Source organism: Serratia sp. CY47280, from assembly GCF_052168655.1.
In the GTDB taxonomy this organism is placed as follows: domain Bacteria; phylum Pseudomonadota; class Gammaproteobacteria; order Enterobacterales; family Enterobacteriaceae; genus Serratia; species Serratia bockelmannii.
Map to the genome: position 1 here is coordinate 835185 of NZ_JBJNMG010000002.1, position 115343 is coordinate 950527.

Below are 115343 nucleotides of genomic sequence, written 5' to 3' on the forward strand. Positions count from 1 at the left end.
ATGGCATCATATACCCTTTATTTCACCGGGGCAGCTGGCTTAGCGGAGCCAGTTGGTTTTCGCCAGCTCGACCACTTCGTCGCCGCGGCCGTTGATGATGGCGCGCAGCATGTACAGGCTGAAGCCTTTCGCCTGTTCGAACTTGATCTGCGGCGGCATCGCCAGCTCTTGCTTGGCGGTGACCACGTCCAGCAGCGCCGGGCCGGGATGCGCCAACATCTCCTGCAGCGCGCCGTCCAGATCCGACGCTTTTTCCACGCGGATGCCCTTGATGCCGGCGGCGTTGGCGATCGCCGCGAAGTCCGGATTATGCAGATCGGTGCCGTCGGTCAGGTAGCCGCCGGCCTTCATCTCCATCGCCACGAACCCCAGCACGCTGTTGTTGAACACCACGATTTTCACCGGCAATTTGAGCTGCGCCAGCGACAGGAAATCACCCATCAGCATGGTGAAGCCGCCGTCGCCGCACATGGCGATCACCTGTTTATCCGGCGCGGTGGCCTGGGCACCGATCGCCTGTGGCATGGCGTTGGCCATCGAACCGTGGTTGAACGAGCCGAGCAGGCGACGCTTGCCGTTCATTTTCACGTAACGGGCGGCCCACACCGTCGGCGTGCCGACGTCGCAGGTGAAGATGGCGTCGTCGCTGGCGTACTGGCTGAGCTGCTGCGCCAGATATTGTGGGTGGATCGGCTGGTCGTCGTTGGCGGTCGCCAGCCCGTCGAGCTCCTTGCGCGCATTGCGGTAGTGCTCCAGCGCCTTGTCGAGGAATGCCCGGTCGCGCTTGGGCTCCAGCTGCGGCAGCAGGGCGGTGAGGGTGGTGTGGATATCGCCCACCAGCGCCATATTGACCGGGCAGTGCGCGCCGATGCTGCCGGGGTTGATGTCGATCTGAATGATGTTGGCGTTGGTGGGGTAGAACGCGCGATAGGGGAACTGGGTGCCGAGCAGCACCAGCGTGTCGGCGTTCATCATCGCGTGGTAGCCGGAAGAGAAACCGATCAGCCCGGTCATGCCGACGCTGTAGGGGTTGTCCCATTCGATATGCTCTTTACCACGCAGCGCGTGCACCACCGGCGCCTGCAGCAGCTCGGCCAGCTTGACCACTTCATCGTGCGCGCCGGCGCAGCCGCTGCCGCACATCAGGGTGATGTTCTTCGCCTTGTTAAGCGTTTCCGCCAGCTTGTTCAACTCGCTCATCGGCGGCTGCACCAGCGGCAGCGCCGGGGTATGCCAGGTCAGGGTCGCGTCTTCCGGCGCCATGCGCAGCGCCACGTCGCCCGGTAAGACGACCACCGAGACGCCGCGATTGAGGATCGCCTTGCGCATGGCGATCTCCAGTACGCGCGGCAGCTGTTCCGGGTTGGAGACCAGTTCGCAATAGTGGCTGCATTCGCGGAACAGCTCCTGCGGATGGGTTTCCTGGAAGTAGCCGCTGCCGATTTCGCTGGAAGGAATGTGTGCGGCGATCGCCAGCACCGGCACATGGTTGCGGTGACAGTCGAACAGGCCGTTGATCAGATGCAGGTTGCCGGGGCCGCAGGAACCGGCGCACACCGCCAACTGGCCGGTGAGCTGGGCTTCGGCACCGGCGGCGAAGGCGGCCACCTCTTCATGGCGGGTGCCCAGCCATTCGATGGTGCCCATGCGGTGCAGGCTGTCGCTGAGGCCGTTGAGCGAATCGCCGGTTACGCCCCAAATGCGTTTTACGCCGGCTTGATCCAGCGTTTTGGCGATCAGTGTGGCTACGGTTTGCTTCATGGTTCCCCCAAACATGGTTTGAAAAACGATGTGGACTCGATCCGGTGAGTGGCAGCAGAACAACTGCAAGCATAGCTTACCGGCTGTGAACGAGATGCGGTCAGGAAGGGTAAAGAGCGTAGGACGGGAAGCAGTGTAACTGGGCTGGCCACGGGGAACTTGCCGATAAATGCCCCATCGCGGCGATGGGGCCAGGGGATCACGCCAGCGTGACGTCACCCTGCAACTGGCAACTGCAGGCCAGCACGTAGCCTTGCGCTATCTCTTCCGCGCTCAGCGTCATGGTGCTGGTGGTGGTGTAGTCGCCCTCGAGGATGCGGGTTTTGCACGAGCCGCACACCCCGGCGCGGCAGGCGGCGTTGACCGGCAGGGCATTGGCCTCCATCGCCGCCAGCAGCGTGCTGCCGACCGGCACGCGGAATTCGCGCAGCGGGCGCGCGGCGCGCAGCGTCAGTCCTTCGGTGGCGTCGGCCTGCGCCGTCGGCGTGTGGAACTGCTCTTTATGGAAATGCTCGGCCGGCACGCCGAGCCGGCGACAAAGCTGCTCCACCTGATCCATGTAGGGCGCAGGGCCGCAGGTCATCACCGTGCGTTCGGCGATATCCGGCGCCGCCTGCCGCAGCGTCTGTTCATCGATACGGCCGCTGAGGTAGCCGGGTTGCAGATCCTGCTCGGCCATCAGCGTCAGGCGCAGCTGCGGATGGGCGGCGCACAGCGCGCGCCATTGATCGGCGAAAATCGTGTCGGCGGGGGTGCGTACGTTAAAGATCACGGCGATATCGCAGGCCGGACGGTTAGCGGTCAGCCAGCGGCACATCGAGACGATCGGCGTCACGCCGCAGCCGGCGGCCAGCATCAGATAACGATCGGCCGGGTGGCGCTCGCAGCTGAATTCGCCCTGCGCGTCGGACAGCCACAGCGTGTTGCCGGGCTTGACCTCTTGCGTCAGCCAGCGCGACCCGATGCCGTCCGGCAGGCAGCGCACGCTGATGCTGAGAAAGCGGCTCTGGCCGGGCGAGGAGGAGAGCGTATAGGCGCGCAACGTCTCCTCGCTGTTGCGAATGCTGACCAGCGCGAACTGGCCAGCCTGGTAAGGGTAGAAAACGTCGCAGATCAGGTTCAGCGTCCAGACGTCGGCGGTTTCACGCTGGATGGAATGCACCTGCATGCGGTTCGGGCAAAGCGGAGTGGGTTGAGTCATCGAGGCACCTCAAAAAACAAAGGGGCCGGCGTAGGCGGCCCCATAACGTAACGGCATCAGGCGAGCAGCGCTGCAATATCCTGCTCGACGGTGGTGATCGGACGCAGGCCGAATTTCTCGTTGAGGATCGCCATCAGGTTGTCGGTCAGGAAGCCCGGCGCGGTCGGGCCGGTGACGATGTTTTTCACCCCCAGCGACAGCAGAGTCAGCAGAATGACGATCGCCTTCTGTTCAAACCACGACAGCACCAGGCTGAGCGGTAGCTCGTTGACGCTGCAGCCGAGCGTATCCGCCAGCTTGACCGCCAACATGATGGCGGAGTAGGCGTCGTTGCACTGGCCGACGTCCAACAGGCGCGGCAACCCTTCTAGCGTGCCGAAGTCCAGCTTGTTGAAACGGTACTTGCCGCAGGCCAGCGTCATGATCAGGCAGTCTTGCGGCACGCTGCGGGCGAAGTCGGTGAAGTAGCTGCGCTCGTCGCGGCTGCCGTCGCAGCCGCCCACCAGGAAGACGTGGCGCAGTTTTTTCTGCGACACCAGGTCGATGACCGTGTCGGCGGCGTTCAGCAGCGTCTGGCGGCCGAAGCCAACGGTGATCAGGTGTTCAATCTCGGTGTAAGGGAAGCCGTTCATGCCCTGAGCCTGGCGGATCACGGCGCCGAAGTCGTCGCCTTCCAGATGGTTGACGCCCGGCCAGCCGACGATACTGCGGGTCCAGATGCGATCGCCGTAGTTGCCGACGTTAGGATCGATGATACAGTTGGAGGTCATCACGATCGGGCCGGGGAATTTGGCGAATTCCGTCTGCTGGTTCTGCCAGCCGCTGCCGTAGTTGCCCACCAGATGTTTGAATTTTTTCAGTTCCGGATAGCCGTGCGCCGGCAGCATTTCACCGTGGGTGTAGACGTTGACGTTTTGCCCTTCGGTTTGCTCGAGCAGCATGCGCAGATCTTTCAGATCGTGGCCGGAAATCAGAATGGCTTTCCCGGCCACCGGGCGCACGTTGACTGCGCTGGGCTGCGGATCGCCGTAGGCCTGGGTTTCACCGCGATCGAGGATCGCCATCACGTTGAAGTTCATCTTGCCGATGCCCATGGCGTTGTTCAGCAGGGTGTCGACGTCGCGCGGCCGGGTGCCGAGCCAGGCCATAAAGGCGTGGTAGTCGGCATAGAGTTGCTCGTCGAACTGGCCGAGCACGTGCGCGTGTTCCATATAGGCCGCCGCGCCTTTCAGGCCGTACAGGCACAGCATGCGCAAACCGTGTACGTCGTCGCCGACCTCGGCTTTGTCGCTGTTGAGGGCAAACTGCGCCGCCTGCTGCAGCAGCGCAGGCATATCGTTGCCGGCCAGCTGCAGCGCCGCCATCGGGTGATCGACGCGCACGCCGGCATCCAGCAGCCGGCAACGGGCGGCCAGCGAGTCGCGCAGCAGCAGGGTTTCCCGCGCGTAGCCGATGATGCGCTGGGAGTCGAAGTTGACGTTGGTCAGGGTGGAGAAGAAGGCGCGCGGGGCGAAGCTGTCGATCTCGTGGTCGACGATGCCCAGCGAACGCGCCTGCAGCGCCCAGGCGGAGAGTCCCTGCAGCGCCGCCACCAGCAGATCCTGCAGATCGGAGGTTTCCGCCGTTTTGCCGCACATGCCCTGAGCATACGAGCAGCCGTTGCCTGCCGGGGTACGGATGGTTTGTTCACATTGCACACAGAACATAGTCGCTTCCTTTTATTTTTAAAGTTGCATTTATAATGCTTGTTTAAAAGCATAGATCGGCGATCGGGGTTGCAAAAGGCTTTTGTGCGACTACTGCGGGCAAGTTTGATTTAGCGCAATTTTGCCGTGCGGATGGGAATGATTACGCTTTGGGGGCCGGCCGGCCCCCAGGGGAAAGGATCAGGAGAACAGGGCGATCAGCACCGGCGCCAGCAGGCTCAGCAGGAAGCCGTGCACGATGGCGGGGGGCACCATGTCCAGCCCGCCGCTGCGCTGCAGCACCGGCAGGGTGAAGTCCATCGAGGTGGCGCCGCACAGGCCGAGGGCGGTGGAGCGGCTGCGGCGCACCAGCGTCGGGATCAGCATGATCGCCACCAGCTCGCGCGCCAGATCGTTGAAGAACGCGGCGCTGCCCATCACCGGGCCGTAGGCGTCGGTGATCAGAATGCCGGACAGCGAGTACCAGCCGAAACCGGAGGCCATCGCCAGCCCAGCCTTGATCGGCAACCCCAGCAGCTGCGCCGCCAGCGCGCCGCCGGCCAGCGACGCGACGGTCACCACCAACGCCACCAGCGTGCCGCGGCGGTTGAGCACGATCTGGCGCAGCGTCATGCCGCTGTTGCGCAGCTGAATGCCGACCAGCAACAGCAGGAAGATCAGCGCATATTCGCTGCCTTTATGGGCGAACTGCAGCCATTGCCACTGCGTCAGGCCGAGCAGGAAGCCGCCGAGCACCACGCCGCACAGCTTGAGCGACTCCAGCGCCATATGCACGCGCGAGGGCAGCTTTTCCTGTTTATGGCTGCTGCGCCACGGCATGCGCCGCTCCAGCAGCGCCAGCAACAGCAGATTGGCGCAGAGAATGCAGAAGAAGAATACCGCGCTGTACTGGAAGATCAGCACCAGGTTACTGCTGAGATCTTCCATAAACGCCAGGCTGATGCCCATGAAAAACAGGATCACGTACACCATCCAACTGAGCAGCCGGTTGATCAGCACCAGCAGCGGGCGATGGCGTAAGGGAATGAGGTAACCGACAATCAGCGGTAACAGAATAATCAACAGTCCTGAGTACATGGTGCAACGAGTGTCCTTGAGTTTTGATGCGCGCCGAACGGCGGCGAGGAGCACACGCTAACCAAAAGCCCGGCCGGAGTAAAGCGGCAGATTTGACGCTGGCCGCTTGACCTGCAAGGGGTTTTTTGACCATGCTCTGTGAAGGTCGCCTCATTGAAGAGGCGACGGCGCGCACGGGAGGCGGCGGATGTTCTTGGAGCGTATCGAAATTGTAGGTTTTCGCGGCATTAATCGGCTGTCCCTGATGCTGGACGACAACACGCTGTTGCTCGGCGAAAACGCCTGGGGTAAATCCAGCCTGCTGGATGCGCTGACGCTGCTGCTGGCGCCGGAGCAGAAGCTGTATCGGTTTGAAGCGCACGATTTCCATTTCCCCCCCGGTGAAGAGTCGGCCAAAGAGCGCCACCTGCAGGTGGTGTTCACCTTCTGCGAAAAAGACATCGGCCATGCGCACCTACCGCGTTATCGCCACCTGACGCCGCTGTGGGTCAAGGGCGAGGATGGCCTGAGCCGCATTCATTACCGCTGCGAGGGCGAGCTGGCCGACGACGGCACGGTGTGCACCTGGCGCGGTTTTCTCGACGCCGACGGCAATGCCTTTCAATTGCACCATATCGAACAGCTGGCCCACGCCATCATCCGCATTCATCCGGTACTGCGCCTGCGCGACGCGCGCTTTATTCGCCGCCTGCGCCCCAGCAGCCTCGGCGATGAACGTAAACCCGATACCCAGGCGTTGGCGCAGCAGCTGGATCAGCTGACGCGCGAGCTGGTGCGCAATCCGCAGAAGCTGACCAACGGCGAGCTGCGTCAGGGGCTGGCGGCGATGCAGCAGCTGCTGGAGCACTATTTTGCCGAGCAGAGCTCGCAGGTGGCGCGGCCGCGCCGCCGCGGCGGTGAACCGGAGCAGGACGCCTGGCGCGCGCTGGACGGCATCAACCGCATGGTCGCCGAGCCGAACAGCCGCAGCATGCGCCTGATCCTGCTGGGCATGTTTTCCACCCTGCTGCAGGCCAAGGGCGACGTCAAGCTGGATCCGCACGCCCGGCCGCTGCTGCTGGTGGAAGACCCGGAAACTCGCCTGCATCCGATCATGCTGTCGGTGGCCTGGGGGCTGCTCAATCAGCTGCCGCTGCAGCGCATCACCACCACCAACTCCAGCGAACTGGTGTCGCTGGTGCCGGTGGAGCACGTCTGCCGGCTGGTGCGCGAGTCGGGCCGGGTCGCGACCTACCGTCTCGGGCCGCGCGGGCTGAGCGCCGAAGACGGGCGGCGCATTGCGTTTCACATCCGTTTCAACCGGCCGTCGTCGCTGTTCGCCCGCTGCTGGCTGCTGGTGGAGGGCGAAACCGAAGTGTGGCTGCTGAACGAGCTGGCGCGCCAGTGCGGCTACCATTTCGAGGCAGAAGGGGTGAGGGTCATCGAGTTCGCTCAGTGCGGCCTGAAGCCGCTGCTGCGCTTCGCCCGCCGCATGGGCATCGAGTGGCATGCGCTGGTGGACGGCGATGAGGCGGGAAAAAAGTACGCCAACACCGTACGCAGCCTGCTGGACAATCATGAAGACAACGAACGCGATCGGCTGACCGCGCTGCCGGCGCCGGACATGGAACACTTCATGTTCCGTGAAGGGTTCGCCCCGGTCTATCACCGAATGGCGTCGGTGCCGATCAACGCGCAGATGCCGGTGCGCAAGGTGATCCTGAAAGCGGTCCACCACTCGTCGAAGCCGGATCTGGCGATCGAGGTCGCGATGCAGGCCGGCGAATGGGGCACGGACTCGGTGCCGCCGCTGCTGAAGAAAATGTTCTCACGGGTGATCTGGCTGGCGCGCGGCCGGGCGGACTGACGGCCCGCCGGGCGTTATCGGGCGCAGAAATGCGCCGCCAATCCCTGTTCCAGCTCGTCCAGCAACTGATAGCGACGGCGATACTCGGCGCGCTTCTTGCTGGCAACCTCTTCGATAGGTTTGCGGGCGATGCGCTCGGGCAGCAGAAAATAGCCGTTGTCGAGCGGTTTGGCGCCCATCGACAGCCAGAACTGATCGTAATCGGCGTGCAGTTGATCCTTCTTCTTACTTTGGTAACGCCAGTTTTGATAGATATGGGTGGCATTGCCGACGGCTACGATCTGGCGGATGCCGAGGTGCCGCGCCAGCGTGCAAATGCCTTCCAGCACCAGCCGTTTGGGGAACAGACCGTGGCACTCTTTGGTGGTGTGCTGGATCTCGGCGTGCGGCACCTCATGGTTCGCGCCCTGCAGGCCGCCGATGAACAGCGTCGGCTGCTGCTGATAATGCATCAGCGCAAAGGTGATCTCCGCCAGCATCACGCCGTTGGCGTTGCGCAGCAGCAGCGTGGCTTCCCCTTCCTTATTCAGTTTGTCGATCGCCGCCAGTTCCAGCGTGATCGGCGCTTCGCTTTTGCCCATCGCGCGGGCCAGCACGAAAGGCTGTGGGCCGAGGTGGCCGAGACGCATCTTTAGCGGCATGCGCTGCACGATGAGATCGTAATGATCGCGCAGGGCGAACAGGCATTCGATCTTGCTCATGTTGGCCGCCAGGTAGGGGCGATGCAGCTTGCACGGCAGGTTCGGCTGCGCGCTCAGGATCTCCTCCAGCAGTGGGTTGCTGGCCAGGGTGCTGAGCAGGCCGCTGGTGGTGCGCCAGTTGAGCAGCGAGCGGCCGAGAAACTTCAGGCGAAACGAGGTTTTTTTCCAGGCGTTGCTTGGCGCCTTTTCGCCATTGATCAGCGCCGTCATCAGTTGCCAGCCGTTAAGCGGCCGGGCGGAGGCGAGTGGGTAGCTGAGCTGTGACATGATGAAATCCTTGGCTGTGTTGAATGGCGCTATTTCATCAAGGCTTCACTAAACGAGAGTTCAATGCTGAACTGTAACCAGGCGTGTCTCCACATTGTGTTGAGCTAAGGTTTAGTTATATGCAGCAGTTAGCCGTAGCATTCCTGATGGCTGTGTGGTTGAAAGATAAGTTGTGAGCGTCCCCATGCTGTGAGAGTTCTAAATGATATCTCAAACATGGGGGGAGGAATCTAACTGTTTGTTTTTTTAGGGTAAATGACAAAGGATGTGTATTTTAATTTCTTTACAACGTGTATAACAGCAACTAGCAAGATAACTTGAATGACAAAGCTGAAAATGAAATTATTTACACTGATTTTTTCTAACGCTTTAGTAACTATGGAGTTGGCAAAATAATTAAAGCCCACTATAGGTAAAGTATTTTTACCAAACCAGATTAATACCTTGTTGGTTATAAACCCGGAAATAGATATGATAAATGTGGCTCCTGCTAAAGAGCCAAGGATATTTAATATGATTGTGTAGCCTTCTCCATATTGGTTTGCTGACATGTCAACAGCCTGACTGCTCAGTGAGAAGCACATGATGAAAGCGATAAATAATGGGATTGCTAATGGCTTCTTCGATTTAATAACATTGTAAATACTTCCTTTAATTAAAATTCCAATGCAAAAGAAAAACAATGATGATATGGAGACAAAGGCGTTAAACGGTATGAACGTAAAACTATTTGATGTTATTATAATGAAAGCGAGCGATAGGATGGATAGATAAATGAATGACACATTTGTCTTTGAAAAAAAAGCCGATATCAGTTCTGTTATAAATATAGAAAACAAAAACCAAATTGGAGTGCAATTGAATGTATGATCGGCGGTAGGGTATCCTAAAAATGTTCCTTGGGCTTTAAATAAAAATTCACTGAATTGTATTTTACCCAGCGCTAACAGTACAATAAACGGTAAGCCGCAAATAGCTCCCATGAACCATGCAGGAATGACCAGTCTTCGAAACTTCGACTTTATATATCCTGGGAGGTTATCGCGTGATTTTTTTATGCTAAAAAGATATCCCGAAACAATGAAGAAAAGTGGCATATGGAATAAATAGATGGCTTTTTTAATTTCATCTGGCAAATTACTTACATGGCCTAAGACAACAAAAATTATCGCCAGCCCTCTGATTGAATCGAGTGATTCATCTCGCATGTATTACCCCTCAGTTAACACTATATTGTAAGTCCAATGATAAAGTAACTTTCTAAATTCGCGCTACAAATTTTAGTCCTTAAAACAGAAGTTTGTTGTAAGTATGTTGAGAACAGAGATAATAATATCTCTTTTGACGATCTTCTTTCTTTTTTTGTTTAAATTTCAATTCGTTGGGGGCATATGGGGCGTGTTGTAAACAAGGTATACAGAGTCTTGACTTGTGTGTTGCTGCTTGTTGCCGCGGCGGCCGTTTGGCACTTCCGCCATCCGGCGCCAACCGATTTCAAAACGGTAAAGGTCACCAAGCGCGATCTGCAGCAGAACGTGTTGGCGACCGGCCAGCTGGACGCGGTGCGCAAGGTTGACGTCGGCGCGCAGGTCAGCGGGCAGTTGGAAAAGTTGTATGTCGAGATCGGCGACAAGGTGAAAAAAGGCCAGTTGCTGGGGGTTATCGATCCGCAACAGGCGCAGAACAGCATTCGCGAAGGCGAGGCGACGCTGCGCGAGCTGCATGCGCAGCTGCTGCAGGCACAGGCCGAGCAGCAATTGGCGGCGGTCACGCTGCAGCGCAACCAGGCACTGGCCAAACTGCAGGCGGTATCGCGTCAGGATCTGGATCAGGCAGCGACGCAGCTGGCGGTGAAGAAAGCGCAGGTGGGCACCATCAATGCGCAGATCGCCCGCAACCAGGCCAGCCTGGATACCGCCAAGATCAACCTGGCCTACACCCGCATCGAAGCCCCGATGGATGGCGACGTGGTGCAGATCACCACGCTGCAGGGCCAGACGGTGATCGCGGCGCAACAGGCGCCGAACATTCTGACGTTGGCGGATCTCGGCACCATGCTGGTGAAGGCGCAGGTCTCGGAGGCTGACGTCATTAACCTCAAGCCGGGTCAGAAGGCCTGGTTCACGGTGCTGGGCGATCCGACTCGGCGCTTCGACGGCGTGCTGAAAGACATTCAGCCGACGCCGGAAAAGGTCAATAATGCCATCTTCTATTATGCGCGTTTCGAAGTGCCCAACCCGGAAAGGCTGCTGCGCTTGCAAATGACGGCGCAGGTGCATATTCAGCTGGCCGGCGTCGAGCAGGCGCTGGTGATCCCGCTGGCGGCGTTGGGTGACCAGATCGCCGACAATCGCTACCACGTCTCGGTGCTGAAACAGGGCAAGGAAGAGAAGCGTGAGGTGGCTATCGGTCTGCGCAACAATATCGATGTGCAAATCCTCAGCGGGCTTGAGGCGGGCGATGAGGTGATTGTCAGCCGCGGCGGCGTGGAGGCCGGCTGATGGCGGCGCTGTTGCAGCTGAGCGGCATTCGCCGCAGCTACCGTTCCGGCGAGCAGACGGTGGAGGTGCTGAAGGGGATCAGTCTGAGCATCGACGCCGGGGAAATGGTGGCGATCATGGGGGCCTCCGGCTCCGGCAAATCGACGCTGATGAACATTCTGGGCTGTCTGGACAAGCCGAGCGCCGGGGTCTATCGGGTGGCCGGGCAGGATGTGGCGACGCTGAGCGACGATGCGCTGGCGCAGCTGCGGCGCGAACATTTTGGCTTTATTTTCCAGCGTTATCATCTGCTGCCGCACCTGAGTGCGGCGCATAACGTCGAGGTGCCGGCGGTGTACGCGGGGCTGGGCAAAGCGGCGCGGCGCGAACGGGCGGAGGCGCTGTTGTGGCGCCTGGGGCTGGGGGAGCGCGTCAACTACCGGCCGAGCCAGCTTTCCGGCGGCCAGCAGCAGCGCGTCAGTATCGCCCGCGCGTTGATGAACGGCGGGCAGGTGATCCTGGCGGATGAACCGACCGGCGCGCTCGACAGCCACTCCGGCGAAGAGGTGATGGCGATCCTCAAACAGCTGTGCGCCCAGGGCCACACGGTGATCCTGGTGACCCACGATCCAGCGGTGGCGCGCCAGGCTGAACGGATCATCGAGATCCGCGACGGCGAAATCATTGCCGACTCGCGTCCGGCGCCGCCGGAGGATACCCAGGCCAAGCCGCTGGCGCTGGCCGCCGCGGCGCCTTCCTGGCGGCAGATGGGCGGCCGCTTTCGCGAAGCGCTGGTGATGGCCTGGCGTGCGATGGCGGCCAACAAGATGCGCACCGCGCTGACCATGCTCGGCATCATTATCGGCATCGCCTCGGTGGTATCGATCCTGGTGATCGGCGACGCCGCCAAGCAGATGGTGCTGGCGGACATCAAATCGATCGGCACCAACACCGTCGACATTTACCCCGGCAAGGACTTCGGCGACGACGATCCAACCTACCGGCAATCGCTGAAATACGGCGATCTCGATGCGCTGCGCGAACAGCCGTATATCAGCGCGCTGTCGCCGAGCATCAGCAGCAGCATGCGGCTGCGGCTGGGTAACGTCGACGCGGCGGCCAATGTCAACGGCGTCAGCGAACAGTTCTTCCGCGTGTACGGTATGAGCTTTACCCAGGGCGTCGGCATCGATCCGCTGCAGGTGCAGTCTCAGGCGCAGACGGTGGTGATCGACGCCAATACCCAACGGCGGTTGTTCCCGCACCAGAAGAACGTGGTGGGCGAGGTGATCCTGGTGGGTAACATGCCGGCGACGGTGGTCGGCGTGGCCAAGGAGAAGCAGTCGATGTTTGGCAGCAGCAAGACACTGAACGTGTGGGTGCCTTACAGCACCATGGCCAACCGGCTGATGGGCAACAATTATTTCGACTCGATCACCGTGCGCATTCGCGACGGCTACGACAGCAAGGAAGCGGAACAGCAGCTGTCGCGCCTGTTGACGCTGCGCCACGGCAAAAAGGACTTCTTCACCTATAACATGGACAGCCTGGTGCAAACCGCGGAGAAAACCACCCGCACGCTGCAGCTGTTCCTGACGCTGGTGGCGGTGATTTCGCTGGTGGTCGGCGGCATCGGCGTGATGAACATCATGCTGGTGTCGGTGACCGAGCGCACGCGCGAGATTGGCATCCGCATGGCGGTGGGCGCCCGTTCCGGCGACGTGTTGCAGCAGTTCTTGATCGAGGCGGTGTTGGTCTGCCTGGTGGGGGGCGCGCTGGGGATTACGCTGTCGTTCGCCATCGGTCTGGCGGTGCAGTTGGTATTGCCGGGCTGGCAGATCAGCTTCCCGCCGGCGGCGTTGCTGAGCGCGTTCCTCTGTTCCACCGGTATCGGCGTGGTGTTCGGCTATCTGCCGGCGCGCAATGCCGCGCGGCTGAATCCGATCGATGCGCTGGCGCGCGAGTAAGTAAAAGGCATAAAAAATGCCAGTCACACGGCGGCTGGCATTTTTATCGCAGTCAGGGTCAATGCAGCGCGACGCTGCCGGAAGCGTTTAGGACAGCGCCTCGCTTTCCACCGGCACAATAAGACTGGCATGGTTCCCTTTTGGCCCTTGATGCACGTCGAAGCTGACCTGCTGGCCTGCCTTCAACGTTCTGTAACCATCCATCTTGATGGTGGAGTAATGCGCGAAAATATCTTCGCCACCGCCGGCTGGGCAGATGAAGCCAAAGCCTTTGGCGTTGTTAAACCATTTAACAGTACCCGTCTCCATGCTTTTACATCCCTCGCAACGCTATTTTAAGTGAGATGAATAACTGAATTCGCACCCGCCGTAGGCGGGTAGCAGGGTGGACAAGGGGTGGTTAAAAGACCACCAGCCACGAATTTACACTCTAGAGCAAATGATCGGGGCGTCAAGGGATCGGCTTTTGTCGGCGGGGAGCAGTTCACCAAAGTTTGAAGCAGGTAACGCTATTGCCACGATTCAGTCACAATTGGCCCGTTTTTTTGCGCACGTTACAGTGCGGCGGGACGATGCCGAAGATGATAAAATAGTAACTATCCCCACTTTGAATAACCGAAACCTGCCCCCATATCAGAGGGCAGAGCAGAGAAGATGAGCAGCGATGGGCAATAACAACGACTGGCTAAATTTTGAACACTTGGCCGAAGAAAAACAAATCGATGCGGTAAAACCGCCGTCTATGTATAAAGTTATACTTAACAACGACGATTACACACCGATGGAATTTGTGATTGACGTTCTGCAAAAGTTCTTTTCTTATGATATTGAACGCGCAACGCAACTGATGCTCACGGTCCACTATCAAGGCAAGGCGATCTGTGGTGTTTTTACCGCCGAGGTGGCGGAAACCAAAGTCGTCCATGTGAACCGGTACGCAAGGGAGAACGAGCATCCGTTGCTTTGTACGCTGGAAAAAGCCTGAATAAGGCAATCTATTGGGGAGGTGCTTATGCTCAATCAAGAACTGGAACTCAGTCTCAACATGGCTTTCGCCAGGGCGCGTGAGCACAGACACGAGTTTATGACCGTGGAGCACCTGTTGCTGGCGTTGCTGAGCAACCCTGCCGCGCGAGAAGCGCTTGAGGCATGTACGGTGGATCTGGCCGCGTTGCGCCAGGAGCTGGAAGCCTTCATCGAACAAACCACACCGACGCTGCCCGCCGGCGAAGAAGAGCGCGACACTCAGCCGACGCTCAGCTTCCAGCGCGTGTTGCAGCGCGCGGTCTTCCATGTGCAATCTTCCGGCCGCAGCGAAGTGTCCGGCGCCAACGTGTTGGTGGCCATCTTCAGCGAGCAGGAGTCGCAGGCGGCTTATCTGCTGCGCAAGCACGACGTCAGCCGTCTCGACGTGGTGAACTTCATTTCACATGGCACGCGTAAAGACGAGCCGGGCCAAGCGCCGAATGCGGAAAACCCGGTGAACGAAGAGCAGTCCGGAGGGGAAGACCGTATGGAAAACTTCACCACCAACCTCAATCAGTTGGCCCGTGTGGGCGGCATCGATCCGTTGATCGGCCGCGATCGTGAGCTGGAGCGCGCGATTCAGGTGCTGTGCCGTCGTCGTAAAAACAACCCGCTGTTGGTCGGCGAATCCGGCGTGGGCAAGACCGCCATCGCCGAAGGCCTGGCCTGGCGTATCGTGCAGGGCGACGTGCCGGAAGTGATGGCGGACTGCACGCTGTATTCGCTGGATATCGGTTCACTGCTGGCCGGCACCAAATACCGCGGCGACTTCGAGAAACGCTTCAAGGCGCTGCTCAAGCAGCTGGAACAGGATCAGAACAGCATCCTGTTCATCGATGAAATTCACACCATCATCGGCGCCGGTGCGGCTTCCGGTGGGCAAGTGGATGCCGCCAACCTGATCAAACCGCTGCTGTCGAGCGGCAAGATCCGGGTGATCGGCTCGACCACCTACCAGGAGTTCAGCAACATCTTCGAAAAGGATCGCGCTTTGGCGCGCCGTTTCCAGAAGATCGATATCACCGAACCGACGGCGGAAGAGACCGTTCAGATCATCAACGGCCTGAAGACCAAGTATGAAGCGCACCACGACGTGCGTTATACCGCCAAGGCGATCCGCGCCGCGGTGGAGCTGTCGGTGAAATACATCAACGATCGTCATCTGCCGGACAAGGCGATCGACGTGATCGACGAGGCGGGCGCCCGCAGCCGACTGATGCCGGCCAGCAAGCGCAAGAAAACCGTCAACGTGGCCGATATCGAATCCGTGGTGGCGCGCATCGCTCGTATCCCGGAGAAAACCGTGTCGGCCAGCGATCGCGACGTGCTGAGAAACCTGGGCGATCGTTTGAAGATGTTGGTATTCGGCCAGGATCAGGCGATCGAAGCGCTGACGGAAGCCATCAAGATGAGCCGCGCCGGTCTGGGCCACGAGCGCAAGCCGGTCGGTTCCTTCCTGTTCGCCGGGCCGACCGGGGTCGGGAAAACCGAGGTCACCGTACAGTTGGCCAAGGCGATGGATATCGAGCTGCTGCGTTTCGACATGTCCGAGTACATGGAGCGGCATACCGTCAGCCGTCTGATCGGCGCGCCTCCGGGCTATGTCGGTTACGATCAGGGCGGGCTGCTGACCGATGCGGTGATCAAGCATCCGCATGCGGTAGTGCTGCTCGATGAGATCGAGAAGGCGCACCCGGACGTGTTCAACCTGCTGCTGCAGGTGATGGACAACGGCACGCTGACCGACAACAACGGCCGCAAGGCGGACTTCCGCAATGTGATCCTGGTGATGACCACCAACGCCGGGGTGCGGGAAACCGAACGCAAATCGATCGGTCTGGTGCAGCAGGACAACAGCACCGACGCGATGGAAGAGATCAAGAAGGTGTTTACGCCAGAGTTCCGCAACCGTCTGGACAACATCATCTGGTTCAACCATCTGTCTACCGAGGTGATCCAGCAGGTGGTCGACAAGTTTATCGTCGAACTGCAGGCGCAGCTGGATGCGAAGGGCGTCTCGCTGGAAGTGAGCGACGAAGCACGCGACTGGCTGTCGGTGAAGGGCTACGACCGTGCGATGGGCGCTCGTCCGATGGCGCGCGTCATGCAGGAAAACCTGAAGAAACCGTTGGCCAACGAGCTGCTGTTCGGTTCGCTGGTGGACGGCGGTTCCGTGAAGGTCGAGCTGGACAAGGACAAGAAACAGCTGACCTACCACTTCCTCAGTGCCGCCAAGCGCAAGGCGGACGAGGGTGCGGTGCATTAAGGCCGCTTCAGGCAAAGAAAAAGCGATGCTTCGGCATCGCTTTTTTTTATGGGTGAGATTCACCGTACAACAGAAACGAGTGAGCCCTCTCAGTTTACCTGCGCACCTGCAACCCGTTGTGTAACGTCGCTGCGGGGGTAAACGGAAAGGGCTCCCGAGGGATTACATCCTCGATGCCGCCAGCATGTGGCGCGCGGTGAGCCGATTAACGGCTACGGAAGACAATGCGGCCTTTGCTCAGGTCGTACGGGGTCAGCTCTACAGTGACTTTGTCGCCCGTCAGGATGCGGATATAGTTTTTACGCATTTTACCGGAGATGTGTGCGGTTACCACGTGCCCGTTTTCCAATTCAACGCGGAACATGGTGTTCGGCAGCGTATCAAGAACGGTGCCCTGCATTTCAATATTGTCTTCTTTGGCCATCGAATCCTCTAGGTCTAACTACCTTAGTTTTTAACCGGCAAGATAATGCCGAAAAACCCCCATTATGTAAAGATGTGTCGGTGAACATTGCACCGTTTCCATCAATTAGTTTACTGGAGAGGGCGGTTCAACCGGCTGTGGGGATATGACTTGCGGCGCCCAGCACGCCGACGCCAAAGGCCGCCGTTGAAGGGTGCTGAGCTGCTGCAAAAATTGACGGCGCGGAATTTCACGCGCGCCAAGGCGGGCAGTGTGAGCGTTCAGCACCTGGCAGTCAATCAATTCCCCGCCATAAGCGGCAAAATGGCGGCAAAAGGCCATCAATGCGCATTTTGAGGCGTTGGTGACGCGGCTGAACATCGATTCGCCGCAGAACAACGCGCCCTGCGCCACGCCGTACATGCCGCCGACCAGTTGATCATCCTGCCATACTTCCACCGAGTGTGCGTAGCCGAGGCGATGCAGATGCTGATAGGCACGCTGTACCTCCGGGCCGATCCAGGTGCCTTCATCCGGCCGGTGGGCGCAGGCGGCGATCACCGCGGCGAAATCGTGATTGAGCGTGATGCGAAACGGATCGTGGCGCAAAAAGCGTTTCAGACTGCGGTTGAGATGAAACTCGGCAGGGAACAGCACCGCACGCGGATCGGGTGACCACCACAGAATCGCTTCCCCCGGCGAGTACCAGGGGAAGATGCCGCGCTCGTAGGCTGCCAACAGTCGCGGCGCCGTGAGGTCGCCGCCGATCGCCAGCAGGCCGTTGGGATCGCGCAGGGCGCCCTCAGGCGAGGGAAACGCCAGCGACTGGGGGGAAAGCTTAACGATGCGCATACAAGGTCTCTGCGTCCTCTACGGGCCGATTACGGCGCCAGGTTGCTGATACGGTTGCGAAAGCGTGCATAGCGGCCCTGCTGGCGCATCAGGGTGGCGTGATCGCCCTGTTCGACAATTTGGCCGTCATCCATTACGCAAATGCGGTCGAGATGTTCCAGGCCGTACAAACGGTGCGTCACCAGGATCAGCGTCTTGCCCTGACAATGCCGGCGCAGCAGCGCCAGGATCTGCTGTTCGGTTTCGGCGTCCAGCCCTTCGGTCGGTTCGTCAAGCAGCAGCAGCGGGGCCGGATGCAGCAGCGCGCGGGCGATACCCAGTCGGCGCTGTTCGCCGCCGGACAGCTGCCGGCCGCCTTCGCCCAACCAGGCGTTCAGCCCGCCGTCGCTGTCCAGCAATTTGCCCAGCCCAACCTGCTGCAGTACGTCACTCAGGCGAGCGTCGTCGGCATTCGGTGCGGCCAACCGCAGGTTTTCCCGCAGCGTATCGCTGAAGATATGCACTCGCTGGCTGACGACCGTGGTCATCCGACGCAGCGTGGTTTCATCATAATCCTCCAGCGGTTCGCCGTTGAGCAGAATTTTGCCGCCGTCGGTGCGCCAGGCGCGGGTCAGCAGCTGCAGCAGGGTGGACTTGCCGCAGCCGGTGCGGCCGAGCAAGGCGATGTGTTCGCCGGCCGCGACCTCGAGCGTGACGTCGCGCAGCACCGGCTGCGGCTGATCGGGATAGGTGAAACTCAGCTGCTGCAGGCTGAGCTGAGCGCGATCGGCCGCGGCCGGGCCGACGGCAGGGAAGGTGACCTCCGGCTGACGATCGATGATCTGTTTGACCCGCGTGGCGGAGGCAATCACCTGGCCGAGATGCTGGAAGGCGCCGGCGACCGGCATCAGCGCTTCGAACGACGCCAGCGCGGCGAAGACAAACAGCGCGATCAGGGCTCCGGGCTGGGTATCGCCGCCGATGCCGGCGGCGGTCAGCCACAGCAGCAGCGTCACCGTCAGCCCGCTGGCGAGAATCATCAGCGCCTGCGCCTTGCCGCTCAGCGAGGCCTGCTGCCACTGGCGGCGTTGCCACCGCTGTTCGGTGGCGTTCAGCGTCTGGCGGAAGTCGTTGACGGCACCGAACACCACCAGCTCCGCCTGCCCCTGCAGCCAGGCGGTTAGGTCGGTACGGTATTGGCCGCGCAGCGCGGTGAGTTGGCCGCCGATCGGTTTGCCGGCGCGGTAGAACACCGGCGGCACCAGCAGCAACAGCAGCAACAGAATGCCGCCCAACGTCAGGGCGAGCGCAGGATCCAGCCAGCTCAGGCCGTAGGTGACCACCAGGATCACCACCGCCGCGCTGATCAGCGGCGAGATCACCCGCAGATAAAGGTGATCCAGCGTGTCCACGTCCGCCACCAGGCGGTTGAGCAGGTCGGCCTGGCGAAAGCGAGCGATGCCGCCCGGCGCCAACGGCAGGATCTTGCTGAAGGTGAACACTCGCAAGTGCGACAGCACGCGGAAGGTGGCGTCGTGGCTGACCACGCGCTCGGCGTAGCGCCCGGCGGTGCGGAAGATCGCCGCGCCGCGCACGCCGGCGGCCGGCAGCATGTAGTTGAAGGTCAGCAGGCCCGCCAATCCGGCCAGCGAAGAGGCGGCCAGGAACCAGCCGGAAAGCGCCAGCAGGCCGATGCTGGCCAGCAGGGTGACGATCGCCAAAAGGATGCCCAGGCTAATCAGCAGGCTATGGCGGCGATACAACGCCAAAAACGGCAGCAAAACGCGCATGATTAAAGCTCCCCGCGGCGATGGGCGATCAGAGTGGCGAACAGGCCCGGCTGGGCGCTGAGGGTGGCGTAATCGCCCTGTTGCACGATGCGCCCGTTATCCATCACCCAGATCTGATCGTAGTCTTCGGTGTCTTCCAACTGGTGCGTGACCAGTAGGGTGGTTTGCTGATGCGAAGCGGCATTCAACGCCTGCATCACCCGTTGTTCGCTGTGGGCATCGAGACTGGCGGCCGGTTCATCCAGCAGCAGCAAGCGGCGCGGGCCGATCAGCGCCCGGGCGACCGCCACGCGCTGCGCCTGGCCGACCGACAGGCGGGCGGCGTTGTCGCCCACTTCGGTGTCGAGCCCCTGCGGCAGATACGGCAACAGTTCGCTGACGTAGGCGAGTTCCACCGCCTGCTGCAGCTGCGCTTCGTCGGCCTGCGGGCAGCCCAGCAGGATATTGGCGCGCAAGGTTTGCGCCGGCAGGTGTGGGTTCTGACCGACCCAGCTCAGCTGTTGCCTCCAGTTTTCTGCGGACAGTTCACGCAGCTCGATGCCGTTGACGGTCAACGAGCCGCGGTAGGGCAGGAAACCGAGCAGCAGATTGAGCAGCGAGCTTTTGCCGGCGCCGCTCAGCCCGACCAGCGCTACGCGCTGCTGCGGTTGCAGGGTGAAACTCAGCGGCCCGGCCAGCAGTACGCCGTTCGGCGACAGGATTTCCAATGCGTTCGCCTGCAGCGTCAGCGGTTGATCGGCGGGCAGTTGCCGCGTGCCGTTGCCCATCTGCTCGCCTTCGGCGCTAAGGAAGGTTTCCAGCGCTTCCGCCGCGCCGACCGCCTGCGCTTTAGCATGGTAGAAGGTGCCGAGATCGCGCAGCGGTTGGAAAAACTCCGGCGCCAGAATCAGCACCAGAAAACCGGAAAACAGCGTTACGCCGAGGCCGTAGCTGCCGAAGTTGAGTTCGCCGAGGTAAGAAAAGCCGAAGTACACCGCCACCACGGCGATGGAAATCGAAGCGAAGAACTCCAGCACGCCGGAAGAGAGGAAGGCCATACGCAGCACTTCCATGGTGCGGCTGCGGAAGTCTTCGGAGGATTTGGCGATCTGCGCCGTTTCGGCCTGCGCGCGGTCGAACAACCGCAGGGTGTCCAGGCCGCGCAGGCGGTCGAGGAAGTTGCCGCTCAATCGCGCCAGCGCCACGAAGTTGCGGCGGTTGGCATCGGCGGCTCCCATGCCGACCAGCGCCATGAACAGCGGGATCAGCGGCGCGGTCGCCAGCAAAATGATGCCTGCGGCCCAATTGATCGGGAAGACGGCGATCAGGATCAGCAGCGGGATGAAGACTGCCAGATACATCTGCGGCAGATAGCGCGAGTAATAGTCCTGCATATCCTCGATCTGCTCGACGATGATGCTGGCCCAACTGCCCGCCGGTTTGCCCTGGATCCAGGCCGGGCCGAGCTGCTGCAGTTTATCCAGCACCTGCTGGCGCATGCGCTGACGGATCACCTGGCCACACAGGAAACCGACCCGTTCCCGCAGCCAGCTCAACAGCGCCCGCAATGCGAACGCGACGGCCAGCCAGATAAACGAAGGGATCAGCTGTTCGCGCGGGGTATGTTCGATGATCAGGGCGTGCAGCAGGCTGGCCAACAGCCACGCCTGCGCCACGATCAGCAGGCCGCTGAACAGCCCCAACAGCATGGAAAGGCGCAGCCAACGCTGCGCCAACGAACTCTGGGTTTTAAGCCAACGGGTTAACTGTTGCTGTCTGTTTTTTTTCATCAGATATGCGTCTGCGTTGCCGGTGCCCGTTTGTTACAGGCTGGGTTAACGTACTGTTAAATAATAGTGTTTGGCGCAATCGGCGACAAACAAGCGAGGTCCCATGTTACCTCGTCACCCGGCAGACTGAAAATAATAAAGCGGCCAAATGTGGCTATAACAGACGCGTTACCGACTATTTGACTTGCTCACTCGTGGCCTCGGCTTCCAGAGCGGCGCGCACCGACGCTCGCACTGCGATCCGCGTCACATAATGCTGGAGCGGTGGCCACTCGCTCAGCGAAATCTCGAAGCGCGCCATCCAGCGCAACACGGTAAACAGATAAGCGTCAGCGACGCTGAAATACGTTCCCAATAGGTAAGTTTGTTGTGCCAACGCTTGTGCGAGATAACCCAATCGCCGTCTCAACTTGTCGCGCAGCAACGCCTTGGCATCTTCGGGCAGGGCATCATTGAACAAGGGGGCGGCACCGGCATGGATCTCGCTGGTGATGAAATTAAGCCATTCCTGCAGCCTTACCCGCTCAAAGGCCGTCGGTGGCGGTGCCAGCCGGCTCTCTGGGCGCTGGTCGGCGAGGTATTGAACGATGGCGGGGCCTTCGGTGATCACGTTGCCGTCGTCCAGCTGCAGGGCGGCGACGTAACCTTTTGGGTTGATGCGATAGAAATCCTCACCGTCGGCGCAGCGCTTGCTGCGATTGTTTACCCTGACCAGGGTGAAAGGGATCGCTAATTCCCGCAGGACGATATGTGGGGCCAGCGAGCAGGCATCGGGAGCAAAATACAGCTTCATGCTATTTCCTTGTGGGTCAATGAGAGCGCTTGCCACAGCATGCCGACGCGGATGCCGGCGGGAAAATGGAAATTTCAGAAAGCCGCTATTAGCTCAGCGACTGGCCAGGGTTTGCTCCTGTTTGCGCAGGTAATTCAGCAGGGTTTGGACGGGCGGTAGGGCCGCCGCCTCGGATGAGCAGGCCAGGCCGAAACGACGATAAACCGGCGCAACGAGCGGCAGAGCGCAAACTCCGAGCGCATCGGGCGGGATCACCGACGCGGGCATCAGCGCAACGCCCGTGCCTTCTCTGACCAGCGTCAACGCCGTTTGCCAGTCGCTGACGGTGGCGCGGATATCGGCCAGCGCCAGGCCCGACTGCTGCGCTAAACTTTGCGCATTCACATCACATCCGCCGGTCGCCAGGATGAAAGGTAGCCGGAACAGGGCATCGAGTGCCACCGGCCACCGTTCTCGCGCCAGCGGGTGCGCGCTGGGCACGACCGCCAACCAGGTGTCTTCCCCCAAAGGGAAACACAGCCGCTCCGGTGCCGGATTGAGCACCACGCCGATGTCTGCCGTTGCCGATGTTAACCAGCTCTCCACTTCGTGGTCGGTGCCCTCGAGCGTAATCAGCTCAATGTCGGGATACAGACGGCGAAACTTGCGCAGCAGCGGCGGCAACAGCTTGCTAAATGCCGACGGGAAACTGGCCAGGCGTATTTTGCCCGCGTGCGCGTTACCGGCTTGCTGCGCGCATTGTTGAATGGCCCGCAGTCCTTCCAACATCGTGCGGGCATGGGCGACGATCTGTAGGCCGCTTTGGGTCAGGACGACATTGTGTGGCTGGCGCACCAAAAGCCGGGTGCTCAGCATCGTCTCCAGTTGAGCGATGGCCTGGCTGGCGGCAGACTGCGTCATGCCGCAGAGCGCCGCAGCCTGAGTGATGGTGCCGTTGTCGGCGACGGCAACCAGCAGGCGCCAGTGAAGAAGATTATGCATCGGCGTGCATCCTCCTGGGGCTGAAGACAAAAAAAGCGGCTCGAGAGCCGCTTTTTGCTGATGAAGAGAACGTCTTAGCAGACTTCTGCGCCGGCGATGCCGTCCAGGTAACGCTCTGCGTCCAGCGCCGCCATACAGCCGGTGCCGGCGGAGGTGATTGCCTGACGGTAGATGTGATCCATCACGTCGCCAGCGGCGAAGACGCCGGGGATGGTGGTTTGGGTCGCATTGCCGTGAATGCCGGACTGCACCTTGATGTAGCCGTTTTCCAGCTCCAGTTGGCCGCCGAAGATGCCGGTGTTCGGGCTGTGGCCGATGGCGATGAACACGCCGGCCAGTTCCAGTTCACGGGTTTCGTTTTCCGCTTTGGTGCTGCGGATACGCACGCCGGTCACGCCCATTTCATCGCCCAGCACTTCGTCCAGCGTATGGTCGGTGTGCAGCACGATGTTGCCGCTTTTCACTTTTTCCATCAGCCGGTCGATCAGGATCTTCTCTGAACGGAAGCTGTCGCGGCGGTGGATCAGGTGAACCTCGGCGGCGATGTTGGACAGGTACAGCGCTTCTTCAACGGCAGTGTTGCCGCCGCCGACCACGGCGACTTTCTGGTTACGGTAGAAGAAACCGTCGCAGGTCGCACAGGCGGAAACGCCTTTGCCCTTGAAGGCGTCTTCGGAAGGCAGGCCAAGGTAGCGGGCGGAGGCACCGGTCGCAATGATCAGCGCGTCGCAGCTGTATTCGCCGCTGTCGCCGAACAGGCGGAACGGGCGCTGCTGTAGATCGACGCTGTTGATATGATCGAAGACGATCTCAGTCTGGAACTTCTCCGCGTGTTCGCGCATGCGCTCCATCAGCGCCGGACCGGTCAGGCCTTCGGCGTCGCCCGGCCAGTTTTCCACTTCGGTGGTGGTGGTCAGCTGGCCGCCTTGCTCCAGACCGGTGATCAGCACCGGGCTCAGGTTGGCGCGCGCCGCGTAGACGGCGGCGGTGTAACCGGCCGGGCCGGAGCCCAGAATCAGTAATTTGCTATGTTTAGCCGTGCCCATGAATAACCTCTTTATTCCACAATGGCGGACAATGAAGCCGATTGTAGGGAAAATGGCGCATTAAAAAAAGCGCCGGGCGACGTTGTTAACGATTTGTATGATAGTTGTCGCCTATTAATGCGCCCGCTGTCGGCAAATCGTACGCCGAACGCAGAAATTTACCTTATCAAAGCCGCATTCGGCTACCGAATCGCCAACCGCGCAAAAACGGCGCATTCTGCGACTTCAGCCGCTCCCTACCGGGGTTTATCTGCCAGCGATTCATAACCAAAAATGGGATGCAGACTTTTCATGACGGTACGTTGTTCTGATTTTGCTTCTTTTACTTTGACAATCCGCTGCGCATTTGCGAAAACATCATAGGAAGAAGAAATTATCCCCGTAACACCAGCAAATCGTACGTATTTGCGCCGCGAGGCGGCAATGCGTGGTGGATGTGCGGAGCAGGGCGCGCAAGCGTTTGCTGATTTTTTCTCGACCTAAACGTCGTTGCCGGCGTCGCGCGGGGTTGGACAGACAGGCTGCGCGGCGTGGAATGATGGTAGTGAAGAAGCACATGACAGGCATCGGGTCTTCGCTTGGAACGAACCCTTACACATTGACGTTGGCTAGGGTGTGGCAAGTGCACGGAAGAAAATAAGAGAGACAATAATAATGGCAGACAACAAGAAACGCCCGGGTAAAGATCTCGACCGTATCGACCGCAACATCCTGAATGAGCTGCAGAAGGATGGGCGTATTTCGAACGTCGAGCTTTCGAAGCGCGTGGGGTTATCCCCGACACCATGTTTAGAACGCGTGCGCCGTCTCGAGCGCCAGGGTTTCATTCATGGCTATACCGCATTGCTTAACCCGCATTATCTGGATGCGTCCCTGCTGGTTTTCGTGGAGATCACGCTGAACCGTGGCGCGCCGGATGTGTTTGAGCAATTCAACTCGGCAGTGCAGAAGCTTGAAGAGATTCAGGAGTGTCATCTGGTTTCCGGTGATTTCGACTACCTGTTGAAAACCCGCGTACCGGACATGTCGGCGTACCGCAAACTGCTGGGCGAAACCTTGCTGCGTTTGCCGGGGGTTAACGACACCCGTACCTACGTAGTGATGGAAGAAGTGAAACAGAGTAACCGTCTGGTTATCAAAACACGGTAAGGTGCAGGTGCAAAACCTGATTAAATTGGTTACACTCCTGTTTATTCATACAGTTTCGGCGCCGGGGAAGCTTCTCGGCGCTGTTGCTATGTCAGCTAACAGGAACCTGGAGAGCCTTTCTTGAGCCAGGAATATACAGAAGATAAAGAAGTTACCCTGAAAAGACTCAGCAGTGGCCGGCGTTTGCTGGAGGCTGCGCTTATCGTGGTAGCGATTTTTGCCGTTTACCTCATGGCTGCGTTGGTCAGTTTCAATCCGTCTGACCCAAGCTGGTCGCAGACCGCGTGGCATGAGCCGATTCACAATTTGGGCGGCGGTGTTGGGGCCTGGTTGGCCGACACGCTGTTCTTCACCTTCGGGGTGCTCGCCTACGCGATACCGCCGATCATGCTGATCCTGTGCTGGGCAGCCTATCGCCAACGCGGCAACAAAGACTACGTCGACTATTTCGCGCTCTCCCTGCGCCTGATCGGTACCTTGGCGTTAGTGCTTACCTCCTGCGGGTTGGCGGCGCTGAACGTTGACGATCTCTATTACTTCGCTTCCGGCGGCGTGATCGGCAGCCTGCTGAGCAACGCCATGTTGCCGTGGTTCAACGGCATCGGCGCTACGCTGGCGCTGCTGTGCGTGTGGGCGGCGGGGCTGACGCTGTTTACCGGCTGGTCCTGGCTGGTGATCGCCGAGAAGATCGGCGGTGCGGTGTTGGGCGTCGCGACGGTGATGACCAATCGCTCACGCCGCGAAGATCGCTATTTCGAGGATGACGAGCGTTACGTTGACGACGAGCCTGAGCAGGCAGGGAAGGGCGCCGCTGCAGCGGTTGCGGCGACCGCCGCCGGAGCCGCGGCTGCCGATGACGACGTGCTGTTCTCCGCACCCTCGGTCACCGAAAGCGCCAAAGAGGCGGGGGAAGACGCCGCCGATCCGTTGCTCAGCGGCCTGCGAGCCGACGATAGTGAGGTTGAAGCCGACGCCGCGCCAATCGCGCCGGCGGCTTCGCCTGCACCAGCGGTGAAGGCAGAGATCCACGAGCCCGTTGCCGCGCCGATCGCCACACAGGCGCCGTCGGTAACGGTGGCGCCGGCCGCGCCGGCCTCGGTCAATCAGCACCCGGTGAGCACCCCGGCGCAAGACGCCACGCCGCCGCTGTATTCCTTCGAAATCCCGGAAGAAACACCAGCGCCTAAGGCGACGCGCCCTGTCGATCCTTATCAGGATGACGATGAGCCGCGCCTGGGCAATTGGCAAGAGCCGGCCCCGCAGCCGACAGCGCGTTCTCCCTTTGATTTTACCGCCGCGCAGCGCGACAGTGCCGACGTCAGCGGAGCAGGTGGTTTCAGCGCCACCGGCGCCAAGCCACAACTGGATACGGCAGCCGCCGCCGCTGCGGGCGCCGCGGCGGCGACCTTTATGCCGGCCTTCACGGCGACCAGCGACGGCAATTCTCAGGTTAAACAGGGTATCGGCCCTGAGTTGCCGCGGCCGAATCCGGTGCGTATTCCGACCCGTCGTGAGCTGGCTTCCTACGGCATCAAGCTGCCTTCGCAGCGTGCTGCCGAACAGGAACAGCGCCAGGCGGAGCCTCAACAGCCGACGGCGGTGAGCCCGCAGGAAGAAGAGGCGCAGCAAGAAGCCGCGCTGCGCCAGGCGTTCGCCGAACAGCAAAGCCAGCGCTATGGCGAAAGCTACGCGCCGGAGCAGGATGATGAACAGGCTCAGCAGGAAGCCGAGCTGAGTAAAGCGTTCGCCGAACAACAGAACCAACGTTACGGTGAAGTCCAACAGGACGATGAAGAGGCGCGGCAAGAGGCTGCGCTGCGTCAGGCTTTCGCCGAGCAGCAGCAGGCGCGTTATGGCCAGCAAGAGACTGCCCCGCAGGCGCCGGCCGCCAGCCCGGTCGATACCCGCAATGCTTTCAGCTTCTCGCCGATGGCGGATTTAGTGGACGATGGCCCGAGCGAGCCGATGTTCACGCTGTCCCCACAGCTTGAAGAGCGCATTGAACAGCAAAGCGAGCAAGAGGACGACGTGCCGTTTGGCCAGTTTGAGCCTGCGGCGCCGGCTGCTCAACCTCAGCAACCGCATGTGCAGCCGCAACAATACCAACAGCCGCAGCAGCAACCTTATCAGCAGCCGCAGCAACAACAGCAGTATCAACAGCCGTCGCAGCAGCAATATCAGCAGCCACAGCAACCGGTGCAGCAGCAGCCTCAGCAAGCTCCGGCCGAGCCGCACCCGGCGATGGACAGCTTGATTCACCCGTTCCTGATGCGCAACGATCAGCCGCTGCAGAAGCCGACTACGCCGCTGCCGACGCTGGATCTGCTGACCGAAGCGCCGAAAGAGGTGGAGCCGGTCGACTCCTTCGCGCTGGAACAGAAAGCGCGCTTGGTGGAGGCCAGTTTGGCCGATTACCGCGTAAAAGCCGACGTGGTGGATATCCTACCGGGGCCGGTCATCACCCGCTTCGAGCTGGATCTGGCGCCGGGCGTTAAAGCGGCGCGCATTTCCAACCTGTCGCGCGATCTGGCGCGCTCGCTGTCGACTTCGGCGGTGCGCGTGGTGGAAGTGATCCCCGGTAAGCCTTACGTCGGTCTGGAGCTGCCGAACGCCAAGCGTCAAACGGTGTACCTGCGCGAAGTGCTGGACTGCCCGGCCTTCCGCGACAACCCGTCGCCGCTGTCCATCGTATTGGGTAAGGACATCTCCGGCGAACCGGTCGTGGCCGATCTGGGCAAAATGCCACACTTGCTGGTCGCCGGTACTACCGGCTCCGGTAAATCGGTCGGGGTCAACGCCATGATCCTGAGCATCCTGTATAAGGCCACGCCGAAAGAAGTGCGCTTTATCATGATCGACCCGAAAATGCTGGAATTGTCGGTTTACGAAGGTATTCCGCACCTGTTGACCGATGTGGTCACCGACATGAAAGACGCTGCCAATGCGCTGCGCTGGTGCGTGGGCGAAATGGAACGTCGCTACAAGCTGATGTCTGCCCTGGGCGTGCGTAACCTGGCCGGCTACAACGAGCGCGTCGATCAGGCCGAAGCGATGGGGCGCCCGATCCCGGATCCGTTCTGGAAACCGACCGACAGCATGGACATCACGCCGCCGGTGTTGGAGAAAGAGCCGTACATCGTGGTAATGGTCGACGAATTCGCCGATCTGATCATGACGGTCGGCAAAAAGGTCGAAGAGTTGATCGCTCGCCTGGCGCAGAAAGCGCGTGCGGCGGGTATCCACCTGGTGCTGGCGACCCAGCGTCCGTCGGTGGATGTGATCACGGGTCTTATCAAGGCCAACATCCCGACGCGTATCGCCTTTACCGTGTCGAGCAAGATCGACTCCCGCACCATCCTCGATCAGGGGGGCGCCGAGTCCTTGCTGGGTATGGGTGACATGCTCTATCTGGCGCCGAACTCCTCGATCCCGGTGCGTGTACATGGCGCATTCGTGCGCGATCAGGAAGTGCACGCGGTGGTCAAGGATTGGAAAGCGCGCGAGCGGCCCCAATATAAAGAGGGCATTCTCAGCGGCGGCGAAGATGGCGAGGGCGGTGCCGGTGGCGGGATGGACGGCGACGAAGAGCTGGATCCGTTGTTTGACCAGGCGGTGGATTTCGTGGTGGATAAACGCCGCGCCTCCATCTCCGGCGTACAGCGCCAGTTCCGCATCGGCTATAACCGCGCCGCGCGCATCATCGAACAGATGGAGGCGCAGGGCATCGTCAGCGAGCAGGGGCACAACGGCAACCGCGAGGTGCTGGCGCCGCCGCGGCACGATTGATGCTCGCTTAGCCATTGTAATTCAATAAGAAAGGGCCGCTTAAGCGGCCCTTGTGCAAAGAAGCGTAAACCCGTTTCTTCTCGGAACATTGGCCTACCGGCCGATCGCCGGCTTCAGGTAAAGTAACGGAGTAAAGGGTTGATTGACCCGCACGGCGTCGCCCTGCGGTTAACGCATTTCATAAGGTATCTGGAATAATGAAAAAACTGTTAGTTGCCTGCTGTCTGCTTTCGGGATTCGCTTCTACCTCCGTGCTGGCCGATGCCGCACAGGATCTACAAAGTCGCCTGGCGAAGGTGAACAGTTTCCACGCCAGCTTCTCGCAAACCGTGACCAGCGCTGAAGGCGCCGCGGTGCAACAGGGTGAAGGCGAGCTGTGGGTGAAGCGGCCGAACCTGTTCAACTGGCACATGACGTCACCCGATGAGAGCGTGCTGGTTTCCGATGGCCAGACCCTGTGGTTCTACAACCCGTTCGTCGAGCAGGTGACGGCGACCTGGCTGAAGAACGCCACCGGCAATACGCCGTTTATGCTGATCACCCGCAATAACGCCAGCGACTGGAAGCAGTACAACGTGAAGCAAAAGGGCGATGATTTCGAATTGACGCCAAAATCCGCCAGCGGCAACCTGAAGCAATTCGCCATCAGCGTGACCAACAGCGGCACCATCCGCAGCTTTGCCGCGGTGGAGCAGGATGGCCAGCGTAGTGCTTATACGCTGAAAAGCCAGCAGAACGTTGCCGCCGATCCGGCCAAATTCAAATTTACCCCGCCGAAGGGGGTGACGCTGGACGACCAGCGCCAGTGAGGTGCAAGTGAGTAATAATCTGTCGCTCGATTTTTCCCAGAATGAGTTCCAGCCGTTGGCCGCGCGTATGCGGCCGACCACGCTGGCGCAGTATATCGGCCAGCAGCACCTGCTGGCCGCCGGCAAGCCGCTGCCGCGCGCCATCGAGGCCGGGCAGCTGCACTCGATGATTTTATGGGGGCCGCCGGGCACCGGGAAGACGACGTTGGCAGAGCTGATCGGCCGTTACGGTCAGGCGGATGTCGAACGGATCTCCGCCGTGACCTCCGGCATCAAGGAGATCCGCGAGGCGATCGAGCGGGCGCGGCAAAATCGCGACGCCGGCCGCCGCACCATCCTGTTCGTCGACGAAGTGCACCGCTTCAATAAGAGCCAGCAGGACGCTTTCCTGCCGCACATCGAAGACGGCACCATCACCTTTATCGGCGCCACCACCGAAAATCCGTCGTTCGAGCTGAACTCGGCGCTGTTGTCCCGCGCCCGCGTTTACCTGTTGAAGGCGCTGACCGCCGAAGATATCGGCCAGGTGCTGGATCAGGCGATGAGCGACAAGGCGCGCGGCTTTGGCAATCAGAACGTCGAGCTGCCCGCGGAAACGCGCCGCCTGCTGTCGGAGCTGGTGGGCGGCGATGCGCGCCGGGCGCTGAACAGCCTGGAAATGATGGCGGACATGGCGGAGATCGATGCCAAAGGCGTGCGGGTGCTGACGCCGGAGCTGCTCAAGGAGGTGTCGGGCGAGCGCAGCGCGCGCTTCGACAACAAGGGCGACCGTTATTACGACCTGATTTCCGCGCTGCATAAATCGGTGCGCGGTTCGGCGCCGGACGCGGCGCTGTATTGGTATGCGCGCATTATTACCGCCGGCGGCGATCCGCTCTATGTGGCACGCCGTCTGTTGGCGATTGCCTCTGAAGACGTGGGCAACGCCGATCCGCGCGGCATGCAGGTGGCGATCGCCGCCTGGGATTGCTTCACCCGCGTGGGGCCGGCAGAGGGCGAGCGCGCCATCGCGCAAGCGATTGTTTACCTGGCCTGCGCGCCGAAGAGCAACGCGGTCTATACCGCGTTCAAGGCCGCCATGCGCGACGCCAAAGAGCAGGCCGATTATGACGTGCCAGAGCACCTGCGCAACGCGCCGACCAAGCTGATGAAGGAGATGGGGCTGGGGGCGGAGTACCGCTACGCCCACGACGAACCCAACGCCTACGCCGCCGGTGAGAACTATTTCCCGCCCGAAATGGCCAAGACACGCTACTATCAACCGACCTCGCGTGGGCTTGAAGGGAAAATCGGCGAAAAGTTGGCATGGCTGGCTGAGCAGGATCAAAATAGCCCGACAAAACGCTACCGCTAGCGAGGCCGTTGCGGTAAGGTTAGCGGGTATCACTCTTCTTTTATGCGGCTATAAATCAGCCGCATAGAACAACAACACTTCTTTCAATAACAACAAGCACAGGATTAGCATGCTCGATCCCAATCTGCTGCGTAATGAGCTAGACGCAGTCGCCGTCAAACTGGCTCGCCGAGGCTTTAAACTCGATCTGGATCTGCTGCGTTCGCAGGAAGAACGCCGCAAAGTTCTGCAGGTAGAAACTGAAACGCTGCAAGCGGAACGCAACTCCCGATCGAAATCCATCGGCGCGGCCAAAGCGCGTGGGGAAGACATCGAGCCGCTGCGTCGCGAAGTGAACGAGCTGGGTGACAAGCTGGATGCCGCCAAGGCAGAGCTGGACACGCTGCAGAGCGAGATCCGCGATTACGCCTTGACGCTGCCTAACCTGCCGGACGACGCCGTGCCGGATGGTAAAGACGACAGTGAAAACCTGGAAGTCGCCTGCTGGGGCGAACCGCGCCAGTACGACTTCGCGGTGCGCGATCACGTCGATCTGGGCGAAATGTCCGGCGGGCTGGATTTTGCCGCCGCGGTTAAGCTGACCGGTTCGCGCTTCGTGGTCATGAAGGGGCAAATCGCCCGCATGCACCGCGCGCTGTCCCAGTTCATGCTGGATCTGCACACCGAGCAGCACGGCTACCTGGAGGCCTACGTGCCTTACCTGGTCAACCACGCCACGCTGTACGGTACCGGCCAACTGCCGAAGTTCGGCGAAGACCTGTTCCATACCCGTCCGCTGGAAGAAGAAGCCGACAGCAGCAACTACGCGCTGATCCCAACGGCGGAAGTGCCGCTGACCAACCTGGTGCGCGACGAGATCGTGGAAGAGGAATCTCTGCCGCTGAAGATGACCGCGCACACGCCATGCTTCCGTGCGGAAGCCGGTTCTTACGGCCGTGACACCCGCGGTTTGATCCGCATGCACCAGTTCGACAAGGTCGAAATGGTGCAGATCGTCCGTCCGGAAGATTCGATGGATGCCCTGGAAGAGCTGACCGGCCATGCGGAAAAAGTGCTGCAGCTGCTGAACCTGCCTTACCGCAAGGTGCTGCTGTGCACCGGCGACATGGGCTTCGGCGCCTGCAAGACCTACGATCTGGAAGTGTGGCTGCCGGCGCAGAACACCTACCGCGAGATCTCGTCCTGCTCCAACATGTGGGACTTCCAGGCGCGCCGCATGCAGGCTCGCTGCCGCAGCAAGGCCGACAAGAAGCCGCGTCTGGTCCACACGCTGAACGGTTCCGGCCTGGCGGTCGGCCGTACGCTGGTGGCGGTGCTGGAAAACTACCAGCAGGCCGACGGTCGCATTCAGGTGCCTGAAGTGTTGCGTCCTTATATGGGCGGCCTGGAATATATCGGCTAAACGGCAAACCACGAAAAAAGCGCCTGCGGGCGCTTTTTTTATGTCGAGAATTCAGCCCGTCGCCAGCGCATAAGCCTGTTGAATGTAGTCCGCCAGATGCTTGCTTTTCACCTCGTCGGGCGAGTGGAGCTTGATGTGCCGCCGATACTGGCCGCTGCCTTCGAGCTGGTGATAACGATCTTCCAATCGGTAGCCGTGGCCGAACTCCACCGTGACGTGGTGGCGATAGGCGAAAACGCCGCAGAAAAATTGGCTATGCGAGAACATGATGCCGCCGTATTTGACCGATTCGGTTACGCCGTTGCCGCTCGCCGCAGCAATCCGCCGCACCTGCTGCATAATGGCCAGCAGGTCACCTTGCGTGCTGCCGATGTCCGCCAGCAGGGCCTCTACCGCCGCATCATTTGCCTGACTCATCTTGCTTCTCCGTCGTCAAATTCGCTCTGCGCTGAGCATAGCGCTTTTTCAGCCGGTTAGCCGGAAACAAATCGTGCGGTGGAATGATAAGAGGCGATTGACTTTTTTATCGCCAGTGGCATGATGCGCGCACTCTCATTGCGCGTTCGGTCACAATTTCACTATGTCCGCATACTCCCGCCCAGTGCTCCTATTGCTCTGCGGCCTTTTGCTGCTCACGGTATCCATTGCCGTTTTGAATACGTTAGTGCCGCTTTGGTTAACCCATGCTCAGCTGTCAACCTGGCAGGTGGGAATGGTCAGCTCCTCTTATTTCAGCGGTAACCTGTTGGGCACGTTGGTGGCGGGCAAACTGATCCAGCGCGTCGGCTTCACCCGCAGCTATCATCTCTCTTGTTTGCTGTTCGCCGCCGCGACCGCCGGCATGGTGCTGTCGATCGATTTCTGGAGCTGGCTGGGCTGGCGCTTCTTCGCCGGCGTCGGTTGCGCCTGGATCTGGGTGATCGTGGAGAGCGCGCTTTTGCGCAGCGGCAATTTGAGCAACCGCGGCCAGCTGCTGGCGGCCTATATGATTGTCTATTACCTCGGTACGGTGACCGGCCAATTACTGTTGAGCATGACCTCGACCGAATTGCTGCATGTGGTGCCGTGGGTGACCGCGATCGTGATCAGCGCCATGTTGCCGATGTTGTTCGCGCGGGTAAACCGCCATGAAGACGAGCCGCAGCAGGCGGCGGTATGGACAATGTTGAGACGCCGCAGCGCGCGCCTGGGCATCAACGGCTGCATCATCTCCGGCATTGTGCTCGGTTCGCTGTATGGCCTGATGCCGCTGTATCTCTCTCATCAGGGCATGAGCGACGCTAACGTCGGTTACTGGATGGCGCTGTTGGTCAGCTCCGGCATCGTCGGCCAATGGCCGGTCGGGCGCCTGGCCGATCGTTACGGGCGCCTGCTGGTGCTGCGCATTCAGGTGTTCGTGGTGATCCTCGCCAGCGTGGCGATGCTCGGCAACTACGCCATGGCGCCTTCGCTGTTCATCCTCGGCTGCGCCGGCTTTACCCTGTATCCGGTGGCGATGTCCTGGGCCTGCGAGAAGGCGCTGCCGCATGAGTTGGTGGCGATGAACCAGGCGCTGTTGATGAGTTACACCATCGGCAGCCTGCTGGGCCCGTCGATGACGGCGCTGCTGATGCAAAACTACTCCGACCGTGTGCTGTTCGTGATGATCGCCGCCGTAGCGCTGGTTTACCTGCTGATGCTGCTGAAAAAGCAGAAGCCGGATCACCACCACACGCCGTTCGCCGCCGCCTGAGCATAAAAAAACCGGCCATGAGCCGGTTTTTTCTTTTGGCGTGCGCCAATCAGTAAATCACTTTGTGACCGTAGCTTTCCAGGATGCCTTTGACGCGATCCATGGTCTCGGCCTTCGGCGGATGTACGCCGTCCAGTTTGTACTCTTCCCCCATCGCTATCCATTTATGCTTGCCCAGTTCGTGGTAGGGCAGCAGCTCGATTTTCTCGATGTTGGTCATGTCCTTGGTGAACTCGCCCAGCAGGTGTGCCGATTTGTCATCATCTGACCAGCCCGGCACCACCACGTAACGGATCCAGGTGCGTTGGTTACGTTTCGCCAGGTAGCGGGCGAATTCCAACGTGCGGTGGTTGGAGACGCCGACCAGATTCTGGTGGATATCGTCGTTCATCTGTTTCAGATCCAGCATCACCAGATCGGTGGTGTCCAGCAACTCGTCGATCACCGGATCGTAGCGGCGCACGAAGCCATTGGTGTCCAGGCAGGTATTGATGCCTTCGGCATGGCAGGCGCGGAACCAGTCGCGCACGAATTCAGCCTGCAGGATCGCCTCGCCGCCGGACGCGGTGACGCCGCCACCGGAGGCGTTCATGAAGTGGCGGTAGGCCACCGCGTCTTTCATCAGCTCTTCGACGGTCACTTCTTTGCCGCCGTGGGTGTCCCAGGTGTCGCGGTTATGGCAATAGAGGCAGCGCATCAGGCAGCCCTGGAAGAAGACGATAAAGCGGATCCCGGGCCCATCGACGGTGCCGCAGGATTCGAAGGAGTGGATGCGACCAGTTACTGACATTGCGGGGTTTTCTCCAATATTGACTGTCAAACGCAGTCTAAAAATAGGCGCGTGGCCGCCGGCCAGGTATCTGCGATGCAGCAGCGGGTGGAGCCGCCACCGGGGGTAATGATGCCTGTCGGCCGGTCAGTTGCCGGATAACTGTTTTGCCGGCTATCCATTCAGTATAGATGTCCGGCAAAACAGACTCGCACAGAGTCAGGGGAGAGCGGTGGGAGAAAAGGGCCGGCAGAACCGGCCCTGTCGTTGGCACCGGGCGGTTTCCCGCCCGGTTGGCGTATTACATCGTTTGAGTGAAGGTACGAGTAATGACGTCCTGCTGTTGCTCTTTGGTCAGCGAGTTGAAGCGCACGGCGTAACCGGAGACGCGGATGGTCAGCTGAGGGTATTTCTCAGGATTTTCCATCGCGTCCAGCAGCATTTCACGGTTCATTACGTTGACGTTCAGGTGCTGACCGCCTTCGATGGAGGCTTCATGGTGGAAGTAACCATCCATCAGGCCTGCCAGGTTGGCTTTACGCACGTCGTCGTCTTTACCCAGCGCGTTAGGCACGATGGAGAAGGTATAAGAGATCCCGTCTTTCGCGTAGGCAAACGGCAGTTTGGCTACCGAGGTCAGGGAGGCTACTGCGCCTTTCTGGTCACGGCCGTGCATCGGGTTGGCGCCTGGGCCGAACGGTGCACCGGCGCGGCGGCCATCCGGGGTGTTACCGGTTTTCTTACCGTACACCACGTTGGAGGTGATGGTCAGTACGGACTGAGTCGGTACCGCGTTGCGGTAGGTGCGCAGTTTCTGAATTTTCTTCATGAAACGCTCCACCAGGTCACAGGCGATGTCATCGACGCGGGCGTCGTTGTTACCGAACTGTGGATACTCGCCTTCCACTTTAAAGTCGATAGCCAGGCCGTCTTCGTCGCGAATGGTGGTGACTTTCGCGTACTTGATGGCGGACAGGGAGTCGGCCGCAACGGACAGGCCGGCGATGCCGCAAGCCATGGTGCGATAAACGTCACGGTCATGCAGCGCCATCAGCGCAGCTTCGTAGCTGTACTTGTCGTGCATATAGTGAATGATGTTCAGCGCGGTCACGTACTGCTTGGCCAGCCAATCCATAAAGTGGTCCATGCGGGCCATGACTTTGTCATAGTCCAGCACTTCGTCCATCATCGGCGCTTCTTTCGGGCCGACCTGCATTTTCAGTTTCTCGTCAACGCCGCCGTTGATGGCGTAAAGCATGGTTTTCGCCAGGTTGGCGCGGGCGCCGAAGAACTGCATTTGCTTACCGACGATCATCGGGCTGACGCAACAGGCGATGGCGTAGTCATCGTTGTTGAAGTCAGGACGCATCAGGTCGTCGTTTTCGTACTGTACGGAAGAGGTGTCGATGGACACTTTCGCCGCGAATTTCTTGAAGTTCAGCGGCAGCTTCTCAGACCACAGGATGGTCATGTTCGGCTCCGGCGACGGCCCCATGGTGTACAGGGTGTTCAGGAAGCGGAAGCTGTTTTTGGTGACCAGGGTACGGCCGTCGACGCCCATACCGGCCAGGGATTCGGTCGCCCAGATTGGGTCGCCGGAGAACAGTTCATCGTACTCAGGGGTACGCAGGAAGCGCACCATACGCAGTTTCATCACCAGGTGGTCGATCAGTTCCTGCGCTTGCTCTTCGGTCAGTTTGCCCGCCTTGATGTCGCGTTCGATGAACACGTCGAGGAAGGTGGACACGCGGCCGAAGGACATGGCGGCGCCGTTCTGGGATTTCACCGCGGCCAGGTAGCCGAAGTAGGTCCACTGCACCGCTTCTTGGGCGCTGGTGGCCGGGCCAGAGATGTCGTAACCGTATTTGGCGGCCATCTCTTTGATCTGAGCCAGAGCGCGGTGCTGTTCAGCGATCTCTTCGCGTAGCTGGATGGTCATTTCCAGGTCTTCGCCGTTTTCCAGTTTTTCCTGCAGCGATTTGAACTGGTTCAGCTTGTCGGCCATCAGGAAGTCGATGCCGTACAGCGCCACGCGGCGGTAGTCGCCGATGATGCGGCCACGGCCGTAAGCGTCTGGCAGACCGGTCAGCACGCCGGATTTACGGCAGTTCAGGATGTCTTTGGTGTAAACGTCGAATACGCCCTGGTTGTGGGTTTTACGGTATTCGGTGAACACTTTTTTCAGCTGCGGATCCAGTTCGCGGCCGTACACTTTGCACGAACCCTCGACCATTTTGATACCGCCGAACGGGATCAGCGCGCGTTTCAGAGGGGCGTCGGTCTGCAGCCCCACGATGGTTTCCAGCTCTTTGGCGATGTAACCCGCGTCGTGAGAAACGATGGTTGAAGCAACGTTGGTGTCGAAATCAACCGGCGCGTGAGTGCGGTTTTCCAGTTTGATCCCTTCCATAACCTTGTCCCACAAGGTGGTGGTGGCTTGAGTAGCGCCAGCCAGGAAGGATTCGTCACCCTCATAAGGCGTGTAGTTTTTCTGGATGAAGTCACGAACGTTGACTTCATTCTGCCAGTCACCCTTGCTGAAACCTTCCCAAGCGTTGGCTAATTTCTCGTTAAGTTCGGTCATTGTACACCTACCTTTGATTGTGGATTTCTAACTCTGCGCGTGGTAACTCACAGCTTAGTGCTGCTCGCGGCCCCCGCGCAGATAAATTACCCAGTAAGTCAACCCAACCAGCAGACCGCCGCCGATGATGTTGCCGATGGTGACCGGAATCAGGTTGTCGATGATGAAGTTGCTTACTGTCAGATGAGCGAATTGCTCAGGTACCGCCCCTACGGCTTGCCAGAATTCCGGCGTGGCGAAGTGTTTGACCACGATGCCCATAGGGATCATAAACATGTTGGCGATGCTGTGTTCGAAGCCGCTGGCGACAAACATCCCGACCGGCAGCACCATGGCGAGCATCTTGTCGGTCAGGGTGCGGCCGGAGTAGCTCATCCAGACCGCCAGGCAGACCATCAGGTTGGCCAGAATGCCGAGGCACACGGCTTCGATAAAGGTGTGATGCAGCTTATGGTCTGCGGTTTGCAGGACATTCAGGCCCCACTGGCCGTTGGCGACCATATACTCGCCGGAGAACCAGATCAGCGCCACGAAGAACAGCGCGCCGATCAGATTGCCGAGATAAACGTTCAGCCAGTTGGCGCCCAGCTGGCCCCAGCTGATACGGCCGCTGGCCTTGGCGATGACGATGAGCACGGTAGAGGTGAACAGGTCGGCGCCCGACACCACCACCAGCATTAACCCGAGAGAGAAGCAGATGCCACCAACCAGTTTCGCCAGCCCGAAAGGCACGCCGGCGGTACCGGTGGTCGCCGTGATGTAGAAGACGAAGGCGATGGAAATGAAGACACCGGCGGTGATCGCCAAATAAAACGTTTTCAGCGGATGTTTGGTGGCTTTATACACGCCGGCATCTTCAGCGATTTTCGCCGTGGCCGCAGGTAAAATCAGATCGAAGGGGCTGTCAGTTTTCAAACTAACTCTCGCTCTTAAGGGTTAAAACAACGCAATGAGATACTAGCAAAGCAGTATAGGGGAAAATTTGATTTGGATCATAAGGCGGGGAAGTAGAGCGGCAAAATGACGTGTTTTTTGTGTGGTTTTTATGGTTAATTTATTGATTTTTAAGTAAAAACATTTTTTTAATGTTTGCAAAATTTTTTGAATTCACCGGGTAGACGGCGTAGGGTAAAGTTAAATTTTTAGGCGTTTTGTCGCCGCGCAGCGCTGAAAGTTTAATTATCGGTTAATTATTATTTCACCGTCCGGCAACAATTGACGGTTTATTTATTTTTATGGTCGTTTAACCGCCAATTTTCCCGCGAGAAAATAAAAGCGAATGCGTTGAAATACACCGCAAAAATGAAAACGCCGCAGCGAAGTGCGGCGTTTGGCAGCAGGGGTACTCCCAAAGTGGCAGTACCCCTGATGATGCTTAGGCCTTGGCCCAGTGGCGGCGTTTGGCCGCCTGCAGCTTCTCGTAGGCCGCCAGCAGCGCCTGGTGGGCCGGCAGCGCCTTCAGATCGGCATCGACGGCGAACAGCCCGTTGAAGCGCGCTTCACCGCTGATGGCGGCGGAGGCGGCGTCGACCGCTTCCTGGCCGTACATCTTCACGAACGCGGTGTAGTACTGCGCCGCTTCGCGTTCAGGCTCCTGCGCCAGCAGCAGCAGCGTTTGCAGGCAGCGGTAGTAGTTGCTGCGCGCCGGGCTCAGCACCGAGGCATTGAAGTCCTGCGTCCATTCGGTCCAGATCAGCGCCTGATCCAGATCGCCGCCCGCCAGCGCCAGCATCGACTTCAGCTCGCCCACGCGCAGGGTATGCCAGGCATTGTCTTTGCCGCTGGCAATGCCCAGCAGTTCGCGTACGCGGGTGAAGTCGTCCAGCCCTTCGTCGTCCAACTGCTCGATCAGCGCCAGGTACTCTTCCGGCTCCCACTCGCTGCCCGGCAGCGCCAGCAGCGTATCGCGCAGGTGCGCGCCCATGCTGTTGTTGGCCAGCAGCAGGTCTTCCGCCGGGTAAATGTCGGACATACTCGGCACGATGATGCGGCAAGCGTAGACGCCCAGGTGCTCGTAGTCGGCGATGTACACTTCCGCGTCTTCTTTGTCGAAGATGCTCATCAGGGTGGCGAACTCTTCCTGCGTGCTGCCGCTGAAGCTCCAGTCAACGAACGGATAGTCCGCATCCTGCTTGAACAGATCCCAGGAGATCAGGCCGCTGGAGTCGATGAAGTGCGTTTCCAGGTTGGTGTGTTCCGCCACTTCTTCGTCATCGAAGGTCGGTGCGGTGAACACGTCGAGATCTTTCAGGCTGCGGCCCTGCAGCAGCTCGGTTACCGTGCGCTCCAGCGCCACGCCGAAGTCCGGGTGCGCGCCGAACGAGGCGAAGCAGGTGCCGTTGGTCGGGTTGAACAGCACCACGCAGATTACCGGGTAGTTGCCGCCCAGCGAGGCATCATAGGAGAGGATCGGGAAACCTTCCTCTTCCAGTTTGGCGATGGCTTCCACCACGCCCGGATAGCGATTCAGCACTTCGTCCGGGATCGCCGGCAGGCTGATGGATTCGGCGATGATGCGGTTTTTCACATAGCGCTCGAACACTTCCGACAGGCCCTGCACCCGCGCTTCGTTGGCGGTGTTGCCGGCGGACATGCCGTTGGAAACATACAGGTTGCCGATGATATTCATCGGGATGTACACGGTTTGCTGGTCGGACTGACGGGTAAACGGCAGCGCACACACGCCGCGATCGGCGTTACCGGATTGCAGATCGACAAGATCGCTGGCGCTCAGCTCTTGTTGCGGATCGTAGAAGGCGTGCAGACGCTCGTCGAGGATGCCGGCCGGTAGCGTATCGTCCGCCGGGATCGGGAACCATTTCTCATTCGGGTAGTGCACGAAGTCGCCTTCGGCGATCTGCTTGCCCAGATAGAAATCGGCGAAGAAGTAGTTGGTGGACAGGCGCTCGAAATATTCACCCAGCGCGGAGGCCAGCGCGGCTTTTTTGCTGGCGCCTTTGCCGTTGGTGAAGCACAGCGGGCAATCGCGATCGCGAATGTGCACCGACCACACGTGCGGCACTGGATTCAGCCAGGAGGCTTCTTCGATGTTGAAACCGAGGTCGCTCAGTTTCTGCTGGAAACGGGCGATGGAGTCTTCCAGAGCGGCGTCTTTACCGGGGATAAAAGTTTGCGTCATTGTCTTCACTTTTTGCGCGTACTAAAAACGCGCAATGATACGGGGTTTTACGCTGGAGCTCCACGTATTCCTAAAGCGGTGGCAAAGTCACAGTTTTTTTAAGGATAAAGGCCATAATTCAGCGAGTTATCTGTCACGGAGAAATCTAATGAAATCAGTGAAACTCAGCGTGTTAATCCTCTTGTTGAGCGGCGTCAGCGCCTCGGCGCTGGCGCTGCCCAACATCACCCTGCTGGCGACCGGCGGCACCATCGCCGGTGGCGGCGATTCGGCGACGAAATCTAACTATACCGCGGGCAAGCTGGGTGTCGAGGCGCTGGTCGATGCGGTGCCGGCGCTGAAAGATATCGCCAACGTGCAGGGGGAGCAGGTGGTGAACATCGGCTCGCAGGACATGAACGATCAGGTCTGGCTGACGCTGGTGAAGAAAATTGACGCCGACTGCGGCAAAACCGACGGCTTCGTCATCACCCACGGCACCGATACGCTGGAAGAGACGGCCTATTTCCTCGATCTGACGGTGAAGTGCGACAAGCCGGTGGTGCTTGTCGGGGCGATGCGGCCGGCGACGGCGATGAGCGCCGATGGCCCGTTCAACCTGTATAATGCGGTGGTGACGGCGGCAGATCCGCAATCGGCCAACCGCGGGGTGCTGGTGGCGATGAACGACACCGTGCTGGACGCGCGCGACGTCACCAAGACCAATACCACCGCCGTGCAGACCTTCCAGTCGCCGAACTTCGGCCCGCTCGGGTATATCCACAACGGCAAGGTCGATTACCAGCGCTCACCGCAGCGCAAGCATACCCGTGATACGCCGTTCGACGTCAGCAAGCTGAACGAACTGCCGAAGGTCGGCATCGTCTACAACTACGCCAACGCCTCCGATGCGCCGGTCAAGGCGCTGATCGCCGAAGGGTACCAGGGCATCGTCAGCGCCGGGGTCGGCAACGGCAACCTGTATAAAACGGTGTTCGACACACTGGCGACGGCGGCACACAACGGCGTGGCGGTGGTGCGTTCTTCGCGCGTACCGACCGGCGCCACTACCGAAGATGCGGAAGTGGACGACGCCAAGTACGGCTTCGTGGCCGCTGGCACGCTGAATCCGCAAAAAGCGCGCATTTTGCTGCAGCTCGCGCTGACGCAAGCCAAAGGCGCGAAGCAAATCCAGCAGATGTTCAATCAGTACTGATCGTTTTCTCTCCTGCGGGGGCCGACCGGGTTCCCGCAGCCATCTCGGCTGAATACAGCATAAAGCACCGCGTTAACCCGCTGAATTTCCCCATGTCGCAGGGTTTTATCGTCCAAACAATCGCGATGGCCGCAGAGCCTGTCATCACCCGGCGCGACCGTTTGCCGCCGGCGGGCGAATAAGCGTTGCAGCCATGGGGCGTGAGTGATAAAACCGATGGGTTGGTTAACGCGAGCGTTAACTTCGGGCATCTTTTCGACAGGTCGCTTTTCTGCGGCGAACAGTGAATGTGGTGAGGGGAAATGACTCAGGTTTATAATTTTAGCTCTGGCCCGGCGATGCTGCCGGTGGAAGTGTTGCGTCGTGCGGAACAGGAACTGTGCAACTGGCACGGCCTGGGCACGTCAGTGATGGAAATCAGTCACCGCAGCAAAGAATTCATCGCCGTTGCCGAGCAGGCGGAACAGGATCTGCGCGATCTGCTGAAAGTCCCCTCCAACTATAAGGTGCTGTTTTGCCACGGCGGCGCCCGCGCACAATTTGCCGCGCTGCCGCTGAACCTGCTGGGCGACAAGGTCACCGCTGACTATATCGACGGCGGCTATTGGGCGCACAGCGCCATCAAGGAAGCAGAAAAGTATTGCACCCCGAACGTCATCGACGTGAAAACCCGCATCGACGGCCTGAGCGGCATCAAGCCGATGAAAGAGTGGCAACTCAGCGCCGACGCGGCCTATGTGCACTATTGCCCGAATGAGACCATCGACGGCGTGGCCATCGATGAAACGCCGGACTTCGGCGACAAAGTGGTGATCGGCGATTACTCCTCGACCATCCTGTCCCGCCCGCTCGACGTCAGCCGCTTCGGCGTGATTTACGCCGGCGCGCAGAAAAATATCGGCCCGGCCGGCCTGACGCTGGTGATCGTGCGTGACGATCTGCTGGGCAAGGCGCGCAAAGAAGTGCCGTCGATCCTCGACTACACCGTGCTGGCCGAGAACGATTCGATGTTCAACACCCCGCCGACCTTCGCCTGGTACCTGTCCGGGCTGGTGTTCAAATGGCTGAAAGAGCAGGGCGGCCTGGTGGAGATGCAAAAACGCAATCAGGCCAAGGCCGAGCTGCTGTACGCGACCATCGATAAATCCGACTTCTACCGCAGCCAGGTGGCGATCGCCAACCGCTCGTGGATGAACGTGCCGTTCCAACTGGCCGATGCGGCGCTGGACAAAGTGTTTCTCAGCGAAGCCGAGGCCATCGGCCTGCAGGCGCTGAAAGGCCACCGGGTAGTTGGCGGCATGCGCGCTTCTATTTACAATGCGATGCCGCTGGCCGGCGTGCAGGCGCTGACCGACTTCATGGCCGACTTCGAACGTCGTCACGGTTGATTCCGTCAGCCCGCCAGGCGCGGGCTGCCTCAGGCTGTTGTCCTTTTGCATTAAAGCGGCTCCGGCATTATTCCGGAGCCGTTTCGTTTATCAGAATTGGAGAGTTTTGTTCACATGGTGGATTCCCTGACGTTACAACCGGTCGCCCTGGTCAATGGCACCGTCAACTTACCCGGCTCGAAGAGCGTTTCTAACCGCGCTTTGCTGCTGGCGGCGCTGGCGAAAGGCACGACCCGGCTGACTAACCTGCTGGACAGCGACGACGTGCGTCATATGCTGAACGCGTTGCAGGCGTTGGGTGTGAACTATCAACTTTCCGCCGATCGTACCGTGTGCGAAGTGACCGGCGTGGCCGGGCCGCTGGTGGCCGGCCAGCCGCTGGAACTGTTCCTCGGCAACGCCGGTACGGCGATGCGCCCATTGGCGGCGGCGCTGTGCCTCGGCGAAGGCGACGTGGTGTTGACCGGTGAACCGCGCATGAAAGAGCGCCCGATCGGCCATCTGGTGGACGCGTTGCGCCAGGGCGAGGCGCAGATTGATTATCTCGAGCAGACCGATTACCCGCCGATTCGCCTGCGCGGCGGCTTCCTGGGCGGCGACGTCACCGTTGACGGCAGCGTCTCCAGCCAGTTCCTGACCGCGTTGCTGATGACCGCGCCGCTGGCGCCGCAGGATACGCAGATCCACATCAAGGGCGAGTTGGTTTCCAAGCCGTACATCGACATCACGCTGCATCTGATGCGTACCTTCGGCGTATCGGTGAGCCACGACAACTACCGGGTGTTCCATATCCAAGGGCGCCAGACGTATATCGCGCCGGGCGATTATCTGGTTGAGGGCGACGCTTCTTCCGCCTCCTACTTCCTGGCGGCGGCGGCGATCAAAGGCGGCACCGTGCGCGTGACCGGCATCGGCCGCAAAAGCGTGCAGGGCGACACCAAGTTCGCCGATGCGCTGGAGAAAATGGGCGCGCGCATCACCTGGGGCGACGATTTCATCGAGTGCAGCCGCGGTGAACTGCACGGCATCGACATGGACATGAACCACATTCCGGACGCGGCGATGACTATCGCCACCGCGGCGTTGTTCGCCGAGGGGCCGACCACCATCCGCAATATCTACAACTGGCGGGTGAAGGAGACCGACCGTCTGGCGGCGATGGCCACCGAGCTGCGTAAAGTGGGGGCGGAAGTGGACGAGGGCGAAGACTACATTCACGTCGTGCCGCCGGCCAAACTGCAGTTTGCCGAGATCGGTACCTACAACGATCACCGCATGGCGATGTGCTTCTCGCTGGTGGCGCTGTCGGATACCCCGGTCACCATTCTCGATCCGAAATGCACCGCGAAAACCTTCCCGGATTATTTCGAGCAGTTGGCGCGCATCAGCCAGCCGGCGTAGTAACCCGTCAAATCGTTTATTTTAAGGCCCCTTTGTGGGCCTTTATCGTTTTTAACCTTCGGCGACCGGCGTTTCTTCTATACTTTTTCGCGGTTGTGCGCTTATTTTCAACAACCGGACAGTTCCAGGGTAACAGATTGCCGTAGGGCAGCGTATAATACGCCACCGTATTTGCCCCTGATTGGGCAGGTGGCAGAGCGCACGGGCTTCGAGTCGAAGCGCGCCGTGTCTCTGTGAGGTTTTCTACCTGAAGGAGAGAGAAATGACGGCTACAGCCCCGGTGATAACCGTTGATGGACCAAGTGGCGCAGGTAAAGGCACGCTGTGTAAAGCGTTGGCCGAGTCCCTTGGTTGGCGTTTGCTGGATTCCGGCGCGATCTATCGCGTGCTGGCGCTGGCGGCGTTGCATCATCAGGTGGATATCACTTCTGAGGAAGCGCTGGTTCCGCTGGCCGCACATCTCGATGTTCGCTTCGTTGCCCAGGACGGCAAGCTGCAGGTGATTTTGGAAGGTGAGGACGTCAGCAATGAGATCCGCACCGAAACCGTCGGCAACACCGCGTCGCAAGCGGCGGCGTTTCCTCGCGTGCGCGAGGCGTTGCTGCGCCGCCAGCGCGCATTCCGCGAAGCGCCCGGCCTGATTGCCGACGGTCGCGATATGGGCACGGTGGTGTTCCCGGACGCGCCGGTCAAGATTTTCCTCGACGCCAGCTCGGAGGAGCGCGCACACCGCCGCATGCTGCAGTTGCAGGAAAAGGGCTTTAATGTTAACTTTGAACGTCTTTTAGCCGAGATAAAGGAACGGGACGACCGTGACCGTAATCGGCCTATCGCGCCTCTGGTGCCTGCTTCTGACGCCCTCGTGCTGGATTCTACCAGCATGTCGATCGAAGAAGTGATCCAGCAGGCGTTGACGTATGCACAGAAAGTGTTGGCGTTGCCGCAGCAATAAGCGCGGCGGCGCTATTGGCTTTTTGTCATATTTGTCATAGCGGTATCGCAATATATCGGGTAAAATTTTACCCCTGTAACCTTAAACCCTGTCGGCATGGAGCCAATGGCGGGGTATGTGAAACAACCCCATTCGGCGGGACGCTAAATGGACGTTAAACTAAAGAACCCTGAAGATTAACAACATGACTGAATCTTTCGCTCAACTCTTTGAAGAATCCTTAAAAGAAATCGAAACCCGCCCGGGTTCCATCGTTCGTGGCGTCGTTGTTGCTATCGACAAAGATATCGTACTGGTTGACGCCGGTCTGAAATCTGAGTCTGCCATCCCGGCTGAGCAATTCAAAAACGCCCAGGGCGAGCTGGAAATCCAGGTTGGTGACGAAGTTGACGTTGCTCTGGATGCTGTTGAAGACGGCTTCGGTGAAACCCTGCTGTCCCGTGAGAAAGCTAAGCGTCACGAAGCTTGGATCACGCTGGAAAAAGCCTACGAAGAAGCTGAGACTGTAACCGGTGTTATCAACGGCAAAGTGAAGGGTGGCTTCACCGTCGAGCTGAACGGCATCCGCGCGTTCCTGCCAGGTTCCCTGGTTGACGTGCGTCCGGTACGTGACACTCTGCACCTGGAAGGCAAAGAGCTTGAGTTCAAAGTCATCAAGCTGGATCAGAAGCGCAACAACGTTGTCGTTTCTCGCCGTGCGGTTATCGAATCCGAGAACAGCGCTGAGCGCGATCAACTGCTGGAAAACCTGCAGGAAGGCATGGAAGTCAAAGGTATCGTTAAGAACCTCACTGACTACGGTGCATTCGTTGATCTGGGCGGCGTAGACGGCCTGCTGCACATCACTGACATGGCTTGGAAACGCGTTAAGCACCCAAGCGAAATCGTCAACGTTGGCGATGAAATAACTGTTAAAGTGCTGAAGTTCGACCGCGAGCGTACTCGTGTCTCCCTGGGCCTGAAACAGCTGGGCGAAGATCCATGGGTTGCTATCGCGAAACGTTACCCAGAAGGCACCAAGCTGACTGGTCGTGTAACCAACCTGACTGATTACGGCTGCTTCGTAGAAATCGAAGAAGGCGTTGAAGGTCTGGTACACGTTTCTGAAATGGATTGGACCAACAAAAACATCCATCCGTCCAAAGTTGTTAACGTGGGCGACGTAGTGGAAGTGATGGTTCTGGACATCGATGAAGAACGTCGTCGTATCTCCCTGGGCCTGAAGCAGTGCAAATCCAACCCATGGCAGCAGTTCGCAGAGACCCACAACAAGGGCGACCGCGTTGAAGGTAAAATCAAGTCTATCACTGACTTCGGTATCTTCATCGGCCTGGACGGCGGCATCGACGGCCTGGTTCACCTGTCTGACATCTCCTGGAACGTTGCAGGCGAAGAAGCAGTACGTGAATACAAGAAAGGCGACGAAATCGCTGCGGTTGTTCTGCAAGTTGACGCAGAGCGCGAGCGTATCTCCCTGGGCGTGAAGCAGCTGGCTGAAGACCCGTTCAATAACTACCTGTCTATGAACAAGAAAGGTGCTATTGTTACTGGTAAAGTCACTGCAGTTGACGCCAAAGGTGCTACAGTTGAATTGGCAGGCGGCGTAGAAGGTTACCTGCGTGCATCTGAAGCCTCTCGCGACCGCATTGAAGATGCAACTCTGGTTCTGAACGTAGGTGACGAAGTTGAAGCTAAATTCACCGGCGTTGACCGTAAGAACCGCGTTGTAAGCCTGTCCGTACGTGCTAAGGACGAAGCTGACGAGAAAGACGCCATCGCAACTGTTAACAACAAACAGGAAGAAGGCAACTTCTCTAACGCAATGGCTGAAGCTTTCAAAGCGGCTAAAGGCGAGTAATGACGGGGGGCGGTTTCTGACCGCCCCGATACGGTAGTTTAGCTGCAAAGCTTGGAGGTACTATGACCAAGTCTGAACTTATTGAAAGACTTGCTGGCCAGCAATCTCATATTCCGGCGAAGGCCGTTGAGGATGCAGTGAAAGAGATGCTTGAGCACATGGCCGCAACGCTGGCCGAGGGCGAACGCATTGAGATCCGCGGATTCGGCAGTTTTTCTCTTCACTACCGTGCCCCGCGTGTAGGCCGCAACCCGAAAACCGGTGACAAAGTTGAGCTGGACGGCAAGTACGTTCCTCACTTCAAACCTGGCAAAGAGTTGCGTGACCGCGCCAATATCTATGGCTAGTCGCTGACTGCTCATAGCGTTGTTGCTTGTAAAGAATATAAAACGGTGCCTTTAAGGCGCCGTTTTTTTTCGCCTGCGGTTCTCCCTGCTCCGCTTAGGAATTGCGCACCGCGCCGCATTTACGATGTGGCTCCTGCATAGATCTCTCTTATCCTGCCATGTTCACCGCATCTTCATTAAAGCCCGCTGGCGACGACATGCCGCTTGAATCATCCTGTTTGCCTGCCGTAACGCGCTTGCGTTCGTGGCGGGTACGATGGGAGAAGAGCGATCAAAATTTCGCTGGATCTGGCGATATTCGCCGTTATCTGCGGCATCCTGCCGCTGCTGGTTTTACCTCAGTTGCCTGAGCAATGGCAGCTGTGGCCGATGTTGCTTGTTGCCGGTTTACTGCTGCGCATTCGTTGGCCGTTCTGCCGTTATTTGGCCTGCCTGGGGTTGGGGTTCACTTGGGCGGTTTTCAACGCCGGAAGCCTGATTGGGCAAATGGAGCGCTTAAGCCGCGGATCGGAAGTGACGGCGGTGGTGCAGGTTAGCAGCATCGCGCTGAAGCCCGCCGCCAGTAAACAGACGTTGATGCGCATCGAGCGTGTCAACGGCCATTGGTTGGCGCCTGCGCTGGCGTTTACCACGACGTGGGCCCCAGAACAGCAGCAGCTGTGCGCTGGGCAGCGTTGGCAATTGAAACTGCGTTTGCGGCCGGTACATGGCAAACTCAATGAAGGCGGCTTCGACAGCCAACGGTGGGCGATCGCACAACGCCAGCCGTTGACTGGGCAAGTCAGGCAGGCTCGTTTGCTGGATGGCGATTGCGGCCTACGCCAGCGCATAATCAGCCATGCGGAAACCAATATCGGCGAGCTGCGTTACAAGGCTGTATTGCTGGCGTTGGCATTTGGGGAGCGAACCGCGCTGGAGCAGGCTTTGCGCATGCTGATGTTGAAAACCGGCATCGCACACTTGATGGCGATCTCAGGGTTGCATGTGGCGATGGTCGCCATCTTGTTCTGGGTTACATTGCGTGCGCTGCAGCTTTTTCTTCCTTCTCATCTAATTGGCTATCGCTTTCCGCTGGTCGCGGGCTGGGTGGCGACGCTGATCTATGTCTGGTTGGTAGGCGCCCAGCCGCCGGCGGTGCGCACCGCGTTGGCGATGACGCTGTGGATGCTGCTGCGCTTGCGCGGCGTCCATTGTTCTTCTTGGCAAGTGTGGCTGTGGTGTGTCGGGCTTATTTTACTGTGCGATCCGCTGGCGGTCTTGTCAGACAGTTTCTGGCTGTCGGTACTGGCGGTGGGGTGCCTGATTTTTTGGTTCGAATGGGCACCGCTCGGCGAGCGATTCCGATCGGCCTGGTATTGGGCACCGGTGCGTTGGCTGCATATTCAGCTCGGTATGACGTTGCTGCTGGTGCCGATGCAGGCCGCGCTGTTTCTGGGCCTGACGCTGACCTCGCTGCCGGCCAATTTGTGGGCGGTACCGATTGTCTCATTGGTGACGGTGCCGCTGATTTTGCTGGCGGTGATGTTCGGTTTCTTCCCTTCGTTAAGCTACGGACTATGGTGGCTGGCGGACTTCACGCTGCAGTGGGTATTTGTACCTCTGAATTACCTGCAACGTGGTTGGGTGGATTTGGGGGCGGCTTCGCTGTTGGCCAGCGCGGCGGGATGGCTCATCGTCGTCTGTTGGCGCTTTCATTGGTGGTGGCGTTATGCGTCGGGACTGGCGACGATAGCGATATGCTGCGTGCTGTGGCGGGAAAAAGAACCGACTTACCGCTGGCGAGTCGATATGCTTGATGTCGGGCACGGTTTGGCGGTGGTCATTGAACAAAACGGTAAGGGAGTACTGTATGATACCGGCGATCGTTGGCCGGGTGGCAGTGCCGCCGAGCGCCATATTTTGCCGATGCTGAACTGGCGGAGCATTGAACTGGAACAGATCATTATCAGCCATGCTCATCTCGATCATATCGGCGGGCTGCCGACGGTACAGAGTGCGTTTCCACAGGCGACGGTGCGCAGCCCGATACGCGGGGAGGGGCATTTGCCCTGCGTCGCCGGTGAGCGTTGGCGCTGGCAGTCGTTGCAATTCGAAGTGCTGTGGCCACCGAAAACGCTCAAAAGGCCGGGCAATGACGACTCCTGCGTGATCCGTATCGACGACGGGAAATACAGTCTGCTGCTCACCGGCGACGCCGAAAAGAAAGCAGAGGCGCAGCTGATTCGATTGCGGCGCGACCGTTTAGCCGCCACGGTATTGCAGGTGGGGCATCATGGCAGCAGAACCTCTTCGACGCCGCCGTTTCTGCGCGCGGTCAATCCTGAGGCGGCATTGGCGTCAGCATCACGTTACAACAAGTGGCGATTACCGGCGCGTAAAGTGGTCGCCAGATACCGGGCAAATGGCATTACATGGCGCGATACGACACGCTCTGGTCAGTTATCGGTACTTTTTTTCGACAACGATTGGCAAATTAAAGGCTTTCGCGAACAATTAATGCCCCGTTGGTACCATCAGCGGTTTGGCGTAGAGGGTGATAATGAGTAAAATAGGCCGCTATTTCTTCCGATGCTGGTATTTGCATGATGAATGATAAAGATCTCTCGACCTGGCAGACATTCCGTCGACTCTGGCCGATGATCACTCCTTTTAAGACCGGGCTGATTGTGGCCGCCATTGCGTTGATTATGAACGCAGCGGGTGACACGCTGATGCTGTCTCTGCTTAAACCGCTATTGGACGATGGGTTTGGAAAAACCGACAGCAGCGTGCTGGTGTGGATGCCGTTGGCGGTCATTGCGCTGATGCTGATGCGCGGCGTGACCAGCTTTGTTTCAAGCTACTGCATTTCCTGGGTTTCCGGCATGGTGGTGATGCAGATGCGCCGCCGCCTGTTTGGCCATATGATGAGAATGCCGGTGGCCTTCTTCGATCAGCAGTCCACCGGGACTTTGCTGTCGCGCATTACCTATGATTCCGAGCAGGTAGCTTCCTCCTCGTCCAGCGCGCTGGTGACCGTGGTGCGTGAAGGGGCTTCGATCATTGGCCTGTTCATCATGATGTTCTACTACAGCTGGCAGCTGTCGGTGATCCTGATCGTGCTGGCGCCGATCGTCTCCATCGCTATTCGCCTGGTCTCCAAGCGTTTCCGCAACATCAGCAAGAACATGCAGAACACGATGGGGCAGGTGACCACCAGCGCCGAACAGATGCTGAAAGGCCATAAAGAAGTGCTGATCTTCGGTGGCCAGCAGGTGGAAACCGAGCGCTTCAACTCGGTCAGCAACCGCATGCGTCAACAGGGCATGAAACTGGTTTCCGCGTCTTCGATTTCCGATCCGATCATTCAGCTGATCGCTTCGCTGGCGCTGGCGTTTGTGCTGTTTGCCGCCAGCTTCCCAAGCGTGATGGCGACCCTGACCGCCGGTACCATTACCGTGGTGTTCTCATCGATGATCGCGCTGATGCGCCCGCTGAAGTCGCTGACCAACGTCAATGCCCAGTTCCAACGCGGGATGGCGGCATGCCAGACGCTGTTCTCCATTTTGGATATGGAACAGGAAAAAGACACCGGCACCCGCGAAGTGAAGCGTGCGAAAGGCGATATCGAATTCCGTAACGTCACTTTCTACTACCCATCCAAGGAAACGCCGGCGCTGCGTGATATCAACCTGAAAATCGCCGAAGGCAAGACCGTCGCCTTGGTGGGCCGTTCCGGTTCGGGTAAATCCACCATCGCCAACCTGTTGACGCGTTTTTACGATATCCAAGAAGGCGAAATCCTGATGGATGGCCACGATTTGCGCGAATATACCCTGGCCTCGCTGCGCAATCAGGTAGCGCTGGTCTCGCAAAACGTGCACCTGTTCAACGACACCATCGCCAACAACATTGCCTATGCACGCGAGAGTGAATACAGCCGCGAGCAGATTGAGAAAGCGGCCGAAATGGCGTACGCAATGGACTTCATCAACAAGATGGAGAACGGCCTGGATACGGTGATCGGTGAGAACGGCGTGATGCTGTCCGGTGGCCAACGCCAGCGTATCGCCATCGCGCGCGCGCTGCTGCGTGACTGCCCGATCCTTATCCTGGATGAGGCGACCTCTGCGCTGGATACCGAGTCCGAGCGGGCCATTCAGGCTGCGCTGGACGAGTTGCAGAAAGACCGTACTTCATTAGTGATCGCGCACCGCCTGTCGACGATTGAGAAGGCGGATGAGATCCTAGTGGTGGAAGATGGTCGCATCGTCGAACGCGGCGAACACACCGAGTTGCTTGAGCGGCAGGGCGCCTATGCGCAGCTGCACCGTATGCAGTTTGGTCAATAATGATTGAGCGCATCTGGTCCGGCGGTTCGTTGCTTTATCTGGCGCTATTGCCACTCTCGTGGCTGTATGGCCTGCTCAGTTGGCTGATCCGCCTCAGTTACCGCTGCGGCTTGCGTAAAAGTTGGCGTTCGCCGGTGCCGGTGGTGGTGGTGGGTAATCTCACCGCCGGCGGCAACGGCAAAACGCCGATGGTGATCTGGCTGGTGGAACACCTGCAGCAGCGGGGCTACCGCGTTGGGGTGGTGTCGCGCGGCTACGGCGGCAAGTCGGCGGTCTATCCTCTGGTGCTGGGTCAGAATACATCGACCCGCGAGGCGGGGGATGAGCCGGTGCTGATTTATCAGCGTACCGGGGCGCCCGTGGCGATCGCGCCCAAGCGCGCCGAGGCGGTGCAGGCTCTGCTGCAACAACAGCCGCTGGATGTGATCATCACCGACGACGGCTTGCAGCACTACGCTTTACAGCGTGACTTCGAGCTGGTGGTCATCGACGGTGTGCGTCGGTTCGGTAACGGCTGGTGGTTGCCGGCCGGGCCGATGCGCGAGCGCGCTGCGCGGCTTGGCAGCGTCGATGCGCGCGTCGCCAATGGCGGCGTGGCGCAGGCCGGGGAAATTGCCATGCGTCTGCAGGCGCGTGACGCAGTGAACCTGCTAAGCGGTGAACGTCGCCCGGCGGCCGAGCTGCCGCGCGTGGTGGCGATGGCGGGTATCGGCCATCCGCCGCGTTTCTTCGCGACGTTGGAAAAGCTGAACGTCGAGGTGGTGCAGGAAGTGGCGTTTGCCGATCATCAGGAATATCAGCAGGCGCAGCTGGCGGCGTTGGTTACCGCAGAGCAAACGCTGCTGATGACGGAGAAGGACGCGGTAAAATGCCGCGCCTTTGCCCAGCCTAATTGGTGGTATTTACCGGTTGATGCGGTGCTACCTTCCGCTCAGGCTGAGCAACTGCTGCAGGATATCGAATCTCTACTGGCTAAGTAACCTCAGGACGCCAGCGTGACAAGCCCCAGGGCTTGCGCGCAGGCTTCCAGCGAACGCTGCTGGGTTTGTTGATACAGCGCCAGCTCGTCGATCACCTCACTGCCCAACGCTTGTTCAAACGCTGCCCGGCTGGAAGCGGCGTTGTACTGCGCGTGGCGGCTGTCCCCCAGATTCGACTGGAAAATCCCCGCCGCGCTGACCGGCAGAAAATCTTCATACACCAGTGGCTGGAAGCGAACGTGTTCTTTCTCGATCAGTTGCTCCAGGGTGCTGTGCTTATCCAGCGATTCTTTGGCCGCCAGGCCGCATTCGGTCGGGAAATAGCGGAACCAGGCCAGCTGTTGCTCGCGCAGCGTGGCGTAATCATCCGGAAACGCCCGGAAGTTTTCTTCCAGCAGCTGATAATAGCGTTCGGCATTTTTCTCGCTCGGCGGCGCCTGCAGCGCATCGTTGGTGGCCTGCAGAAGACGATCGTAAAGTTCGCGTCCTTTCGTCGTCAGCGCCACACCACGCTGTTCGATCTCGCCGAACCGCGCTGTGTGGTGACCGGCGATAGCGTGGCCGTCGCGCTCAACGAAATCGACGCGTTCTTCTAACGCCTTGAAGCTGGTCTGGCGCAGCAGGATCGCGCGACGGCGGCGCGGCGGGCCCTCGATGACCGCTTTGGGCGTAATACCGCGGGCGGGCATCGCCTGTTGAACGCGATCGATATCCAGCGTGCGCGGTGTCAGATGATTGATATGCGGCCCTTTAAACGCCACCACGTCGGCGATCAGTCGATGCTGATCGTGTAGCTGCCGGTATTCTTCTGCGCTGACCGTCGCCTGGTTGTGCCAGCGGAAGGTTTCCAGCGCTTGTTCGACAAATTCTTGCGCCTGCACCTCATTCAGCCCGCCTTGCGCTTCCTGCAACGCGATCAGTTCCAACGCGCGATCGGTAAAGATACGGCGGCGCGCCAGCAAGCGTTCGGCCAGCTCACGCAGCGCGGGATCTTCTATCAGCTCCAGGCGAAGCAAGGAGGTAAATACGCGGAACGGACTGACCTGCAGCGCGTCTTCGTGTACGGCGCGAAAGGCGGTCGAGTGCACGGGAACGCCCGCCACAGACAGATCATAGTAACCGACCGGCGCCATGCCCATCACCCGGAACAGACGGCGCAGGGTGGCCAGTTCGCCAGCAGTGCCGACCCGGATCGCGCCGTGGCGCTCCATCGCGAGGCGTTCGATCTCGCCGGTGATTTGCAGTTGATGAGCCAGTGCGGCATCTTCGCGCAGAACCTGTCGGTTGGTTTCCGCCACCAGCTCCAGCAGATCGCCGTACAGCGGTACCTCCTTTTGGTACATGTCCGACATCGCGTGAGAGAATCTGGCGCGGATTTCATTAGGTGAAACGAACTGCTGGGCGGTCATGCGCATAGCTCCTTGATTCAGCATAATCTGAAAAATCGTGTTTTTAGCGGCAAAAGTGCTGGCGAAAAAGCCGTCTGCCTTGTTTTCCCCTCAAGTTTAGCCATCTGATTTGGGATTTGTTATAGACGTGGCAAGCATATTAGAGTTTTATGCGTTAGCTCTCATTTGTAGCGCACGGACGGGCAAACGATGCCCCGGTGAGGAGAAGAACGCGGTGGATCGGCCGCGGCGAGCGTTAAATTAAGTCATGTATATTCATGGGGATAAAAATAAATTCGGCGTATTTATGAATTAAAGGCAATAAACCTCTTGTGCATTCATCATTTTTATGAGTAAATGCAAGTCGGCCTGTAATCCAGACCTATTTATGTTCGAGTTTAGAGTTAAGCAGTTCCTCCAAAAACGTTATCATCCGATTCCGCTTCAAAGACGAACCTTCTAAGTACCTCCCATAAGTAATGTTTCTGACATGGTCACAATTGCCTCTTATGGCAGGTTTTGTAAATATATTTAAAGGTAAAAGTAATGTCTAAGAAGACGGGTCAAGTTAAGTGGTTCAACGAAAGCAAAGGTTTTGGTTTCATTGAGCAGCACGACGGCGGCAAAGATGTATTCGTACACTTCTCCGCTATCATGACCGACGGTTTCAAGACCCTGGCTGAAGGCCAGCGCGTCGAGTACACCATCCAGGACAGTCCGCGCGGGCCGGCTGCCGCTAACGTAGTTGCTCTGTAAGAAGACAGGGAACGCGTATAAGAGATCTTAATACAACCATGGTGATGCCTCAGCGCTGAATCATGCGGAAGATATTAAGTTCAACAAGCCCGCCTTCGTGCGGGTTTTTTAATTTTTTGCTCACGAGAGGTTTGTTACGAAAAACTTTAGGATGGGCTGGTAGCGTCCAGACAATATAAAAAATGACGTTGTCAAGGATGCTCAAGTAAAAGGATATAAGTTATGTTTAAAAATACTGTGTTAAAAATGGGCCGTGTGAAATGGTTTAATCAGGCCGAAGGCTATGGTTTTATTTCACCGGTAGATGGCAGCGACGAAATCTATGTCAATCGCAACGCTATCGCCAACACCAAAAATAAGTCGTTGAACGAAGGTCAGAACGTTGAGTTCTCGATCTATCGCAGCTCGCATGGGCTGTCCGCGGCAGACGTTATCGCGTTCTGATCGCACCCACCTTCCTCGCCAGTGCCGGTGTCGCCACCCGCAAGCACTGGCGAAGATAAATCCCGCGATATCCACTATTATCAGGCCATTGCCTACTCGCCACGGATATCAGGATGACCATCCCGACCCTTTCCCTTACCGCCGCTCGCGCGCTGCACCTTGCCGCCCAGGGGCTGCTTTCTCCGCTTAAACGCCAGGCTCGGCCCGATGACGTCTTGAGTGCGATCCAGCGCATGGGGTTGTTACAAATCGATACCATTAGCGTCGTTGCTCGCAGCCCGTATCTGGTGCTGTTCAGCCGTTTGGGAGCCTATCAGCCGGAGTGGCTTGAGCAGGCGCTTGCCGGCCGCAAGCTGTTCGAGTATTGGGCGCATGAGGCCTGTTTCCTGCCGATCGAAGATTTTGGCCTGCTGCGCCACCGCATGCTGGCGCCGCATGATATGGGCTGGAAATACTCCGCCGACTGGGTGCAGCAGCACCAGGCCGCGATGGACAACCTGCTGCGGCACATCGAACAACAGGGGCCGGTGCGCTCCGCCGATTTCAGCGCCGAGAAGAAGGGCAACAGCGGGTGGTGGGACTGGAAACCGGAGAAACGTCATCTGGAAATTCTGTTTACCGCCGGCAAGCTGATGGTGGCCGAACGTCGCAACTTCCACCGGGTTTACGATCTGACCGAAAGGCTGCTGCCGGCCTGGGACGATGTGCGCCATACGCTGCCTGTGGAGCAGGCGCGCCGGCAGATGCTGTGCCGCACCTGCCGCTATCTGGGCATTTTCCGCGCCGAGTGGTTGGCGGATTACTATCGGCTGAAGCGCGTGGCGCCAAAAGCCTTGCTGGCAGCGCTGCAGGAACAGGGCGAGATTACGCCGGTGCAGGTAGAGGGGCTGGAAGGACAATTCTATGTGCATGAATCACTGGCGGAATTGCTGCCGCTGGCGGAGCAGGGCAAACTCAAATCGACGGTCACCAGCCTGCTTTCGCCTTTTGATCCGGTGGTGTGGGATCGCCGTCGGGCGCTCGAGCTGTTCAACTTTGACTATCGGCTAGAGTGTTACACGCCGAAAGAAAAACGTCGCTATGGCTACTTCACCTTGCCGGTGCTGCATCGCGGCGAGCTGGTGGGGCGGATTGACGCCAAGGCGCACCGTCGCCAGGGCATCTTCGAGATCATCAGCTTCCATGCGGAACCGCAGGTGCGCTTCGGCAAACAGAGAACGCAAGATATCCGACAGGCCATCGCGCGCACGGCCAAATGGCACGGTGCACAACGCGTCGCGCTGGGCGACATTCCGGCGGTGTTGGCCGCTGAATGGGGTGCCGGCTGGGAAGTGGGATAACGAGCGACGCCGTCGGTGGGGTAAAACGAAGTTAAGCGTCGCTCGTTACAAAGGGGCTCAGTGGCTGAAGTTAGCGAACAGAGCGATGATTTTATGCAGACGTTTGATCACGTATTACTACCTTTTTGTGATTTGTATCACAAAATTCTACGCCGGGATGCGCCGCAGTTCAAGCTGTTGCGCCGGCGCGGTGAGGAAATATCGGCGGGTTGGTGCCGCCGATGATTAACCTGAGGCCGGGCGTTATGCTATCCTCACTGCCTTTCCCAGATGACCAATCCCCTTGCGGAGGATGCATGGACCACCGTTTACTCGAAATCGTTGCCTGCCCGGTATGCAACGGCAAACTCTATTTCAATAAAGAAAACCAGGAGCTGGTGTGCAAAGCGGACGGGTTGGCTTACCCGCTGCGCGACGGCATCCCGGTGCTGTTGGAAAATGAAGCGCGTGCACTGTCGCTGGACGAGAAGCACGCATGAGTTTTATCGCTATTATTCCCGCCCGCTACGCCTCAACCCGTTTGCCGGGCAAACCGCTGGCCGATATTCACGGTAAGCCGATGGTGGTGCACGTGATGGAGCGTGCCCGTGAGTCCGGCGCCAGCCGCGTCATCGTGGCGACCGATCACCTTGAGGTCGCCAAAGCGGTGGAAGCCGCCGGCGGCGAAGTGTGCATGACCAGCCCGGATCACCATTCCGGCACCGAGCGTCTGGCGGAAGTGATCGCGCACTACGGCTTTGCCGACGACCAGATCATCGTTAACGTGCAGGGCGACGAACCGCTGATCCCACCGGTGATCGTGCGTCAGGTCGCAGAGAATCTGGCGGGCAGCCAGGCCGGCATGGCGACGTTGGCAGTGCCGATCGAGAGCGCGGAAGAGGCTTTCAACCCCAACGCGGTGAAGGTCGTAATGGACGCACAGGGCTACGCACTCTATTTCTCACGCGCCACCATTCCGTGGGATCGCGAACGTTTCGCTGCGTCGAAAGAGAGCATCGGCGACAGCCTGCTGCGTCACATCGGCATCTATGCGTACCGTGCCGGTTTCGTGCGCCGCTACGTCAGCTGGGCGCCGAGCCAACTGGAACAGATCGAGCTGTTGGAACAGCTGCGCGTGCTGTGGTACGGTGAAAAAATCCACGTGGCGGTCGCGAAAGCGATCCCGAGCGTGGGGGTCGATACGCCGGAAGATCTCCAGCGCGTGCGCGACAGCATTCAACCCTGAGCCTGATTTCGTCGGCGCGGCGCGCAACGCGCCGACGATGTAATTCCTCCCCTATTGATCCCCGTTTTGTTGATCTGCGTTGAAGAATTTTTCCGCTCACCGTTCGATGATGTTACGCATCCCCCCATATTAGCCTGAGGTGAATGCCTTATGGAGCAGTTACGCGCAGAACTGAGCATTGTGCTGGGTGAGTCCATCAGCCGGCTGGAGCGGGTGAGCGAGCAGCCTTATGCGCATATGTATTCGCTGTACGATCGGCAGGGCAACGCCATCCCGCTGATGGCGAAAAGTTTTATCTGTCAGGGTATTGCCCAACAGGAGGCGTATAAGTTGTCGATGTTGGCGCGCGACGGGGATATTCGCCTGCCGACGGTGTACGGCGTAGTGTGCACCCACCAGGCGCCGTATACGGAAATCCTGCTGATCGAACGCCTGCGCGGCGTGTCGGCCGAAGCGCCAACGCGTTCGCCGGATCGCTGGAACATGTTGATGGAGCAGATCGTCGACGGGGTATTGGCCTGGCACCGCATCGACAGTCACGGCAGCGTCGGCAGCGTTGACAGCACGCAGGAGAACGACTGGTTTTGTTGGTATCAACAGCGGGTTGAAGTGCTGTGGGCGACGGTGGTCAATCTCACTACCCCGCAGCTGACCATGGCGGATCGGCGTTTGCTGTATCGCACGCGCGAAGCGCTGACTCATTTCTTCGTCGGCTTCGACGATCCCTGCGTCCTGGTGCACGGCAACCTGTCGCTGCGCAGTATGCTGAAAGATCCCAAAAGCGATCAACTGCTGGCGATGCTCAATCCCGGTGTGGTGCTGTGGGCGCCGCGCGAATACGATCTTTTCCGCCTTTGCGAGCCGGGCATGCCCAGCCAACTGCTGTTCAGCTATCTGCAGCGGGCGCCGGTCGCCGACGCTTTCCTTGCGCGGCGCTGGCTATACGTGGTGTGGGAAGCGGTAGGGCGTTTGATCCATACCGGCAAGCTGGAGCGGCGGCCGTTCGACTATGCGTCGCAACAGCTGCTGCCCTGGCTGGCCGGTTGAACGGGTTTTACTCGGCGCCGGCGCTATCCGCGCCTTTCAGCCACTGCCACAGGCTGCCCAGCGTTTCATACCAGGCACGTTCGGTATGGCCGAGGAACATCGACGACGGTGTGGCGCGATCCCAGATATTCAGCGGCGAGTCGATCGCCAACTGGTTGGCCGGTGCTGGGATCGGGTGCAGGCCTTTAGCCTTGAAAAAACGCATGGCACGCGGCAGATGGTTGGCGGAGGTCACCAGAATGAACGGTTGCTCGCCGACCAACTTGGCGACCTGAGCGGCTTCTTCTTCGGTATCGCGCGGTTCCCTCAAAATCACCATATCGCTGCGCGGCACGCCCAGGCTTTCGGCTACCAGCGCCGCCGTGGCGGCGTTGCTTTGCATGCGTCCGGCGGACGCGCCGGTAAACACCATCCTGGCGCCGGGATGCGCAAGGTAGAGCCGCACGCCTTCCGTCACGCGCGGCAGACTGTTGCCGAGCAGGTTCGAGCTAGGTGCCCAGTCGGGGTTGTAGGTATAGCCCCCGCCCAACACCACGATGTAGCTGACCGGATCGTTGCCGTGATAAGTCTGGTATTCGGCTTCGATCGGCCGCAGCAGTCGGTCGGCCACCGGTTGCAGGCTGAAAAGCAGTAAAAACAGCCAGCTCAGCGTGAAAATCGTCTTACCGCTTTTTTGCCAACGGGTGAACCACAGCAGTAACAGCGCCAGCCCCATCAGCAGCATCAACAGCGGTAGCGGCATCAGCAGGGCGCCAAAGAACTTTTTCAGGTTGAACAGCATCGAAAATCAGATCCTTTTGAGTGAAAAAGCGGCATCCAGGCATAAACAGGCCGCAAGAAGATACATTCTAAGCCAGTCTGTGCCAAAATAGCAGGTTTGAATGGGCGTGCGCTTTGCCGCCGCAAGAATGAGATCAGCGGAGCCGTTGTCCATGCAGGATCGCAATTTTGACGATATTGCTGAAAAATTTGCGCGTAATATTTACGGCACCACGAAAGGAAAAATCCGCCAGGCGGTGGTTTGGCAGGATCTGACCGGGCTGCTGGCGCAGTTGCCGCAGCGGCCGCTGCGCATCCTTGACGCCGGGGGCGGGGAAGGCCATATGGCCTGCCAACTGGCAGAATTAGGACACCAGGTGTTGTTGTGCGATCTTTCTGGTGAGATGATCCAGCGCGCCGCGCAGCTGGCGGAGCAGAAAGGTGTGAGCCAGAACATGCAATTCGTACAAAGTTCTGCGCAGGATATCGCTCAACATTTGGAACAGCCGGTTGATCTGATATTGTTTCATGCAGTGCTTGAATGGATCGCAGAACCCGAAGCGGCACTGCAGGCATTGTGTGATTGTCTGACGCCGGGTGGCGCGCTGTCGCTGATGTTCTTCAACGCTAACGGCCTCTTGATGCGTAACGTGGTGTTGGGTAACTTCCAACTGGTGGATCCCGAAGTCAGACGGCGCCGCAAGCGTTCGCTGTCGCCACAATATCCGCACGATCCGCTATTGGTCTACGGCTGGCTGGAACAGCTGGGCATGCGCATCAGCGGCAAAACCGGCGTGCGGGTGTTTCACGACTACCTGCAGAGCAGACAGCTGCAAACACAAAAATTTGAAGAGTTACTGGCGCTTGAACAGCACTATTGCCGGCAGGAGCCGTACGTGAGTTTGGGGCGCTATATTCACGTCATGGCGCATAAACCAAACCTGAAGGACGAACTATGAGTGAATTTTCCCAGACAGTACCCGAACTGGTCGCCTGGGCACGGAAAAATGATTTCTCTATTTCGCTCCCTACGGAGCGTCTCGCATTTCTGCTCGCCATCGCCACCCTGAACGGCGAACGGCTGGACGGCGAGATGAGCGAAGGTGAGCTGGTTGATGCATTTCGCCATGTCAGCAAGGGTTTTGAACAGACGCATGAAACGGTGGCGATGCGCGCCAACAATGCGATCAACGACATGGTGCGCCAGCGCCTGTTGAACCGCTTTACCAGCGAACTGGCGGACGGCAACGCGATTTACCGCCTGACGCCGCTGGGTATCGGCATTACCGATTACTATATTCGCCAACGCGAATTCTCCACGCTGCGTCTGTCGATGCAGCTGTCGATCGTGGCGCAGGAACTCAAACGCGCCGCCGATGCCGCCGACGAGGGCGGCGACGATTTCCATTGGCATCGCAACGTGTTCGCGCCGTTGAAATATTCGGTGGCGGAAATCTTCGACAGCATCGACATGACGCAACGTGTGATGGACGAGCAGCAGCAGAGCGTGAAAAACGACATCGCGGCGCTGCTGAGCAAAGACTGGCGGGCGGCGATCTCCAGCTGCGAAATGCTGCTGTCGGAAACCTCGGGCACCCTGCGCGAACTGCAGGATACGCTGGATGCGGCGGGCGACAAGCTGCAGGCCAATCTGCTGCGCATCCAGGACGCAACCCTCGGCAACGTGGAGCTCGGTTTCGTCGACAAGCTGGTGTTCGATCTGCAGAGCAAGCTGGATCGCATCATCAGTTGGGGTCAGCAGGCGATCGACCTGTGGATCGGCTACGATCGCCACGTCCATAAATTTATCCGTACCGCTATCGATATGGATAAAAACCGCGTGTTCGCCCAACGCTTGCGCCAGTCGGTGCAAACCTATTTCGACCACCCTTGGGCGCTGACCCACGCCAATGCCGATCGTCTGCTGGACATGCGCGACGAAGAACTGGCGCTGCGCAGCGAGGAAGTGACCGGGGAACTGCCGCCGGATCTGGAGTTCGAAGAGTTCAGCGAAATTCGCGAACAGCTGGCGGCGATGATCGAAGAGGCGCTGAAGGTGTACCAGGAACAGCAGATGCCGCTCAATCTTGCAGCGGTGATGCGCGATTACCTGGCGCAATATCCGCGTGCGCGTCATTTCGACGTGGCACGTTTAGTGGTCGACCAGGCAGTGCGCCTCGGTGTGGCTGAAGCAGATTTCTCAGGGTTGCCGGCGGAATGGCAGGCAATCAATGATTACGGAGCCAAGGTCCAGGCCCATGTCATCGACAAATATTGAACAAGTAATGCCAGTCAAGCTGGCCAAGGCGCTGTCCAACTCGCTGTTCCCGGCGCTGGATAGCCAACTGCGCGCGGGTCGTCACATCGGTATCGATGAACTGGACAACCACGCCTTTTTAATGGATTTCCAGGATGAGCTGGAAGAATTTTACAACCGTTACAGCGTCGAGCTGATTCGGGCGCCGGAAGGTTTCTTCTATTTGCGCCCGCGCTCCACCACGCTGATCCCGCGTTCGGTGCTGTCCGAGCTGGATATGATGGTCGGCAAGATCTTGTGCTACCTGTATCTCAGCCCCGAGCGCCTGGCGCACGAAGGCATTTTCAGCCATCAGGAGCTGTACGACGAGCTGCTGAGCCTGGCGGATGAGAACAAGCTGCTGAAGTTCGTCAACCAGCGCTCCACCGGTTCGGATCTCGATCGGCAGAAGCTGCACGAGAAGGTGCGCACCTCGCTGAACCGCCTGCGCCGCCTCGGCATGGTCTATTTCATGGGCAATGACAGCAGCAAGTTCCGCATTACCGAGGCGGTGTTCCGCTTCGGCGCCGACGTGCGCAGCGGCGACGATCCGCGTGAAGCGCAGCTGCGCATGATTCGCGACGGCGAGGCGATGCCGGTTGAAACCAGCCTGTCGCTGAACGATGAGAATGACGCTGAGGATCAGCAGGTTGATAACGCTCCTGACGGTGCAGAGGATGAACAGGAATGATTGAACGCGGTAAATTTCGCTCGCTGACGCTGGTTAACTGGAACGGTTTCTTCGCCCGTACCTTTGATCTGGATGAGCTGGTGACCACGCTGTCCGGCGGTAACGGGGCGGGGAAGTCCACCACCATGGCGGCCTTCGTCACCGCACTGATCCCCGACCTGACGCTGCTGCACTTCCGTAACACCACCGAAGCTGGCGCCACCAGCGGTTCGCGCGACAAAGGCTTGCACGGCAAGCTGCGTGCCGGCGTGTGTTACTCCACCCTCGACGTCGTCAACTCGCGCCACCAGCGCGTGGTGGTCGGTGTGCGCCTGCAGCAGGTGGCAGGGCGCGATCGTAAGGTCGACATCAAACCTTTCACCATCCAGGGCCTGCCGACCGCGGTACAGCCGACCGAACTGCTGACCCAGACCGTGGGCGATCGCCAGGCGCGCGTGCTGTCGCTGCAAGAGCTGAAAGAGCGCGTGGAAGAGATGGAGGGTGTGCAGTTCAAGCAGTTCAACTCCATCACCGATTACCACTCGCTGATGTTCGATCTGGGCGTGATCCCGAAACGCCTGCGTTCGTCCGCCGATCGCAGCAAATTCTACCGTCTGATTGAAGCGTCGCTGTACGGTGGTATCTCCAGCGCCATCACCCGCTCGCTGCGCGATTACCTGCTGCCGGAAAACAGCGGCGTGCGCAAGGCGTTCCAGGACATGGAAGCGGCGCTGCGCGAAAACCGCATGACGCTGGAAGCGATCCGCGTCACCCAGTCGGATCGCGACCTGTTCAAGCATTTGATCTCCGAGGCCACCTCCTATGTGGCGGCGGACTATATGCGCCACGCCAACGAACGCCGCATCCATCTGGACGGCGCGTTGGCGCTGCGCAGCGATCTGTTGGGCAGCCGCAAGCAGCTGGCCGCCGAACAGTATCGCCATGTGGAAATGGCGCGCGAGCTGAGCGAACAGAGCGGCGCCGAATCCGATCTGGAAACCGATTACCAGGCCGCCAGCGACCACCTGAATCTGGTGCAGACGGCGATGCGTCAGCAGGAGAAGATCGAACGCTATGAAGCCGATCTGGAAGAGCTGACCTACCGTCTGGAAGAGCAGAACGAAGTGGTGGCCGAGGCGAGCGAGCAGCAGGCCGAAAACGAGGCGCGCGCCGAAGCGGCCGAGCTGGAAGTGGACGAACTGAAGAGCCAGTTGGCCGACTACCAGCAGGCGCTCGACGTGCAGCAGACCCGCGCCATTCAGTACCAACAGGCGCTGCAGGCATTGGAGCGCGCGCGCGCGCTGTGCCAACTGCCGGACCTGACCGCCGACAACGCAGAACAGTGGCTGGACACCTTCCAGGCCCGCGAGCAGGAAGCGACCGAAGCGTTGCTGATGCTGGAACAGAAGCTGAGCGTGGCCGACGCCGCACACGGCCAGTTCGAACAGGCCTATCAGCTGGTGGGTAAAATTGCCGGCCAGGTCAGCCGCAGCGAAGCCTGGCAGTGCGCGCGCGAATTGCTGCGCGACTGGCCTTCGCAGCAACACCTCGCCGAGCGCGTTCAGCCGCTGCGTTTGCGCCTGAGCGAACTGGAACAGCGCCTGCGCTCGCAGCAGGACGCCGAACGCCTGCTGAACGAATTTTGCAAACGCCATGGCCAAGAGTACCAGCCGGACGATCTCGACATGCTGCAACAGGAGCTGGAAGAGCGCCTGGAAGCGCTGTCGCAGAATGTCAGCGAAGCCGGTGAACGCCGTATGGAGATGCGCCAGGAACTGGAGCAGATCCAGCAGCGCATCCGTGAGCTGACGGCGCGTGCCCCGGTGTGGCTGGCGGCGCAGGACGCCCTGGGCCAGCTCAGCGATCAGAGCGGAGAGCCACTGGAAAACAGCCAGCAGGTGACCGAATACATGCAGCAGCTGCTGGAGCGCGAGCGTGAAACCACCGTCGAGCGCGACGAAGTGGCGGCCCGCAAACGTGAAGTGGAAGCGCAGATCGAACGTCTCAGCCAGCCGGGCGGCGCGGAAGATCAACGCCTGGTCACGCTAGCCGAACGTTTCGGCGGCGTGCTGCTGTCGGAAATTTACGATGATGTCACCATCGACGACGCGCCTTACTTCTCGGCGCTGTACGGCCCTTCGCGCCACGCCATCGTGGTGCCGGATCTGTCGCTGGTGCGCGAGATGCTGGAAGGGCTGGAAGATTGCCCGGAAGATCTTTACCTGATCGAAGGGGATCCGCAGTCGTTCGATGACAGCGTGTTCGCCGTCGAAGAGCAGGACAAAGCGGTGGTGGTGAAGATCGCCGATCGCCAGTGGCGTTATTCTCGTTATCCGGAAGTGCCGTTGTTCGGCCGCGCGGCGCGCGAAAACCGTCTGGAAGTGCTGCATGCCGAGCGTGAAACGCTGGCGGAGCGCTACGCCACGCTGTCGTTCGACGTGCAGAAAACCCAGCGTTCACACCAGGCCTTCAGCCGCTTTATCGGCACCCATCTGGCGGTGGCGTTCGACGCTGATCCGGAAGCGGAGATCCGCGGTTTGAGCGCCCGCCGTGGCGAAATCGAACGCGCGCTGAACAATCACGAAGCACAGAACCAGCAGCAGCGTCAGCAGTACGATCAGGCCAAAGAGGGCATTTCCGCGCTCAACCGCCTGATGCCGCTGGTATCGTTGCTGAACGATGAAACGCTGCAGGATCGCGTCGACGAGATCCGCGAAGAGCTGGAAGAGGCGCAGGACGCCGCGCGTCATATTCAGCAGCACGGCGTGTCGCTGACCAAGCTGGAGCCGCTGCTGTCGGTGCTGCAGAGCGATCCGCAGCAGCATGAACAGCTGCAGCAGGACTACGCGCAGGCGCAAAGCGTGCAGCGCCAGGCCAAACAGCAGGCGTTCGCGCTGACGGAAGTGGTGCAGCGCCGCGCGCATTTCAGCTATACCGACTCCGCCGGCATGCAGAATGCCAACAACGATCTCAACGACAAGCTGCGTCAGCGCCTGGAGCAGGCGGAAGCCGAACGCGCCCGTGCCCGTGAACAGCTGCGTCAGTATCAAACCCAGTTCACCCAGTACAGCCAGGTGCTGGCCTCGCTGAAAAGTTCGTATGACGCCAAGCGCGACATGCTGAAAGAGCTGAGCCAGGAGCTGGTGGATATCGGCGTGCAGGCCGACGCCAACGCCGAAGCGCGTGCGCGCCAGCGCCGCGACGAGCTGCATACGGCGTTGAGCAACAACCGTGCTCGTCGCAATCAGTTGGAGAAACAGCTGACCTTCTGCGAAGCCGAAATGGATGGCCTGCAGAAGAAACTGCGCAAGCTGGAACGCGACTATCATCAGCTGCGCGAGCAGGTAGTGACCGCCAAGGCGGGCTGGTGCGCGGTGATGCGTCTGGTGAAAGACAATGGCGTGGAACGCCGCCTGCATCGCCGCGAGCTGGCGTATATGGATGGCGACGAGCTGCGTTCGATGTCGGATAAGGCGCTCGGTGCGCTGCGTCTGGCCGTGGCGGACAACGAACACCTGCGAGACGTGCTGCGCCTGTCGGAAGATCCGAAGCGGCCGGAGCGCAAGATTCAGTTCTATATCGCGGTGTACCAACACCTGCGCGAGCGTATCCGTCAGGACATCATTCGCACCGACGATCCGGTCGAGGCCATCGAGCAGATGGAGATCGAGCTGGGCCGTCTAACCGAAGAGCTGACCGCGCGCGAGCAGAAGCTGGCGATCAGTTCGAAAAGCGTGGCCAACATCATTCGCAAAACCATTCAGCGCGAACAGAACCGTATTCGCATGCTGAACCAGGGGCTGCAGGCCGTTTCCTTCGGCCAGGTGAAGAGCGTGCGCCTGAACGTCAATGTGCGAGAAGCGCACGCCACCCTGTTGGACGTGCTCTCTGAGCAACAGGAACAACATCAGGATCTGTTTAACAGTAACCGCCTGACCTTCTCCGAAGCGTTGGCCAAGCTTTACCAGCGCCTGAATCCGCAGATCGACATGGGGCAGCGCACGCCACAGACCATCGGCGAAGAGTTGCTGGACTACCGCAACTATCTGGAGATGGAAGTGGAAGTGTACCGTGGCTCCGACGGCTGGCTGCGTGCGGAAAGCGGCGCGTTGTCTACCGGTGAGGCCATCGGTACCGGGATGTCAATTCTGGTGATGGTGGTACAGAGCTGGGAAGAAGAGTCCCGCCGTCTGCGCGGCAAAGACATCTCGCCGTGTCGCCTGCTGTTCCTCGATGAAGCGGCGCGTCTGGATGCCAAGTCGATCGCCACGCTGTTCGAACTGTGCGACCGTCTGGAGATGCAGCTCATCATCGCGGCGCCGGAAAACATCAGTCCAGAGAAGGGCACCACCTATAAACTGGTGCGTAAGGTGTTCCAGAACCACGAGCATGTGCACGTGGTGGGGCTGCGCGGTTTTGCCGGCGAGCCGCCGGCGCTGGGCACTGCGTCGGTTGAAACGCAGTAAAGCAGAAAAACGCCCTAAAAATCCGAAAATAGCCGCCGTAGGGTGGCTATTTTTTCGTACGCGTGGATGATAGTCCTGCTTTTTTATCCGTTGAAAAGCGGTTAGTTTAATCAGATAAACAGTAATTCGACGCCCGCAGGGCGAAACGGCCTTTCTGTTTGTATACTGAAACTATATGCAGTTTTTGACGTTTTTTTGTGAGCATACAGGGGGCAAGGGATGTTGCTTAAAAAGGGAAACTCTCTACGACGTTTGGCGCTGAGTGGCGCTATCGCCTGTAGTCTTGTGTCGTCGTTTTCCGCATCGGCCACCGTAGCGGCGTTACCAGTGGCATCAGCAGGCATGTCCGTTGCGCAGAGCCGTTCTGAACTGCTGGCCGCGTTGCCGCGCGGCATGGATTTGCACTACCTGTCCACGCTGGCGCCGCTGTATGCGGCGAACCATATGCAGCCGATGTGGCAGGATCGCGAAGCCGTTCAGCAGTTTCAGCAGCAGCTGGCCGAGCTGGCGATGTCCGGCGTGCAGCCGCAGTTCACCCAGTGGGTGAAGATGTTGACCGATCCGGCGCTCAATGAAGTGGGCCGCGATGTGGTGTTGTCCGATGCGATGCTGGGCTATTTGCAGTTCGTGTCCGCGATCGGCGCCAACGGCAACAACTGGCTGTACAGCAATATTCCCTACAAGCTTGGCTTGCCGCCCACCGCAGTGATTAATCAGTGGCAGCTGGCGGTGCGCCAGGCGCGTACCCTGAGCTACGTGAATTCGCTCGCGCCGCAACATCCGCAATACGCCAAGATGCATCAGGCGCTGCGCGACTTGCTGGCGGACAATCGCCCTTGGCCCCAGGTGGGCAGTGGCCCGAGCCTGCGCCCAGGCCAAATGAGCAATGATATCCCGGCGCTGCGTGAGATCCTGACGCGCACCGGTATGCTGGCCACCTCGGCGCCGGAAGCGGAAGCGGAACCGGCGGTGGTCTCGGCGAAGAGCAATGAGCCCGACGACGGCGGGCTGACGGTAGACGAAGAGAAAAGCCGCGTGACGGTCAGCCCATCGGCGGCGCCGGTGACGGAGCTGACCGCGGAACAGACGCCGCCGCAGATCGGCAGCGTGGTGAGCGACAATCTCTATACCGACGAGCTGGCGGAGGGCGTCAAGCGCTTCCAGAAATGGCAGGGGCTGACGGCGGACGGCGTGATCGGCGTACGCACTCGCGAGTGGCTCAACGTGTCACCGAAAACCCGTGCCGCGCTGTTGGCGTTGAATATCCAACGTCTGCGAATTTTACCGGGGCATGTCGGCACCGGCATTATGGTGAACATTCCCAATTACTCGCTGACCTACTATCAGAACGGCAACGAAGTGTTGTCCTCCCGCGTTATCGTCGGGCGGCCGAGCCGCAAGACGCCGCTGATGAGCAGCGCGTTGAACAACGTGGTGGTCAACCCGCCTTGGAACGTGCCGACCACGCTGGTGCGTGAGGATATCGTGCCGAAGGCGATGCGCGACGGTAACTATTTCCAGAAACATGGCTATACCGTGCTGTCGGGCTGGAGCAACGATGCAGAAGTGATCAACCCGTCTATGATCGACTGGAGCATGGTCTCTGCGCGTAACTTCCCGTATCGCGTCCGTCAGGCGCCGGGAGCGACCAACTCGCTGGGGCGCTTCAAGTTCAATATGCCGAGCTCGGACGCCATCTACCTGCACGATACTCCGAACCACAGCTTATTCCAGAAAGACATCCGCGCGCTCAGCTCCGGCTGCGTGAGGGTGAATAAGGCGTCCGATTTGGCGAATATGCTGCTGCAGGACGCCGGCTGGAACAACAGCCGCGTGTCTTCCACGCTGAAAGAGGGGAATACCACTTATGTGAATATTCGCCAGCGTATTCCCGTAAAACTGTATTATCTGACCGCCTGGGTTTCGGATGACGGCCAACCGCAATTCCGTACAGATATTTACAATTATGATAATACGGTGCGATCGGGCGCACAAATTTTGGCTCAGGCCAAAAAATTAATGCAGTAAATGCAGTAATTATAAATAAATAACGGTCAGAATGTTTGGCTATACCGCAGGCCCCCGTAGCCGGGGGCCTGTAAACCTAGGCGTATCGCGGGTTGACTCAGCATACGCAGGCGGTTATGGTTCGGACAGTGCGCTGCTTTGTGCATTTATTTTGACATTCTTGCCGGGTTTAACAGAGTCATGGACAAAATTGATCATCACCGCCGTAAATGGCTGGCGCTAGGTGGCGCTGCTATGGGCATAGCGCTGCTTCCAGGGCAGGCGTTTGCCAGTCTTTCCACCGCTCGACCGCGTATTTTAGTGCTGAATAACCTGAATACCGGTGAATCTATTAAAGCCGAGTTCTTTGACGGCAAAGGTTACAATAAAGAAGAGTTGGTGCGGTTAAATCATCTGTTCCGCGATTATCGCGCCAACAAGGTTAAATCGATCGATCCCCGCTTGTTTGATCACCTTTATCGTCTGCAGGGGCTGCTGGGCACCAGCAAGCCGGTGCAGCTGATCTCCGGATACCGTTCCGTAGATACCAACAACGAATTGCGCGCACACAGCCGCGGCGTGGCCAAGCACAGCTACCACACCAAGGGCCAGGCGATGGATTTCCACATCGAAGGTATCCAATTGAGTAATATCCGTAAAGCGGCGTTAAAAATGCGCGCCGGTGGTGTAGGATATTACCCACGTAGCAACTTCGTACACATCGATACCGGCCCGGTTCGGACCTGGTAACCGCTGTGCCGTCAGTGAATAACGCCGTCCCTTGCGGAAGCGGCGTTATTGTTGTTGGAGCCTTATGAAATACCATCTTATTCCCGTTACCGCTTTTAGCCAGAACTGCAGCCTGATTTGGTGTGAAAACACGCAGCAAGCGGCGTTGGTCGATCCCGGCGGTGAAGCGGAAAAAATCAAAGCGGAAGTCGCGCAGCAGGGGGTGATGATCACTCAGATCTTGCTGACCCACGGCCATTTGGATCATGTTGGTGCGGCGGCGGAGCTGGCGGACCATTATCAGGTGCCGATTTACGGCCCGGATAAAGAAGACGCTTTTTGGCTGGATGGTTTGCCGGCGCAGAGCCGGATGTTCGGGCTGGAAGAGTGTGCGCCGCTGACGCCGACTCGCTGGCTGTCAGAAGGTGATGAGATGCAGGTGGGCGAAATGACGCTCAAGGTGCTGCACTGCCCCGGGCATACGCCGGGCCACATCGTCTTTATCAATGAGCAAGCGCGTTTGGCGCTGGTGGGCGACGTGCTGTTTAACGGTGGCGTAGGGCGCAGCGACTTCCCGCGCGGTGACCATCAGGCGCTGATCGCCTCTATTCGCACCAAGCTGCTGCCATTGGGCGACGATATGCGCTTTATTCCTGGCCACGGCCCGATGTCGACCTTTGGCCACGAGCGCCAGACCAACCCGTTCCTGCGCGAAGAGCCGGCAGTGTGGTAGCGATTATTTCCCGGCAGAAATAATCAAGGGCGCATAGAGCGCCCTTTTTTTATGATTTATGACCTGTGTCGATGCATTTAGAGCACGGCGACGATGGCTTCACACAGCGGTGCCATGTTGTCCGGCGTCATGCCGGCCACGTTCACCCGGCCTGAGTTCACGGCGTAGACGCCAAACTCTTCGCGCAGACGCAGCACCTGTTCTTTGGTCAGACCGCTGAAGGAGAACATGCCATTCTGCTGGATGATGAAGCTGAAGTCCTGTTGGGCGCCTTTTTCCTGCAGGGTGTTCACGAACAGCTGACGCATGCGGTGAATGCGCTGGCGCATGTCGGTCAGCTCCTGCTCCCACATCGCGCGCAGCGCATCGTTACCCAAAATGGTGGCGACAACGGCGGCGCCGTGTGACGGCGGGTTGGAGTAGTTGGCGCGAATAGCCGCTTTTACCTGGCTGAAGGCGCGCTCGGCGGTTTCGGCATCGGCAGCTACAATGGTGCAAGCGCCGACGCGCTCATTGTACAGACCGAAGTTTTTTGAGTAGGAGCTGGCGACAATCAGCTCTTGATGTTTGGCGGCGAAAATACGCAGGCCCTGCGCATCCTCTTCCAGACCCTTGGCGAAGCCCTGGTAGGCGAAGTCGAACAGAGGCAGCCAGCCATTGGCCACGGAAAGCTCAGCCAGCTGTGCCCACTGTTCCGCCGTTGGATCGATACCGGTCGGGTTATGGCAGCAGCCGTGAAACAGCACCACATCACCGGCCTGGGCCTGTTTCAGGCTGTTCAGCAGGCCGTCGAAATCCAATGCGTGGTTGGCGGCGTCGTAGTAGGCGTACTCCAGGACTTCCAGGCCCACGGCGCTAAAGACGTTCTTGTGGTTCGGCCAGCTTGGGTTGCTGATCCAGATGCGCTTGGCGCTGGTCTGGTTGGCGATAAAGTCTGCCGCCACGCGCAGGCCACCGGTGCCACCTGGCGTCTGTGCGGTACGTGCGCGACGATCGGCGACGATCGGGCTCTCTTTACCGAACAGCAGCACTTGCGTGCAGCTGGCAAACGCCGGGATGCCTTCAATGCCGAGATAGTTTTTGGTGATCTCATTTTCCAGCAGATACTGTTCAGCTTTCTTTACGCTGGTTAACACCGGAGTTTTACCGGTTTCGTCTTTATAAACGCCAATCCCTAAATTGATTTTATTCGGGCGGGCGTCGGCGCGGAAAATGTCGGTCAGGCCCAGGATCGGGTCGGCGGGTGCGGCGGTGATTTTTTCAAACATGTCAGGTGCTTCCAAATCTCGGAGTTAAGCAGACAGAAGCATCAGGGTAGCGCCAGTTATCGGCTTTGCCAACCGTTTGCGATAAAAACACCGCGATCTTGTGAACGGGAAGGATTCGACAGAAAAAATGATGGGGAAGGGGAAATCTGCAGGATAAAACGTTACCGGAAGACACAAATAAAAACAGGGCCGAAGCCCTGTTTTTTAACTTAGCCGACGGTAAACCGCCGTTAAGCGAGACAACTTAGAACTGGTACACCAGACCAACAGCTACGATATCGTCGGTAGCGGTGCCGGTTGCTTTGGTGAACTCGTTGTCATCCAGCAGGTTGATTTTGTAATCAACGTAGGTGGACATGTTTTTGTTGAAGTAGTAAGTGGTACCAACAGAAACATATTTAACCAGATCCTGGTCAGAACCTACGCCTGGGACGTTCAGGTTTTTACCTTTAGACTGCAGGTAAGACACTTCTGGACGCAGACCGAAGTCGAACTGGTACTGAGCAGTCACTTCGAAGTTCTGAGTTTTGCTCGCGAAGCCACCGCACTTGTCATCGGTAGCTGCACAGCCTGCACCGAAGTTACCGCCGCCGAACGGGGTCATGTTACGGGTTTCTGCGTACATCGCCGCCAGGTAAACGTTGTTGGCGTCGTATTTCGCACCCACGGTCCATGCATCAGCCTTGTCGCCACGCTCGTTGGAACGCAGTTTCTGATCGTCGGTACGGTTGGAGGAAGCGTATGCAGCGCCGAAGCTTACGCCTTCGCCGATGTCATAAGTAGAGGAGATACCCCAGCCGTCGCCGTTTTGTTTCTTGACGTTACGACCGTCGTTCTGGTTTTTGCCCTGGTATTGCAGAGCGAAATTCAGACCGTCAACCAGACCGAAGAAGTTGTTGTTACGATAGGTCGCAACGCCGTTGGTACGGCCGGTCATGAAGTTGTCGGTGTAGGTGTAGGTGTCGCCACCGAACTCTGGCAGCATATCGGTCCAGCCTTCCACGTCGTACAGTACGCCGTAGTTACGGCCGTAGTCGAAGGAGCCGTAGTCAGCGAATTTCAGACCGGCGAAGCCCAGACGGGTTTTGGTGCCTTCGGTGCCCTGAGATTCGGAGTGGTTAGCCTGGACGTTGTATTCCCACTGGCCGTAACCGGTCAGCTGGTCAGTAATCTGAGTTTCACCTTTGAAGCCGAAACGAACATAGGTCTGATCGCCGTCATCACCTTTGTTGTCGGAGAAGTAGTGCAGACCGTCAACTTTGCCGTACAGATCCAGCTTGTTGCCGTCTTTGTTGTAGATTTCAGCTGCGTTTGCTGCACCAGCAGCCAACAGAGCCGGGATAACCACTGCAAGAATGTTGCGCTTCATCATTATTACCCTCATTGGTGTTATTCGGACACCTTTGCCACTGCCGCCAATAATTCTTTGGGAACTATTGTTGATAGATTGGTGTCGTCCTGTGTCTGAACGCAGTGTTCCATTCACAGGCGGGTTAATCTAGGACGAAAATGATACCAATGTCCCAATCAGGTTGCAAAAGGAAAGTATGTGTAACCAAATGTAATTTTTCGGGAACTTTGTGACGTGCGTCAATATTAAAAAATGCGAAAGGCCAGCGAGGCTGGCCTTTGTTTTGTAACGAAATCGTTTAAAAAACGAGTGATCGTATAAATTAGAAGCTTGCGTTACGTGGCGTGCGTGGGAATGGAATCACATCGCGCACGTTTTGCACGCCGGTGACATAGGCGATTAAACGTTCAAAGCCCAGGCCGAAACCGGAATGCGGCACGGTGCCGTAGCGGCGCAGATCGCGATACCACCAGTAGTCTTCTTTATTCAGACCCATCTCTTCCAGACGCTGATCGAGCACGTCGAGGCGTTCTTCACGCTGCGAGCCGCCGATGATTTCGCCGATGCCCGGTGCCAGCACGTCCATGGCTGCAACGGTTTTGCCGTCTTCGTTCATGCGCATATAGAACGCTTTGATGTCTTTCGGGTAGTTTTTCACCACCACCGGCGCTTGGAAGTGTTTCTCCGCCAGATAACGTTCATGTTCGGAAGAGAGATCGATACCCCAGGAAACCGGGTTTTCGAAGGTTTGGCCCGAGGCCAGCAGGATCTCAATGGCGTCGGTGTAGTCCACCTGGGCGAAATCGGAAGAAACGAAACGCTCCAGACGAGCGATAGCGTCTTTATCCACGCGCTCGGCGAAGAATTTCAGATCGTCGGCGCGTTCATCCAGCACCGCCTGGAACACATACTTCAGCATGCTTTCGGCCAGGCCGGCAACGTCGTCCAGCGTCGCGAAGGCCACTTCCGGCTCGATCATCCAGAATTCCGCCAGGTGGCGGCTGGTGTTGGAGTTTTCGGCGCGGAAGGTTGGGCCGAAGGTGTAAACCTTCGACAGCGCGCAAGCGTAGGTTTCGCCGTTCAGCTGGCCGGAAACGGTAAGGAAGGCTTCCTTACCGAAGAAGTCTTCGCTGAAGTCGACGGCGCCCTTGTCGGTGCGCGGCAGGTTTTCCAGGTCCAGCGTGGACACGCGGAACATCTCGCCGGCGCCTTCGGTATCGGAGGCGGTGATCAGCGGGGTGGACACCCAGAAATAGCCATTTTCATGGAAGAAGCGATGAATCGCCTGCGCCAGCGTATGACGCACGCGCGCCACGGCGCCGATCAGGTTGGTACGCGGGCGCAGGTGAGCCACTTCGCGCAGGTATTCGATGCTGTGACGTTTGGCCGCCATCGGGTAAGTGTCCGGATCGTCGACCCAGCCGACCACTTTGATCGCGGTAGCCTGCAGTTCGAAGCTCTGGCCTTCGCCCGGTGAAGCGACGACTTTGCCGGTGACTTCAACCGAACAACCGGTAGTCAGATGCAGCACTTCATCCTGATAATTCGGCAGAGAATTATTAACGACGGCCTGTAACGGATCAAAGCAGGAACCGTCATAGACGGCCAGGAAGGAGATACCAGCTTTTGAATCTCTCCGGGTACGTACCCAGCCGCGTACGGTGACTTCACTGTCAACCGCAGCACGACCTTGCAGTACGTCGACTACAGGCACTACGCTCATAGATTTCTCTCTTTAATAATTTGGTTTAGAAATAGCTTACAACCCAAGAATATGGGGGTAATGGCTATGTTACTTGCCGCGGTGCAGAGCACAAGCAGAAATCATCGGATTGGCGCAACATTTATTGCGGCTGACTGAAAAGAGGGCGGTCGGGATAAAAACAAAAAAGCCGGCGCGTGAACCAGGCCGGCTTTCTTTCTATATAGAGGAGGTTCAGCTGGCTTTCTTCACCAGCGGCAGATCGAAGGCTTTGCGCAGGGCCCTGACGAAAGCCTGGTCCTGGCAGATGGTCTTGCCGGGGCTGTCGGAGAGTTTAGCCACCGGCTTGCCTTTGCATTCGACCAGCTTGATCACGATATTCAATGGCTTAACGCCCGGAATATCGCAGGTCAGGCGCGTGCCGATACCGAAGCTGAGATTGATGCGCTGATAGAAGTGGCGATAGAGCGCCAGCGCTTTTTCCAGATCCAGGTTGTCCGAGAACACCAGCGTTTTGCTCATCGGATCGATGCCCAGTTTCTGATAGTGGGCAATGGCTTTCTCACCCCACTCGACGGGATCGCCAGAATCGTGGCGCAGCCCCTGATAACGCTCGGCGAACTGCGGGCCGAAGTCGCGCAGGAAAGCATCCATGGTAATGCAGTCGGTTAGCGCGATGCCGAGCTGATCCGGGTATTCATCCAGCCAGGCCTGCAATGCGGCGCGCTGGCTGTTGGCCAGCACCGGGCTTATCTGCTGATGCGCCTGGAACCATTCATGCGCCTGCGTGCCGACCGGCGCCAGGCCGAGCTGATGAGCCAGATCGTAATTGCTGGTGCCCGACAGGTACGGGAATTCGGCCTGCAAGGTGCTGACGATGGCCTGCTGCACGCCCTGAGAGAAACGGCGACGGGTACCGAAGTCCATCAGCTTGAAGCGCGAAAGGTCCAGATCGCCCGCCAGCGCCTTGAACTGCGCCAGCTTGGTTTGCAGATGTGCCACCGCCTGTTCCGGCGTCGCCAGCGGCGAGCGCCGGCGGTGCACCACTTCACTGATCACCGCCAGCAACGGCACTTCCCACATGATCACTTCACGCCAGGGGCCGGCGATGCGGATGTGCAGTTTGCCGTCGCGGTTGTCGATGGTGACCTGCTGCGGATCGTAGCGGAACGTGCGCAGCCAGTTCAGGTAATCCTGACGGAAGAAGGGCAGACCCGAAAGATAAGCGAATTCGGCGTCGGTCAGCGCCAGCCGGCTCATCAGCGCCACCTGCGCGCGGATCTCGTCGGCATATTCGCCCAACAGTTCGTCGCCGCGGCAGCGGAATTCCGCCGCCACGCTGATCGCGGGATAGCGATGGAACACTGCTTGCTGCATATGAAGCTTATAAGCATCGGTATCAAGCAGTGATGTCAAAATCGGGGAAGCGTATTGAGTCATAGCGCGTTACAGCATCCTCGTCAGGCGCGTGTCCAAATCCGGATAATCATAAAAGTGGGGGTGGAGTATACCCGGATTATCCTGTTATTGAAGCTGCATCACACCATAAATCACCAAAGCGGGTCGAGGATTAAACGTGCCTTTATGACGGCCTGGCGGCGACGGGGAGAAAAAAAAGCCAGATATGCCTGTAAGGTGAATGACTTAGCCTAATTAGTCATAAAAATTATAATGTTAATTATTTTAAACAGCGAATCAGATAAAGCCGGCTTCGGTATGTACGCTGACCCGATCCTTGCCGCTCTTTTTGCAAAAATAGAGCGCTTCGTCCGCCTGTTTGATCGCCGCCTGCAGTGCGGTGAACGCGTTGACCGGCGCGATGCCGCAGCTGGTGGTGAAATGCACTTGCCGTCCGTCGGCCAGGTGTAGCGTCAGGCGATGAGTGCGGGCGCGCAATTGCTCCATGATGTCCCGCGCGTTGTCCAACGAACAGTTACCCAGCAGCACCGCAAACTCTTCGCCGCCGTAGCGGCAGAAAATGTCGCTGGCACGGAACGCGCGTTGCAGCAGGTGTCCGAATGCCACCAGCGCCCGGTCGCCCACGTCGTGGCCGTAGCTGTCGTTGAGCTGTTTGAAGTTGTCGATATCGATCAGGCAAAAGGCCTGCGGGTAGCTGCCGTCGCCCAGCAGCTGAGATTCAAGGAAGAATTTACGACGGTTGTAGATATTGGTGAGCGGATCGAGGAAGGAAGAGGCCTCGAGCTCTTTAATCAGCAGTTGTTTCTCGCTCTCCAGCGAGACCTTGTCCAACTGGTATTGCCTGAGCTGCTGAATGGCGTCGCTGATGGCGATCAGTTCCTGGCTGTAGAAGGCGTCGTTGCGATCGATATTCATCTCACCGCGCGACAGCCGTACGATATTGTTGTGGGTCTTGGTCAGCCAACGGTTGATGCTGGTGCAGAACACCAGCGCCGGCAAAATGAACAGCAATACCACCAGGCCGGCAAGTGCGATCATGCCGTAAATGGTCGTCTGGCTGTCGTAAATCTTGTGGCGCGAGGCGAGGGTTTCCAATTCGAAGCTGCGCTGATACAGCGCCTGCGAAAGCCCGCTCACATCGTCGACATAGCGCGAGATAAGCGCTGTGGGATAGGGCTTGTGGGTATCGATAGCGGTGTACAGCCCATCGGTAATCTGTTGAAGGCGTTCAGCGGACACCTGGGCGAGTAACGCATTGACGATGTCGGTGATTTGTCCATCGTCGTAGTTGATCTTCATGAAGATCAATCGGGTGCTCAGGGCGTTCAGCACGCCGGTCAGTTGAATGGACTTCAGATAGGCGTCTTTGCGAACCAGCGGGCTTACATTGACGTCGATAATCTGATCGCTCAATTCCGTCAGTGACATATTCAGCCGGTTATTGAGACGGATGGCCTCGAGAAACATAAAGGAGTCGGTATCCACCATCCGGGTATCGTAGGTATAACGGTAATAGCTCTTGCTGGTTTGCGAGATGTAATAGGCGCTGTTGATGTTGAACAGATTAGCGTTGGTGTTATTGATCTGCGAAAGCTGCAGGTTGTCATTATCCAGCAACTGTTCCATCAGGCCGATCATCGACAGCGCGGCAATTTTTTGCCGAACCCCGAGCTGTCTGGCGACCTCATCGTCCAGATGTTCGCGGATCCGGGTGATTCTCTCGCGCGCCACCCGATCGGCGGCCAAACACTGCGCGCGGGTGATCTGAGGATCGATCAGGCTCAATCGTTTGAGACGGTGAGCCTGCAGCGCCGCCTGGAAGGCTTCGGAGATTTCTTTGGCGCGATCAATTTTGTACAGGTTGAGTTGGTTGTCGCGGTAATCGGTATGGGCTTCAAGCAGCTCATCGACGATGAACAGAGAGAAGGAGGTCATCAGGCACAGGGTAAAAAAATAGATTGCGTATTTGATTTTCATAGTGCGAGTCATCCCTGGGCCTGATGCCGCAATTATACCACCATGCCGCCTGAGCCGCCTCAACTATGCCGGCGCCCCCCGATGGTGGTTTTTTAGCATTAAATGCTGATTTTTATTTGGCCATTGGTCACCCACGCTGCCGCCAGACGGACGATTTATGATTTGCCTCTGATTTCTCTATCGTGGTCGCCCGGCGGCTCTGGGCTTTTCGGCCAGCTGTGATACAGTTTATTCACAATTCAGGCCCGCCGCGCGCTGCCGGGAGACACACCGGCTGCGGTACGAAGGGGAAGAGCGGCCTGGCACCTATAACTCACTGAGATGTTTAAGGGTTTTTATGACACAACAGCCACAGGCAAAATACCGCCACGACTATCGCGCGCCCGATTACACCACGACCGATATCGATTTGGACTTCAGTCTGGACGCGGAAACCACGCGCGTGACCGCCGTCAGTAAAATCAAACGTCAGGGCACGGCCGGTGCACCGCTGGTGCTGGATGGTGAAGATCTGACGCTGGTGAGCATTCAGGTCGACGGCCAACCGTGGAGCGCCTACCGTCAGCAGGATAACCAGCTGATCATCGATGAGTTGCCGGCACAATTCACTCTTACCATCGTCAACGACATTCACCCGGCGAAAAACACCGCGCTGGAAGGGCTGTACCTGTCCGGCGATGCGCTGTGCACGCAATGCGAAGCCGAAGGCTTCCACCACATTACCTATTACCAGGATCGCCCGGACGTGCTGGCGCGCTTTACCACTCGCATCGTGGCCGACAAGGCGCGCTATCCGTTCCTGCTGTCAAACGGCAACCGCATTGGTCAGGGTGAATTGGCCGATGGCCGCCACTGGGTGCAATGGCAGGATCCGTTCCCGAAACCTTGCTACCTGTTCGCGCTGGTGGCGGGGGACTTCGACGTGCTGCGCGACAGCTTCACCACCCGTTCCGGCCGTAAGGTCGCACTGGAGCTGTTCGTCGATCGCGGCAATCTGGATCGCGCCGACTGGGCGATGACGTCGCTGAAGAACTCGATGAAGTGGGACGAGACCCGCTTCGGTCTGGAATACGATCTCGACATTTATATGATCGTGGCGGTCGATTTCTTCAATATGGGCGCGATGGAGAACAAAGGGTTAAATATCTTTAACTCCAAATATGTGCTGGCGAAGGCGGAAACCGCCACCGACAAGGATTACCTGAACATCGAAGCGGTGATTGGCCACGAATACTTCCACAACTGGACCGGTAACCGCGTGACCTGCCGAGACTGGTTCCAGCTCAGCCTGAAAGAGGGGCTGACGGTGTTCCGCGATCAGGAGTTCAGTTCCGATCTGGGATCGCGCTCGGTCAACCGCATCGATAACGTGCGCGTGATGCGCGGCGCGCAGTTCGCCGAAGACGCCAGCCCGATGGCGCACGCCATCCGCCCGGACAAAGTGATCGAGATGAACAACTTCTACACCCTGACGGTGTATGAAAAAGGTTCTGAAGTGATCCGCATGATGCACACCCTGCTGGGGGAAGCGAACTTCCAGAAAGGGATGCAGCTCTATTTCGAACGCCACGACGGCAGCGCCGCCACCTGCGATGACTTCGTGCAGGCGATGGAGGACGCGTCCAACGTGGATCTGTCGCGCTTCCGCCGTTGGTATAGTCAGTCCGGCACGCCGCTGTTGACGGTGCGCGACGAGTACGATGCGGAAACTCAGCAATATCGCCTGCATGTCAGCCAGAAAACCGCGCCGACCGCCGATCAGCCTGAGAAGTTGCCGCTGCATATCCCGCTGGATATCGAGCTGTACGACAGCGAAGGCAACGTCATCGCGCTGCAGAAGGGCGGCCTGCCGGTCAACAACGTGCTGAACGTCACCGAAGCGGAGCAAACTTTCGTGTTCGACGGCGTGGCGCACAAGCCGGTGCCGTCGCTGCTGCGTGAATTCTCTGCGCCGGTGAAACTGGATTATCCGTACAGCGATCAGCAACTGACCTTCCTGATGCAGCACGCGCGCAATGAGTTTGCGCGTTGGGATGCGGCGCAGAGCCTGCTGGCGACCTACATCAAACTGAACGTGGCGCGGCACCAGCAGAAGCAGCCGTTGTCGCTGCCGCTGCACGTGGCCGATGCGTTCCGCGCGGTGCTGTTGGACGAAAAACTGGATCCGGCGCTGGCGGCGCAGATCCTGACCTTGCCGTCGGAGAACGAAATCGCCGAGCTGTTCGCCACTATCGATCCAGAAGCGATCGCCGCGGTGCACGAAGCGATCGTACGCTGCCTGGCGCGGGAGTTGGCCGATGAGTGGCTGGCGGTGTATCACGCCAACAAGACCGACGGCTACCGCGTGGAGCATGGCGAGATCGCCAAGCGCGCCTTGCGTAATGTGTGCCTGGGCTATCTGGCGTTCGGCGAAGATGTGGTGCTGGCGGACCAGCTGGTGAGCGAACAGTATCGCCAGGCGGACAACATGACCGACTCGCTGGCGGCGCTGTCTGCTGCGGTCGCGGCCCAGCTGCCGTGCCGCGATGCGCTGCTGGCGGCGTTCGACGAGCGCTGGCATCAGGATGGCCTGGTGATGGACAAATGGTTCGTGCTGCAGGGCAGCAGCCCATCGGCAGACGTGTTGAGCAAGGTGCGCGCGCTGCTGCAACACCGCTCGTTCAGCCTGAGCAACCCGAACCGCACCCGCTCGTTGATTGGCGGCTTCGCTTCCGGCAACCCGGCGGCGTTCCATGCCGCGGACGGCAGCGGCTATCAGTTCCTGGCGGAGATCCTCAGCGATCTCAACCAGCGCAACCCGCAGATCGCCGCGCGCCTGATTGAACCGCTGATTCGCCTGAAGCGTTACGACGCGGGCCGTCAGGCGCTGATGCGCAAGGCGCTGGAACAGTTGAAAGGGTTGGAAAACCTGTCCGGCGATCTGTACGAGAAGATCAGTAAGGCGCTCGACGCCTGATCTTTTCACGCTGATATAGATAAGGGACGGCCTGCGCCGTCCCTTTTTTCGTTCAATTCGCCGCCTGGCGTGAGCTGGCCGCGGTGACCGGCGGCGATAATACCCGCTCCAGCACTTCAGCTTCCAGTTCCGCCAGCCTGGCCGAACCTTTGCGGCGTGGCCGCGGCAGATCGATGCTCAGATCCAGTCCGATGTGGCCCTCTTCAATCAGGATCACCCGATCCGCCAGCGTGATGGCTTCGCTGACGTCGTGCGTGACCAGCAGTACGGTAAAACCGTGCTGTTGCCACAGTGTCTCTATCAGCCCTTGCATCTCGATGCGCGTCAGGGCATCCAGCGCCCCGAGCGGTTCGTCCAGCAGCAGCAGGCGGGGGCGGTGGATCAGCGCGCGCGCCAGGGCGACCCGCTGCTTTTGTCCACCGGACAGCGCCGCCGGCCAGTCGCGGGCGCGATCCGCCAAACCGACCGCGTCCAGTGCCTGCAGCGCCGCGTCGTGCCAGTGGCCGCGCAGCCCCAGGCCCACGTTGTCGATCACCGTTTTCCACGGCAGCAGGCGCGCATCCTGAAACATCAACCGGGTATCCTCTTTGGCGGCGGCAAGCGGCGCGTTGCCGCTGAGCAGCGCGCCGCTGCTGGCCTGTTCCAGGCCGGCTAACAGGCGCAGCAGGGTGCTCTTGCCGCAGCCGCTGCGGCCGACCACCGCCACGAACTGCCCGGCGGAAATGCGCAGCTGAATATTGTCCAGCACCGTGCGGTTGCCGTAACGTTTGCCGATGGATTCCAGCGTCACCGGCGTGCCTTGGGCAAGGCGAGCGGGAAGGGTCATAGCGCTTCTCCCTGTTTCAGTTGATAGGCCGGATGCCAGCGTAACCAGACGCGCTCTAGCAGCTGCGCGCCCACGTCCGCCAGCTTGCCGAGCAGGGCGTACAGCACGACCGCCACTACCACCACGTCGGTTTGCAGAAATTCACGCGCGTTCATCGCCAGGTAGCCGATGCCCGAATTGGCCGAGATGGTTTCGGCGACGATCAGCGTCAGCCACATGAAGCCGAGAGCGAAACGCACGCCGACCATAATCGACGGCAGCGCGCCTGGCAGCACCACCTGTGTAAACAGGCGGAAACCGCTCAGACCGTAGCTGCGGGCCATCTCCAGCAGGCCGCGATCGATGTTTTTGATGCCGTGATAGGTATTGAGATAAATCGGGAACAGCGTACCGAGCGCCACCAAAAAGATCTTGGCGGACTCATCGATGCCGAACCACAGGATCACCAGCGGGATCAGCGCCAGGTGCGGCACGTTGCGGATCATTTGCACCGAGCTGTCCAACAGACGTTCGCCCCAGTGCGACAACCCGGTAATAAAACCGAGGATCAGTCCGATGCTGCCGCCGATGGCAAAGCCGATCAACGCGCGCTGGCTACTGATGCTCAGGTGCTGCCACAGCTCGCCGCTTTGGCTCAGGCGCCAGAAGGCGGCGAGCACCGCGCTCGGCGCCGGCAAAATGCGGTTGGACAGCCAGCCAGTTTCGACGGCGATTTGCCAGAGGATCACCAGCGCCAACGGCAGCGCCCAGGGAGCCAGCCGATACAGGATGCGTTGTACGTTATTTGCCATCGGGGTGCTCCTCAGCTCTGCGACACTTTTTGCGGAACATAAATGTTGGCCACCACTTCGCCCTGCGGGCGCACCGGCTGAAGGCGCGCAGGCGTTTCTTCCTGCGCCAGATCGAGGTGAGGGAACAGCAGTTCTCCGACGCGGTAGGCCTCTTCCAGATGCGGATAGCCGGAGAGAATAAAGGTGTCGATGCCCAGATCGGCGTATTCCTGCATGCGTGCGGCGACCGTCGGGCCATCGCCCACCAGCGCGGTGCCGGCGCCGCCGCGCACCAGGCCGATGCCGGCCCACAGGTTCGGGCTGATCTCCAGGTTGTCCTTCTTGCCGCCGTGCAGCGCCGCCATGCGCCGTTGGCCGACGGAGTCGAAGCGCGCAAAGGCCTGCTGCGCGTTGGCGATGGTTTCCTCATCGAGGTGGGCGATCAGCCGATCGGCGGCGCGCCAGGCCTCTTCGGTGGTTTCTCGCACGATGACATGCAGACGGATGCCGAAACGCACCTGTCGGCCCTTCGCCGCCGCTTTGGCGCGTACTTCCTCGATCTTCTCTTTGACCTGCGCCGGCGGCTCTCCCCAGGTGAGGTACATTTCTACCTGTTCGGCGGCCAGCTCCTGCGCGGCGGCGGAGGATCCGCCGAAATAGAGCGGCGGACGCGGTTGCTGCACCGGTGGGAACAGCAGCTTGGCCCCTTTCACCTGAATATGCTTGCCGTCGAAATCGACGGTTTCGCCTTCCAGTACCCGGCGCCAGATATGAGTGAACTCGGTCGAGGCCTCGTAACGCTCTTCATGACTGAGATGTAACCCCTCCGCCGCCAGCTCTTCCGGATCGCCGCCGGTGACCAGATTGAACAGCGCGCGCCCGTTGGACAGGCGATCCAGCGTCGCCGCCTGACGCGCCGCCAGCGTAGGGGAGATGATGCCCGGCCGCAACGCGACCAAAAATTTCAGCCGCTGGGTGACCGGGATCAACGAGGCGGCCACCAGCCAGGAGTCTTCGCAAGAGCGACCGGTGGGGATCAGCACACCGCCGAATCCCAGCCGATCCGCCGCCTGGGCGATCTGCTGCAAGTAACCGTGATCGACGCTGCGAGCGCCCTGCGCGCTGCCAAGATAGTGGCCGTCGCCATGGGTGGGTAAAAACCAGAAAACGTTCAGGCTCATCGTCAATGTTCCCCCGTATTTATTGCGCGCTTGGGCGCCAGATGCGTTGCGAGATGTCGACCTTCACCGGCACCAACCGGTTGGCGTAAAACAGGTCGGCGGTTTGCTGCTGCGCGGCGATCGTATGCGCATCTAGCGGTGTGATGGCGGTCGGGGGGCGGTGATCCAGATAGCTGGCGATCACCGGTTCCGGCAGCCCCATGGCGTTGGCCAGCAGGGTCACGCTTTGCGCCCGGTCGCTGCGGGTGAGTGCATCGGCCTGGGTTAGCACCGTCAGGACCTGGCTGATAAAGGCGCCATTGGCTTCGACATAGGGGCGCGCCGCCAGATAGAAGGAACCGGTCTGGTTTAGATCGGTGCCGTCGCCGAGCACCCGCACGCCGCCCTGCAGCAGCGCGGCGGAATAATAAGGATCCCAGATAGCCCAGGCATCGACGTTGCCCTGCTGGAATGCGGCGCGCGCATCGGCGGGCGTCAAATAGGCGGGCTGGATATCCGTAAATTTCAGTCCGGCCTTTTGCAGCGATCGCAGCAGCAGGTTATGTGAGCTGGATCCTTTCTGGAACGCGACCTTATGGCCTTTCAGATCGGCGACGGTTTTGATCGGGCTATTTTCTGGCACCAGGATTACTTCGGCCTTCGGTTTGGGCGGCTCAACGCCGACATACAGCAGATCCGCGCCGGCGGCCTGCGCAAAGATCGGCGGAATATCACCGGTGCTGCCCAGATCGATGCTGCCGACGTTCAAGGCCTCCAGCATCTGCGGGCCGGCGGGAAATTCAATCCAACTGATGCGGGTGGCGGGGAAGCGTTCCTCCAGCAGCCGGTGGCTTTTCGCCAGCACCAGACTCACCGATCCTTTCTGGTAACCGATGCGAAATTGCGCCGGATCCTGCGCGACGGCGGCGTTGGCCCAGACCAGCGACAGCAGGCCGGTGAAGGCTGCGGTGCTCAGCCAACGTCGCAAAGCGTTGCGTTGTTTCATTCAGGCCCTCCTTTTCCAGGCATGTCAGGCGGTTTGACGCGCCGTCAGCGGCGAGGCGACGCGCAGCGCGGGCGGTTTGCGGCGGCCAAGCGCCAAATAGAAACTGGCGAGCGCCTCTTCCAACCGGGCGGCCACGGCGTCGGTGAGCGTGGCGCTTTCGCCGGTCAGTTGGATCTGGCTGTCGTCGGCAAACACGCCGTGCAGCACCTCTTGCGCTTTCAGCGCCGCTAGCACCGGTTTCAGCGCATAGTCCACCGCCAGCATGTGGCCGACGGAACCGCCGGTCGCCAGCGGTAGCACCACCTTATGATCCAGCGCGCGTTCCGGCAGCAGGTCCAGCAGGGTTTTCAGCGCGCCGGAGAACGACGCTTTATAAACCGGCGTGGAAATCAGCAGGCCGTCGGCCTGCGCCAGCTGCTCGGCAAACGCCTTGATCGCCGGACTGTTGAAGTTGGCGTACAGCAGGTCTTCGGCGTCAAAGTTGTGCAGGGTATAGGCCGTCACTTCCACCCCTTGCTGCCGCAGCCAGTTCTGACTCAGCGAGAGCAGCGCGGCGGAACGTGATGGGATACGTGGGCTACCGGCCAGTGATATAACGCGCATTGCCACTCCTTATAACTAAAAGTTAGGTTTAATTAGAAAATCAATGGGAAGTGTTTTAAACCTACCAGCAACCGGGCGCGTTGTTTAAATCTCATTTTTTGATTTGGATATGCGCAAAAGCGGATTGGCGCCGATTTGGCGGTGAAGTGGGAAAACGATTGCGTAAAAACGGCTTTTTTTGCCTTTAATCAATTCCAATTAGGCGGGGGATACCGGATAATACGCCCCCGGTTTGCAACCGGGAAATCAGGAGAGTCCATGTACTACCCCCTCATCAGGAAAGCGTTGTTCCAGCTCGATCCGGAGCGCGCGCACGAAGTGACCTTTCGTCAGCTCAGCCGTATTACCGGCACCCCATTAGCGTTTCTTGTCCGTCAGTCCGTGCCGACCAAACCGGTCAGCTGCATGGGGCTGTCGTTTAAAAACCCGCTGGGATTGGCCGCCGGTCTGGATAAAAACGGCGAATGCATCGATGCGTTCGGCGCGATGGGCTTCGGCCATGTGGAAGTCGGCACCGTGACGCCGCGTCCGCAACCGGGCAACGACAAGCCGCGCTTGTTCCGCGTGGTTGAGGCGGAAGGCCTGATTAACCGTATGGGGTTCAATAACCATGGTGTGGACAATCTGGTTGAAAACGTTAAGAAATCCCATTTCGGCGGCATTCTTGGGATCAATATCGGCAAGAATAAAGACACGCCGGTCGAGCAGGGAAAAGACGATTATTTGATCTGCATGGATAAAGTTTATCCGTATGCCGGATATATCGCGATTAACATCTCTTCACCGAATACGCCGGGGTTACGATCCTTACAGTATGGCGAAGCGCTGGACGATCTTTTGGCTGCGATTAAAAATAAGCAGCAGGAATTACATGCGCGGCATCACAAATATGTGCCGGTGGCGGTAAAGATCGCGCCGGATCTTTCAGAAGAAGAATTGATCCAAATTGCCGATAGCCTGGTGCGGCATAATATCGATGGCGTGATCGCCACCAATACCACGTTGGATCGAAAATTGATCCAGGGGTTGAATTACTGCGAACAAGCGGGCGGGTTAAGCGGGCGTCCGTTGCAATCACGCAGCACCGAAGTGATCCGTCGTCTCTCCACCGAACTGCAGGGGCGCCTGCCGATTATCGGCGTAGGCGGCATTGATTCGCTGACGGCGGCGCGCGAAAAAATGGAGGCCGGCGCGAGCCTGCTGCAAATTTATTCCGGATTTATCTATCACGGCCCGCGTTTGATTAAAGATATCGTTACCCATATCTAATATTTTTCCTCTCATTTTATTCCGGGGGTTTATTTCTGCCCCCGGCTCGTCTATATTTTGTTCGTTAGCATAAATATCGTTCGCGGAATTATCCGATGTTTAAGCTATTTTATCGGTGATAAAATCGCCTTTTAGGGTGAGTGCGGCATTGGCATAGGCAGCGAGAAGGATACGAAATGAAGATAAAACCTGACGATAATTGGCGTTGGTATTTTGATGCCGAACACGATCGGCTAATGCTGGATTTAGCTAATGGTATGATCTTTCGTTCACGTTTCCCGGCCAAAATGTTAACGCCGGACGCCTTTGATGAATGCGCTTTTTGCGTGGATGACGCCGCCCTTTATTTCACCTATGAAGAACAGTGCAAGCAGGTCAAGCTGAGCCATGAACAGCGCGCCGAGCTGGTGTTGAATGCGCTGGTCGCCTATCGCTTCCTGAAACCGCTGATGCCAAAGAGCTGGCATTTCTCGCAGCAGCATTACCCGCTGCAGCCGAAAAATGGCGAGCTGGCGGCGGTGAAAGTGATGGAGAGCGGCGCGGAAGCGCGCTTGCTGGTGGTGGAGGCCGGGGATAACGCCAGCCTGTGCCTGCTGGCGCAAAATCAGCTGACGGTCGCTGGCCGTACCATGGTATTGGGTGACGCCATCAAGGTGATGCACGATCGGCTGAAACCCTGCGCGCAGGATGAAAGCGCCGCCCCGGCTTACGACAGGGCGGTATAAGGCGGATTACGCCAACGTCAAATCACTTTTCGGGATGCAGCTGCAGCACAGGATGGTGCCGTTGTCGCCCAGCGCGCTTTTCTTCAGGGGCGCGACTTCACCGCTCAACAACGTAATGCGGCAGCTGCCGCAAATCCCGGCGCGGCAGGAGTAAGGTACGCGGATGCCTTGCTGTTCCAACTGCTCGAGCAGGATCTGCTGGTTATTGCCGGTAAACACCTTGCCTTCATATTCGATCGTGACGCTGTGCGCGCTGTCTTGTGGCGCCTGCACGCTCTCTACCACTTTCCCGGCGCCATAAGGGCGCGGCGGCTTGGTCGACAGCACTTCCACCGTATCGCCCACGCGAATGATGCCGCTGTTGCGCGCGATCATATTCTGGCCAAAATCGATGTCGCCGTTGTCGGCGGAGCGGAATTTTTGCAGCGTGCTGAGCGGTTCGCCGCTCGGGTGCTTGCGGCCACGCTCGGTGCTGACGGTGGTAAGCACGCAGCGGCTGCAGGGTTTCACCAGATCGAACATCACGTCACCGACGCGGATCACCTGCCAGCCGTCTTCGGCCCAGGCGGTGGCGCCGCTCACCACCAGATTGGGGCGGAACTGCTCTAGCTTGATGCTGCCGGGGCAGCGCTGTTGCAGATCGTTGAACGAAGCCTGGTTAATCAGCAGATAAGGGTAGCCGTCGGCAAACGTCAGCGGGATTTCAGGGTGTTTCTTGACCCGGCGGGTCAGCTCCGGCCCCAGCCAGCGCAGCTGCACGTCGCGCTGGAAATAGCCGCTCAGCCAGCGGTTGATCTCATCTGGCGCAGTCAGCGCGGTGAAATGGTTGCCCCATACCTCGGTCGGCTGCGGCGCGGCGGCGAAGTCGCTGAAGCGAATGGCGGCGCTTTCACCGTCCGGCGCGGTCAGAAACAGCCCATCCGGCAACAGCGCCGGCGTGAACAACACCATCTGCGGATATTGGCGCGCGGTAATAAAGGTGCCGTCCGGCTCGGTGATCATAAAGTTGCGGTCGAAGGCCAGACCGCTGCTGCCGACCTGGGCGTAAGAAAGCTGCAGGCCGCGCAGTGATTTAACCGGATGGACGTAGAGTTTGGAAAGCGTGATCACCCTTATCTCCGTGCGATGATTAAATAGAAGGGAGCAACTTTATGACAAGCGGTGCGGATTAGCTATAATGCGCAACAATTTTCTTTTTGGTGATAAGTACGATATGAACTCTCTGTTTGCCAGCACGGCGCGTGGATTGGAAGAACTGTTAAAAAGCGAGCTGGAAGCGCTTGGCGCTCACGACTGCAAAGTGGTGCAGGGCGGGGTACATTTTCAGGGTGACGATCGTCTTCTGTACCAAAGCCTGCTGTGGAGCCGCCTGGCTTCGCGCATTCTGTTGCCGCTGAACGAATTCCGCGTGCACAGCGACCTGGATCTGTACCTTGGGGTGCAGGCGATCGACTGGCCGAGCATTTTTGGCGTGGATAAAACTTTTGCCGTGCATTTCAGCGGCGTGAACGAAGAGATCCGCAACAGCCAATATGGCGCGCTGAAGGTGAAAGACGCCATCGTCGACAGCTTCACCCGTAAACTTGACCAACGCCCGACGGTTGCCAAGCAGCAGCCGGATATTCGCGTTAACGTCTTCCTGCAACGCGATATGGCCAGCGTGGCGCTCGATCTGAGCGGCGAAGGCCTGCACCAGCGCGGCTACCGCGATCTCACCGGCCAGGCGCCGCTGAAGGAAAACCTGGCGGCCGCCATCGTGCTGCGCTCCGGCTGGCAGCCGGGCACGCCGATGCTCGATCCGATGTGCGGCTCCGGCACGCTGTTGATCGAAGCGGCGATGATCGCCGCCGATCGCGCGCCGGGTCTTCACCGTCAACACTGGGGATTCAGCGCCTGGAATGGCCACAACGCCGAACTGTGGCGTGAAGTCACCACCGAAGCACAGGTTCGTGCTCGCCGCGGTCTGCAGGAAACCGCCTCTCGCTTCTTCGGTTCCGATATCGATCGCCGGGTGATTGAGATGGCGCGCGGCAACGCCCGCCGCGCCGGCGTCGCCGAACTGATCACCTTCAACGTCGGCGACGTCGCGCGGTTGACCAACCCGCTGCCGGAAGGCCCGCACGGTACCGTGATCAGCAACCCGCCGTATGGCGAGCGTCTGGAAAGCGAACCGGCGCTGATCGCGCTGCACAACATGCTGGGCCGCGTGATGAAAAGCGCCTTCGGCGGTTGGCAGCTGTCGCTGTTCAGCGCCTCACCGGAGCTGTTGAGCTGCCTGCAGCTGCGCGCCGAGCGCCAGTTTAAGGCGAAGAACGGCCCGCTGGAGTGCGTGCAGAAAAATTATCAGCTGGCGGCAAGCCCGGCCGGTGCCGCTACCGGCGGCGTGCAGGTGGCGGAAGATTTCGCCAACCGTCTGCGCAAGAATTTGAAGAAGCTCGACAAGTGGGCGAAGCAACAAGGCATTGAATGCTACCGCCTGTACGATGCCGATCTGCCAGAATACAACGTCGCGGTGGACCGCTACGGCAGCAAGGTGGTGGTGCAGGAGTATGCGCCGCCGAAAACCGTCGATGCACAGAAAGCGCGTCAGCGCCTGTTCGATGTGATCAACGCGACGCTGGCGGTGCTGGAGCTGCCGTCGAATCAGCTGATCCTGAAAACGCGCGAGCGGCAGAAGGGCAAAAACCAGTACGAGAAACTGGCGCAGAAGGGCGAGTTCCTGCTGGTGGAAGAGTATAACGCCAAGCTGTGGGTCAACCTGACCGACTATCTCGATACCGGCTTGTTCCTCGATCACCGCATCGCGCGCCGTATGCTGGGCGAGATGAGCAATGGCAAGGACTTCCTCAACCTGTTCGCCTATACCGGCACCGCCAGCGTGCATGCCGGGCTGGGCGGCGCGCGCAGCACCACCACGGTGGACATGTCGCGCACCTATCTGGAATGGGCGGAGAAGAACCTGCGCGCCAACGGCCTGACCGGCCGTCAGCATCGATTGATCCAGGCCGACTGCCTGTCGTGGTTGAGCAACGCCAACGAACAGTTCGACGTGATCTTCATCGATCCGCCGACCTTCTCCAACTCCAAGCGGATGGAGAACACCTTTGACGTGCAGCGCGATCACCTGGCGCTGATGAAAGATTTGAAACGGTTGCTGCGCCGCAACGGGACCATCATGTTCTCGAATAACAAGCGCGGTTTCCAAATGGATATGGCAGGGCTGAGTGCGCTGGGCCTGGAGGCGAAAGAGATCACCGCCAAGACGCTGTCGCAGGACTTTGCCCGTAACCGTCAGATCCACAACTGCTGGCTGGTGACTCACGCCGGCGAAGGAAAATAATTACTATGTCGTTAATCAGCATGTCCGGCGCCTGGCTTTCTTTCAGCGATGCGCCACTGTTAGACAACACCGAAATTCATATCGAAGACAACGAGCGCGTGTGTCTGGTCGGGCGCAACGGCGCCGGTAAATCTACGCTGCTGAAGATCCTCGGCAAAGAGATCCCGCTGGATGACGGCCGGGTGATCTACGAACAGGATCTGATCGTGGCGCGTCTGCAACAGGATCCGCCGCGCAATATCGGCGGCAGCGTGTTCGACTTCGTGGCGGAAGGCGTTGCGGAGCAGGCAGAACACCTGAAGGCGTATCATGCGATTTCCCACCTGGTGGAAAGCGATCCGAGCGAGAAAAACCTGGCGCGCATGGCGCAAATCATGGAGATCCTCGATCACCAGGGACTCTGGCAGCTCGACAGTCGCATCAGCGAAGTGCTGCTGCAGCTGGGGTTGAACGGCGACGCAGAACTTTCCTCGCTGTCCGGCGGCTGGCTGCGTAAAGCGGCGCTGGGCCGTGCGCTGGTGAGCTCGCCGCGCGTATTGTTGCTCGACGAACCGACCAACCACCTGGATATCGAAACCATCGACTGGCTGGAAGGTTTCCTGAAAGAGTTCGACGGCAGCATCGTCTTCATCTCGCACGACCGTTCGTTTATCCGCAACATGGCGACGCGCATCGTCGATCTGGATCGCGGTAAGCTAGTTTCCTGGCCGGGCAACTACGATCTGTACCTGCAGAGCAAAGAAGAAGCGCTGCGGGTGGAAGAGCTGCAAAACGCCGAGTTCGATCGCAAGCTGGCGCAGGAAGAGGTCTGGATCCGTCAGGGCATCAAAGCGCGCCGTACCCGTAACGAGGGCCGCGTACGCGCGCTGAAGGCGCTGCGCGTCGAGCGTTCAGAACGCCGTGAAGTGATGGGCACCGCCAAGATGCAGGTGGAAGAGGCGACTCGCTCCGGCAAAATCGTATTTGAGCTGGAAGACGTCAATTATCAGGTTGGCGAAAAAGTGCTGGTGCGCGGTTTCTCCGCTCAGGTGCAGCGCGGCGACAAGATTGCGCTGGTGGGGCCGAACGGCTGTGGCAAAACCACGCTGCTGAAACTGATGCTCGGTCAGCTGAAAGCCGACAGCGGCCGCGTGCACTGCGGCACCAAGCTGGAAGTGGCTTATTTCGACCAGCACCGCGCCGATCTCGATCCTGAGCGCACGGTGATGGACAACCTGGCGGAAGGTAAACAGGAAGTAATGGTCAACGGCCGCCCTCGCCACGTCTTGGGCTACCTGCAGGACTTCCTGTTCCACCCGAAGCGTGCGATGACGCCGGTGAAGGCGCTGTCGGGCGGTGAGCGTAACCGCCTGCTGTTGGCTAAGCTGTTTCTGAAACCGAGCAATCTGCTGATCCTCGATGAACCAACCAACGATCTCGACGTCGAAACGCTGGAGCTGCTGGAAGAGCTGATCGACGGCTATCAGGGCACCGTGCTGCTGGTCAGCCACGATCGTCAGTTCGTCGACAACTCGGTGACCGAGTGCTGGATTTTCGAAGGCAATGGCGTGATCAAGGCCTTCGTCGGCGGTTACTACGATGCGCATCATCAGCGCGCGACGGCGAAACCGATTCGTCAGGCGGCGCCGAGCGCGAGCAAACCGGCGGCGGAGAAAAAGGCCGAACAGCCGAAGAAAGCGGCGGCCAAGCTGAGTTACAACCTGCTGCGTGAGCTGGAACAGCTGCCGCAGCGGCTCGAACAGCTGGAAGCGGAAATCGAAGCGCTGCAGGCGCAGATGAGCGATGCCGACTTCTTCACGCGGCCGCACAGCGAAACGCAAGAAGTGCTGACGGCGTTGGCTAACGCCGAGCAGGCGCTCGAGCAGGCCTTCGCCCGTTGGGAAGAGCTGGAAGCGATGAAAAACGGCTGACCGTTGCGATACCGCCCGCGCGCTGCTGCGGGCGGTATCGACGTGCCGGTGAGCAACGTTATTGAGGAGGAATATGGTGTGTTCCCACAACAATCATCAGCAGCATAGTCATTCCGCACCTTCGGCGGCGCAGCAGGATAACCTGATGCTGTGCCCGCAGTGCGACATGTTGGTGGCGCTACCGCCGCTGGCCTATGGCAGCAAAGCGGTATGCCCGCGCTGCAAAACCACGCTCAGCGCCCGCTGGGACGAACCGCGCAAGCGGCCGATCGGTTACGCGCTCAGCGCCTTGTTCATGCTGGTGCTGGCCAACATTTTCCCGTTTATCAACATGCGCGTCGCCGGCCTCGGCAACGAAATCCGGCTGATTCAAATCCCGGAAGTCATGGTGGCGGAAGACTACGCCAGCATGGCCACCTTGTTTATGGTGTTCGTGCAGCTGATCCCGGCATTTTGCATGGTGGCGATCATCCTGCTGTGCGCCAAAGTGCGTTTGCCGCTGGGACTGAAAGAGTGGATGGCCCGGGTGCTGTTCCAGTTCAAAACCTGGTGCATGGTGGAGATTTTCCTCGCCGGGGTGCTGGTCAGCTTCGTCAAGCTGATGGCCTATGGCGATATCGGTATCGGCAGTAGCTTCGTGCCTTACTGTCTGTTCTGCCTGCTGCAGGTGCGCGCTTTCCAATGCGTGGATCGGCGCTGGCTGTGGCAGGACATCGAACCGGCACCGCGTCTCGATCGCCCGCTGACGGTAGGACGCACCGGCATGCGCCAGGGCGTGCGCTCCTGCGCGTGCTGCACGGCGATCCTGCCGGCCGATCAGGTGAGCTGCCCGCGCTGCCACACCAAGGGCTACGTGCGTCGCCGCCACAGCTTGCAGTGGACGCTGGCGCTGCTGGTGACCTCCATCATGCTGTATATTCCGGCCAACCTGATGCCCATCATGGTGACCGAGGCGCTGGGTAACAAAATGAACTCCACCATCATGGCGGGGGTGATCCTGCTGTGGGGGGACGGCTCTTATCCGGTAGCGATGGTGATTTTCATCGCCAGTATCATGGTGCCGTCGCTGAAAATGTTGGCGATCGGCTGGCTGTGTTGGGACGCCAACGGCAGGAAGAAACCGCGCGCCGACAGCGAGCGCATGCACCTGATTTATGAAGTGGTCGAGTTCGTTGGCCGCTGGTCAATGATCGACGTGTTTGTGATCGCCGTGTTGTCGGCGTTGGTGCGAATGGGGCAGTTGATGAGCATTTATCCCGCGACGGGCGCCGTGCTGTTCGCGCTGGTGGTGATCCTCACCATGTTCGCCGCCATGACATTTGATCCCCGGCTGACCTGGGATCGCGCAAGTGAAACAATCAACAAGGAGCCGCAAGGTGACGGAAAATAATCATAGCGTCGCGGACGTCGAGAAGATCAAACGCTGGTCGCCGGTGTGGATCATTCCCATCGTGACCGCGCTGATCGGCGCCTGGATCCTGTTTTACCACTTTAGCCATCAGGGGCCGGTAGTGACGCTGGTGACTACGACGGCGGAAGGGCTGGAAGCGGGTAAAACCAAAATCAAAAGCCGCAGCGTTGACGTCGGCGTGGTGGAAACCGTCACGTTGAGCGATGACCTGAGCAAGGTGATGGTGCAGGCGCGTCTTAATTCCGGCATGGAGAAATTGCTGCGCCAGGATTCCGCCTTCTGGGTGGTGAAGCCGCAGATCGGCCGTGAAGGCGTTTCCGGGTTGGGGACGCTGCTCTCCGGCGCCTATATCGAACTGCAGCCGGGCAACAAAGGCAAAGACGGTAAAGACAACTACCAGCTGCTCGACGCGCCGCCGCTGGCCTCTCCGGATGCCAAAGGGCTGCGTATCGTGCTGGACAGCGAGAAATCAGGCCAGCTTAACGCCGGCGATCCGGTGCTGTTCCGCGGTTATCGCGTCGGGTCGGTGGAAACCAGCTATTTCGATCCCAAAGCGCGCGCCATGCGCTATCAGCTGTTCATCACCGCGCCTTACGATCAGTTGGTCACCACCAACGTGCGCTTCTGGAAAGACAGCGGCGTGGCGTTTGACATGTCGGCGCAGGGCATGCGGGTAGAGATGGGATCATTGACCACGCTGTTCAGCGGCGGCGTCAGCTTCGACGTGCCGGACGGCTGGGATCGCGGCGAACTGGCGAAAGAGAAGGCGGAGTACCAGCTGTTCGACAACCAGCGCAGCACGCAGGATTCGCTGTATACCGTACATAAGGATTACCTGCTGTTCTTCTCCGACTCGGTACGCGGCCTGCAGCCGGGCGCGCCAGTCGAGTTCCGCGGCATCCGTCTGGGTACGGTGGCGCAGGTGCCGTTCTATAAAGACGGCATGGCGCAGCGTCTGGATAACGATTACCGCATTCCGGTGCTGATCCGCATCGAGCCGGATCGCTTCCAGAAACAGCTGGGCGGCAACTTCGATATCGAAGGGCACTTGAAAGACGCCGAGTCCCGCGGCATGCGCGCCTCGATGAAGTCCGCCAACCTGCTGACCGGTTCGCTGTATATCGATCTCGACTTCTATCCGCAGGAGAAACCGTGGAAAGGGCCGCGCGAGCTGTTTGGTTATCCGCTGATGCCAACCACCAGCGGCGGTCTGGCGCAGATCCAGCAGAAACTGATGCAGACGCTGGACAAGATCAACGCGATGCCGATCAATCCGATGATCAACGAGGCGACCAAGACGCTGGCGGAAAGTCAGAAAACCATGAAGTCGACGCAGCAGACCATGAAGTCGTTGAACGACATCATCGCCAGCAAAGAGATGCAGGCGCTGCCGCAGGACATGCAGAAAACGCTGCTGGAGTTGAACCGCAGCATGAAAGGGTTCCAGCCAGGTTCGCCGGCTTACAACAAGATGGTGGGCGACATGCAGCGCCTCGATCAGGTCTTGCGTGAGCTGCAACCGGTGTTGCGCACCCTGAATGAGAAGAGTAACGCGCTGGTGTTTGAAGCCGCCGGCAGTAATGACCCTCAGCCGAAGAAGGCCACGAAATGATGAAATGGATCCCGGTAGCCCTGGCGCTGTTGCTTAGCGCCTGCAGCAGTTCGCCACAGAAGACTTACTATCAGTTGCCGGCGCTGGGCGCGCCGGCCGCGGCCAGCAGCAGCGGCGCCTCCACGCGCCAGCTGTGGCTGGAGCACGTGAGCGTGGCGGATTATCTGGCGCAGAGCGGCGTGGTGTATCAGACCAACGACGTGCAGTATGTGATAGCCCAGAACAACCTGTGGGCCAGCCCGCTCGACCAGCAGCTGCAGCAAACGCTGGTCACCAACCTGAGCAGCGCGCTGCCGGGTTGGGTGGTCTCTTCGCAGCCGATGAGCAGCGATCAGGATGTGCTGAACGTGACCATCAGCGGCTTCCACGGCCGTTTTGACGGCAAGGCGATCATTCGCGGCGAGTGGGTGCTGAACCGCCAGGGGCGCTTGATCAAACGGCCTTTCAGCCTGGAGCTGAAACAGGGTGAAGACGGCTATGATGCCCTGGTGCGCACTCTGGCGCAGGGGTGGCAGCAGGAAGCCCAGGCTATCGCCGCACAGATGGGCGGCATTTAGTCATAATTTGGTCTAAAATCGTCTAATCCCTGTCGCCGTGGAAATTCGTTTTTTCTCGCTGGCAGGGATTTCTATTTCATTTCAATTGGTTAACTCCTTCCCCGGCAGATCAGCCACTTAGCACCTTCCTCGGGCGTAGCTCACAAATATGACATTGGCGTGAATTTTGCGCATTGATCTTCTCTTCTTTTAGCGCTATTGATTACTCGTGGCTGCGCAAAAAGCAGCCATTGTTTTCTTTCCACCAGACCAAAATGAGGGAAACGAGGCATGAAGAGACAGAAACGCGATCGTCTGGAAAGGGCGCATTCGAGAGGGTATCAGGCAGGTATTTTAGGGCGTTCCAGGGAACATTGTCCCTACCAATCATCGGTGGACGCCCGGTCTCAATGGCTGGGAGGTTGGCGAGAAGCCATGGAAGACAGGGCTGTGACCGCTTAAGCGGCTCCCTGTCAAATAAAAGGAATAACCTCCGCCCTTTGGCGGAGGTTTTTGTTTCAGGCGTTTATTTATCCTGCCAGCGCTTCAGCAAAATACTCGCATTCACGCCGCCAAAGCCGAAGCCGTTTGATAAGGCGTAGGTCATATTCATCGATTCCGCCTGTTTCGCGACCAGATGCAAGCCTGCCGCCGCCGGATCGGGGTTATCCAGATTTAGCGTGGCAGGGGCTATCTGATCGCGCAGAGCCAAGGCGGTAAAGATGGTTTCCAGCCCGCCGGCGGCGCCCAGCAGGTGCCCCGTCGCTGATTTTGTTGAGGTCACGGCGACAGTCCCGGCCGTGCCAAACAGGTGTTTGATGGCGTTGATTTCGCCCAAATCCCCTACGGGTGTCGATGTCGCGTGCGCATTTAAATGCTGTACCTCCTCGGGAACGACGTTCGCCTGCTTCAACGCGATTTTCATCGCCCGATAGGCGCCGTTGCCGTCTTCAGCGCCGGATGTCATGTGGTAGGCGTCGGCGCTGGTGCCATAGCCGACGATTTCCGCGAGCGGGGTGGCGCCGCGCGCCAGCGCGTGTTCCAGCGTTTCAATCACCAGCATGCCGGCGCCTTCCCCCATGACAAATCCGTCCCGGGCGCTGTCGAAGGGCCGAGAGGCCTGTTGCGCCAATTCGGCCGGCGCGGTGGACATGGCGCGCGCGGCGGCGAACCCGCCCAGGCTGACGGTATCTATAGCGGCTTCGGTACCGCCGCACACGGCGATATCGGCTTCATCATTGCGGATCATACGCACTGCGTCGCCAATGGCTTGCACGCCGGCGGCACAGGCGGTGACCGGCGCGCCAATCGGCCCCTTGAAGTGGTGTTTGATTGAAACGTGGCCGGCCGCCAGATTGACCAGGAATGAGGGGATGGTGAACGGCGACAGCCGCTTGGCGCCGCGGCTGTCGGTTGTGCGCACCGCCTGGGCAATCGCCGGGAAACCGCCAATACCCGAGGCAATGACGGTGGCTGTGCGCTCTTGTTTTTCGTCCGTATCGGCTATCCAGCCGGCCTGACGAATGGCTTCATCCGCCGCCGCCATAGCAAACAGGATAAAGCGGTCCATTTTCTTTTGGTCCTTGGGGGCGACGGAGGCGTCGGGGTTGAAGCCCGCTTCAGCATCTTGCGCCAGCGCCGGGACTTGTCCTCCGACCTTGACCGGTAAATCTGCAACGATCTCGTCAGGCAACGCTCGAATGCCGGATTCTCCTTTTAACAAACGTTGCCAGATGGCTTCAACACCGCACCCTAGCGGTGAAACGGCGCCCATGCCGGTAATGACGATACGACAATTGCTCATGATGGCTCCTTGGTAAATTCGGGTAAATCGGCGAGGCGCCGCTGCCGCATCAGTTCGGCGCGTTGATATATGCCATCGCTTGCCGCCGGCCCTGGCGCCAGCGTAATGAACTGCGGCGGCACCGGCTGTTGGGTATCACGATTGACCAACTGGACTTGGATCGGCCGATCGTTGCGTCCGTCGACCAACAGGGCGCTGACGTCCCCGTCGGTCAGATGATTGTTGCCCCATTGTGAGAGCGCCGCCAACACCGGGAGAAAATCGTTGCCGCGCTCAGTAAGCAGGTAGTGATAGCGCACCGGCCGCGTTTGATAACGTTCTTTATACAGAATGCCGTGGGCCACCAAATCCTTCAGGCGACGCGCCAGTAGCGTGGGTGACATCCCCAGACTTTGTTGGAATTCGTCGAATTTGGACAACCCCTGAAAGGCATCACGCAGGATCAGAATGCTCCACCATTCCCCGACGCGATCTAATGAACGCGCGACGGGGCAAGGTGCATCGCTAAAGCGGGTTTTTTGCATACCTTTCTCACTAAGTACAATAATTGTAGTTACTATGCTAGTCATGTTAGAGGATCTTGAGGGGCAAGAGAATAACCGGATGCAAAAAAAGCGCTATTGCACTGATGCGGGTAGTGAGGGAGGCCGTCTTTCAGGCTGCCTATTGCTTTGGCCGCTTCGGGTAAGAATAGGGTAGAGACCTATGAGGGAAGACATTTCGGTGAAGGGCGATGAAATAAGGTACACCCAGCATCAATGCCAACGTGATGAGATATTCCATAACGCCGACGGCGGCTAAAAGAAGATGCGGATAGTCTTTGAAAGCCGGGAAGGGTAAGAGAAAGAAATGCCATCACGTTTCGACGTGATGGCATGCGAAGAGCGTTAGAAGAGAAGGCAGTGGCCGCCTTCTCGCCAGCGTGATTAGAATGCGGTGGTATCTTTGAACAGGCCCACTTTCAGATCGGTGGCGGTATAGATCACTTCACCGTCAACCAGCACTTCGCCATCGGCGACGCCCATGATCAGTTTGCGGGTAATGACGCGTTTGAAGTTAATACGATAGGTTACCTTCTTCGCGGTTGGCAGCACCTGGCCGGTGAACTTGACTTCACCGACGCCCAGCGCGCGGCCTTTGCCTTCGCCACCCAGCCAACCGAGGTAGAAACCGACCAGCTGCCACATCGCATCCAGGCCCAGGCAGCCAGGCATGACCGGATCGCCGATAAAGTGGCAACCGAAGAACCATAGGTCAGGATTAATATCCAGTTCCGCTTCCACATAACCTTTGTTGTGAGTCCCGCCGTCTTCGGTCATTTTGACCACGCGGTCCATCATCAACATGTTACCCGCCGGCAACGGTGGGCCACCGGCGCCGAACAGCTCGCCACGGCCGGATGCTTCGAGGTCTTCTTTCGTATAGGAATCGCGTTTATCTACCATGTTCTCAGTAAGCCTTATTTTAATGAAGGACGCAGGTTAGCTAACACGTGTACGCTGAACAAGTCCGATCAGCCGTGGTTGAACCAGTTGAGCCAGCGTAGCGGCCACGGACGGCGGCGTTCCTGCAGGCTCACCTGCGCAATCCGTTCCTGAATGGCCGCCAACAAATTCGGCTGTTGTTCGTCAGAGTAGAGGCAACCTGTGAGCAAAGGCAAGGCTTCCGCCGCGCGCTCTACCGCCCACAGATGGAATTGCCCTTCGCGTACCGCGTCGACGATATCCTGGCGCAAGCACAGGTGGCGCACGTTGGTTGCGGGCAAGACGACACCCTGTTTGCCCGTCAGGCCGCGGCGTAAACAAACCTCGAAGAAACCTTCGATCTTTTCGTTAACGCCACCTATCGGCTGTACGTTGCCAAATTGGTCGACGGAGCCGGTGACGGCGATCTGCTGGGTGATCGGTTGCTGTGACAGGGCGCTGATCAATGCGCACAGCTCAGCCAGCGAGGCGCTGTCACCGTCCACTTCACCATAAGATTGCTCAAAGACGATGGAAGCGGAGAAGGGCAGTTGCTGATCAAGATCCAGTTCGGCGATCAGGAACGCCTGCATGATCATCATGCCTTTAGCATGCAGGTTGCCGCCCAGTTCGGCTTTGCGCTCGACGTCGGTGAACTCGCCGTCGCCGAGATGCACAACGCAACTGATGCGCGACGGTTCACCAAAGCTGCGTGGATGGCCCGGATAATCCAGGACTGACAGACCATTGATCTGCCCCACCACTTCGCCCTCGGTCTCAATCAGGATCTGACCCAGCTCGATCTCATCCTGCATACGCTCGGCCAGATAGCTTTCACGCCATTCGCGGGCATTTAACGCCGCTTCAAGCGCTTTGGCCGTAATGCGGTCCTCTTCGGCATACAGTGCGGCTTCGGACAGTTGCTGGCCAAGCCAAACCGGCGAAAGTGGCAGGATGCCCTGGTCGCCACTGTAACGCACTGCCTGAACGACCAGCGGCGGCCAGGCGTCGGTCGCCAGCATCGGCAACTGCTGGTCGGCAATCACGCCGTTGACGTAGCCGCACCACTGCGTCATATCATCAATTTCAGTCAGCTGCAGGTCGTCTTCGAATTCACCGTAGATCGCTTGTTCACTCAGCTCAGGCTCGATATCGTGAAAATCGGCCAGGCCGTGACGATCGCCGACCACAATCAGCCGCAGATCCAGCGGCATCGGCGGAATAGCAACCGGCAGCGGGCGGGTTTCGTCTGGCGAAACCCAATGGAACTCACGCTGGCCGATCATCTGCTTCAGCCGCAGCCACAGTAACGGCTGAGCAAGCAGCGCACGTGCCGACAGAATCAGAATGCCGCCGTTGGCCTGGTGCACCAGACCCGGCTGTAGGGTAATGTCGCCATTGTGGATCCGTACGCAGCCAAACAGCTGTTCCGGTTCAATCCACTCCTGGAACAGGCAAGCACCGCCGGCGGCGAAAGGTTCATCGCCACGGCTGGCCGGTTCTACGCTGACCTTGCCATCGTGAATGACATAGTGGCTGCCGCAGCATGCCGTGTTTTTCGGCAGTAGGGGTTTGACGGCGTTAGCAGCCAGTTCCAGATACTCTCGCGTTTCTTGCGCTTTCAACAGCATGAAACGCGGTGGCGATTGAGGGTGGCAAAATAGCGTCAGGGCATTTTCCAGCCGAGGCTGAATGGCGGAAAAGGGCACGGGTGCCAACTGAGCGGCGGTATCAAATATCGCCTGATAAGGCGTTACGTCCGGCAATAAAGATTGCCATTCAAGTCGGTTATTGGTCAAAGTGTTAGATGCAATCGTTAAAAAGGGAAAGGGCGATTATACAAGAATAACGGCGGCTTGATACATGCGGAGTGCCAGTTGGCATCAGGGAGTTTGACATCACGCGGTGACTGTGCAAAAAACAGTCTAAAAGACGGCTTAATTGCCGGGGAAATTCGGCGCAAAGCTGTTATGCTTATTTGAAGTTACGCGGTCACTGAAGAGCTCAAGATGAAATATCAGCAACTGGAAAATCTAGAGAGCGGTTGGAAATGGAAGTACCTGGTGAAGAAGCACCGGGAAGGGGAGCTTATTACCCGCTACATTGAAAACAGCGCTGCTCAGGAAGCGGTTAACGAGCTGCTGAAGCTGGAAAATGAGCCGGTAAAGGTACTTGCATGGATTGCCGCTCATATGAATCCGGAACTGGATAACCGGATGAAGCAAACAATCCGCGCCCGCCGCAAACGTCATTTTAACGCAGAACATCAGCATACGCGTAAAAAATCTATCGATCTGGAGTTTTTGGTTTGGCAACGATTAGCTGCCCTGGCGCGCCGCCGTGGCGTTACGCTTTCGGAAACCGTCGTGCAACTTATCGAAGACGCTGAACGCAAAGAAAAGTATGCAAACCAGATGTCATCGTTGAAAGAAGACTTGAAGGCGATTCTTGGCAAAGATCCCAAGTAAGTGCGTGAGAGCGCCTTTGTGGCGTTTGGCCTTGAAGGGTTGTGGCAACAACAATAGGACGAAAAAAAACCCCGCTAGGCGGGGTTTTTTATTAGGCGAGTAAACTTAGCCCTGAGGCTGAGTTACAACGTCTTTGATACCTTTAACTTCGATCTCTACGCGACGATCTGGTGCCAGGCAAGCGATCTGAGCTTTGGTAGCGCGGCCAGATTTGTAGCCACAGGTGTTGCCAGTAACTGCATCTGCTTCACCCATACCACGTGCAGAGATTTTGTCTGACGGGATGCCTTTGGAGACCAGGTAGTCAACAACGCTTTGTGCGCGCTGTTCGGACAGTTTCTGGTTGTACTGGTCAGAACCAACGGCGTCGGTGTAACCCAGAACAACTACAGAACCGTCTTTAGGATCCATGGAGCTCAGCTGGGTGTACAGCTGATCCAGAGCCTGCTGGCCTTCTGCTTTCAGAGTAGACTTGTTGAAGTTGAACAGCACGTCAGACTTCAGAGTGAAACGCTTGGTTTCAACAACTGGAGCCGGAGCTGGAGCTGGTGCTGGAGCAACTACGTCATCCTGACCGAAGCGGTAAGAAACGCCCAGGCTCAGCATGGTGTTGTCTGGACGTGCGCCAACGGTACCTGCGTCACCGATGTTGCTTACGAACTGGTAATCCAGGCGAGTAGCCCAGTTTTTGGTCAGTGCGTATTCAACACCAACAGCAGCCAGCGGAGAAACGCCGGTGTCGTGGTCGCTCAGGCGAGTGCCGTTGCCGTAGTTAGCTTTGGAGTCTGCACGCCATACCATACCACCCAGACGAGTGTAGATGTCCAGATCGTCAGCAATTGGGTAGCTCAGTTTAGCGGCCAGTTGAACGCCCTGCGCTTTGAAAGCACCGTTGTTCACGCTGCCTTTGTAAGGCATGCGGCCGAGCCAGTCATAGCCCAGCTCGAAGCCCAGGTATTGGTTTGCCTGGTAGCCCAGGAACGCGCCGGCACCCAGCTGATCTTTGTGGGTTGGGCCGTTGCCGATACCGTTCTGGTAACCGTTACCGTAGAAACCAGTGTCGTGGTACTGGGACCAGCCCAGTTTAGCACCGGTGTACCAGGTGTTATCTTTTGGAGCGGCTTGCGCTACGGTAGCGAAACCTGCCAGTGCCACTGCTAATGCGATAGCTGTCTTTTTCATTTTGCGCCTCGTTATCATCCAAATAGGCAATGAGCTTTAAAGCTGTTTAAGCCCTTGGTTAAATTCCTTCGCCAAGGTTTAAGCCCTCGTTTGTTACTCGCCAGTTTTTCTGACGTTATAGAGCAACCTTGGCGATGTAAAGTCTACAACGTGGCGCGAAAGTTACAAGTGTGATGTGATAAGGCTCTAAAAAAAAACGCGGAATCGTACATATTTGCTAACATTCTTTGCCTAAAAAAACGGCGACTCATCGAGCATTTTTGCTTGCCAAACCGCAGCCGGACTAGCTTTGTGCCTTCCCACGCAAAGGTTCCGCTTAGGGGGTGCGAAAATGATGGGAAAAATCCTAAATTTACTTAATGATACAAAGAAGAGTGAATTTTTAGGGTGGAACAGTGTCCGTGAGTCGGGTTAATGTCACGTTGAGGCCGCATGATAAACCCATAGGCATTACCCAATTCTGCCGCACGTCTTAATTTTAGACGATCCTCCTCCGTTAGCTCAGGCAACCAGCCGAGAACCACGCTGTAATTTCCCGTTTGCAGCGCTTTTTCCATTGCCTCGACCGTATTCACCGGGCTGATCTGGCTCAATTGCATCATCTTATCTACAGGCAGGCCGGATTGCTGCAGCCATTGTTTGCTTAATTTTTGCTGCGGCGTCAGCCACAGAAGCCAGCGAGACTGTTTGCCCAGTTGTTGCAGCAGGGGCAACAGCAATTGGGCCACTGCGGGCTGGCGCTCGTTGTAAACAAGTTCACTGATCAAGCCATTTTCTTTGCCGACATCTGTGTTCTTCGCAACATTGCGCGCTGTATAAGAGCCATGGCCGAAATGAGGTTGGTAGAGTGATTGAGTACGCATAAAGTTCCCGCCCGTCGTGTTACTGTATGTTTATACAGTATCCCTGATTTAGGATAAGATCAACCCAAATTTTCGTAGCGGCTCGCATAATTGCGATCATTTTTTGTACCGATGATTTTTGTGATTGGCAGGCGGGCGGATAGTGCGTATTTTTCTAATTAGTTGTTCACGTTACTTTTTTCATTGATGAGAGAAATAATACGGCCAGAACCTAAAAAGGAGGAACGCTATGAAAAGGATGTCGACGAGAAGAATCGCGCAGGCTAAAAATTGCTTTGCGGCGCTGGGAGCCATCACAACACGGTCACAGTTTGGTGGCTACGGCCTGCTGGCCGAGGGGGTAATGTTTGCGGTGATAGCGGACGGCGAGCTGTACTTGCGGGCTACGGCGAGCATGGAACCGGCCTTTCGTGCCAGAGGGATGGTCAATATGGTCTACTCCAAGCGTGGAGCGCCCATCACTTTGCGTTATTACTGGGTTGACGAGTCGCTGTGGCGGGAACGCAACGAGCTGGTGGGGCTGGCCTGGCAGGCTGTCAGGGAGGCGCGCCGGGAGCAGCGGCTTAAGGCTGGCGATCACGGCCGACTGAAGGCATTGCCGAATATTGACGTTAATATGGAACGTCTGCTGTGGCGAGCGGGCATTCGCAACGCTTATGACCTGCGGCTGCATGGCGCCAAACGCAGCTATCTCCGTTTATTGAAACAGCAGACTAATTTGGGGCTACGAGTGCTGCTGTCGCTGGGCGGGGCGATAGCCGGTTATCATCAGGCGGCGTTGCCGGCCGAATTACGCAGCGAGCTAGTGCGTTGGTTCGATCATACGATGGCGATGCGCCGCCATGGGCATGAGCCGGTTATTCAGGGCCCATCGAACGGGCCCTGAATAGTTAGGCTGCCTTATTGATTTGGGCATGCAGCGCGGTGAGCTCTGGCAGCAGCTCGAGCACCAATCCCACCTGCTGCAAGACCAATTGTTCTTTGCTTTCAGGTTCCGGAACGGCTTTGCTGATGCGCTCCGCCAGCTGTTCCAACGCCTGCGCAATGCGCTGGCTGTTCCGTTCTTCCTGATGCAAGGCGCCGTCCACGTAACACACGGCGTCATTGAGCAGATCGAGCGTGGCCGGGGTATTCAGCCGCTCGCGGTGCGCCCCCAATGCGGAGATATAGCTCAGGAGCGTGTGGTTCAGACAGAGCAAGCGGAAGGCGGCTTCCTGCAGCGCTTTGTCGGCTTTGGGATCGGCGGACATGTTGGAGATGACCGAAGCCAGTTCGGCATCGCTGTTGTGGGCATCACGTCGCGCGATGCGGTAAGCGAGGCCGTTATCCTTACCCTGGTGGTATTGCACCAGAATGGCGTCCAGATAACGGCAGTTGGCATTCAGCGTTTTATCCACCACCGCCGGCAGTTGGCGGAACTTCCAGTCCGGCCAGATAAAGCTGACTGCCGCCCAGGCGATGGCACAGCCCAGCAAGGTATCGTAAACGCGCGGGGCTGCCACTTCGAATCCTTCGCCCAACAGGTTAAAACACAACAGCACCAGCAGCGTGATGAACATCGTCGCGTGGGCATATTGTACGGTGCGGAAAGCGAAGAACAGAACGCCGGTGATGATGATCAACACCAGTTGCCCTTCCAATGACGGCACGAAATAGAGGATTGGCAGGCCGATCAGGATACCGGCCAGGGTACCGATGATGCGTAGCGCCAGGCGTCGGCGGGTAGCGTTGTAGTTCGGTTGACAGACGAACAGGCTGGTCAACAGGATCCAGTAACCGTGCTGCATACCCGTGAACTGGATGAAGGCATAACCCACGCACAGTACCACCGACATGCGGATCGCGTGGCGGAACAGGGCCGACTGAGGCGTCAAATGGCGGCTGATGCGCAGCCGAATATCGCTCCAGCCGGTTAAGCGGTCGTCGGCCAGGCTGTTCTCTTCCGCTTGCCCGCTGGCCAGCGTCTGCTCTGATTCGATATTGGCCAGCTGCGCATCGATCGCATGCAGGTTTTTCAACAGATGCGCCAGCGCCTTGGTCTGCTCGTTATTGCCCTGGGTTTCGGCGATGCGCGCCAACGCCTCCTGAATGCGGCTGAAAGCCGGTTCAAAGCGCGGGTTGTGCTGGTACTTTTGCCGCAGCAGGATCGATTGTGCCAATTGGCGGCAGGCGCGTGCCTGCATGCTCAGCAGACGCTGGAAGCGGAACAAAATGTCGCTGTGACGAAATTGCCGGCTGAGCGCGTGGTACTGAACGTGGGAAGAGCTGGCACGCTCGTGGATATCCTGCGCGACAAAATAGTAGTGCAAGGTGCGGCGGGTGCCGCGCTGGCCACGATCGCCTTTCAGGCGCGTCAGCAGCGAGGCTTTGGTTTGGTTAAGCAACGCGACCAAGGCGCTGTTGGCCATTGCGACATCCATCCATGGCAGGTCGGCGTCGCGTTCGGCGTCGGGATCGAACAGATTGGCTTTGGCATCCAGATAGTTGGCCAGTTGATCGTAACAGCGCGCCAGGTTCTCTTGCAGCGGCCGGATCGGGAACAGCAGGTGGCCTGCCAACGTCAGCAGGTTGTACCACAGCGCGCCGATCACCAGCAGCAGCGGTTGCTGATACCAGGCATCGTACATCGAGGTGCCGAGCATGGTGTAAACCGCGATCAGCAGCGCGCCGAAGGCGATGGTGGCATAACGCTGCCCCAAGGCGCCGAGCAGGATAAAACCGCAGGTCGACGTGGTTAAGCCAAGGGCGAACAACCAGGGATAAGGGAACAGCAGCTCGATCGAGGCGGAGGCAACAAAGAAGCACACCAGCGTGATAAGCAGGTTGCGTAACCTGCCGGCCAGGCGGTCATCCAAATCGGTCAGGGCGGCTGCCACCACGCCCAGCGTTAACGGGATAGTCAGCTTGGGAATGCCGAGCCACCAGGGAACGGCGGTGGTGCCGATCAGCGCAATGAGGATGCGCAAGTGATACAGCAGGTTGCTGTTGTAAGTATAACGACGAACTGCGGGTGCAAAAGAGCGCACGAAAAACTCCTCAAACGGAGAAAAAATTAACGCTGTTGATAGTGGCGGCGAGCATTCTCAATACGGGCTTGCTGAGCCATTTCTACCGAGACGACGCGGCGTCCCACCGGCCACAGCGCGATGGCGGCTATTTTGAAATTGGCGATGCCGACTGGAATGCCGATGATTGAAACGCATTGCACGATACCGGCGGCGATGTGTGACAGGCACAGCCACCAGCCGAACAGCACCAGCCAGATAATGTTGAGCAGCGAGCCGCCAGCGGAGAGCAGCGCATTGCTTTTTTCCGGATACAGTTCATCGACGTGTATCGCTTCGTTGCCGAACGGCACCAGCGACAGCTTGGTGATTTCCCAACAGGAGCGGGTAAGCGGCAGTGTGATGACAAGCAGCACGCTGAACACCGTAGCAATAAGCCAGCCTAGCGTGGTGAAGAAACCGCCCAACACAAAATTAAGAATATTCAGTACAGTACGCATAGACGTCATTCTGCTCTAATGATAGCCAAACCGCGATGCGGGCGTATTCACGATAAAAACGCAAAATCTATTCTACCCTTTTTTTAGCGCTAGAGTGCCACTGCTTATCGCAGGTAAACTGGCAGATATCCGTTATTTAATCTCAACATAGTCATGGCGCGACGATATGGAACTTAAAGCGACATCGCTGGGGAAACACCTGGCTCAGCACCCTTATAACCGCGTGCGGTTGCTGCACGCCGGCGTTGAGGTGAGCGGGGAAAAACATGAATACCTGATCCCCTTCAATCAACTGATTCAGGTCAGGTGCAAGCGCGGCATCGTCTGGGGCGAGCTGGAATTTGAATTGCCGGACGAAAAAGTGGTGCGGCTGCACGGCACCGAATGGCAGGAAACGCAACGTTTTTATCACTATCTGCAGCAGGCGTGGCAGCAGTGGAGCGCCGAAATGAGTGAGGTCAGTGCCGGCGTGTTGCAACAGCAGGTGGCACAGATTCAGCGCATAGAGCAGCAAGATAAATGGTTCAAAAAGTCTGAGCTGGGCAAGCTGCAACAGCAAATCCGTGAGGCTTTCTCCGCGTTGCCGATGCCGGTGACGCGTCTGGAGGAATTCGATAACTGCCGGGCCGATTACCAACTGTGTCTGCAATGGCTGCAGCAGGGGCTACGCAGCGTCGAACAACGCAACCGGCAGTGGACCGATCGCATGCTGGAGCAACATCACGACTTCTTCCAGACCGTCGAAAGCTCACCGCTCAATGACTCCCAGAGCCGCGCGGTGGTCAACGGCGAGGATTCCGTTCTGGTATTGGCGGGGGCCGGCAGCGGCAAAACGTCGGTGCTGGTGGCGCGCGCCGGCTGGCTGCTGCGCCGTCAGGAGGCGCAGCCGGGCCAAATCTTGCTGTTGGCTTTCGGCCGCCAGGCCGCTGGCGAGATGAACGACCGCATCAAAGAACGTTTGGGTGATGTCGGCATTCAGGCCAAGACCTTCCATGCCTTGGCGCTGCAAATCATTCAACAAGGCAGCCGCAAGGCCCCGGCCATCAGCCGGTTGGAAACCGATGCCAAAGCGCGCAAAGAGCTGCTGATTACCCATTGGCGCCAACAGTGCGCGGAGAAGAAAGCGCAGGCCAAGGGGTGGCGTCAATGGTTGACCGAAGAGCTGGAATGGGAAGTGCCGGAAGGCGACTTCTGGCAGGATAAGCGCCTGGCGGATCGCCTGGCAAGCCGGTTGGAACGCTGGTTGGGGCTGATGCGCATGCACGGCGGCAGCCAGTCGGAAATGATTGAGCAGGCGGATGAAGACATCCGCGATCTGTTCTCAAAACGTATCCGGCTGATGGCGCCGCTGCTGAAAGCCTGGAAAAGCGCCTTGAAAGAGGAAGGGGCGGTGGACTTCTCCGGCCTTATCCATCAGGCGGTCAACATTCTCGACAAGGGGCGCTTCGTCAGCCCGTGGAAACATATTCTGGTCGACGAGTTTCAGGATATCTCACCGCAGCGTGCGCTGTTGCTGGCGGCATTGCGCCGACAGAACAAGCAGACCTGCCTGTTTGCGGTGGGGGATGACTGGCAGGCGATTTATCGCTTTAGCGGCGCAGAATTGACGTTAACCACGGCCTTCGCCACGAACTTCGGCGAAGGCGCGCAGTGCGCGCTGGATACCACCTATCGCTTCAATGAACGTATCGGCGAGGTGGCCAACCGGTTCGTGCAGCAAAACCCGCACCAGCTGAAAAAACCGCTCAACAGCTTGAGCAAGGGCAATAAAAAGTCGGTGGCGATCCTGCCGCACGAGCAGCTGGAGCCCTTGCTGGATAAACTGAGCGGCTACGCCAAGCCGGATGAGCGCATCCTGGTGCTGGCGCGTTACCATCATCTGAAACCGGAAGCGCTGGCGAAGGCGGGCACCCGCTGGCCCAAGCTGGATCTGGAGTTTATGACCATCCACGCCAGCAAAGGGCAGCAGGCGGAATACGTCATCATTGCCGGTTTACATGAGGGGCGTGACGGCTTCCCCGCCGTGGCGCGCGAGTCGGTGTTGGAAGAGGTGTTACTGCCGCAGCCGGAGGATTTCCCGGATGCCGAAGAGCGCCGTCTATTGTATGTCGCGTTGACGCGCGCCAAACATCAGGTATGGCTGTTGCAGGATCGTGAACGCCCTTCGGTGTTCGTCGAACACCTGCAGGATCTTGGCGTACCGGTGCAGAAAAAACCGTAGGCATCAGGCCTGGCGCCAGCCAGGCCGTGAGGATTATTTCAGGCGGTCTTTCAGGTAGCGCTGATAGTCGGGGATGGCGATCTCCACCTCGTTTTTGAACAGCGGAGAGTCGATCAGAAAATCGGCGGTCGAGCGGTTGGTGGCCACCGGAATATTCCATACTGTCGCCAGCCGCAGTAGCGCCTTCACGTCCGGATCGTGCGGCACCGCGTTCAGCGGGTCCCAGAAGAAGATCAGCATGTCTATCTTGCCTTCCGCAATCAGTGCGCCAACCTGCTGATCGCCGCCCATCGGGCCACTCAGCATGCTGGTGACGGGAATGCCGCTGGCGCGCTGGATCAGATTACCGGTGGTGCCGGTGGCGTACAGCTGGTGCTGCGCCAGAATAGTCTTGTGGCTTTCTACCCACTCCAATAGGGCCTGTTTGCGGTGATCGTGCGCCACCAGCGCAATGTGTTTGCGCGCGGCGATAGTGCGGGTAGTCAATTCCATCTCGGTGTCCTTCGCTCATCGGGGGATGTGCGACAGATTACTGAAACTGTTTTTCACTGCCTAGCGTTTGCGCCTGAAAATGCGAAGAAAAGGCGCCTTTACGGGGAAAGACGCCGGAAGGGATCAGCGAATCGGTTGTTTATTGGCCCAGCGTAGAAAACGTTTCTGTGTTTCCTTGTCGGCCTGTTGGAACCAGTATTGCAACATCTGTTCCGACACGTTTTCACCTTTCAACGTTACCGTCGGGGCGTTCAGCGGCGCGCCGGCCAACGCGAGGGCTGAGGGATTGCCTGCGTTCGCCTGAACAAAGGCCGGAACGGAGGCCGGGCGGTTCTGGCGGTTGTAATCGGTCATCACCTTTTCCAAATCGGTATTGAAGGTGACGCTGTCGGGATGCAGCGCATCATGTCGGAACGGCAGGGCGTTGCCGTCTTTATCGACCACCAGATAATTCAACGTTCTGTCAAAGCGTTGCGCATCACGATCGTTCTCGATGCGCGGCAGTTCGATCGCCACTTGGCTGATCTTTTGCGTATTGAAGGTGGCAACCAGCGGCAGGGACGTATAGGCCTGTGTATGCTGGCCGGAACGTACGGTTTTGGTCACTTTAAACAGCAGCTGGTGCTGCCCGCCGTCCAGTTCAAGGCTGTCGGCGCCTTTTAACAACGAACCTGTCATTTTCTTGCCGTCGACCACCAGCAGGTCGATGTCCGGGGAGAGTTTCAGGGTCGTAGCCGCGGCAGGCATACTGATGCTGAGCAACGCCGCAACCACCAGACCAAATTTCATCATTATCTCCTTATAAAGTGACGTAGCTCTAAGTGTTGAACACGGCATAGGTTGTGTCAAAATTTTTCAATCGGGTATTTTGTTTACATTTTTACATATTTTATCGCGTTTAGACACGACCGTGCGCAGCTGAACCGCGACAGCCTCTGACCATAAGATTGCGGTGAAGTTTCCTTCGCATTAGCGTTTAACCGAGCGAATGCCGATCGGTTACACTCGAAATGGAAAGTGACGCAGTGATAAACGGGAGTTGAAGATGCAAGATCAAGAGATTGTTGAGCTGTTGCAGCAGGTGAAAACCATCGCGCTGGTGGGCGCCAGCGATAACCCGTCGCGGCCCAGCTATGGGGTGATGGCGTATCTGTTGGCGCAAGGGTATCAAGTGATCCCGGTCAGCCCAAAACTGGCGGGGCAGACGCTGCTGGGGCAGCCGGTTTACGCTACGCTGGCCGCTATCCCACAGCCGGTGGATATGGTTGATGTGTTTCGCAATTCGGAGGCGGCTTACGGCGTGGCGCAAGAGGCGATAGCGATCGGCGCCAAGGCGCTGTGGCTGCAGATCGGCGTGATTAACGATCAGGCGGCGGAGCTGGCGCAACAGGCCGGGCTGCGCGTGGTGATGGATCGCTGCCCGAAAATCGAAATCCCGCGTTTAGGGCTGGAGCGCTAAATAAAAAAAGGGCCTGGCGCGATGCCGGGCCCTCTCGGGGTTTCTCAGGTCTTGGCGCGGTCAATTGCGCAAACGTGGCGCCTGTAACTGGTGACGGATGGATTCCGCCAGTTCATCCAGCGATGGTTGCTCGGGGTGCGCTTCCTGGGGCTCACCATCCAGCTGCGCTTCCGCCAGATAGGTATGCACCGGTTGGCCTTCCTCGTCTTCCATCACCACGTGGTACCAAGGGGCGGAACGCAGTTCGTCGTTCGCCGCTATCTCGTCAGCTTTGGGTTGTTCTAAAGAGTATTCCGGGTCGATATCGATCACGACGCCCAAATACCCCAGCAGTTTATGCCTAACCTGTTGTCCGATACCGAATTTGCTGGCAATCATGATGACCTCCTGAGAAACAATGCCTTGCTCATATATGGGGGCAAGGCAGCGCATTTCAAGTTACATCACCCGACAAGCGAAGCCTTTCAGATACAGCCCCTCAGGATACGTGGCGATCACCGGGTGATCGGCAGCCTGGCGGAACTGTTCTATAAATTGTACATCACGTCCGGCATCTACAGCGGCATCGGCCAAAATTTTCTGGAACAGGTCGGTCGGCATCAGGCCGGAGCAGGAGAAGCTGAGCAGAATGCCGCCTGGATTCAGCAACTGCAGCGCCAGCATGTTGATGTCCTTGTAACCGCGGCAGGCGCTGGCCAGCTGATTCTTGTTCTCGACGAATTTAGGCGGATCCATGATGATCAGATCGAATTTTTCGCCTTGAGCGCGGTAGTTGCGCAGCAGTTGGAACACGTCATCACGAACGAACTCCGCCTTGTTCAGATCGAGCTTGTTGAGCTCGACGTTCTGTTTGGCGATGTCCAGCGCTGCCTGCGAGGTATCCACGCTGATCACCTGTGCGCAGCCGCCCATCAGAGCGGAAACGGCGAAGGCGCCGGTGTAGGAGAAGCAGTTCAGCACCCGGCGGCCGGCAGAGTAGTTCCGCGCCGCCAGGCGACTGTCGCGCTGGTCGAGGTAGAAACCGGTCTTGTGCCCTTGCTGAATGTCCACCAGCAGCTTCATGCCGTGCTCGGTGATAGGCAGCAGTTCCGGCGGCAGATCGCCCAGCACCGGGCCCTGCGCCAGCGGCAGGCCTTCTTTTTTGCGCACCGCAACGTCGGAGCGATCGTAAATCGAACATTCCGGGTAGCAATGCTGCAGGGCGGAAAGCAGGGCCGGGCGCTGGTATTCGGCACCGGCGGACAGCAGCTGCAGCACCAGGAAATTCTGGAAGCGATCGATAGTGATGCCCGGCAGGCCGTCGGATTCGCCGGCGATCAGACGGTATCCGTCCAGACCGTCGCGCTGTGCGACCCAATCGCGCCAGCTTTGCGCTTGCTGCAGGCGGCGAATAAAGAAATCGATGTTAATCTCTTCATCCTGCTGGAAAGTCCAGACGCGTGCGCGGATCTGCGACTCGGGCGAATAGGCGCCGCGAGCCAGCCATTTGCCCTGGCTGTCGAGAATATCGATGGTTTCACCGGAGTGGGCTTTGCCCTCAACGCGTTGAACGGCACCGGAGAACACCCAAGGGTGACGGCGGAGTAAGGACTTTTCACGTCCTTTGGCGAGAAACAGGCGTACGGTCATAATTAATAATGCTGCCAGCTAGGATAGAAAGAGTGACACGGCGGTGCAAAGGCACGGCAATGCCATAACGAAAACTTAATTAAGGGGGCGATTATGACACAAGTTTGCATTGCTGCGTATGTGTATGGCGTGGTGCAGGGGGTGGGGTTTCGCTATTCCACTCAGCGGCAGGCCGAGGCGTTGGGGGTGGCCGGCTATGCGTGCAACCTTGATGACGGCAGTGTCCAGGTGGTGGCCTGCGGCACTCAGGCGCAGGTGGATAGGCTGGTGGAGTGGTTGAAACAGGGCGGCCCGCGCAGCGCGCGCGTCGAACGCGTGCTGGTGGAGCCACACGGCGTGGCTGACTACGATGGGTTCGGCATTCGCTATTAAACGCTCGCCTGCAGCGGCGCTGCGGGCGGTGCGGTCAGATGCATTTTACCGGTTTGGGCAACCCGGCGATCTTGGTGGCTTGTTTGGCCGGTCCTTTCGGGAACAGGCGATACAGATAGCGGCTGTTGCCTTTTTCTTCGCCGTATTTCTGTGCCATCGCTTTGACCAGCATGCGAATAGCCGGTGAGGTATTAAATTCCTGATAGAAGTCGCGCACGAAGCGCACCACTTCCCAGTGTGCTTCGGTGAGCACGATCTCTTCCTGCGCGGCCAGCAGCGGCGCCAGGCCTTCATGCCAGTCGGCGCTGTTTTTCAGATAGCCCTGCGCGTCAGTGTCAATAACCTGACCTTCAAACTCCAACATACTGCCTCGATAACGGATAATTCGGAACGGCCGCCAGTTTAGCAAATTTTTTCAGCCGCAAAAAACAAAGCCCCGCCGGAGCGGGGCCTGGAAGGCAGGTGTAACACGCGATCAGTTGCTGCGGGCGAAGCCCAGAATGCTCAACAGGCTGATGAACATGTTGTAGAGCGACACGTACAGGCTAACGGTGGCGCGAATGTAATTGGTCTCGCCGCCGTGAATGATGTTGCTGGTTTCCCACAGGATCGCGCCGGCGGAGAACAGGATGAACAGCGCGCTGATAGCCAGGTGCAGGGCAGGGATCTGCAGGAACAGGTTGGCGATCACCGCCACCAGCAGCACCACAAAACCGGCCATCATCATGCCAGACAGGAACGACATGTCTTTACGGGTGGTCAGCACATACGCCGAGCAGCAGAAGAACACCGCTGCGGTGCCGCCCAGTGCCAGCATGATCAGGTCGCCCGCGCCGGCGTTCAGGAACGAGCTGAGGATTGGGCCGAGGGCATATCCCATGAAACCGGTCAGCGCGAACGCCGCCAAGATGCCCGCTGGGCTGTTGGCCAGTTTATGGGTCAGGAACATCAGGCCGTAGAAGCCAACCAGCATCAGCAGCAAGCCCGGCGCCGGCAGCCCCAGCATCGTGCTGGCGGTGGCGGTCAGGGCTGAGAAGGCCAGGGTCAGGGATAACAGGAAATAGGTGTTGCGCAGGACTTTATGCGTGCTGAGCAGC

Annotated in this window: 93 protein-coding genes (1 of these 93 only partly in view); 47 read left to right on the forward strand and 46 right to left on the reverse strand. The window is 58.7% G+C overall.

The window, feature by feature from the left end; all coding sequences use genetic code 11:
- Nucleotides 1–39 precede the first annotated feature (39 nt).
- The 4 genes from poxB to ACJ8J4_RS13555 form a co-directional block, all read right to left on the reverse strand.
- Nucleotides 40–1761, reverse strand: coding sequence for a ubiquinone-dependent pyruvate dehydrogenase (gene poxB, locus ACJ8J4_RS13540; RefSeq protein ID WP_049295331.1), 1722 nt, complete (start codon nt 1759–1761; stop codon nt 40–42).
- 199 nt (nt 1762–1960) lie between these two features.
- A complete protein-coding gene (gene hcr, locus ACJ8J4_RS13545) occupies nt 1961–2962 on the reverse strand; it encodes an NADH oxidoreductase (RefSeq protein WP_060447481.1) in 1002 nt (333 codons plus the stop codon).
- Nucleotides 2963–3018: 56 nt separating this feature from the next.
- Entirely contained in the window at nt 3019–4668 is a 1650-nt protein-coding gene (gene hcp / locus ACJ8J4_RS13550; protein ID WP_149570458.1) for a hydroxylamine reductase, read from the reverse strand.
- Between the two features lie 180 nt (nt 4669–4848).
- Nucleotides 4849–5745 (reverse strand): lysine exporter LysO family protein, encoded by an 897-nt coding sequence (locus ACJ8J4_RS13555; protein ID WP_025302256.1) that lies wholly within the window; start codon nt 5743–5745, stop codon nt 4849–4851.
- Between the two features lie 187 nt (nt 5746–5932).
- Here ACJ8J4_RS13555 and ACJ8J4_RS13560 point away from each other — a divergent pair, with 187 nt between their 5' ends.
- On the forward strand, nt 5933–7591 hold the full coding sequence (locus tag ACJ8J4_RS13560) for an ATP-dependent endonuclease (protein WP_025302257.1): 1659 nt from the start codon (nt 5933–5935) through the stop codon (nt 7589–7591).
- A 14-nt stretch (nt 7592–7605) separates the two neighbouring features.
- Here ACJ8J4_RS13560 and ACJ8J4_RS13565 read toward each other — a convergent pair whose 3' ends face one another.
- Nucleotides 7606–8559 (reverse strand): VirK/YbjX family protein, encoded by a 954-nt coding sequence (locus tag ACJ8J4_RS13565; RefSeq protein ID WP_197828590.1) that lies wholly within the window; start codon nt 8557–8559, stop codon nt 7606–7608.
- A 230-nt stretch (nt 8560–8789) separates the two neighbouring features.
- Entirely contained in the window at nt 8790–9767 is a 978-nt protein-coding gene (locus tag ACJ8J4_RS13570) for an acyltransferase family protein (RefSeq protein WP_197832206.1), read from the reverse strand.
- Between the two features lie 183 nt (nt 9768–9950).
- On the opposite strand from ACJ8J4_RS13570, the gene macA reads away from it, so the two are divergent.
- Together macA and macB are read left to right on the forward strand one after the other, a co-directional pair.
- Nucleotides 9951–11060, forward strand: coding sequence for a macrolide transporter subunit MacA (gene macA, locus ACJ8J4_RS13575; RefSeq protein WP_141997704.1), 1110 nt, complete (start codon nt 9951–9953; stop codon nt 11058–11060).
- Complete coding sequence (gene macB / locus ACJ8J4_RS13580) at nt 11060–13006, forward strand: macrolide ABC transporter ATP-binding protein/permease MacB (RefSeq protein ID WP_197835367.1); 1947 nt, start codon at nt 11060–11062, stop codon at nt 13004–13006. Before macA ends, macB begins: the two co-directional genes overlap by 1 nt.
- Before the next feature lie 87 nt (nt 13007–13093).
- Here macB and cspD read toward each other — a convergent pair whose 3' ends face one another.
- Complete coding sequence (cspD, locus tag ACJ8J4_RS13585) at nt 13094–13315, reverse strand: cold shock-like protein CspD (RefSeq protein WP_004928349.1); 222 nt, start codon at nt 13313–13315, stop codon at nt 13094–13096.
- 355 nt (nt 13316–13670) lie between these two features.
- Here cspD and clpS point away from each other — a divergent pair, with 355 nt between their 5' ends.
- Both clpS and clpA read left to right on the forward strand, forming a co-directional pair.
- Nucleotides 13671–13991 (forward strand): ATP-dependent Clp protease adapter ClpS, encoded by a 321-nt coding sequence (gene clpS / locus ACJ8J4_RS13590; RefSeq protein ID WP_004928347.1) that lies wholly within the window; start codon nt 13671–13673, stop codon nt 13989–13991.
- 27 nt (nt 13992–14018) lie between these two features.
- Nucleotides 14019–16298, forward strand: a complete 2280-nt coding sequence (clpA, locus tag ACJ8J4_RS13595; protein WP_025302261.1) for an ATP-dependent Clp protease ATP-binding subunit ClpA — start codon at nt 14019–14021, stop codon at nt 16296–16298.
- Nucleotides 16299–16503: 205 nt separating this feature from the next.
- Here the strand turns inward: clpA and infA are convergent, their stop codons facing one another.
- The 7 genes from infA to trxB all read right to left on the reverse strand — a co-directional run bounded on the left by infA (nt 16504) and on the right by trxB (nt 23911).
- Nucleotides 16504–16722 carry a translation initiation factor IF-1 gene (gene infA, locus ACJ8J4_RS13600; protein ID WP_002211347.1) on the reverse strand — a complete coding sequence of 73 codons (219 nt, stop codon included), beginning with the start codon at nt 16720–16722 and terminating at the stop codon, nt 16504–16506.
- Nucleotides 16723–16827: 105 nt separating this feature from the next.
- Nucleotides 16828–17553 carry a leucyl/phenylalanyl-tRNA--protein transferase gene (aat, locus tag ACJ8J4_RS13605; RefSeq protein ID WP_043137718.1) on the reverse strand — a complete coding sequence of 242 codons (726 nt, stop codon included), beginning with the start codon at nt 17551–17553 and terminating at the stop codon, nt 16828–16830.
- 29 nt (nt 17554–17582) lie between these two features.
- The gene (gene cydC / locus ACJ8J4_RS13610) at nt 17583–19322 is read right to left on the reverse strand and encodes a heme ABC transporter ATP-binding protein/permease CydC (protein WP_043137717.1); all 1740 of its coding nucleotides are present in this window, start codon (nt 19320–19322) and stop codon (nt 17583–17585) included.
- A 2-nt stretch (nt 19323–19324) separates the two neighbouring features.
- Complete coding sequence (gene cydD, locus ACJ8J4_RS13615; protein ID WP_173889534.1) at nt 19325–21091, reverse strand: heme ABC transporter permease/ATP-binding protein CydD; 1767 nt, start codon at nt 21089–21091, stop codon at nt 19325–19327.
- Nucleotides 21092–21266: 175 nt separating this feature from the next.
- Nucleotides 21267–21884 carry a glutathione transferase GstA gene (gene gstA, locus ACJ8J4_RS13620; protein ID WP_025302265.1) on the reverse strand — a complete coding sequence of 206 codons (618 nt, stop codon included), beginning with the start codon at nt 21882–21884 and terminating at the stop codon, nt 21267–21269.
- A gap of 93 nt (nt 21885–21977) precedes the next feature.
- Nucleotides 21978–22865 (reverse strand): LysR family transcriptional regulator, encoded by an 888-nt coding sequence (locus tag ACJ8J4_RS13625; RefSeq protein WP_043137710.1) that lies wholly within the window; start codon nt 22863–22865, stop codon nt 21978–21980.
- Nucleotides 22866–22939: 74 nt separating this feature from the next.
- On the reverse strand, nt 22940–23911 hold the full coding sequence (trxB, locus tag ACJ8J4_RS13630) for a thioredoxin-disulfide reductase (RefSeq protein ID WP_049204246.1): 972 nt from the start codon (nt 23909–23911) through the stop codon (nt 22940–22942).
- Nucleotides 23912–24565: 654 nt separating this feature from the next.
- Here trxB and lrp point away from each other — a divergent pair.
- The 5 genes from lrp to serS all read left to right on the forward strand — a co-directional run bounded on the left by lrp (nt 24566) and on the right by serS (nt 32411).
- Nucleotides 24566–25060: a leucine-responsive transcriptional regulator Lrp gene (lrp, locus tag ACJ8J4_RS13635; protein ID WP_004928318.1), complete on the forward strand. Its 495-nt coding sequence runs from the start codon at nt 24566–24568 to the stop codon at nt 25058–25060.
- A 120-nt stretch (nt 25061–25180) separates the two neighbouring features.
- Entirely contained in the window at nt 25181–28846 is a 3666-nt protein-coding gene (locus ACJ8J4_RS13640) for a DNA translocase FtsK 4TM domain-containing protein (protein ID WP_197822791.1), read from the forward strand.
- 197 nt (nt 28847–29043) lie between these two features.
- A complete protein-coding gene (lolA, locus tag ACJ8J4_RS13645) occupies nt 29044–29655 on the forward strand; it encodes an outer membrane lipoprotein chaperone LolA (RefSeq protein ID WP_015377319.1) in 612 nt (203 codons plus the stop codon).
- Nucleotides 29656–29722: 67 nt separating this feature from the next.
- A complete protein-coding gene (locus tag ACJ8J4_RS13650) occupies nt 29723–31009 on the forward strand; it encodes a replication-associated recombination protein A (protein WP_049208098.1) in 1287 nt (428 codons plus the stop codon).
- Between the two features lie 109 nt (nt 31010–31118).
- Nucleotides 31119–32411: a serine--tRNA ligase gene (gene serS, locus ACJ8J4_RS13655; RefSeq protein ID WP_197835371.1), complete on the forward strand. Its 1293-nt coding sequence runs from the start codon at nt 31119–31121 to the stop codon at nt 32409–32411.
- Nucleotides 32412–32462: 51 nt separating this feature from the next.
- Here serS and ACJ8J4_RS13660 read toward each other — a convergent pair whose 3' ends face one another.
- Nucleotides 32463–32828, reverse strand: coding sequence for a DUF1801 domain-containing protein (locus ACJ8J4_RS13660; RefSeq protein WP_025302271.1), 366 nt, complete (start codon nt 32826–32828; stop codon nt 32463–32465).
- A 163-nt stretch (nt 32829–32991) separates the two neighbouring features.
- Here ACJ8J4_RS13660 and ACJ8J4_RS13665 point away from each other — a divergent pair, with 163 nt between their 5' ends.
- Nucleotides 32992–34143, forward strand: a complete 1152-nt coding sequence (locus tag ACJ8J4_RS13665) for an MFS transporter (protein WP_004928291.1) — start codon at nt 32992–32994, stop codon at nt 34141–34143.
- A 49-nt stretch (nt 34144–34192) separates the two neighbouring features.
- Here ACJ8J4_RS13665 and pflA read toward each other — a convergent pair whose 3' ends face one another.
- From pflA to ycaO, 4 genes are all read right to left on the reverse strand, one after another.
- A complete protein-coding gene (gene pflA / locus ACJ8J4_RS13670) occupies nt 34193–34933 on the reverse strand; it encodes a pyruvate formate lyase 1-activating protein (RefSeq protein WP_016928325.1) in 741 nt (246 codons plus the stop codon).
- 280 nt (nt 34934–35213) lie between these two features.
- Complete coding sequence (gene pflB, locus ACJ8J4_RS13675; protein WP_004928286.1) at nt 35214–37496, reverse strand: formate C-acetyltransferase; 2283 nt, start codon at nt 37494–37496, stop codon at nt 35214–35216.
- Between the two features lie 54 nt (nt 37497–37550).
- Entirely contained in the window at nt 37551–38411 is an 861-nt protein-coding gene (gene focA / locus ACJ8J4_RS13680) for a formate transporter FocA (protein WP_060432816.1), read from the reverse strand.
- Nucleotides 38412–38871: 460 nt separating this feature from the next.
- A complete protein-coding gene (gene ycaO, locus ACJ8J4_RS13685) occupies nt 38872–40635 on the reverse strand; it encodes a 30S ribosomal protein S12 methylthiotransferase accessory factor YcaO (protein WP_197835375.1) in 1764 nt (587 codons plus the stop codon).
- A 148-nt stretch (nt 40636–40783) separates the two neighbouring features.
- Between ycaO and ansB the strand changes: the two genes are divergently transcribed.
- The 9 genes from ansB (at nt 40784) to lpxK (ending at nt 53087) form a co-directional block, all read left to right on the forward strand.
- Nucleotides 40784–41830 carry an L-asparaginase 2 gene (gene ansB / locus ACJ8J4_RS13690; protein WP_197835377.1) on the forward strand — a complete coding sequence of 349 codons (1047 nt, stop codon included), beginning with the start codon at nt 40784–40786 and terminating at the stop codon, nt 41828–41830.
- Between the two features lie 302 nt (nt 41831–42132).
- Nucleotides 42133–43218 carry a 3-phosphoserine/phosphohydroxythreonine transaminase gene (gene serC, locus ACJ8J4_RS13695; protein ID WP_025302275.1) on the forward strand — a complete coding sequence of 362 codons (1086 nt, stop codon included), beginning with the start codon at nt 42133–42135 and terminating at the stop codon, nt 43216–43218.
- Between the two features lie 114 nt (nt 43219–43332).
- On the forward strand, nt 43333–44619 hold the full coding sequence (aroA, locus tag ACJ8J4_RS13700; protein ID WP_197835379.1) for a 3-phosphoshikimate 1-carboxyvinyltransferase: 1287 nt from the start codon (nt 43333–43335) through the stop codon (nt 44617–44619).
- 262 nt (nt 44620–44881) lie between these two features.
- Nucleotides 44882–45571 (forward strand): (d)CMP kinase, encoded by a 690-nt coding sequence (gene cmk, locus ACJ8J4_RS13705; protein ID WP_028127992.1) that lies wholly within the window; start codon nt 44882–44884, stop codon nt 45569–45571.
- 184 nt (nt 45572–45755) lie between these two features.
- Nucleotides 45756–47429, forward strand: a complete 1674-nt coding sequence (gene rpsA / locus ACJ8J4_RS13710) for a 30S ribosomal protein S1 (protein WP_004928267.1) — start codon at nt 45756–45758, stop codon at nt 47427–47429.
- 62 nt (nt 47430–47491) lie between these two features.
- Nucleotides 47492–47776, forward strand: a complete 285-nt coding sequence (gene ihfB, locus ACJ8J4_RS13715; RefSeq protein ID WP_004928264.1) for an integration host factor subunit beta — start codon at nt 47492–47494, stop codon at nt 47774–47776.
- 276 nt (nt 47777–48052) lie between these two features.
- The gene (locus ACJ8J4_RS13720) at nt 48053–50323 is read left to right on the forward strand and encodes a ComEC family protein (protein WP_197835649.1); all 2271 of its coding nucleotides are present in this window, start codon (nt 48053–48055) and stop codon (nt 50321–50323) included.
- Between the two features lie 35 nt (nt 50324–50358).
- Nucleotides 50359–52107 (forward strand): lipid A ABC transporter ATP-binding protein/permease MsbA, encoded by a 1749-nt coding sequence (msbA, locus tag ACJ8J4_RS13725; protein WP_025302279.1) that lies wholly within the window; start codon nt 50359–50361, stop codon nt 52105–52107.
- Nucleotides 52107–53087: a tetraacyldisaccharide 4'-kinase gene (gene lpxK / locus ACJ8J4_RS13730; protein ID WP_025302280.1), complete on the forward strand. Its 981-nt coding sequence runs from the start codon at nt 52107–52109 to the stop codon at nt 53085–53087. The genes msbA and lpxK overlap by 1 nt, the downstream gene beginning before the upstream one ends.
- A 2-nt stretch (nt 53088–53089) precedes the next feature.
- On the opposite strand, the gene hglS is transcribed toward lpxK, so the two are convergent.
- Complete coding sequence (gene hglS / locus ACJ8J4_RS13735) at nt 53090–54496, reverse strand: 2-oxoadipate dioxygenase/decarboxylase HglS (RefSeq protein WP_197835380.1); 1407 nt, start codon at nt 54494–54496, stop codon at nt 53090–53092.
- A 525-nt stretch (nt 54497–55021) separates the two neighbouring features.
- Between hglS and cspE the strand changes: the two genes are divergently transcribed.
- The 6 genes from cspE to ACJ8J4_RS13765 all read left to right on the forward strand — a co-directional run bounded on the left by cspE (nt 55022) and on the right by ACJ8J4_RS13765 (nt 59287).
- Nucleotides 55022–55231 carry a transcription antiterminator/RNA stability regulator CspE gene (gene cspE / locus ACJ8J4_RS13740; protein ID WP_004928244.1) on the forward strand — a complete coding sequence of 70 codons (210 nt, stop codon included), beginning with the start codon at nt 55022–55024 and terminating at the stop codon, nt 55229–55231.
- 222 nt (nt 55232–55453) lie between these two features.
- A complete protein-coding gene (locus ACJ8J4_RS13745; RefSeq protein WP_004928241.1) occupies nt 55454–55675 on the forward strand; it encodes a cold-shock protein in 222 nt (73 codons plus the stop codon).
- A 113-nt stretch (nt 55676–55788) separates the two neighbouring features.
- Nucleotides 55789–57015 carry a winged helix-turn-helix domain-containing protein gene (locus ACJ8J4_RS13750; RefSeq protein WP_197835382.1) on the forward strand — a complete coding sequence of 409 codons (1227 nt, stop codon included), beginning with the start codon at nt 55789–55791 and terminating at the stop codon, nt 57013–57015.
- Nucleotides 57016–57311: 296 nt separating this feature from the next.
- The gene (locus tag ACJ8J4_RS13755; protein WP_004928237.1) at nt 57312–57494 is read left to right on the forward strand and encodes a Trm112 family protein; all 183 of its coding nucleotides are present in this window, start codon (nt 57312–57314) and stop codon (nt 57492–57494) included.
- Complete coding sequence (gene kdsB / locus ACJ8J4_RS13760; protein WP_025302283.1) at nt 57491–58240, forward strand: 3-deoxy-manno-octulosonate cytidylyltransferase; 750 nt, start codon at nt 57491–57493, stop codon at nt 58238–58240. The genes ACJ8J4_RS13755 and kdsB overlap by 4 nt, the downstream gene beginning before the upstream one ends.
- A gap of 150 nt (nt 58241–58390) precedes the next feature.
- Nucleotides 58391–59287 carry a YcbJ family phosphotransferase gene (locus ACJ8J4_RS13765; RefSeq protein WP_025302284.1) on the forward strand — a complete coding sequence of 299 codons (897 nt, stop codon included), beginning with the start codon at nt 58391–58393 and terminating at the stop codon, nt 59285–59287.
- A 7-nt stretch (nt 59288–59294) separates the two neighbouring features.
- On the opposite strand, the gene elyC is transcribed toward ACJ8J4_RS13765, so the two are convergent.
- Complete coding sequence (elyC, locus tag ACJ8J4_RS13770; RefSeq protein WP_089180742.1) at nt 59295–60068, reverse strand: envelope biogenesis factor ElyC; 774 nt, start codon at nt 60066–60068, stop codon at nt 59295–59297.
- A 151-nt stretch (nt 60069–60219) separates the two neighbouring features.
- On the opposite strand from elyC, the gene cmoM reads away from it, so the two are divergent.
- From cmoM to ACJ8J4_RS13805, 7 genes are all read left to right on the forward strand, one after another.
- Nucleotides 60220–61005, forward strand: a complete 786-nt coding sequence (gene cmoM, locus ACJ8J4_RS13775) for a tRNA uridine 5-oxyacetic acid(34) methyltransferase CmoM (RefSeq protein WP_025302286.1) — start codon at nt 60220–60222, stop codon at nt 61003–61005.
- Nucleotides 61002–62324 carry a chromosome partition protein MukF gene (mukF, locus tag ACJ8J4_RS13780; RefSeq protein WP_004928228.1) on the forward strand — a complete coding sequence of 441 codons (1323 nt, stop codon included), beginning with the start codon at nt 61002–61004 and terminating at the stop codon, nt 62322–62324. Before cmoM ends, mukF begins: the two co-directional genes overlap by 4 nt.
- Complete coding sequence (gene mukE / locus ACJ8J4_RS13785) at nt 62305–63033, forward strand: chromosome partition protein MukE (protein ID WP_004928226.1); 729 nt, start codon at nt 62305–62307, stop codon at nt 63031–63033. The genes mukF and mukE overlap by 20 nt, the downstream gene beginning before the upstream one ends.
- Nucleotides 63030–67478: a chromosome partition protein MukB gene (gene mukB, locus ACJ8J4_RS13790; protein WP_043137650.1), complete on the forward strand. Its 4449-nt coding sequence runs from the start codon at nt 63030–63032 to the stop codon at nt 67476–67478. Before mukE ends, mukB begins: the two co-directional genes overlap by 4 nt.
- A gap of 219 nt (nt 67479–67697) precedes the next feature.
- Nucleotides 67698–69506, forward strand: a complete 1809-nt coding sequence (gene ldtD, locus ACJ8J4_RS13795) for a L,D-transpeptidase (RefSeq protein WP_025302288.1) — start codon at nt 67698–67700, stop codon at nt 69504–69506.
- 180 nt (nt 69507–69686) lie between these two features.
- Nucleotides 69687–70235 carry a YcbK family protein gene (locus ACJ8J4_RS13800; RefSeq protein WP_025302289.1) on the forward strand — a complete coding sequence of 183 codons (549 nt, stop codon included), beginning with the start codon at nt 69687–69689 and terminating at the stop codon, nt 70233–70235.
- 64 nt (nt 70236–70299) lie between these two features.
- Nucleotides 70300–70947, forward strand: coding sequence for an MBL fold metallo-hydrolase (locus ACJ8J4_RS13805; protein WP_025302290.1), 648 nt, complete (start codon nt 70300–70302; stop codon nt 70945–70947).
- Between the two features lie 77 nt (nt 70948–71024).
- Here ACJ8J4_RS13805 and ACJ8J4_RS13810 read toward each other — a convergent pair whose 3' ends face one another.
- The 5 genes from ACJ8J4_RS13810 to ACJ8J4_RS13830 all read right to left on the reverse strand — a co-directional run bounded on the left by ACJ8J4_RS13810 (nt 71025) and on the right by ACJ8J4_RS13830 (nt 78664).
- Nucleotides 71025–72215: an amino acid aminotransferase gene (locus ACJ8J4_RS13810; RefSeq protein ID WP_049208028.1), complete on the reverse strand. Its 1191-nt coding sequence runs from the start codon at nt 72213–72215 to the stop codon at nt 71025–71027.
- Nucleotides 72216–72459: 244 nt separating this feature from the next.
- Nucleotides 72460–73587, reverse strand: coding sequence for a porin OmpC (ompC, locus tag ACJ8J4_RS13815; protein ID WP_049208030.1), 1128 nt, complete (start codon nt 73585–73587; stop codon nt 72460–72462).
- A gap of 301 nt (nt 73588–73888) precedes the next feature.
- The gene (gene asnS, locus ACJ8J4_RS13820) at nt 73889–75289 is read right to left on the reverse strand and encodes an asparagine--tRNA ligase (protein WP_004928205.1); all 1401 of its coding nucleotides are present in this window, start codon (nt 75287–75289) and stop codon (nt 73889–73891) included.
- 213 nt (nt 75290–75502) lie between these two features.
- A complete protein-coding gene (gene pncB / locus ACJ8J4_RS13825; protein WP_043137639.1) occupies nt 75503–76708 on the reverse strand; it encodes a nicotinate phosphoribosyltransferase in 1206 nt (401 codons plus the stop codon).
- A gap of 255 nt (nt 76709–76963) precedes the next feature.
- A complete protein-coding gene (locus ACJ8J4_RS13830) occupies nt 76964–78664 on the reverse strand; it encodes a GGDEF domain-containing protein (RefSeq protein ID WP_025302294.1) in 1701 nt (566 codons plus the stop codon).
- Nucleotides 78665–79001: 337 nt separating this feature from the next.
- Here ACJ8J4_RS13830 and pepN point away from each other — a divergent pair, with 337 nt between their 5' ends.
- On the forward strand, nt 79002–81620 hold the full coding sequence (gene pepN / locus ACJ8J4_RS13835) for an aminopeptidase N (protein WP_197818972.1): 2619 nt from the start codon (nt 79002–79004) through the stop codon (nt 81618–81620).
- 52 nt (nt 81621–81672) lie between these two features.
- Here the strand turns inward: pepN and ssuB are convergent, their stop codons facing one another.
- Genes ssuB through ssuE form a run of 5 tightly spaced genes read right to left on the reverse strand, consistent with a single transcriptional unit; the run spans nt 81673 to nt 85985 of the window.
- Nucleotides 81673–82446, reverse strand: a complete 774-nt coding sequence (gene ssuB, locus ACJ8J4_RS13840) for an aliphatic sulfonates ABC transporter ATP-binding protein (protein WP_025302296.1) — start codon at nt 82444–82446, stop codon at nt 81673–81675.
- Complete coding sequence (ssuC, locus tag ACJ8J4_RS13845; RefSeq protein WP_197835388.1) at nt 82443–83237, reverse strand: aliphatic sulfonate ABC transporter permease SsuC; 795 nt, start codon at nt 83235–83237, stop codon at nt 82443–82445. Before ssuC ends, ssuB begins: the two co-directional genes overlap by 4 nt.
- 11 nt (nt 83238–83248) lie before the next feature.
- Nucleotides 83249–84397, reverse strand: a complete 1149-nt coding sequence (ssuD, locus tag ACJ8J4_RS13850) for an FMNH2-dependent alkanesulfonate monooxygenase (RefSeq protein ID WP_060447461.1) — start codon at nt 84395–84397, stop codon at nt 83249–83251.
- Nucleotides 84398–84416: 19 nt separating this feature from the next.
- The gene (locus ACJ8J4_RS13855) at nt 84417–85382 is read right to left on the reverse strand and encodes a sulfonate ABC transporter substrate-binding protein (protein ID WP_147823337.1); all 966 of its coding nucleotides are present in this window, start codon (nt 85380–85382) and stop codon (nt 84417–84419) included.
- 24 nt (nt 85383–85406) lie between these two features.
- Nucleotides 85407–85985 (reverse strand): NADPH-dependent FMN reductase, encoded by a 579-nt coding sequence (gene ssuE / locus ACJ8J4_RS13860; RefSeq protein ID WP_197835390.1) that lies wholly within the window; start codon nt 85983–85985, stop codon nt 85407–85409.
- 258 nt (nt 85986–86243) lie between these two features.
- On the opposite strand from ssuE, the gene pyrD reads away from it, so the two are divergent.
- The gene (gene pyrD / locus ACJ8J4_RS13865) at nt 86244–87254 is read left to right on the forward strand and encodes a quinone-dependent dihydroorotate dehydrogenase (RefSeq protein WP_019454516.1); all 1011 of its coding nucleotides are present in this window, start codon (nt 86244–86246) and stop codon (nt 87252–87254) included.
- 176 nt (nt 87255–87430) lie between these two features.
- Nucleotides 87431–87979 (forward strand): cell division protein ZapC, encoded by a 549-nt coding sequence (locus tag ACJ8J4_RS13870; protein ID WP_004928171.1) that lies wholly within the window; start codon nt 87431–87433, stop codon nt 87977–87979.
- 6 nt (nt 87980–87985) lie between these two features.
- On the opposite strand, the gene ACJ8J4_RS13875 is transcribed toward ACJ8J4_RS13870, so the two are convergent.
- Nucleotides 87986–89089 (reverse strand): YcbX family protein, encoded by a 1104-nt coding sequence (locus tag ACJ8J4_RS13875; RefSeq protein WP_016928298.1) that lies wholly within the window; start codon nt 89087–89089, stop codon nt 87986–87988.
- 103 nt (nt 89090–89192) lie between these two features.
- Here ACJ8J4_RS13875 and rlmKL point away from each other — a divergent pair, with 103 nt between their 5' ends.
- The 6 genes from rlmKL to rmf all read left to right on the forward strand — a co-directional run bounded on the left by rlmKL (nt 89193) and on the right by rmf (nt 97250).
- On the forward strand, nt 89193–91319 hold the full coding sequence (gene rlmKL, locus ACJ8J4_RS13880; protein ID WP_025302302.1) for a bifunctional 23S rRNA (guanine(2069)-N(7))-methyltransferase RlmK/23S rRNA (guanine(2445)-N(2))-methyltransferase RlmL: 2127 nt from the start codon (nt 89193–89195) through the stop codon (nt 91317–91319).
- A 5-nt stretch (nt 91320–91324) separates the two neighbouring features.
- Nucleotides 91325–93229 (forward strand): ABC transporter ATP-binding protein, encoded by a 1905-nt coding sequence (locus ACJ8J4_RS13885; protein ID WP_025302303.1) that lies wholly within the window; start codon nt 91325–91327, stop codon nt 93227–93229.
- Nucleotides 93230–93302: 73 nt separating this feature from the next.
- Complete coding sequence (pqiA, locus tag ACJ8J4_RS13890) at nt 93303–94619, forward strand: membrane integrity-associated transporter subunit PqiA (RefSeq protein WP_071826107.1); 1317 nt, start codon at nt 93303–93305, stop codon at nt 94617–94619.
- Nucleotides 94606–96252 carry an intermembrane transport protein PqiB gene (pqiB, locus tag ACJ8J4_RS13895; RefSeq protein ID WP_025302305.1) on the forward strand — a complete coding sequence of 549 codons (1647 nt, stop codon included), beginning with the start codon at nt 94606–94608 and terminating at the stop codon, nt 96250–96252. Before pqiA ends, pqiB begins: the two co-directional genes overlap by 14 nt.
- Nucleotides 96249–96809: a membrane integrity-associated transporter subunit PqiC gene (gene pqiC, locus ACJ8J4_RS13900; protein ID WP_043137613.1), complete on the forward strand. Its 561-nt coding sequence runs from the start codon at nt 96249–96251 to the stop codon at nt 96807–96809. The genes pqiB and pqiC overlap by 4 nt, the downstream gene beginning before the upstream one ends.
- Before the next feature lie 270 nt (nt 96810–97079).
- A complete protein-coding gene (gene rmf / locus ACJ8J4_RS13905) occupies nt 97080–97250 on the forward strand; it encodes a ribosome modulation factor (RefSeq protein WP_004928150.1) in 171 nt (56 codons plus the stop codon).
- Between the two features lie 64 nt (nt 97251–97314).
- On the opposite strand, the gene fabF is transcribed toward rmf, so the two are convergent.
- From fabF to ACJ8J4_RS13925, 4 genes are all read right to left on the reverse strand, one after another.
- Entirely contained in the window at nt 97315–98592 is a 1278-nt protein-coding gene (gene fabF, locus ACJ8J4_RS13910; protein ID WP_043137608.1) for a beta-ketoacyl-ACP synthase II, read from the reverse strand.
- On the reverse strand, nt 98589–99116 hold the full coding sequence (locus tag ACJ8J4_RS13915) for a winged helix-turn-helix transcriptional regulator (protein WP_025302308.1): 528 nt from the start codon (nt 99114–99116) through the stop codon (nt 98589–98591). The genes fabF and ACJ8J4_RS13915 overlap by 4 nt, the downstream gene beginning before the upstream one ends.
- Before the next feature lie 402 nt (nt 99117–99518).
- The gene (gene fabA / locus ACJ8J4_RS13920; RefSeq protein WP_004928144.1) at nt 99519–100037 is read right to left on the reverse strand and encodes a bifunctional 3-hydroxydecanoyl-ACP dehydratase/trans-2-decenoyl-ACP isomerase; all 519 of its coding nucleotides are present in this window, start codon (nt 100035–100037) and stop codon (nt 99519–99521) included.
- 68 nt (nt 100038–100105) lie between these two features.
- Complete coding sequence (locus tag ACJ8J4_RS13925; protein WP_264383906.1) at nt 100106–101854, reverse strand: Lon protease family protein; 1749 nt, start codon at nt 101852–101854, stop codon at nt 100106–100108.
- 210 nt (nt 101855–102064) lie between these two features.
- On the opposite strand from ACJ8J4_RS13925, the gene matP reads away from it, so the two are divergent.
- The gene (matP, locus tag ACJ8J4_RS13930; RefSeq protein WP_004928138.1) at nt 102065–102523 is read left to right on the forward strand and encodes a macrodomain Ter protein MatP; all 459 of its coding nucleotides are present in this window, start codon (nt 102065–102067) and stop codon (nt 102521–102523) included.
- A 105-nt stretch (nt 102524–102628) separates the two neighbouring features.
- Here the strand turns inward: matP and ompA are convergent, their stop codons facing one another.
- Both ompA and sulA read right to left on the reverse strand, forming a co-directional pair.
- A complete protein-coding gene (gene ompA / locus ACJ8J4_RS13935) occupies nt 102629–103705 on the reverse strand; it encodes a porin OmpA (RefSeq protein ID WP_049296036.1) in 1077 nt (358 codons plus the stop codon).
- A gap of 356 nt (nt 103706–104061) precedes the next feature.
- Nucleotides 104062–104568, reverse strand: a complete 507-nt coding sequence (gene sulA / locus ACJ8J4_RS13940) for an SOS-induced cell division inhibitor SulA (RefSeq protein ID WP_025302310.1) — start codon at nt 104566–104568, stop codon at nt 104062–104064.
- Nucleotides 104569–104797: 229 nt separating this feature from the next.
- Between sulA and ACJ8J4_RS13945 the strand changes: the two genes are divergently transcribed.
- Nucleotides 104798–105454, forward strand: a complete 657-nt coding sequence (locus ACJ8J4_RS13945) for a TfoX/Sxy family DNA transformation protein (protein ID WP_025302311.1) — start codon at nt 104798–104800, stop codon at nt 105452–105454.
- A 4-nt stretch (nt 105455–105458) separates the two neighbouring features.
- On the opposite strand, the gene yccS is transcribed toward ACJ8J4_RS13945, so the two are convergent.
- Both yccS and ACJ8J4_RS13955 read right to left on the reverse strand, forming a co-directional pair.
- On the reverse strand, nt 105459–107594 hold the full coding sequence (gene yccS, locus ACJ8J4_RS13950) for a YccS family putative transporter (RefSeq protein ID WP_197835393.1): 2136 nt from the start codon (nt 107592–107594) through the stop codon (nt 105459–105461).
- Nucleotides 107595–107620: 26 nt separating this feature from the next.
- The gene (locus ACJ8J4_RS13955) at nt 107621–108073 is read right to left on the reverse strand and encodes a YccF domain-containing protein (RefSeq protein ID WP_025302313.1); all 453 of its coding nucleotides are present in this window, start codon (nt 108071–108073) and stop codon (nt 107621–107623) included.
- 166 nt (nt 108074–108239) lie between these two features.
- Between ACJ8J4_RS13955 and helD the strand changes: the two genes are divergently transcribed.
- Nucleotides 108240–110294 carry a DNA helicase IV gene (gene helD, locus ACJ8J4_RS13960; RefSeq protein ID WP_049208049.1) on the forward strand — a complete coding sequence of 685 codons (2055 nt, stop codon included), beginning with the start codon at nt 108240–108242 and terminating at the stop codon, nt 110292–110294.
- A gap of 33 nt (nt 110295–110327) precedes the next feature.
- Here the strand turns inward: helD and ACJ8J4_RS13965 are convergent, their stop codons facing one another.
- Nucleotides 110328–110786 (reverse strand): methylglyoxal synthase, encoded by a 459-nt coding sequence (locus tag ACJ8J4_RS13965; protein ID WP_197835396.1) that lies wholly within the window; start codon nt 110784–110786, stop codon nt 110328–110330.
- 123 nt (nt 110787–110909) lie between these two features.
- Nucleotides 110910–111575, reverse strand: coding sequence for a DUF2057 family protein (locus ACJ8J4_RS13970; RefSeq protein ID WP_025302315.1), 666 nt, complete (start codon nt 111573–111575; stop codon nt 110910–110912).
- A gap of 256 nt (nt 111576–111831) precedes the next feature.
- Between ACJ8J4_RS13970 and ACJ8J4_RS13975 the strand changes: the two genes are divergently transcribed.
- Nucleotides 111832–112245 (forward strand): CoA-binding protein, encoded by a 414-nt coding sequence (locus tag ACJ8J4_RS13975; protein ID WP_049295349.1) that lies wholly within the window; start codon nt 111832–111834, stop codon nt 112243–112245.
- 60 nt (nt 112246–112305) lie between these two features.
- Here ACJ8J4_RS13975 and hspQ read toward each other — a convergent pair whose 3' ends face one another.
- Together hspQ and rlmI are read right to left on the reverse strand one after the other, a co-directional pair.
- Nucleotides 112306–112623, reverse strand: a complete 318-nt coding sequence (gene hspQ, locus ACJ8J4_RS13980) for a heat shock protein HspQ (protein ID WP_004928104.1) — start codon at nt 112621–112623, stop codon at nt 112306–112308.
- Between the two features lie 60 nt (nt 112624–112683).
- Nucleotides 112684–113874 (reverse strand): 23S rRNA (cytosine(1962)-C(5))-methyltransferase RlmI, encoded by a 1191-nt coding sequence (gene rlmI, locus ACJ8J4_RS13985; RefSeq protein WP_025302317.1) that lies wholly within the window; start codon nt 113872–113874, stop codon nt 112684–112686.
- Between the two features lie 93 nt (nt 113875–113967).
- Here rlmI and yccX point away from each other — a divergent pair, with 93 nt between their 5' ends.
- Nucleotides 113968–114246, forward strand: a complete 279-nt coding sequence (gene yccX, locus ACJ8J4_RS13990; RefSeq protein ID WP_049204268.1) for an acylphosphatase — start codon at nt 113968–113970, stop codon at nt 114244–114246.
- Between the two features lie 34 nt (nt 114247–114280).
- Here the strand turns inward: yccX and tusE are convergent, their stop codons facing one another.
- Nucleotides 114281–114610: a sulfurtransferase TusE gene (tusE, locus tag ACJ8J4_RS13995; protein WP_004928095.1), complete on the reverse strand. Its 330-nt coding sequence runs from the start codon at nt 114608–114610 to the stop codon at nt 114281–114283.
- 111 nt (nt 114611–114721) lie between these two features.
- Nucleotides 114722–115343 carry the 3' portion of an FtsH protease modulator YccA gene (yccA, locus tag ACJ8J4_RS14000; protein WP_004928091.1) on the reverse strand. The gene runs 38 nt beyond the window's last position, so only the last 622 of its 660 coding nucleotides appear in the window; the start codon falls outside the window, past its right edge — the gene reads right to left on this strand; its stop codon occupies nt 114722–114724.

What these genes read in the sequence shown, in the direction of transcription:
- ACJ8J4_RS13650 (WP_049208098.1), top strand. Translation starts at nt 29,723, where the DNA reads ATGCGGCCGACCACGCTGGCGCAGTATATCGGCCAGCAGCACCTGCTG.
- aat (WP_043137718.1), bottom strand. Translation starts at nt 17,553, where the DNA reads ATGCGCATCGTTAAGCTTTCCCCCCAGTCGCTGGCGTTTCCCTCGCCT.
- gstA (WP_025302265.1), bottom strand. Translation starts at nt 21,884, where the DNA reads ATGAAGCTGTATTTTGCTCCCGATGCCTGCTCGCTGGCCCCACATATC.
- yccX (WP_049204268.1), top strand. Translation starts at nt 113,968, where the DNA reads ATGACACAAGTTTGCATTGCTGCGTATGTGTATGGCGTGGTGCAGGGG.
- ACJ8J4_RS13885 (WP_025302303.1), top strand. Translation starts at nt 91,325, where the DNA reads ATGTCGTTAATCAGCATGTCCGGCGCCTGGCTTTCTTTCAGCGATGCG.
- ycaO (WP_197835375.1), bottom strand. Translation starts at nt 40,635, where the DNA reads ATGACGCAAACTTTTATCCCCGGTAAAGACGCCGCTCTGGAAGACTCC.
- ACJ8J4_RS13955 (WP_025302313.1), bottom strand. Translation starts at nt 108,073, where the DNA reads ATGCGTACTGTACTGAATATTCTTAATTTTGTGTTGGGCGGTTTCTTC.
- macA (WP_141997704.1), top strand. Translation starts at nt 9,951, where the DNA reads ATGGGGCGTGTTGTAAACAAGGTATACAGAGTCTTGACTTGTGTGTTG.
- elyC (WP_089180742.1), bottom strand. Translation starts at nt 60,068, where the DNA reads ATGCTGTTCAACCTGAAAAAGTTCTTTGGCGCCCTGCTGATGCCGCTA.
- ACJ8J4_RS13975 (WP_049295349.1), top strand. Translation starts at nt 111,832, where the DNA reads ATGCAAGATCAAGAGATTGTTGAGCTGTTGCAGCAGGTGAAAACCATC.
- pncB (WP_043137639.1), bottom strand. Translation starts at nt 76,708, where the DNA reads ATGACTCAATACGCTTCCCCGATTTTGACATCACTGCTTGATACCGAT.
- serS (WP_197835371.1), top strand. Translation starts at nt 31,119, where the DNA reads ATGCTCGATCCCAATCTGCTGCGTAATGAGCTAGACGCAGTCGCCGTC.
- asnS (WP_004928205.1), bottom strand. Translation starts at nt 75,289, where the DNA reads ATGAGCGTAGTGCCTGTAGTCGACGTACTGCAAGGTCGTGCTGCGGTT.
- clpA (WP_025302261.1), top strand. Translation starts at nt 14,019, where the DNA reads ATGCTCAATCAAGAACTGGAACTCAGTCTCAACATGGCTTTCGCCAGG.
- mukB (WP_043137650.1), top strand. Translation starts at nt 63,030, where the DNA reads ATGATTGAACGCGGTAAATTTCGCTCGCTGACGCTGGTTAACTGGAAC.
- macB (WP_197835367.1), top strand. Translation starts at nt 11,060, where the DNA reads ATGGCGGCGCTGTTGCAGCTGAGCGGCATTCGCCGCAGCTACCGTTCC.
- aroA (WP_197835379.1), top strand. Translation starts at nt 43,333, where the DNA reads ATGGTGGATTCCCTGACGTTACAACCGGTCGCCCTGGTCAATGGCACC.
- kdsB (WP_025302283.1), top strand. Translation starts at nt 57,491, where the DNA reads ATGAGTTTTATCGCTATTATTCCCGCCCGCTACGCCTCAACCCGTTTG.
- pepN (WP_197818972.1), top strand. Translation starts at nt 79,002, where the DNA reads ATGACACAACAGCCACAGGCAAAATACCGCCACGACTATCGCGCGCCC.
- rlmI (WP_025302317.1), bottom strand. Translation starts at nt 113,874, where the DNA reads ATGACCGTACGCCTGTTTCTCGCCAAAGGACGTGAAAAGTCCTTACTC.
- serC (WP_025302275.1), top strand. Translation starts at nt 42,133, where the DNA reads ATGACTCAGGTTTATAATTTTAGCTCTGGCCCGGCGATGCTGCCGGTG.
- ACJ8J4_RS13625 (WP_043137710.1), bottom strand. Translation starts at nt 22,865, where the DNA reads ATGCATAATCTTCTTCACTGGCGCCTGCTGGTTGCCGTCGCCGACAAC.
- ACJ8J4_RS13570 (WP_197832206.1), bottom strand. Translation starts at nt 9,767, where the DNA reads ATGCGAGATGAATCACTCGATTCAATCAGAGGGCTGGCGATAATTTTT.
- lpxK (WP_025302280.1), top strand. Translation starts at nt 52,107, where the DNA reads ATGATTGAGCGCATCTGGTCCGGCGGTTCGTTGCTTTATCTGGCGCTA.
- cmk (WP_028127992.1), top strand. Translation starts at nt 44,882, where the DNA reads ATGACGGCTACAGCCCCGGTGATAACCGTTGATGGACCAAGTGGCGCA.
- pflB (WP_004928286.1), bottom strand. Translation starts at nt 37,496, where the DNA reads ATGACCGAACTTAACGAGAAATTAGCCAACGCTTGGGAAGGTTTCAGC.
- fabA (WP_004928144.1), bottom strand. Translation starts at nt 100,037, where the DNA reads ATGGTAGATAAACGCGATTCCTATACGAAAGAAGACCTCGAAGCATCC.
- sulA (WP_025302310.1), bottom strand. Translation starts at nt 104,568, where the DNA reads ATGCGTACTCAATCACTCTACCAACCTCATTTCGGCCATGGCTCTTAT.
- ssuE (WP_197835390.1), bottom strand. Translation starts at nt 85,985, where the DNA reads ATGCGCGTTATATCACTGGCCGGTAGCCCACGTATCCCATCACGTTCC.
- pyrD (WP_019454516.1), top strand. Translation starts at nt 86,244, where the DNA reads ATGTACTACCCCCTCATCAGGAAAGCGTTGTTCCAGCTCGATCCGGAG.
- rlmKL (WP_025302302.1), top strand. Translation starts at nt 89,193, where the DNA reads ATGAACTCTCTGTTTGCCAGCACGGCGCGTGGATTGGAAGAACTGTTA.
- ACJ8J4_RS13915 (WP_025302308.1), bottom strand. Translation starts at nt 99,116, where the DNA reads ATGCAAAAAACCCGCTTTAGCGATGCACCTTGCCCCGTCGCGCGTTCA.
- cspE (WP_004928244.1), top strand. Translation starts at nt 55,022, where the DNA reads ATGTCTAAGAAGACGGGTCAAGTTAAGTGGTTCAACGAAAGCAAAGGT.
- ACJ8J4_RS13555 (WP_025302256.1), bottom strand. Translation starts at nt 5,745, where the DNA reads ATGTACTCAGGACTGTTGATTATTCTGTTACCGCTGATTGTCGGTTAC.
- ACJ8J4_RS13810 (WP_049208028.1), bottom strand. Translation starts at nt 72,215, where the DNA reads ATGTTTGAAAAAATCACCGCCGCACCCGCCGACCCGATCCTGGGCCTG.
- mukF (WP_004928228.1), top strand. Translation starts at nt 61,002, where the DNA reads ATGAGTGAATTTTCCCAGACAGTACCCGAACTGGTCGCCTGGGCACGG.
- rmf (WP_004928150.1), top strand. Translation starts at nt 97,080, where the DNA reads ATGAAGAGACAGAAACGCGATCGTCTGGAAAGGGCGCATTCGAGAGGG.
- ssuB (WP_025302296.1), bottom strand. Translation starts at nt 82,446, where the DNA reads ATGACCCTTCCCGCTCGCCTTGCCCAAGGCACGCCGGTGACGCTGGAA.
- lrp (WP_004928318.1), top strand. Translation starts at nt 24,566, where the DNA reads ATGGCAGACAACAAGAAACGCCCGGGTAAAGATCTCGACCGTATCGAC.
- cspD (WP_004928349.1), bottom strand. Translation starts at nt 13,315, where the DNA reads ATGGAGACGGGTACTGTTAAATGGTTTAACAACGCCAAAGGCTTTGGC.
- hcr (WP_060447481.1), bottom strand. Translation starts at nt 2,962, where the DNA reads ATGACTCAACCCACTCCGCTTTGCCCGAACCGCATGCAGGTGCATTCC.
- tusE (WP_004928095.1), bottom strand. Translation starts at nt 114,610, where the DNA reads ATGTTGGAGTTTGAAGGTCAGGTTATTGACACTGACGCGCAGGGCTAT.
- ssuD (WP_060447461.1), bottom strand. Translation starts at nt 84,397, where the DNA reads ATGAGCCTGAACGTTTTCTGGTTTTTACCCACCCATGGCGACGGCCAC.
- fabF (WP_043137608.1), bottom strand. Translation starts at nt 98,592, where the DNA reads ATGAGCAATTGTCGTATCGTCATTACCGGCATGGGCGCCGTTTCACCG.
- trxB (WP_049204246.1), bottom strand. Translation starts at nt 23,911, where the DNA reads ATGGGCACGGCTAAACATAGCAAATTACTGATTCTGGGCTCCGGCCCG.
- ansB (WP_197835377.1), top strand. Translation starts at nt 40,784, where the DNA reads ATGAAATCAGTGAAACTCAGCGTGTTAATCCTCTTGTTGAGCGGCGTC.
- helD (WP_049208049.1), top strand. Translation starts at nt 108,240, where the DNA reads ATGGAACTTAAAGCGACATCGCTGGGGAAACACCTGGCTCAGCACCCT.
- ssuC (WP_197835388.1), bottom strand. Translation starts at nt 83,237, where the DNA reads ATGGCAAATAACGTACAACGCATCCTGTATCGGCTGGCTCCCTGGGCG.
- mukE (WP_004928226.1), top strand. Translation starts at nt 62,305, where the DNA reads ATGTCATCGACAAATATTGAACAAGTAATGCCAGTCAAGCTGGCCAAG.
- ACJ8J4_RS13970 (WP_025302315.1), bottom strand. Translation starts at nt 111,575, where the DNA reads ATGAAATTTGGTCTGGTGGTTGCGGCGTTGCTCAGCATCAGTATGCCT.
- pqiA (WP_071826107.1), top strand. Translation starts at nt 93,303, where the DNA reads ATGGTGTGTTCCCACAACAATCATCAGCAGCATAGTCATTCCGCACCT.
- hcp (WP_149570458.1), bottom strand. Translation starts at nt 4,668, where the DNA reads ATGTTCTGTGTGCAATGTGAACAAACCATCCGTACCCCGGCAGGCAAC.
- ACJ8J4_RS13745 (WP_004928241.1), top strand. Translation starts at nt 55,454, where the DNA reads ATGTTTAAAAATACTGTGTTAAAAATGGGCCGTGTGAAATGGTTTAAT.
- cmoM (WP_025302286.1), top strand. Translation starts at nt 60,220, where the DNA reads ATGCAGGATCGCAATTTTGACGATATTGCTGAAAAATTTGCGCGTAAT.
- ACJ8J4_RS13660 (WP_025302271.1), bottom strand. Translation starts at nt 32,828, where the DNA reads ATGAGTCAGGCAAATGATGCGGCGGTAGAGGCCCTGCTGGCGGACATC.
- ACJ8J4_RS13750 (WP_197835382.1), top strand. Translation starts at nt 55,789, where the DNA reads ATGACCATCCCGACCCTTTCCCTTACCGCCGCTCGCGCGCTGCACCTT.
- ACJ8J4_RS13565 (WP_197828590.1), bottom strand. Translation starts at nt 8,559, where the DNA reads ATGTCACAGCTCAGCTACCCACTCGCCTCCGCCCGGCCGCTTAACGGC.
- pqiC (WP_043137613.1), top strand. Translation starts at nt 96,249, where the DNA reads ATGATGAAATGGATCCCGGTAGCCCTGGCGCTGTTGCTTAGCGCCTGC.
- hglS (WP_197835380.1), bottom strand. Translation starts at nt 54,496, where the DNA reads ATGACCGCCCAGCAGTTCGTTTCACCTAATGAAATCCGCGCCAGATTC.
- ompC (WP_049208030.1), bottom strand. Translation starts at nt 73,587, where the DNA reads ATGATGAAGCGCAACATTCTTGCAGTGGTTATCCCGGCTCTGTTGGCT.
- ompA (WP_049296036.1), bottom strand. Translation starts at nt 103,705, where the DNA reads ATGAAAAAGACAGCTATCGCATTAGCAGTGGCACTGGCAGGTTTCGCT.
- cydD (WP_173889534.1), bottom strand. Translation starts at nt 21,091, where the DNA reads ATGAAAAAAAACAGACAGCAACAGTTAACCCGTTGGCTTAAAACCCAG.
- lolA (WP_015377319.1), top strand. Translation starts at nt 29,044, where the DNA reads ATGAAAAAACTGTTAGTTGCCTGCTGTCTGCTTTCGGGATTCGCTTCT.
- clpS (WP_004928347.1), top strand. Translation starts at nt 13,671, where the DNA reads ATGGGCAATAACAACGACTGGCTAAATTTTGAACACTTGGCCGAAGAA.
- ACJ8J4_RS13560 (WP_025302257.1), top strand. Translation starts at nt 5,933, where the DNA reads ATGTTCTTGGAGCGTATCGAAATTGTAGGTTTTCGCGGCATTAATCGG.
- msbA (WP_025302279.1), top strand. Translation starts at nt 50,359, where the DNA reads ATGATGAATGATAAAGATCTCTCGACCTGGCAGACATTCCGTCGACTC.
- hspQ (WP_004928104.1), bottom strand. Translation starts at nt 112,623, where the DNA reads ATGATTGCCAGCAAATTCGGTATCGGACAACAGGTTAGGCATAAACTG.
- infA (WP_002211347.1), bottom strand. Translation starts at nt 16,722, where the DNA reads ATGGCCAAAGAAGACAATATTGAAATGCAGGGCACCGTTCTTGATACG.
- ACJ8J4_RS13870 (WP_004928171.1), top strand. Translation starts at nt 87,431, where the DNA reads ATGAAGATAAAACCTGACGATAATTGGCGTTGGTATTTTGATGCCGAA.
- rpsA (WP_004928267.1), top strand. Translation starts at nt 45,756, where the DNA reads ATGACTGAATCTTTCGCTCAACTCTTTGAAGAATCCTTAAAAGAAATC.
- ACJ8J4_RS13765 (WP_025302284.1), top strand. Translation starts at nt 58,391, where the DNA reads ATGGAGCAGTTACGCGCAGAACTGAGCATTGTGCTGGGTGAGTCCATC.
- ACJ8J4_RS13800 (WP_025302289.1), top strand. Translation starts at nt 69,687, where the DNA reads ATGGACAAAATTGATCATCACCGCCGTAAATGGCTGGCGCTAGGTGGC.
- ACJ8J4_RS13945 (WP_025302311.1), top strand. Translation starts at nt 104,798, where the DNA reads ATGAAAAGGATGTCGACGAGAAGAATCGCGCAGGCTAAAAATTGCTTT.
- ACJ8J4_RS13755 (WP_004928237.1), top strand. Translation starts at nt 57,312, where the DNA reads ATGGACCACCGTTTACTCGAAATCGTTGCCTGCCCGGTATGCAACGGC.
- ACJ8J4_RS13965 (WP_197835396.1), bottom strand. Translation starts at nt 110,786, where the DNA reads ATGGAATTGACTACCCGCACTATCGCCGCGCGCAAACACATTGCGCTG.
- pflA (WP_016928325.1), bottom strand. Translation starts at nt 34,933, where the DNA reads ATGTCAGTAACTGGTCGCATCCACTCCTTCGAATCCTGCGGCACCGTC.
- ACJ8J4_RS13855 (WP_147823337.1), bottom strand. Translation starts at nt 85,382, where the DNA reads ATGAAACAACGCAACGCTTTGCGACGTTGGCTGAGCACCGCAGCCTTC.
- ACJ8J4_RS13805 (WP_025302290.1), top strand. Translation starts at nt 70,300, where the DNA reads ATGAAATACCATCTTATTCCCGTTACCGCTTTTAGCCAGAACTGCAGC.
- cydC (WP_043137717.1), bottom strand. Translation starts at nt 19,322, where the DNA reads ATGCGCGTTTTGCTGCCGTTTTTGGCGTTGTATCGCCGCCATAGCCTG.
- poxB (WP_049295331.1), bottom strand. Translation starts at nt 1,761, where the DNA reads ATGAAGCAAACCGTAGCCACACTGATCGCCAAAACGCTGGATCAAGCC.
- ldtD (WP_025302288.1), top strand. Translation starts at nt 67,698, where the DNA reads ATGTTGCTTAAAAAGGGAAACTCTCTACGACGTTTGGCGCTGAGTGGC.
- ihfB (WP_004928264.1), top strand. Translation starts at nt 47,492, where the DNA reads ATGACCAAGTCTGAACTTATTGAAAGACTTGCTGGCCAGCAATCTCAT.
- matP (WP_004928138.1), top strand. Translation starts at nt 102,065, where the DNA reads ATGAAATATCAGCAACTGGAAAATCTAGAGAGCGGTTGGAAATGGAAG.
- ACJ8J4_RS13830 (WP_025302294.1), bottom strand. Translation starts at nt 78,664, where the DNA reads ATGAAAATCAAATACGCAATCTATTTTTTTACCCTGTGCCTGATGACC.
- ACJ8J4_RS13665 (WP_004928291.1), top strand. Translation starts at nt 32,992, where the DNA reads ATGTCCGCATACTCCCGCCCAGTGCTCCTATTGCTCTGCGGCCTTTTG.